The organism is Odoribacter lunatus (genome assembly GCF_943193135.1).
Taxonomy (GTDB): domain Bacteria; phylum Bacteroidota; class Bacteroidia; order Bacteroidales; family Marinifilaceae; genus Culturomica; species Culturomica lunata.
The window spans coordinates 57,672-144,171 of sequence record NZ_CALPCZ010000003.1 but is presented as its reverse complement, the minus strand read 5'-3'; the positions used below and the strand labels follow the sequence as shown (position 1 = coordinate 144,171).

Here is an 86,500-nt window from a genome sequence, read left to right as displayed (position 1 = left end):
AGCTCAGTCGGTAGAGCAAAGGACTGAAAATCCTTGTGTCCCTGGTTCGATTCCAGGTGATACCACAGAAAAGAAAAAGCAGTTACGAAAGTAACTGCTTTTCTTGTTTACAACCGCAATCAATGGTTGCATTCTTTCACAAAACATTCGATTCCTTTTTGCTTTAATTCATTAGCAGCCCTGGCAGCTTCTTCCCTGCTTTCATAGATACCTGCACAGTAGCGCACGGCACCTTCCGCTGTTTTCTCCGTGAATACCACACGGAAGTTGTTGATGACTGCCGGTACCGTCCTGAATATACCCAATTGCAGGGTGTAGAATTTCCCTTTTATGCTGTTCAGGTCTTTCAAACTCACTTCCCCGATTTTCTCCGTTTCTTCCGCGGTCTGTGCCACCTGATTCGGATTATGCAAAGAGTTGGGCCCCGGCTTGTAATCGGTGCGCAAGACTTTAAATTCGATACGTCTGTTGAGCTGCATAGCGTCTTCTTTCTCACTTCCTTTCAGACGACGTACGAAATTTTCACTCAATACGTCCCCCACTTTCAGAAAGGGATATGCCTGCGCATCTTTTTCATTTATCTGGCGGGGCTGGGTCTCGCCGTATCCTTTCGCCACCAAGCGGTCCCAGTATACGCCTTTTTCAATCAGGTAATTTACAACGGAGTTGGCACGGCGGTCGGAAAGTATCAGATTCGCCTGGTCATTCCCAATCATATCGGTGTGGGCGGACAATTCGATGGTTATATTGGGGTTGTCTTTCAATATGGTCAAAAGTTCTTTCAGATTGTCCATGGCGTCTTGCCGTAAATCCCATTTGGCCACGTCAAAATAAATATTCGGGATAACTATCGGTTTTTCGATGGGCTGCATTTCAATGTTCAGCTCGTAAGTCCGATCCCCTTTTTCCTTGTAAGTGGACAACAACTCTTTTCCTTTCAGATAGCGGGGATGTTCCGCCAAAAAGATGTACTCACGCTGGGGTGCTACGGGCATTTCCAGGATGCCGAGACTATCCGTCTCCACGTAGCTTACTTCGCCGTCATCGGCGGTAACCGTTACGTTTACCTGCGGGACGGGCAGTTCCGTCACGCTGTTTTTAACCAGCAACCGCACCTGCAATTGCTGCGGGATAAAGGCAAAAGAATAAATGTTGTCGCTCCGATTGGAACGGGAGGAAGAAAACAATCCCTCTTCTTTCCCGTTTTTAAAGGTTATCCCGAAATCGTCCGCGAAAGAATTTATCGGATAAGGGAGATGTTCGATGTGTTCCCCTTCCTCGGTTGTTTTCAACACATAAATATCCAGTCCTCCGAATCCGTCATGCCCGTCGGAAGCAAAATACAAGTCTCCGTTGTCCCGTATCACGGGAAACATTTCATTGCCGGGGGTGTTTATCACTTCTCCCGCATTCTGGGGCTCGCTCCAAATTCCATCCACCAGTTCCACGTACCAGATGTCTTTTCCTCCCATTCCTCCCGACAGCTGGTCGGTGGAAAAATAAAGCCGGGAACCGTCCTGTGTCACGGCGGGGTGTCCTAAAGAAACAGAGTCGTTGCATATACCTGCCCCTAAAAGGGTTGTCCATCCTTTTTTCCCGTCTTTGTCTTCGTTGGCGGTGGATTTATAGATTCTCGTCCCGACGTTGCTCCCTTTTATCTCCCGCGATGATGTAAAAAACAGCGTGGTTCCGTCTGACGAAAAACAAAGGCTGCCATCATCTTTTCCGGAGAAAATGGAGTCCCTCACCAAAGCAGGGGTCACCCAGCGGGGTTCCGGGAAACGCCTGATTTTTAAATTTCCCCGCTTATCCTTCGTGCGGATTTCATTTGTAAATTCAGTGACATAAATATGGTTATAGGCATCCCCCGTCACCGGATCGACTTTTCCTCTTTTCTTGTTGCTTGTTTTTCGTGCCGAAGTGAAGTAAACAATGTTGTTGTCTTCAGGATAGTATACCGGTGAAAAATCATTATAACGCGAGTTAAATTCTTTCGCAATCTGGACGGAATAACGCCCTGCTTTTTCTATACCGGCTTTTAATACGCCTATGTTGTAAAGTCCGTTTTTACCCCGCTCATCATCAGGAAACAGTTCATCGAATTGCGTATAGTGCTCTTCCGCCGCCTCCAGTTCTCCCCGGATGATGGCCACTTCCGCCAATTTCAAATGGACTTCCGGATATTCCTTGTTTGCCCGAAGTGCCTTGCGATACCAATTGTAGGCATCCGGCTGCTTGTTTACATCTTCGTAGCATTGCGCCACACTCATGGCTGCCGTAACCTGTGCTTCCGGCAGCTTTGATTTGTTATAGGCTTTTTCGTATTTGGTACTTGCTTTGTAGAAACGTCCGGTTTCCCGAAGGGCGTTTCCCCGTTTCATATAGTAACGCGCCGAACAGGCAGCACAAAGCCACACACAAAGCAGTATGAAAAATAATCTGATAAATTTCTTCATAAGAAATAAATTTAATAGCAACTATAAAGCAGCCAATAATAAATCAATATCCTTTGACATCAATTCAAAGCGGTCTGCCAATACTTCTTTTGTTAGTATCCCGTTATAAATATATACTCCATTCCGCAATCCGGCATTTACCCGCAGTGCCTGGGTAAATCCGCCCAAATCCGCAACTTCCGACAATAAAGGCAAAAGTACGTTGCTGTAAGCAATGGATGCCGTCTTTGCTACTCTTGAAAGCACATTGGGGACGCAGTAGTGTATTACCCCCTCATACGTATACACCGGCTGCGCGTGTGTCGTCGGGTAAGAGGTCTCTATGCACCCGCCTTGATCTACGGATAAATCCACAATAACAGCTCCCCGTTTTAAAAGCTTTACCTGTTCCTCCCGAATCATTACCGCCTGCTTTTTATCCAAACACCGCACGGCTCCAATAACGACATCTGCCGTTAATAATGATTTATTTACGACCGGCTCATGAAAAACCGATGTGTAGACTTGTCCGTTTAATTTCTCTCTCAATTGTCGTAAGCGATTGACCGAAGCATCAAATACTTTCACTGTCGCACCCAATCCCAAGGCTGCCCGTGCCGCATATTCCCCCAGTGTTCCCGCTCCCAGTATCATTACTTCGGTAGGGGTAATCCCGCTCACCCCTCCTAAGATTATTCCTTTTCCTTCGCGCGAGTTGTTTAAGTATTCTCCGGCTATCATTATTGCCGCATTTCCGGCAATTTCGCTCATTATCCGAACTATCGGATAATATCCTTCGTCATCTTTTATTATATCAAAACCCAAAGCGGTCACTTTCTTCCGCATCATCTCCACTATCGCTTCTTTCTTTAATTGGAATACTTTCATCGAAGAAAGTATCACTTGATGTTCATGCATGTATTCTGCCTCCCGGACAGAAACGGAAGTCACTTTTAAAATAATATCCGCCACATAAACTTCTTCCAGTGTTTCTACAATCCGCGCCCCGCAATCACAATATTCCCTGTCCGTATAATTAGCTCCTTCTCCCGCCCCCCGCTGTACTATAATTTTATGCCCCATATCAACCAATGTTCTCACGGTTTCAGGGGTCAGACAAACGCGATTATCTCCTTTCCTTTGTTCATTGGGTATTCCAATAAACAATGATTTTCGTTTATGATTCCGAAAGAGCTCCTCTTCCTTACACAATACGCCGCCTTGTCCTATTATTACAGACAGTCTACCTATTCTTTCCATTGTCATTCCTTTATTTCAAGCAACCTTTTTCCGTCCGGCAGCTCTGAAAAATAACATGCTACAGCCTCTTCCGGTATCAATTCCGCTACTTTTTCCGGCCATTCAATGAAGCATTGATTACCTCCGAAGAAATATTCCTCATACCCGAAGTCCATCGCTTCCGTAGCATCTTTTATACGATAAAAATCAAAATGATATATTGTATTCCCTTTTGCCGTCTGATACTCGTTCACTATGGCAAAGGTAGGAGAACTTACATCGTCCAATACCCCTTCACACGCTGCTATTGCTTTTACAAAAGTCGTTTTTCCAACTCCCATCGGTCCGTAAAGGGCAAAAATCTTTTTGTCGCCGATATTTTTAAAAAAATCAGCAGCCACACCCGAAAGTTCATCCAAATTATTTATTATCCATTTCATTGGCTGTATATCCTATCTAATCCAAATAGTATTTTTTAAAAAAATGCAAATACGGTTCTACCAATTTTTGTTCAGTCAAGACTTTCAAGTTAGCATCAGAAATTACAAAATTACGGTAATCCGTATCCTTTAAAGATCTAAAAAGTTTCCGATTCGTGATAGCCGTATTGAAATAACGCATGGCCTCCTCCCGATTTGCAAAACCCGAAACCACCAGACAGTCATGTTCTTCATCATATCTGTTATTATTCAACGTCAGACCTGCAAAATTAAATTCTTCAAATACGGCTTTCAATTTATAAGGGTCAATCGTATTAAAATAAAATAATACAAATTTATGTTCCACACTTTTGTTATATATAAACTGCCCATCCTCTATTCCTATGTCGGAAGCATTCCGCAGATAATTATCTACAAAGAATTTCCGATAATCTTCTATGTTGTGCTGTTCCAATAAAACAGCCAAATTACTTTCCGTAATAACAAAATGAGCATACTCTACCTTATCAAGCCGTTCAAACAATTCATTGTTCTGCATGATGGTATTCATATAATCAAGAGCCGACCCTTTTTGTCCAACATTCCTCACTACAATTATTTCGTACTCGTCATCATAATCTTCTTTCTCTATAAAAAAAGCAGGTTCTATGGCATGAATCATTTCCGATATTCTTTTCATATTCACCTTGTGAAAGGGCAGATATAACACATAATCGTGCGGTTCGTCTTCCTGGAACTTGAATATATGGGCCGCAGTCCCCTGCTTACCCGTCAACAGCTCTCCGGTAGCACGGTCACCGATATAATTATTTATAAAAAATTCCACATATTCATCCGTGTCCTTCACGCGTTTCAATAACGCTAAATTTTGCTCATGAATAGCAACAATACGGTAAGTCATTCCAGATAGGTTTTTCAACAACTTCTTATCTGTGGCAATCCGATTCAGATAATTAAACGCTTGTTCGTAATTTTCAAAAGAAGTGATACGTAAAACCGGTGTTTTATACCACAAATCCTCCTTTTTCACCCCGTATTTCCGCCCTTCGGCTGCTTCTACTGCATTGATAAATTCCAACCGGAGCTGCATTTGCCGTAATTGCACAGTTTTCAGTTCCTGTGGCAAGAATATAAGGATATCATGCTTTTCCGACTTTTCCAAATTGAACGGTACCTTTTCATTTCCTTTCGTAGCTATACTTCCCGTTTCATCAAATACCCAATGGCGATTTGCTTTCAGATAACGGGCGTTTGCCATTTCCTCTCCGGTATATTGCACCGGAGTCTCCCCCACGTCCATTGAAGCCAAAACAGCATTTACCACGTCACGGATACTTTTATCCGGTTTTGCCTCCAATACGGCATTTAATGCCACTCTGGCCTCCTGCGGAGAGTCCAGATTCACCACACACATCGCTTTTAAAAACAACACATTGGCACTCAATTTATTTTCAGGATAACGCTCCATTATATCCTCGCACTTCTGCAAAGCCTCCCGGTAATACACCTGCTGGTAAAGGTCATAGGCTTCCCCATACAATTTCTCTATTACTTTCAAGTCGCTATCCACTTTGCGGAAATACTCCGGATCCTGTAATCCCTTCGTGAAATCACTTTCCGGAAATTTCTCCATCAATTCTTTTTTGTATGATTCCGCGACCTCCGCTTTATCCGCCCGTTGTGCCGATTGGTAAGCCAGGTAATACACCAAAGATACATTGTGGCTTTCCGGATAGCGTTTGATAAAATCACTAAAACATGCCAATGCTTTATCCGGGGCGTCAAATTTATACAAGTACAGTTCTCCAGCCTGATAGTAGGCATCCTCCATCTTTTTCTCCGACTCCGCCATTTTTTCCGGAGTCAGAGGTATATCTTTCAAATAAAACTCCCGGCTTTTTGTATCCAATTTTTCCTGTTTCTGCTCTTCTCCGCTGACCAATTCTTCCGTTCCTGCTGCCAATTCAACCATAGATTTGTCGGTACGCCGCCAGTTATCTTCCAATTTCCGGCGTCCCCATTTCCGTTTAAAATCGTTTTTACCCAAAGAAACTGTCACCGGATTATAAAAATACCAGCTACCACTCCCGCCACTCCTTTGCGAGAATGCATCCCCCCGACTAATCATATTATTCTGCATAAAGAAATTCCGTTCCTGCTGCTCTTGCCGTTCTTGTTCCTTTATCCGTTGCTCTTCGTCTTTCACTTCCTGGATTCTTTCATCCACCCACCGCAAACGCTCCGCTTCCGGCAATTGTGCCAACCGCTGCAAACTGTCCTGTAATTGTATCATGTTCAGATTTGACACTAATTCCGCCAAATCCGATACCAAATTCTTTACTTGGTCATAATTTTCACCCCTGGAATCCATGAAATACACACAAGAATCATAACAGGTATGTGCAAGTACAAAATCTTTTTCAGCAAAATAATAATCCCCCAACTTCAAAAACGATAATGCTTTCTGATTATCATTATCCACACTAGCTTTCACTGACTTCCAATACAAATCCACCGCATCTTGCTGATTGCCTTTTTTCTCTTCTATATTTGCCAAGGCATAATAAATCCGATCCTGAAAATCCACATTCTTACGATCTTTCAGCATCTTTTTCAATTTCCTCTGTACAGATTCGTTTCCATCCTGATAAGCAAGAGCCATATTAATCTTGGCATTAAATACCATCTCATAGTTGAAATTAAACTGTATTGCCTTTTTCAACGCATGCATCGCCTGGACATCCTGCTGTTCCTGCAGATAGAGCTGCGATAGCATGAAATAATAGCGGGGCTTTCTCTTCATACTTTTACACACCTTCAGTAACTCTTCTCCCGCCGTGACTGCTTGGGCATAATTCCTCTGACGAACATAAAAATCTGTTTTTGCCGCGACATACATCTCCCGCTGCTTTCGCTTCAATTTCGACGCCTCAATTGCCGGCATTAACTTCTCTGCTTCATCATAACGTCCCATTTCCGAGAGACTTCTGAAAAACCATAAAAGAACTTCTGCCTGCAATTTCTCATCATCCGCATATTGCCGCTGAATGTAGCGGAACGTATTATTGGCCATGGCATATTTGCCTTTCAAAAAGTAAGCTTTACCTAAAAGAAGATAACACTTAGGTATCTGGTTATTGAACTCCTTTTTCTTACGGAAAGTCTCATAATTTTTCGAGTCCTTATTCTTTTTTCGTTTGGGTTTTGCCGTAATCGAATGCTTATCTATGGCTTTAACGGCTTTTTCGATGGCATAATCCATATCCGATGTGCAAAGCGCACGTGTCCAAGGATTATTGGAAACAAACACAGGCAATAAATTGGTATAATCCTCCTTGTGGTTCTGCTCCATTTTCTTTATCCCCGACTTCAGTGCCTCATTTCCGTTAAAATGAATATTATAACGGGTCGTCAACTGATGATATTGCCGTGAAAACAGCGTATTCTTTTTCGTTGAACACCCAGCCAATAAGACTATTATACCGATATAAATTATCCCCCTCAATCTCATGTCAAAACTTACGTTTATTTCTTAGATACCCTTACTCTCCGAGCTATTTCCTGCTGTGCATCCACTGTCTCCGACACCCGGATTGCCAGCTCTGCAAATGCCTGACCAATTACAGAATTGACATTCAAAGCCACCGGTTTTCCGGAATCACCGGAATCACATATACTCTGCACCACCGGAATTTGTCCCAACAACCGTAGTCCTCTCTCTTCCGCCAATTGCTTGGCCCCTTCCTTACCAAAAATATAGTATCTATTCTCCGGTAATTCAGCCGGAGTAAACCAAGCCATATTTTCCACCAATCCCAACACAGGCACAGCAATACCGGGCGATTCAAACATATTAATACCTTTTACCGCATCTGCCAATGCCACCTGCTGGGGAGTGCTCACAACAATCGCTCCTGTCAATGCCACAGTCTGCACCAAAGTCAAATGAATGTCGCTGGTTCCCGGAGGCAGGTCTATCAGCATATAATCCAACTCCTCCCAATACCCCTGCTCTACCATCTGTTTTAAAGCGTTGGAAGCCATTGGCCCTCTCCATACCGTAGCAGAATCCGAATCAACAAAAAAGCCTATGGACAACAGTTTCACACCATATTTTTCCACAGGAACAATATACTCTTTTCCCTCCACTTCTGTCATATATGGACGTTCATCTTCACATCCGAACATTTTAGGAATAGACGGTCCAAAAATATCCGCATCCACCAATCCTACTTTATATCCTTGCATAGCTAAGGCAACAGCTAAATTTGCAGACACAGTGGACTTACCTACTCCTCCCTTCCCAGAGGATACCGCCACTACATTTTTAACTTTTTCCAAAGAAAAAGGACGCTCCAAATCCTGCATATATACCATTTCTATAGCAACATTCTTATAGGATGTATTCTCTAAGATTACTGTTTCACATTTCTTTTTCAGGGAAGCCGCAAAAGGATCTTCCTTACGCTGAAAAACCAAACGAAAAGATACTTTATCTCCTTCTGTCCGTATATATTGTACCATATCCAAAGCCACAATATTCTGTGAGCTACCTGGATATTTCACCGCCTCCAACAAATTTCTGATTTCTTTCACTTCATTTTGTTGCATAATACCTCAAATCTATACAAAATATTAAAGTTTCATTTGCTTGTTCAAAGAAAGCAAAGATAAAATTTTTATATTCTAATCTAAGTTAAAAAAACGGAATTCCGTTTATGCTCAAAATCGAGTATTATAAGCACGTAATTCCCGCCGGCGAATTTCATAGTCTGGACACACATTTTTTACTAACCTCCAAAAACGCTCCGAATGATTTTTCTCTACGGTATGACAAAGCTCGTGCAAAATAACATAGTCTATTAATTCATCCGGTAGTTTCATCAGTTTAATATTCAAACTGATTTTGTCATCATGTGAACAACTTCCCCAATTAGATATATTATTCCGAAAAGAAAGATGTGTAAAGCAAAATCCATATTTTTCCGCATAATACTTCACTTTATCAGGCAGTAGTTGTCGTGCCTCTTTTTTATATATTTCCGCTAAAAAATTTTTAGCTAAAAAATCTATTTTTTCATACGCCATTCCTCGAGGCAACCACAATGTAATTTTTTCTCCTTCAATTTTATAGGAAGGTTGATGACAATCCCCTTCCGATATAACTAACGCATGCAATTTAGTCCGAATTTCAGCCCCAATACCTAAACCTACCCCTGTATTTTTCTCATAAAACTTCACTTTTAATAAATTCCGCACAATCCATTCCTTCTTTTCCTCCACAAATTTAATCATTTGCCTGCCGCTCACTCCACAGGGAACATTCACCCATACTCCTCGTCCCGGCGACATTCGTATGGACAAATATTTAATATTCATTCCACGCCTCACTCTAATTTCACCAACTCCCTCCAATTCTATCTTTTCCATAATAATCCCCCCAACTAATCTAAAACAATAAAAAAAGCGTATCCCAAAAGTTTAAAAACTTTTCGAATACGCTCTCCCAATAATAAGAACTATTAAACAGCTTTTATGATTCCACTCAATTTATTAAAAGCTGCGTCCGCATTGCTTAATAAATCCCGAAATATTGCTTTAAAATTATTTCTAATCTCTTTTCTATCTTTTAATCTTTTAGCCCCTCTAGTCCGAACCAATAACTCATCCCGAGTAGTAATCGTATCTCTTATTATTTCCCTAACTTCTTCATCATCTTTTCCAGAAATTACACAATATCTGAAACAATCCGAAATGATAGCTGACGATACATAATTAATATCTTTCTTTAGTCTTCTAATACTTGCCATAGCTTTATTGTTTAAATTTCACCAAAAATATACAAATCCTTCCGTCCGAACAAATTTTTATACAGAAAATACATCCCCGGTTCGCTTTCCTCCTTCATTTTCCAGCAACAAATCCAGCACAGTCATGGCAGCCATCGCCTCCACAACCGGAACCGCACGCGGCACGACACAAGGATCATGACGGCCATGCGCCTGAAAGCGTACTTCCTCACCCTCCTTTGTCACGGTTTCCTGCTCTGCCATAATGGTCGCCACAGGCTTAAAAGCCACCCGAAAATACACGTCTTCACCATTGGTCACACCTCCCTGTACGCCTCCCGAACGATTGGTTGCCGTGTGTACCTGTCCATCTTTCATAAAAAAAGAGTCGTTGTGCACACTTCCCCGCATACCGGCAGCAGCAAATCCGGAACCATATTCAAAACCTTTGGCTGCATTGATGCTCAGCATGGCTTGCGCCAAACGGGCCTGAAAGCGATCGAACACCGGCTCCCCCAATCCCGGCATCAGTCCCCGGATCACTCCGGTCACACAACCTCCCACACTGTCTCCGGCATCCCTTACTTCCCGAATCAGCTCAATCATCCGCTCAGCCACCTCTTTATCCGGACAACGGACCGTATTCGCATCTATCCGTGTCAAATCATAGTCGGAATATTGTCCGGACAGCACGATATCCCCGATCTGGGAAGTATAGGCATTCACTCTTATTCCGTACCGGGACAGGACCTGTTTCGCCACCGCTCCGCCAACCACCCGGGCAATATGCTCCCGTGCCGAAGAGCGTCCTCCGCCCCGGTAATCCCGGATTCCGTATTTTTTATACCATGTATAGTCTGCATGAGAAGGCCGGAATATATCTTTCAAATGACTGTAATCCTGACTGTTTTGCCCGGTATTGCGCACCAGAAAGCCGATGGGCATACCCGTCGTCCTGCCCTCAAAGACTCCCGACAATATTTCCACCCGATCCGCTTCACTGCGGGGCGTGGAAATATCGGACTGTCCGGGACGCCTCCGATCCAGTTCGCACTGAATCATCTCCTCAGTCAAAGGGATTCCCGCAGGACAACCGTCAATCATCCCTCCAACCGCCACTCCATGCGATTCGCCGAAAGAACTCAGCCGATACAATTTGCCGAATACATTCCCTGCCATACCCGGAGTTTTAATGACATCCGCCGCAACCGCAGCCATCCTCGTGAGAGCCGCAGCCACCCTCTGAGCCGCAGCCACTGCATCCGCCACATTTATGCGAATGAAGCGCTTCCAGTTCCTCGTCGGTAGCATCCCTTACCTCCAATACTTCTCCCTTAAAATAAAGATCTTTCCCCGCCAACTGGTGATTGAAGTCTATTCTGACCTCCTCCTCGCCAATAGAAAGAATTTTTCCCCGCAGATGCCGACCCATGCTGTCCATCATCGGCAACACATTCCCCACCTTCATATCATCAGCCTCCACCTCCTTGAATATATCCTTAGGCAAATCCACTATCATCTCCTCATTCACCTCCCCGTAAGCATTGGCAGCCGGAATTTTGAAATCGAACTTATCCCCTACGTTCTTGTTCAGCAGATTCATCTCAAAATACTCCAGTGTCTGCCCCTGTCCGCAAATAAACTCCAAAGGTCTTTCCCTGTCCGCCGTCTCCAGAACGCTTCCCTCCGGTTCCGTCCTCAATTCGTAACTTACCGATACCGCTTTATTTTTTGTAATCATCGTTTATTAGTTTTAAGTATTAATATCAGATTTCACGCTCTTTTCCGAGCTGTTGACAAAAATAGGACAATTCTCCCGCTCTTCCAAAAAAAATCCGGTAATCTGCCCGCCTTTTACAAAAAAATGGTACTTTCGCACTAATTTACACTCAATGAGAAAATGCGTCATTACGAATATATCATTGCAGGCAGCGGATTAGCCGGACTATATACAGCCTACCATGCTGCTGCATACGGCAAAGTTGCTTTGTTGACCAAATGCGGAATCACAGAAAGCAACTCCTATTTCGCACAAGGCGGGATTGCCGCGGTTACCGACGAAAACGATGCTCCGGCACTCCACTTTGAGGATACGATTATCGCAGGCAGGGGATTGTGTGACTACCCCGCTGTTGACATTCTGGTGAACGAAGGACCGCAGCGCATACAGGAGCTTATCAATGAAGGCATGCATTTCGACATGGAGGACGGCAGCCTCGCCCTCGGACTGGAAGGCGGCCACCACAAAAAGAGGATCCTGCACGCCGGCGGAGATGCCACCGGCAGAATGGTGACCAGCTTCATGATCAGCAAGGTCATCAATAACCCGAACATCGACATTTATGAAAACCACTCCGTCATCGGTCTGCTGAAAGCCGAAGGCCGCTGCTGCGGAGTACGTTCGTGGAATCTGACCAACGAAAAAGAAGAGATTTTCATCGGAACCAACACGTTCCTTACCTTGGGGGGCACATCGGCCATTTACAAGCGGACGACCAATCCCCACACCACTATTGGCGACGGTTTGGCGCTGGCCTACAATGCCGGATGTGAAATCGCCGACATGGAATTCATCCAGTTTCACCCCTCCGCCATTTACACGGATTCGGAGGAAGCATTCCTGATCAGCGAAGCCGTCCGGGGGGAAGGCGCTCACCTGATCAACCAGAACGGCGAACGCTTCATGCCCGCGATACACGAACTGGCGGAGCTGGCACCCCGCGACATCGTCGCCCAATCCATCTACCGGCAACTGATCCGATACAACCAGGACTTCGTCTGGCTGTCGCTCAAACACCTCGACCCGCAGACCGTCCGGCACCGTTTCCCGAACATCTACGAAAAATGCCGGGAGCTGGGCATTGATATGTGCGACCGCATTCCCGTCGCTCCGGCAGCCCACTACACCGTCGGCGGAGTCCGCACCGACCTCAACGGCCAGACCAATATTCCCAACTTGTTCATTTGCGGAGAATTGGCCTCCTCCGGTATCATGGGAGCCAATCGTCTGGCATCCAACTCTTTGATCGAATGTCTGGTGTTCGGTAAACGGGCCATCGAATTCTCGCGTCACAGTACGCCCGTGAAAGACCTGCCGGACTTCAAAGTCCTCTATCACTGCAATCCGGGACAGGACGAAGCCTACATCCGGCTGAAAAAAGAAATTGCCACACTGATGAGCATTCACGCTGGAATCATCCGCAACGAAAAAGGCCTGGAAGAAGGATTGAATAAACTGGATGCACTGGAAAAACAGCTCCCGGACGATACCTACGAATATTACACTCTGATCAGCCGCAACCTGATAGAAGTGGCCCGTCTGATTATCCGCTCCGCTTTATACCGCAAAGAAAGCCGCGGAGGCCATTACCGGGAAGACCATCCCGAAACGGACGATGCTTTTCTCTGTCACATCGTACAACAAAAAGGGGAAGCTCTCCGAACCATCCCGATAAACACGGAAAAAACAAAAACCAAGCTATGCAATACGACGAACTAATCGACCGACTGATAGACCTCGCTATCGAAGAAGATATTGCCACCGGTGACGTTACAACCGACTCCATCATACCTGCCCGCTCCCGGGCGGTAGCAGAAATGAAGATGAAGGCGGACGGCGTAATTTCCGGACTGGGCATCGCCAGACGCGTTTACGAACGCTTTGAGAAAGACATCGTCTGGGATGCGAAAGTGAAAGACGGAGACGCTGTAAAAAAGGGCGACATCATCCTGCGCATCGAAGCCAGCTACCGCTGTCTGCTGCTGGGAGAACGCCTTTCGCTGAATATCCTCCAGCGCATGTCGGGAATAGCCACCGAAACCGCCAGATACGTCAGGGAACTGGCAGGCACGCACACTCAGCTGCTTGACACCCGCAAAACGGCGCCCGGACTGAGGGTGCTCGACAAACTGGCCGTAAAGCAAGGAGGAGGCACCAATCACCGGATGGGACTGTATGACATGGTCATGATCAAAGACAACCATATAAAAGTGGCAGGCGGCATCACGCAAGCCGTGGAGGCCGTTCGCAAAAACATCACCGCCGGCATCAAAATCGAAGTGGAGACCACCAACCTGGACGAAGTGCGGGAAGCCCTGGCGGCACAGGCCGATATCATCATGCTCGACAACATGAACAATCAGGACATGGCCGAAGCCGTAAAAATCATCGCCGGGAAAGCCAAAACCGAAGCCTCCGGGAACATGAGCATTCCCCGTTTGAAAGAAGTGGCCGCCACCGGTGTGGATTACATCAGCGTAGGTGCCCTGACTCACTCGGTAACAGCACTGGATATCAGCATGAACATCAAAACCCATTAAAGAACTTATCAAAGCGCTACCATGAAAAGGAAACAGTATGGTATTCTGTCATTGGCTTTGTCGTCCTGCCTGATCACCCAAGCAGAGAACAAAGAAAAAAACTCCAGTACGCCTAACGTAATTTTCATTTATGCCGACGACCTGGGCTACGGGGATCTGGAATGCTACGGTGCAAAAAACATCCGGACTCCACATGTCAACAGATTGGCAGACAACGGCATCCGCTTCACCAACGCACACGCGACGGCAGCGACGAGTACCCCCTCCCGCTATTCCGTACTGACGGGAGAATACGCGTGGCGCAAACCCGGCACGGACGTCGCCGCAGGCAATGCGGGCATGATCATCAATCCCGCGCAGTATACCATGGCCGATATGTTCAAAAGCGCAGGCTATGCCACCGGAGCATTCGGAAAATGGCATCTGGGACTGGGCGACAAAACCGCACAACAGGACTGGAATGCTCCGCTTCCAGCTGCACTCGGCGATTTAGGCTTCGATTACTCCTACATCATGGCAGCCACTGCCGACCGCGTTCCCTGCGTGTTCATCGAAAACGGCCGGGTAGCCAATTACGACCCGTCCGCCCCAATAGAAGTCAGCTACATAAAGAATTTCTCCGGAGAACCGACAGGAAAAGACAATCCGGAACTGTTATACAATCTGAAACCGAGTCACGGACACGACCAGTCCATCGTAAACGGCATCAGCCGCATCGGCTACATGAAAGGAGGCGGCAAAGCCCTGTGGAAAGACGAAAACATAGCGGACTCCATCACCGTACATGCCATCAATTTTATCCGGCAGCACAAAGACGAGCCGTTCTTCATGTATTTCGCCACCAACGACATACACGTCCCCCGTTTCCCGCACAAGCGCTTCCGAAACAAGAGCAAAATGGGATTACGTGGCGACGCCATCGCCCAGTTCGACTGGAGCATAGGGCAATTGCTGCAGATACTGGATGAATTGGGATTAACCCGCAATACACTCATCATACTATCCAGCGACAACGGTCCCGTGGTTGATGACGGCTATGACGACCGGGCGGAGGAACTGCTGAACGGCCACAGCCCGACCGGCCATCTCCGCGGGGGAAAATACAGCGCATTTGAAGGAGGTACACGAATTCCCGTCATTGTCCACTGGCCGGAAGGCATTCAAAAACCGGCGGTATCGGACGCCTTGATTTCACAGATCGACTGGCTCGCCTCATTCGCCTCTCTGGTAAATGCACGCATACCCAGGGGAAGTGCTCCGGACAGCTACGACTGTCTCGCCACCCTTTTAGGGCAAAACCGCACCGACCGGCCATGGGTCATAGAGCAGGCCGCCAATCACACGCTTTCCGTACGTACCAAGAACTGGAAATATATCGAAGGTAGCGAGGGAAGTCCCATGATTACCTGGGGACCGAAAATCGAAACGGGGTACCTGGGAACACCACAACTTTATAATATGCTACAAATCGGAGAAAAGGAAAACGTGGCGGCAAAATACCCGGAGAAAGTTTTTGAACTAGAGCAGATTTTGAGAAAAGTACGCAACAAAACCCTTATCTTTGGCAACCAAAATACAATGCAATGACAAACCAGGAGATTAGCGATAAAATAAACCGGCTCAAAAGAGAGAAGAACGCCATTATTTTAGCCCACTACTACACCCGTCCCGAAGTACAGGATGTGGCCGACTATCTGGGCGACTCACTAGGGCTCTCGCAGGAAGCCGGAAAAACCGATGCGAACATCATCGTATTCTGCGGAGTGCATTTCATGGCAGAAACCGCCTCCATCATCTCTCCCGGTAAAAAAGTGCTAATTCCTGCATTGGGTGCCGGCTGTTCCCTAGCGGAAAGTATTACAGGCTACGACCTCCGCGAATGGAAAAAAGCCAACCCCGACGGCATCGTCGTCAGCTATATCAACACGACAGCAGAAGTAAAGGCGTGGACCGACATCTGCTGCACCTCCGCCAATGCCCTGCAAGTCGTCGAAAGTCTTCCGAAAGACAAAAAAATCCTGTTTGTTCCAGACAAGAATTTAGGAGCCTGGATACAACGCAAAACAGGACGGGAAATGGAGCTGTGGAACGGCGACTGCTGCGTCCACGAACGCATTACCACCGACATGATATTGGAAAAACACAGAGCCTATCCCGAGGCGGATATTCTGATACATCCCGAATCCAACTGCTCGCACGACGACGCCATACTGAACCTACCGCAGGCGTACCTTTACTCCACTGCCGGCATGATCAGACACGCTGCCGCGTCCTCCAAAAAGCAATTCATCATCGCCACCGAAATCGAGACTATCCACAAACTCCGGAAAGACAATCCGGACAAGGAATTTATCCCCATACATCCCACGACCGTATGCGGACAAATGAAAAAAATCACCCTCGAAAACACGCTGGCAGCTCTGGAAAACGAACAATACGTCGTGAAAGTGCCGGAAGAAATCAGACAAAAGGCCTGGATTCCCATTGAAAGAATGTTGCAAATACGATAAACCGAAATAGAAACTATAAACCCAATAAGTTAATCCGTAAACAAATGAATATATCTTTAAACTGGCTGAATGACTATCTGAAAACCGACCTCCCCATCGAAGAAATCTGCAAAATATTGACCAGTATCGGACTGGAAGTCGGTGGATATGAAAAATTCGAGTCCGTCAAAGGAGGACTCAAAGGTTTGGTTATCGGAGAAGTGAAAACCTGCGTACCTCATCCGGATTCCGATCACCTCCACCTCACCACGGTGGATCTGGGAGACGGCCACCTCACCCCTATCGTATGCGGCGCTCCCAATGTAGCTGCAGGACAGAAAGTCGTCGTGGCTACCATCGGCACCGTACTCTATGACGGCGACAAGGAATTCGTCATTAAGAAATCCAAAATACGCGGACAGGAATCCGAAGGCATGATATGTGCCGAAGACGAAATCGGTATCGGAACGGACCACGCGGGTATCATCGTACTGCCGCCGGACGTAAAAACAGGCACGCCTGCCTCCGAATACTATGACATCACTACCGACTACGTCATCGAAATAGACATCACGCCCAATCGGGTGGACGGCGCGTCCCATATAGGCGTCGCCCGAGATCTGGCCGCCTACCTGAAACAAAGCGGCGACATCGACTATACCCTGCCCTCCGTAGAACAATACAAAACCGATTCGACGGACGCTTCCATCTCCATAGAGGTGAAACGCCCCGAAGCCTGCATCCGCTATGCGGGGGTCTGCATCGAAGGCGTAACCGTAAAAGAATCGCCCGCATGGCTGCGCAACAGACTGAAAGCCATCGGCCTGAACCCGATAAACAATGTCGTAGACATCAGCAACTATGTTCTCTTTGAACTGGGACAACCGTTACACACCTTCGACAAAGACAAAATCAAGGGCGACAAAGTCCTGCTCCGCAGTTTCCCGACGGGAACCAAATTCGTCACCTTAGACGGCGTCGAAAGGGAGCTTAACGAAAACGACTTGATGGTCTGCAACGCAGAGGCTCCCATGTGCATTGCGGGAGTATTCGGCGGAATCGAAAGCGGCATCACCGAAAATACGAAAAACGTATTTCTGGAAAGTGCCTGCTTCGACCCCGTATTCGTACGCAAAACGGCCCGCCGCCACGGTCTGAACACCGATGCCTCCTTCCGGTTTGAACGGGGAACGGATCCCAACATCGTCATTTATGCGCTGAAACGGGCGGCTCTGCTGATCAAGGAACTCGCCGGAGGCAAAATAACATCCGACATCATCGACATCTACCCGAACCCGGTCAAAGACTTTGAAGTGGAAGTGAAATACGACCACATCGACCGCCTTATCGGAAAAGCCATCGGAAAAGAGAGAATCAAGAAAATCCTTTCCGCTCTGGAAATGAAAATCGTCCGGGAAAGCGAAACGGCACTGTTGCTGCATGTTCCGCCCTACCGCGTGGACGTACGCCGCGAAGCCGATGTCATCGAAGACATTCTGCGCATCTATGGGTTTAACAACATCGAGGTGCCCTCCAAAGTCAATTCGACCTTGAGCTATTCGGAAAAACCGGACGATTACCGGCTGAAGGACATGATTTCCGACCTGCTGACCGGCAACGGATTCAACGAAATCATGAACAACTCACTGACCAAGGCGTCCTATTTCGAGGGACTGGAAACCTACAAGCCGGAAAACACCGTCATGCTCTACAACCCGCTCAGCTCCGACCTCAACGCCATGCGCCAGAGTCTCCTGTTCGGCGGACTGGAGACCATCGCTTATAACATCAACCGGAAAAACAACAGTTTAAAATTATACGAATTCGGTAAATCCTATACCTTCAACAAAAAAGACGGAGAAAACCACCTGAAACAGTACCGGGAAGAAAACCGCTTGGCACTCTTCCTCACGGGGAACAAAACCGCGGCTTCCTGGAACACGAAAGAAGCCCGCAGCGATTTCTTTACCTTGAAAGCCTGCGGCGAACTGGTACTCTCCCGGCTAGGATTCAAAACTGATGCGCTGAATATCGAGGAAAACACCCAGGACATATTGCGGGAAGGACTGAATTACACCCTGAACGGCAAACACCTGCTCACCGTCGGAACGGTCAGCCGGAAACTGCTGAAAAACTTCGACATCGACCAGGAAGTCTATTATGCCGATTTCTCTTGGGAAAACCTGCTGAAAGCCCTCAAGAACCATACGACGACTTTCACCCCGCTGCCCAGATATCCTTCCGTAAAACGGGATCTGGCCCTGCTGCTGGATAAAAAAGTCACTTTCAAGGAAGTGAAAGAACTCGCTTTGAGAACGGAAAAGACACTGTTGAAATCCGTGACCCTTTTCGACGTGTACGAAGGGGAAAAGCTGGGCACCGGCAAAAAATCCTACGCTGTCAGCTTCACCCTACAGGACGACGAAAAAACCCTGACGGACAAGCAAATCGACAAAATCATGAACAAACTCATCGGCAGCTACCAACACCAATTGGGGGCTGAAATCCGATAAGTTAAACCATTATTTCTATAATATCAAAGGGCACCGAAATCGGTGCCCTTTGATATTTATAAATTCTCTGTTGTCCCACAACTATGTAACCTTAGATAGCAAAATAGCAAGGATTAAGCCTCACTATTTAAAAATTTCAGAAGACTATCAATATTATCAAATTCTTTTATTACAGATTCGTCATTTATACGAACTCTTTTATTCTTTCTCCCGTTTTTTACTATTTCTATCATATTCCGAACAACATCAGACATATTTATCATCACTATCGTCAGATTATGAAAATGTTCAACAACAGAACACAACTCGTCAGAAAAAGACCTTGAAACGAAAGATACTCCAGAAAAATCAAGTATTGCCTTATCAGACATTCTCATCATAGCGTTCCTTACTATATCTGCATTAGAACGGGAACGAACATCGCTACTAATCAATGAAGATATTTTTATTACATTGCTTTCCATAATTCCCATTTTAATTATCCTACATATTTTTCATAACTGAAATCAACTGGGACTTCAATAGGTATTCTCATTAATATAATCGTGCCATTCCAATTTATAGAAGGAGGCAATTTTATATAATCACTTTTTGAGTCTGAATGACGATGAAAACCTCCGCCGGACAACATAAAGAAAGCGCCTCCTAATCCATCCACAAGCATCTTTTTGGTAGAAGATATACCATATCCTCTGCTTTCGCTATTTGGTAAATCTTTTGTTGAATATCCTTCATTAGCCTTTTTAATAGCAATGGCATCGTCATCCCCTATTTCATTTAGATACTTCCTGGTTTTCACATAACTACCTAAAATAGTAATACCAGAATCTGCAATACACATATCAATACACTTTTCCTGATGTATGTATTGTGAGTATATATAGCCATGAACACTATCCGAATGTTGGCTTATATTACATATCAATTCTCCAAGAAAATATGACAATGGAGTCGTTATTCTTTTATCAGCATTACACTGAGATTCTATTATCTTTTGTATACAAGATTGCAAACCATCTATATTCGTAATACATAAATCAAACTTACATATAGGTATATAGGTCTTATTCATATATCCATTCAATATATCTTCTATGCAAGTATCTTTACGTATATGCAACAAATCTTCAAAATATATCAATTTGGAATATTCCTGAAGGTAAGATGACATATTTTTGAATATCACATTCTTTTCACAAGTATCTTTATATAAAGCAAGCGGGAATAAGAAAAATGGATGAAAAAATGAACATTCACTAAAATCCCAAACAACATTATCATCATCGATACATTCTACTTGATGTATCAAACGGAACAAATGATTGAAAGCACTCCCAATCCTCTCATCTCTACAAACATTGGGTATGCTAACTATATTGTTCATTGATGATAAATTAATAATTGATACTTTCGACAAAGTTCGTAAAAGTATACAACAAAACCAAATCTACAACTTTAACGAAGATGAAAATCATGAACAAACTCATCGGCAACTACCAACACCAACTGGGTGCTGAAATCCGATAACAAATCCAATTAAGAAAAAAGGGGGAAGATTCCCCCTTTTTTCAATGATTGCCGGACGAATTACAATCATCTTAATAATTTTCGGTTTCCATTATCACTGCTTTCCAATACACTCATCTGATGAATTATACCGAATTCGGTACAATTAAAATCAGGATTATATAGCATTTCCCATTTACCAAGATACTCGATAGTACTTTTAAGACTAAGCCAACGGAAGATAATATGCTCTTGCAGTTGACTTCGTGCCATATCTGTAAGGCTGATATAATCTTCATCGTTGTGCTTGACAACACTAATGTCTGTATTTTGAACCGTAATCTTTGCCATGGTGGTTTATGCTTTGGTTTTATTACAAAGGTAGCTATAATTCATGAAATTACGTCTTTCCCATGATAAGTTATCTTCACGATAAAAAAGAAAGGGAGAAAAACTCTCCCTTTCAACTTTTCTACTTTTTAACCTTTTCTACTTTCTTTTTCACTCCGCCTTACGGAAATCTATGGTAATGGTTTTGCCGTCATACGTCCAACTTTTACCGTCAAAACTACTGTCTTCTTCGTAAGTAAATTTCATATTTCCCGGAACTGTATTGTTATCAAACCACGCCGTCACCGGAAAAAAGCTCTCCCCGTCACCAGGATTACCACTGCACTCCAACGTAATCAATGCTACATTCTTGGTTACATCCAAGGATGTAAGTTGATTAGAACTGCACCTCAGTGTAGTTAACACAGTGCAATCACTTACATCTAACGATATGAGTTGATTATGACTACATCCCAATGTGGTCAATGCTGTACAACCGCTCACATCTAAAGATGTAAGTCTATTCCAATAACAAGTCAACGTGGTCAGCGCAGTGCAATTACTTACATCCAAAAAGGTTAGTTGATTGTTAGAACAGTCTAATTTAGTTAATGCTGTACAACCGCTTGCATTCAAAGACGTAAATTGAAAACTATTAAAATTCAACTCAGTCAACGCCGTACAACCGCTTATATCCAAAAATGAAAGTTGATTGCCACCGCACCCTAATTCAGTCAATGTTGTACAACCACTTAAATTCAAAGAGGTAAATTGATTATAAACGCAATACAAGCTTGTTAATGCAGTACAACCACTTACATCCAAAGATGTAATTTGATTAAAAGGGCAATATAAATTGACCAATGCCGTATTTTTGCCTATATCCAAAGACGTGAGTTGATTATAACCACAAGACAAATTAGTCAATACCGTATTCTTGCTCACATCCAAAGACGTGAGTTGATTATAATCACAAGACAATCTGCCCAAGCCCGTATTTTTAGTTACATCCAAAGACGTGAGTTGATTATAGGCGCAACTTAAATAGGTCAAAGATTCAAAATACTCGATTCCTGCCAGGGAGGTCAAGCCTTTGCCGGCTTGATAATCCGCTTCTGTTCTACTAAAATCTAAATAACTTAAAGTAAGTAGTTTTGTTTCCCCCCTAATGATATGGGAAGCATCAGGGATATAGCCTTTTTCTTGTAATGCTTTAGCGAAACCGGGGTCGAAGTCTGCCGTGATGTCTTTACTGTATTTTTCATTTAAAAGTCGGAACCAGACTTTTTTACCTTCATACTCCCATGCTTCCCCTCTATTCATTACCGTTCCATTATAATCGTCTATAGCGATACGAATTGTATTCTTATAGTCATTCCAAACCGTTAATGAAAAGATATTTTTTTCATCACCGGGATTATCGTTGCAACGCAAGTAATCCAACGCCGTGCATCCGCTCACATCCAACGAGGCAAGTTTATTGAAGTGACACCACAACTTGGTTAGCACCGTGTTTATGCCCACATTTAAAGAAGTCAATTGATTCTCTAAACAACGTAATTCAACCAAGGCCGTGTTCCGGCTTACATCCAAAGAGGTAAGCTGATTAGAACCGCACGACAAGTAGGTCAAGGCCGTGTTTTTACTCACGTCCAATGCAGTCAATCGGTTGCCACCGCAAGCTAAGGATGTCAGTGCGGTGTTTTTCGTGACATTCAAAGAGGTGAGCTGATTGTCATAACAACTCACATCGGTTAATGCCGTATTCTGACTCAAATCCAACGAAGTAAGTTGATTATTTTCACAATACAGATTGGTTAAGGATTCAAAATACTCGATTCCTTTTAAAGAGGTCAGTCCCTTACCGGCTTGATAATCCGCTTCTGTTGCATATATATATAACGCCTTTATGCCTTTGACATCCCCCAAGGTAATATGGGCGGCATCGGGAATATAGCCATTTTCCTGCAACACTTTGGCAAATTCGGGGTCGAAGTCCGCCGTAATGTCTTTTATGTCTTCCTCCGTTTGAAACCTGATGGTGATGATGTTGTCTCCGTAGCTCCAATTTTTTACATACCCAAAACCAGACGGAATATCATTGTCATAAAACCAAGCAGTCACAGGGAAGATAGCTTTCCCGTCGCCAGGATTATTATAACAATACAGTATTGTCAATGCCGTGTCCCGGCTTATATCCAAAGACGTAAGTTGATTAGAATAACAAAACAAGCTGCCCAATGCAGTATTCTTGTTTACATCCAAAGAAGTCAATTGATTACCGTTACAACCCAATTGAACCAATGCTGTATTCTTACTTACATCTAATAACGTGAGTTGATTATTACCACAATACAAATTGGTCAATACCATATTATTACTAATATCCAACGATTTAAGTTGATTTTCTTGACAGTACAGTTGTTCCAGTGCCGTGTTCTTGCTTACATCCAAAGACGTAAGTTGATTTGTCTGACAATATAATATGGCTAATGCAGTACAATTACTTATATTCAAAGAAGTGAGTTGATTAGAGCTACAATACAACTGGGTCAATGCCGTATTTTTACTTACATCCAAAGACGTGAGTTGATTAGAACTGCAATTCAAGTGGGTTAATGCCGTATTATTACTTACATCCAACGATGTGAGCCGATTAGAACCGCAATACAACTTTCTCAACGATTCAAAGTATTCAATCCCTTTTAAGGAGGTCAAAGCTTTCCAATAGACAACGAGCGAGTCGATATGTTGTATGTTTTCTCTTAATATCCGGGTAGAATCGGGGATGTAACCCAACCGCTGCAACAAACCCGCAAAGGCTGGGTCGAATGCCGAGGTGATGTCTTCTTTGGGCGATTGCGTGGAGGTCTGCCGGATGTACAGCGTGTCGGTCTCATCGCCATACCGGTTTTTAATCACTATCTCCGTGTTCCGGTCGACAGTCGTGTCGGCCTCGATGTGCAGTTTCAAACGGTCGCTCCGGAAAGAACGCTCCGTTACCTGGTTAACCCACGACGCAGCGGCTGCTGGGATGGTCACGTCGTAGACGATGTTCGACTTCAGTTCCACCGTCAAATCTCCGCCCTTGCCCGATACGCGGCACGTGTCTTCCGACAATATCAAACGCTCTTCGGGTGCCTGGAAGATAAACACCGTATCGCTCCGCTCACCGCTCTTGAAGATGATGTACCCCCATCTTCCATCTTTACCCTTCTGCTCCAGAATAATGAATACGTAGCACTTAATCTGTGCCGCTCTCGTGTCGGGCGCCAGAGTAATCCACGACTGATATTCAGCGGGAATGATGACCTCTTCCACATCGCTTTTAACATCAATCGACACGTCCCCGCCGTCCTGCGGAAGGTCGAATTTGTCCTTTGCCAATATCAAGGCGTTGCCGTGTTTCTCGGTCACAGTGAGTACACTCGTCTGCTCTCCTGCCCTAACGGAGAGATTCAGGTTGCGGTCTTCCGTCTCGGCGGAAGTTGCCACCGTTACGGTGACGGTCTTGTCTCCCTTGCCGGAAGTAACATCCGTCGTACACCATTCGCTCTCGTTGGTAATCGTCCACTCCGCATTGCTTGTAATGGTGAACTCCTGTTTTCCGCCACCGGACTCGAAAACGAGATCCGTTGCGGAAAGCTCTAATGTAACATCATCCGGCAATACAGGGGTGTCTTCCTCTATTTTATCCTTGCTGCACCCTGCCACCAGCAACAAGCACAGCATCCCATACAATACTCTTTTCATCTTTTTCTGTTTTTTAATCTATTGATATTTTATTCGGTTTATTGTCTCGTTTATAATTCAGTATCTGTTTCGATTATCCTCTTCCGGACACCTTGCCCGAAATACTCCTTGTATCTTGGGCAAGATACAGACAAGAAGATGCCCAAGATAGGCAACCTATCTTGGGCAAGATATGGAGAAAAAGTTACCCTTCCCCGGTTTCCCCTCCGATATTCTCCGTTCCTCCGTTAGCATTTCCGTTAGTGCCAACAAAATCTGCTGCCGAACGGAATGTGGCTTTCTGCGCGGCCTCCCGTAAAGATTGTCCGGCGGTGAAGCGGATATTTACTTTCGTAATTTTTGAAGCGGTGGCTTCCTTTTCCGTATCCGCACCGGTTGCATTCACCGTCACCTGAAACGTGCCCCAGTCTCCGATTTTCACCGTATAGCCGTCCAGCAATCCGCTAATCAGTACTTTCTCCAATTGTGCCAATGCCATCTCCGCCTCTTTCGGGTTTAAGGTCGTTTCCTCGGAAATACGCTTGGCAACCTCTTTTTCGCCCAACGTACCCAAACTTTTTACCACCGGATACCATTTACGGGGTTCGTCTTTCTTTAACGGATTCACACGCTGGATTTTCTTGTAAAGTAATGTCATAATCTTTTTTTTAATGATGAATAAATAAACGTACTTCCTTTTATTGACCTCCTTTCCGTTGGAAATACGGGGTTTTCGAGAAACTCCGCCCAAAAAAACGTAGGTTTAAATGGACGGAGTTTTGCGAAACAGGGAAAAAAATTATCGTTTTGAGTATGAAGACTTTGACACGTTTAAAAAATTGTTAATTTTGCGAAACTCTCCGCTTATTTAAACCTACCCTTTTTTTGGTCATGTATTCCACTTAAAAACAACCAGTTATAAGCAATATTAACCATTTTCACAGGTGGCTGCCGCTCCTCTATCCGGGGTCTCCATTTATTTATTATAAATTAAGGATATTTATCCGGATGGCTCTTTACTTTATAAACCTGTTATCCGTACAAATACTACTTTTCAAAAAAAGGTAGTTATGAAATACAAGTTAGGTTTAGCACTCAGCGGAGGAGGTGCACGAGGGCTCGCCCATTTCGGCGTAATGCAGGCGATGAAGGAATACGGAATAAAACCCGATATTATTTCGGGCACCAGTGCGGGAGCCATCGCCGGAGCGATGCTCGCCACCGAAAGGCATCCGGAAGAATGCCTTCATTTCTTCACACATAAAAAAATGATGAACTTTGCCCGTTTTACCCTGTCCAAAAGCGGGTTGATGTCCATGTCAAAAATGAGAAATCATCTGAAAGACTTTTTGCAAATACAAACCTTCGACGACCTGAAAATTCCTTTGGTTGTTACGGCTACCGATATGAAAAATGCCACATCTGTGCATTTCAACAAAGGCGAACTCATTCCCTGCGTCGTCGCCTCCTGCTCGATTCCTATTCTTTTCACCCCCACAAAAATCGACGGAATCAATTACGTAGACGGCGGAGTATTCATGAACCTGCCCGTACGCCCCATCCGAAATTTATGCGAAAAAGTCATCGCGGTGGAAATCAATTCCATTGACAAAAAACGGAACATTGCCAACATGCTTCATATTGCGGAACGTTCCTTGCACCTCTCCCTCGCTTCCAACAGTAAAATAGATAAGAATCTGGCCGACCTCGTCATCGCCCCTGACGATATGATTCGTTTCAGTATATTTGACCTCAACCGGGCAAAAGAGATTTACGAACAGGGATACCTAGCCGCTAAAGAAACGCTAAAAGAGTTTAATGTGACCCGGAAACCTCAAACGGTACCCGGAAACTGACGCCTTTTCGCATTAAATCCGCCAACAGCGGATACATCCGGTTCTTAAAAGACTCCCAGTCCCGGTTTTCCATCCGGCTCCACCCGGCTTCCGCCAAAGCCAGCGCCCTCGGAAAAGCCATATACGTAATCCGGTTCATATCGGCCATCGCTTCTCCCCATAACAACCCCGCCACGCCGATAATGTGCCCCTGTTCCTCCGGCGGCAGACCATAACCGGGGTCAAAGGCATACGCCTGCCGCAACGGCAAAAGAGGCATGCCCCAGTTGTTAAATTCCGGCAAATCGCCCTTCCATTGAGGATAATCGAAATAACAATATTCCCCGGGCGAAGCTATCAGTTTGATTCCGGCACGCGCGGTCAGTTCTATCGTTCTGGGCGTCAGACCCATTCGCCACGTAAACAGTGTACAGTCTTTCGGATAATCGAAAAGAAACCTTTCGGCAGGCATGCGGATATTGTCCAGCTCGCACCACAACAGCATCTCTTTGTCGTTCCGCTTCACCGTCTTTTCTATCCTCTCAAAGAAATAGCCCATCAGCTCATCTGTCTTCCGGAAACCTTGCCGTTCCATCAGCGCACGGCAGCGGGGACACACGCCCCAATTCTTCTCCATCACGGCTTCATCGCCTCCCAAGTGGATTCTCCGGGAAGGAAACAAACGGCTCACTTCCCCTATGACCTTGTCGTAAAACTCATACGTTCCTTCCTCTGCCGCACAAAGCATGCGGTCGGTCGATTTTCCCAACACCAACGGTACAGAATCGCCCCGCAAACATCCCAGATGCGGATAGGCATGAATGGCAGCAGCCGTATGTCCGGGAATATCCAGCTCCGGCACAATTTCCACATGCTTGCGGGCGGCATACGCCACCAGTTCCTTCAACTCCTCCTGCGTATAATATCCGTTATCGGGACCGTTCATGCCCCCCTGGGGATTGCGGTACGCCCCCTTCCCCGTCAAATCGGGATAAGCCTTGATTTCTATCCGCCATCCCTGGTCATCGGTAAGATGAAGTTGCAGTACATTGAATTTAAAACGCGCCATCAAATCGATAAAACGTTTCACCTCCTCCAGCGGGATAAAATGCCGGGCAGGGTCAAGCATCAACGCCCGGTAACCGAATCGGGGACTATCCGTAATCCGCACGCCCCCGACAGCCGTACACACCGTATTTCCTCCGTTCTCCGCCAAAAGCTGGTCGAATGTCTGAATACCGTAAAAAACACCTGCCGCCGTCTTACCGGCAATACAGACATTTGAAGAGTTTACCGTCAGTTCATATCTCTCCGTCTCCGACAGCCCGGCATCCAGTTTCAGGCAAACCGCCCCATTCGGCATTTTCCCGCTACGCACAATCTCCGGCTCCCGCCCTGTCCGGTCCTTCACCACCTGCCGCAATTCCTCCGCCTCATTCTCCAACCCTTCGGACAACAAAGCTATCACGACCTTGTCGCCGAACACATATTCCTCCTGCGGAAGCGCCTTTACATCCACAGGACAAGGAATCAGAGCCTGTCCCCGTCCCATCTGAATACCGCAAAGCAGACACAGCAGCCAGCACCATCCCTTCATGCTTATTCCATTTTTCTGTTATACACTCTCAGACTCCGGAGCTCCCCGCAGAATCCATTCTCCGTACTTCCGATATATTGCAGCGGAAATACCAGTGTATGCTGGATATACATCGCACTCTCCTTGCCTTTCAGTGTCTTGAATAGTTTCTTTTCCACGCCCAGATGCTCCGCCTTCTCACCATTCACATACAAAGACGTTCCCTTCGCATCCCCGACAATCTTTACCTTTGCCGGCACTCCCGGTTGAAAGGCATGGGAAAAAGTATAGAAATAACCGTCCCGCCGGAATCCGAGCTTATGCTCCGGCGTATATACCACCGACGCATTCGGGGAGGCAAACAGCACGGCTTCCTGTTTCATTCCGGCAAAAGGCACCATTTCAAACTCTACCGTATAATCATAGCCGATTTCCGCCAACGGTGTTTCGACAACCGTATTTCCATTCAGCACCAACCCTTTTCCTTTCGATTTCTTAACCTTAAAATCATAGCCGTTGCCGGAGAAATCCTTTCCGCCGTCAGAAGCAAAGCGGTAATCCGCAACCGTCTCCCCAACAGAGGGAATTTTGCCCATCAGATTCACACCGGGAGCCTCGCACACTCCGGCAGCCACTCCGGCGAACTCCGGATAGGCAACCTCCGACTTCCCCATCCACATCTTTTGCGCCAGCACCTGCATCGCAGGAAAAGCCCGGTGGTGCACATCTTTCTCCGAAATACCGTTGCCGCAATGGTCGTTCCACACGGCAAACGTGCCGCCCAAAATCTGCGGATGCCCTGCGGGGAACAGCTGACTGCCTATCTGGACAGGTTCCCAGTCGTTGTATAATTTCTCCAGATTCAAGTAATCGTAATAATATCCCGCCGCCGGCACGATATACAGCCAGCCGTCAGGCGTACTGATTAAATCGTATCCCTGCTTCATCATCTCCTGGGGATCGGCATAGCCGTTATACCACGCATTCATGATGACATTTTCAGACGTCACAGGCGTAGTGCCCTGCGCATGCGTCAGTGCCCCCCACAAGCGGGCTCGTTTGCCGAAACTCTGAACATATTTCAGATAGTGGTCCGTAAAATGACGGAAGCTTTCCGCTTCCTCCTTGGCATACTCATCCGTGCCGATATGCACTTCCGGCCCCACGAACACGGGCGAAGACCCTCCAATATACTCCATCAGCAGGCTATCGAAGAAAGGATAAATCTCCGGATTGGACAAATCCAGGTGATCCATGCCGTACTTGGTGCTGCCCAAAGACTTGCGGTAATGCGAAAAAGCAAGGGAATGAGCCGGAATATCAATCTCCGGCAACACATTCACCCCATGCGCCATACCTGCCAGCTGCAAATCCGTGAACTGACGCTTGGTATAAAAACCGTCCTCGGCCGTCAACCCGGGGAATGTCTCGCATTCCAGCCGGAAAGCCGCATACGTCTTATCCCAGTCATTGTCGAAGAACTGTATGAAGCCGTTGTCGTTCAGATGCACATGGAATTCGTTCATCTTATAATAGGCCATAATCTTCACATACGCCTGCAAAAACTCCAGACGGAAAAATTTCCGCGCCACATCCAGCATAAATCCGCGACGGGAATACTTCGGATAATCCCGGATTTCCCCCACCGGAAAATGCAAGCCGTTCCGCTCCGCTATCTGCAACAACGTGCGCGTACCCCAGAAAACGCCATTGGCATCCACGCCTTCTATTCTAATCTGATTGCCGATGCTCATTCGGTAACCTTCCTCGCCCAGCTGCCGGTCATCCGTCTCCAGCGTCAAAAAGACATCCCCCTCTCCCGCAACACCTTCTTTCACCCCGCATTTCAACGCATAAAGCGTATTCAAATCGTCCGCCAATATCTGCGCCTTCTCGCGCAACCCTTTTGCATACCGGGCATCAACGACTATATCCGCTTTACCCGACCACGCCAACTCACCTTTGCCTCCCCACCATTCCCGTATGGCCGGTATCACCTCCGGACAAGTATTCCCGCCGGCAATTGCCGGCTTATTACCGGGAACTACGCCACTCAAATGAGTGACATCCAATACCTCACCCGACTGCGTATTTTCCAGACGGAAATAAAAATGCACCTCCGCATCCGTCAGTACCTTCCCGATATTCCCTTCCCGGTCCACTGCCGGAAGACGGTCCGTACCCACCAGTTTCAATACATACCCTTCCGGGACAGCGGGGAACTCCAAACGCGCATCCCCTTTCTTTATCTCTTGCAAATGCAATTGCTCCGCTACTTTTTTCATTTCTTCCGAAGGCTGTACATCCTGGGAAAAAACGGTTCCGAAACACAACAGTCCCACGAATAAACTTAAACTCTTTTTCATCTTTTTATGCTATTAGTATTTATTTTCATACACATTACCGACTGGAATTGGCGGAGGATTTCCGCTTTCACCTCCTCCATGTCCACCGGCCTTTTCAGCTCTTTTTGCAGCGAAGTGACCCCCTTGTCAATGAAACCGCAGGGGTGGATGGCATCGAAATACGTCAAATCGGTATTTACGTTCAAAGCGAACCCGTGCATCGTCACATAACGGGAACACTTCACCCCGATGGCACAAATTTTCCTTTCCGAAGGGGTTCCCGTATCCAGCCATACCCCGGTAGCTCCGGCCACCCGTGTCCCCGACAATCCGTATTTTTTCAACGTACGAATTACCACCTCTTCCAGTCCGCAAACGTACTCCTTCACCCCCATACCGAAATTCTCCAAATCCACCACCGGATACACCACCAGCTGACCCGGCCCGTGAAAGGTAATGTCACCACCCCTGTCCACCTTTATAAATTCGGCATGTTTCGCCCGCAACTGCACGGCATTCATCAGCATATTCGCCTCTTTTCCACTTTTCCCCAACGTATATACGGGAGAATGCTCCACAAAAAAAAGATACCCGGAAGTCGCCTCTCCCCGTATCTTTTGTTGCTTCACCTTCTCCTGCGTCTGCAATTGCAGCTCCCACACCTCGCGGTAATCCCTTACCCCTAAATCGCTGAATTCCGTTTCTCTTTCCGCTGCCATGACAAGTCCTTTATTTTATATGCCGTTCCGCATGATAGCTCGACCGTACCAATGGTCCGCTCTCCACATGCGCAAATCCTTTTTCCAGCCCGATTTGCCTGTATTCGTCGAATACCTGCGGGGTGACATATTCCTGCACCTCCACATTGGCCGCCGACGGCTGCAAATACTGCCCGATGGTCATTACCCGACATCCCACGGAACGCAAATCATCCATTGTCTGCAATACCTCCTCCCTCGTCTCTCCCAATCCCAGCATAATTCCCGATTTTGAAATCACACCCGCTTCCGCCACTTGCCTCACGACCTCCAACGACATTTCATAAGTCGCCCGACTGCGAATCAACGGCGTGAGCCGGCGCACTGTCTCCAGATTGTGGGAAATCACCTCCGGACGGGCGTCGATAACCTGTTGTATCAACTCTTTCCTCCCCTGAAAATCCGGAATCAAAACCTCCATCGTCACCTCCTTATTCACCCGCTTAACCGCCTCCATCACCTTCACCCAATGTCCCGCACCCAAATCCTCCAGATCGTCCCTGTCCACGGAAGTCAATACGACATGTTTCAATTTCAGCAACCGTACCGACTCGGCAATATGCTCCGGTTCTCCGGCATCCAGCGGAGCCGGACGACCGGTCTTTACGTTGCAGAACCGGCACCCCCGCGTACACACATCCCCGCAAATCATAAATGTAGCCGTTCCGCAACCCCAGCATTCCCCCTGATTGGGACACATGCCACTCGTGCAAATCGTATGCAAATTGTGCCCCCGTACCACATTCAACACCTCCACCGAAAGCTGTCCCTTGGGCAATCTTATCTTTAACCAGTCCGGTTTTCTTCTGCTGTTACATCCCATATTTTCAGAACTTTTTTATCGCATTTATTTTTTCCGTTTCCCGTCATACCGGCAATACGCCCGGATACCACACTCCTCGCATTTGGGCTTCCGCGCCATACACACATAGCGTCCGTGCAAGATAAGCCAGTGATGAGCCGTAGAAAGAATCTCCGCCGGAATGTTTTTCACCAGCTGCTTCTCCGTCTCCAGCGGTGTTTTGGCATCCGTCACCAGCCCGATGCGGTTCGCCACCCGGAATACATGGGTATCGACAGGCATGGCGGGCTTACGGAAGGCCACTGCCTCCACCACGTTGGCGGTTTTTCTCCCCACACCGGGAAGCGTCTGGAGCAAATCCATATCATCCGGCACCACACCGTTAAAATCTTCCACCAGTTTTTTCGCCATGGCCGACAAATGTTTGGACTTGTTATTCGGATAAGAAATAGACTTTATCAGCTCGTAGATTTCCTCCACACTCCCTGCCGCCATGGCAAAAGCATCCGGAAAGCGCTGAAACAAAGCCGGAGTCGTCATGTTCACCCGCTTGTCGGTACACTGTGCCGACAAGACCACTGCCACCAGCAACTGAAACGGGTTTTCGTACTTTAGCTCGCTTTCTGCCACGGGCATGTGCTCCGAAAACCACTGGATAAATCCTTCATATCTCTCTTTGGTCGTCATAATATATTCTCAAAATTCACATTCCTGTCGTTTACAAGCCGACCCGTTTCAAGAAACGGGTTTTCTTCGAGTCCGGACACAGGGTAATTGTATACAACGTCTGTTTCTCCTTATTCTGTATCACCTTCTTGTCCGCCTTCTCATTCCGGAGGATATCGTTATATTCTGCATTGGACGAAAGCGTGAAGAGCGATTTGTCCAGATACTCGAAATAATACCATTTCTCATCGTTGTAAATATACAGATAAAGCTGGTTTCCCGCGCGCCGCCGTACCAATTCCATCGCCACATTGTACTCCTCTTCCACAGGACGCTGCAACAACGTACGTACCAGCGCCTTTCCGTTCGCAATATACGAACGTTTTTGCGGATCCCAGTTCATCTCCAGCGAATCCAGCACGAGAAAACGGCTCAACGAATCCGGAATATTATTGCTGTTCTTGCCTAACTGTTTCATCGCCAATGGTGCCAATCCTTTCCCATACAATGCCGTCACCTTGGCAACCAACGAAGCATCGGGGGTAATCGTACGCAGTTTCTTATCTGCAAAGTCCCGAAGCATCACGCTTTCCATCTTGTTTAACAATACAAAATCCAACGCATACAACATATTTTCCGCCTTAAACGCCTCTTCTTTCAGATTGTAAGAGATATTCCCCACCGCCCATTGCCGGATGCCGGGAATCTCCATTTCCATACCGAGTTTACCGAAACCCAAAACCGTATTCTGATCAGGTGTATAACACATATGGTAATACGAATCCATCGACGTATCCCGGATCTGGTATTTCTTCTCTTTTTCAAGCCATACCAACTCGCCGCGGCCGCCCAGCACCAGTTCGTCATTATAGAAAATGCGGTTGCTCAGAAAAGAGGCATAAGGCTTCACCGTTTTATCCACATTCAGGAACACCCCATTATAAATATGTTTTCCCTTGTCATCCTGGTTCTCCACACCCACCGGCACCCGTATATCCTGTGCCGAAAAGTAAGTCTTTACTTTCAGCCAGGAATGTTTCAGATACGTATCGTCTGCCGTGAGCCGGACATATCCGTTAAAGAACAGATTCTTCTGCCGGGAATAAAGATAGATATTGCCTTTATACGTGATTCCTTTGTTCAAATCAAATTTCGCTTCGGGTTTCATATCTACTTTGGCATAGACATTCCGCGACGTATCCACCCCTATCTCCGTAAAATGAATCACACTTCTCTGCTTATCCTGATTGATATAATCGTAATCACCGCTTCCGCTGAACGCAAAACGCCCTTTCACTTTCAACCCCACTTGGGTCAGTTGCTTGCTCCGGCTATCCCGGTCGCATACAAACAAACCGTTTTTAAACTCCTCGATATCTCCCACACCGTTTATATTGATTTTTCCCAAATCCGGATAAAAACGCCCGTTGGCCAGGTCAATATGGTTTACCCACTGACAGTGTATATCGCCCGTATTCAGGTTATACCGCGCCAATGGAGCCATGAAGGAAAGCGAATCACAGGCTCTGTCGGTCGAGACAAACAGGTTCTTTCCCTTTTCGGGCATACGCATCATGTCCTCAATACGCCAGATGCGCTGTAACTCTTCTTCATCCTCTATACCGATATTTAGATAAGCCTCATTCATATACCATGTGAAACTCTTAAACGAACAGCGGTATCGGTTGGACGGGAAATCCGCCATATTGGCATCGGCATTGTTCATAAACCGGCCTTTGTTATGAATCAAATCGATATTCGCCTGAACATTGGCAGTATTCAATTGTATATTCTTGTTGGCGAAAGAACTCAAATGCAAATCAGTCTGGTCGGACAAAACATTATTAGGCTCAAAATGAAATAGATTGGAAGTCAAACGCGCCCCCTTCAATTCCAACTTACCAGCAGCATCCATCAAATCCTCATATACCATCAGCGTCCCTTCGTGCCGTATACGCCCGTCATACACGGAAAACGGCTGTTTAGTCGATGTTGCCAACATATTCCCCTGATTTTTCAGATACATGATTTTTACCTGCTCACCTTTTGCTTCGGGGCGTCGGCCTTCTAATCCATTTACTGTCAGAAAAGGCGTCACAGTCACCATCGAATCAGGCATCATCAAAATGGATTCCGACTGAAAATTACTGCCGTTCAACTCCACCTTCCCGTCGGCAACAAATCCTTTCTGGCTTAACTCTATCCGGTTTTTCAGATTTCCCCTTTCATACAGCTCCAACCCATTCTCCGGCGTCTGGTACTTCATCCCCAACGAATTATCCGCCAGTAGTCTCAATGTATCGGAAATATCCGGTACAATATTGGAAACCAGCGTACCGCCGAAAGCATACCGGAACTTATCCGAATCGTTGATATTTTTCAGCGTATAAGGCTTTATGACAAAATAAAACTTCTCTTTCTTATACACCCCATTACAGATTGACGGTGCGTCAAAATAGACATACGATTCCTTAGTAGAATGAAAAATCGGATACCCCGGCACATCTTTCTTACCCGATTTATTATTCGGCTTATCGATTTCGATATCTCCGGTCACATCCCGTATCAGGGAATTCACCCGACGCCCCCGCTTGCCCGTTGTCTTATCCGCCATATACATCCCCGTCGAATCCACCTGTGTCAGCCCGATTGTATACTTGTCATAGGAGAAATAAAGCTTGTTCCCGAACATATCGAACATACCCGCCTTCAACTTCCCGTTAAATTCCATGTCCCTGTTTTTCAGCATAATCACCGATTTATCCGAAGGCTCTACATACACATCTTTGGCTTCGCTGATGGTAAACTTTTCCACCCCGTAGATTTTCAACTGATAGTTCCTTAAGTCCAGCACGGCATTTGTACGGGAATCTTTCGGCAAAGAAGCAAACCGGATATTGTCGTAATCCTGCCTCCCGACACGAGCGTTGGTATAATGAAACAGACGCTCTTTCAACGTCACTTCATCACGCGCCTCGTCAAAATCCAGAAAATCATCATACGAAAGAGAAATAATCTGCTTTCTCAATTGATCCATCGGCTTTTTCATAATCCCGGCATAATCGCTTATCGAAAAAGTATTCGTACCCAAAATTACCGATGCCTTATGAAGACCGTTAAGCGGATGTATCTCATCGATTCCCTGCATCTGATCGTAAAGAATATCATTAAAAAAATCCAGCGACTCCACCTCCGCTTTGAACATACCGGAACGACTATTCATGCACATCATCACACAACTGCTGTCTACCGGCCAAATCAACTGTTCCACACTGAACAATATCTGATGATAGTCATCGCGGAATGGCAGGTGCTGACTCTGCTCCGAAATACGCTTCACCGTCACCGTATGGTCCTTCCGGGTATAAGAGAAACTCACATTGGGATGAAAAAAACGGCCGGAAGCCAAAGGCAGAACCATCCGGGAAACGCCCGCCACCACCCGTGCCGTATCTATCGAAAAACGAGTGGCATACACATACATGTGGGTCGTGTCATTCGGGGAAATATGCACGCACGCCGGCAGCTCCTTGTCGCCGAAACCTGACAGTTTCATGCCGTCATACTGCACCCCACCTTGAAAAGAAATGCTGGGGAACAGCGAATCAATTTTTATATCCGTATCATACGAAATGAACTGCGGAAAACGCTCTTCCTGTTTCACGGTCTTGTATTTCAAGGCATTGTCCTTTAACATTCCTACAAGAGGACGGTTGTATTGCCGAGCATACACAAAAGAAACCGAATCCGCACCATAGTCGGACGCTGTCATATCTACACCATAGCGGGACAACTCCGCATAAAGCGTATCCTCCGACCGCCAATACACCCGCCCCCCTTGGCCTTTCAAGACATGAGACTGCAACTCATGATTCACCTGGGTACCATAGATAAAAATAGAATCCTTGGGTGTCCGGCACATCAATGTCGCATCCTCGAACGTCACATACACCACCTTTCCCGGATTCCAACGGCTTCCCCCTTTCACTATCCAGCTGTGGCTTCCCCCTTCGTAAAGCACCCCGTTCACAATAAAATTACGCGTAAAAGCCAGATAATTCTTTACATTGTTTTTGCGCCGGTCTTTCACGAATACGAGCTTCTTCAACGCACCCAGCCAGACATGCAGATTCTCTTTTTCCTCCAATCGCCGGAAATGATTCACACACTCTGCAAAATTCTTCATGTCCGACGCCGGAACCATACGCATTACCTCAAGCTCCTTGAATACGTGACTCACTCTGTCTTTTTCCTCCTGGGAAAGAAAAGAAGAAGTCCACGTATCCATACACTCACTTACCAGCACTTTTCGCTCCGACGAACGCACATCCTTAAAAAGAGTTTCAATCTGCTCTTTCAACAATTTGTCTTCCTGGGCATTCCCCGCAAGAGAAAAACACAGCAATCCCCAAAATAACGCTATACGCACCATATCATCCGAATCTTTTCCGGATCAGTCAGGACCCGGTTCCTAATTTTTCAATAAACTTTACAAAAATAGAATTTCCCCGCCAATATTCTTAAAAAGAATTGCCTATTTTTGCATGAAGTCAAAAACGGAAAAATAGTTACACCTTAAACGCCACACCATGACGACAACGGCTATACACACCTCTCCAGACGAAAAATACCGGAACCTCCAAAAATCCTGCCGGAACCTTCTGACCACCGAAGATATAGCCCTTTTCCAAAAAGCATGCACCATCGCTGCCCGGAACGAAGAAAACATGGATAAAATCCTTGATACGGCACTCATTGTCACCACGGAAATCGGGCTGGGAAAAACCTCCCTGTTCTGCGCCCTGCTGCACAAAAAAGCGGAAGAAGACGCCATTTCCATTGAAGACATCCGGACGGATTTCGGCGAAAAAGTAGCCCAAATACTTCACGGCTTAAAGGAAATCAGCAAGATATACGCCACACGCAAGATCGTGGATTCCGAAAACTTCCGCAAACTGCTGCTGAGCTTTGCCGAAGACATCCGGGTACAGCTCATCTTTCTGGCCGAAAAACTTCACGCCCTCCGTACTGCCGACCAATTGAGCGAAGCGGAACAGAAAAAACTGGCGCAAGAGACCAACTATATTTATATCCCTTTCGCCCACCGTCTGGGACTGTACAACATCAAATCGGAAATGGAAGACCGGGCGCTCCGTTATTCCAATCCGCGCATATATGCCGAAATATCCCGCAAGCTGAATGACACCAAAGACGCCCGCGAAAGATATATCGCCGAATTCATTGCACCCATCGTCGATGAACTCAATAAAAAAGGTATTCGGTTCAAATCCAAATACCGGACGAAAACCATCGCTTCCATCCTGAACAAAATGCGAAAAAACCAGGTGGAATTTGAAGAAATATACGACATCTTCGCCGTGCGCTTTATCATCGACAGCACCGGAGAAAACGAAAAACCCGACTGCTGGAAAGTGTATTCCATCGTTACCGACAAATACACCCCCAACCCCCAGCGGCTGCGGGACTGGATTTCCGTCCCCAAGTCCAACGGCTACGAATCGCTGCAGACCACCGTTTTGGGACCGGGCAATCGCTGGGTGGAAGTGCAGATCCGGACGGAGCGGATGGATGAAATTGCGGAAAAAGGATTCGCCGCCCACTGGCGATACAAAGGGGGCACCTCCGACCACGTCATCGAAAGCTGGCTGAACGAACTGCGCGAAGTGCTGGAAAGCTCCGAGGAAAGCGCCATCAACCTGCTCGACGACCTGAAACTGGATTTACAGGACAAGGAAGTGCACGTCTTCACCCCCAAAGGAGACCTGATGACCTTGCCGGCAGGCGCCACGCTGCTCGACTTCGCCTATGCCATCCACAGCAATATCGGCGATCATTGCATGGGGGGAAAAGTCAACCAGCGGAACGAAACGCTGCGCTACAAACTCCGCAACGGCGACCAGATTTCGGTCCTGACGGCTGCCAGCCAGCAGCCCAAGGCCGACTGGCTGAACTTTGCCGTTACCTCCAAAGCCCGCAACAAAATCAGACAGTTCCTCAATGAAAACGTCAATCACCAGGCCGATTTGGGCAAGGAGCTGCTGAGCCGGCGACTGAAAAACTGGAAAATAGAATTCACCGACGATATTACCCGCCGGCTGATGCACTACTATAAATACAAATTCGCGCTGGACCTCTACCAGGCGATAGCGGAAGGCAAACACGAGCCCGCGGAAATCAAAGAGATTCTGACCCAGACAAAAGAAGAAGAAAAAACAGCTATACCGGAAAATCTTCCGAAAGACATCCGGATCACCCATCCGAAAAAGATAGGCGAAGATGTATTGCTTATTGACAAGAACGTAGACAACGTAGATTACAAATTCGCCCGATGCTGCAACCCCGTGTACGGTGACGACATCATCGGTTTCGTGTCCATCGGCGAAGGCATCAAAGTACACCGGCGTCAGTGTAAAAACGCATTGGACCTGCAAAAACGTTATCCCTACCGGATTGTAAACACCCAATGGACCAACGAAGGTGCCGCCTCCTATCAGACCGTTGTCAGTATCGTGGGAAAAGACGAAATCGGAATCGTGAACAAAATTACGGAACTGATCACCAAAGATCCACGCGTCACCATGCGCGCCGTTTCCATCAACTCTTCCGGAGGTATTTTTGAAGGAAAAATCACGGTGCTCATCGACAACACGGAACATTTGTCCCAACTCATATCCCGGCTGAAACACCTGCCGGGCATCATGAAAGTAAACCGGCACGACTCCATGCTGGAACAATAAAACCGTACAATACAGAAAACACTAAAAACACAAACCATGAAAAAAGAATTACTCCTTTTCGCTATGATAGCATGCACAATGGCTGCCTTCGGACAACAGGCTTCCCAGTGGCTGGCGCTGACACCGGTACGGATTGAGAAACCGGTCCTGGAAAATGTCAGGGACGTAGAAAACAAAACCTTTTCAGCCGACATGCTGTTAAAGACCAACCAGTTAAATATCCACCAGTTCACCCCCGACCTGGCCAAACCCGAGAAACAATACCGGAACCTCTCGTGGGAAGAAGCCCGGACGGAACAGGATACGGTTATATCTTCCGGAAAAAACGGGGAATATACCCTGAACTACTACGCCGTATACCTTGCCAATGAACAGTGGGTGAAAGGCGAATTCCGCCTGACCCTCTTCGGACCTTCGGAAATATATATCAACGGAAAAAAGAAACTGACTTACACCGAAACCGCCAAAGCGAACAAAACGATCGCTTGCGAATTCGTCCCGGGCAAACAGACCGTGATCGTCAAAACCGTTTCCGAAGGCGGAAAATCCTTCGCCCTGTCTTTTAAAGCGAAAGAGCCGCAGGACGCGACGGTCGCCTTCACCCTGTCCCCCAAACGAGGAAAAAACATTTACGACATCCTCAACGGAAAGCGAATCAGCCGGGCGGAACTGTCCCCCAGCGGAAAATACGTCCTGATCACCCTACAAAATATTGTAGACGGAAAAACGACCACGACCACTCATATCTGCCGCAGCAGCGATAAAAAAGTGGTATATGCTTTCAACGGAAACGTACAATCCTTAAAATGGATACCCGGCAAGGACGAGCTGTCCTACCTCCGCAAAGAAGGCTACGGAAACTCCCTCTATGCCTACAATCCGGACAACGAACAACTGCAATGCCTGATTAAAGAAGATACGGAAATCACCAACTACACGTGGTCTCCTGATCTTTCCTATCTGATTTACTACAAAAGCGAGAACTATGCGGAAAAAGACTGGAAGCTGCGGAAGCTGTCTGGAATCGAAGACCGCCAATCCTACTACCGTCACCGCTCCTGGTTAAACAAATTCGATTTTGCCACAGGACTGCACTCCCGACTGACCTGGGGCAATCTGACCGCCTCTCTGATGGACATCAGCCACGACGGCAGCCGGCTGCTATTTTCCACTTCACAGCCGGACTATACCGAATATCCCTACCGTAAACAATCCGTTTACCTTTTGGACATGAAAAACCACAGGCTCGACACCCTGTGGAAAGACCGCCTTTACGGCATCTCATGCAGTTTCTCCCCCGACGACAAACAGCTGCTTATCAGCGGAGGCCCTTCCGCATTCGGCAAAGCCGGAGAAAATATAGGCAAAAATCCCATCGCCAACCAATACGATACCCAGCTGTACCTATACGACATAGCAAGCGGAAAAATCACGCCGATTACGAAAGACTTCCATCCCTCCGTTGCACAGACTTGCTGGCGGAAAGACTGGAAAATATATATTGTAGCCAATGATGCCGATTACGTCCGTCTCTTCGTCTGCAATCCGGAAGACGGCAAAATCGACCGGATCGTATGCCCCGGTGACATCATCCGGAATATCAGCATACCGGAAGACGGCGACCGGATGTTCTATATAGCCTCCGGAGCCACCTCTCCTGCCATCCTGTATGAAAGAAAACTAACCGACGGAACTACCCGCATCTGGGAAAACCCGTCAGCCGCACAGTATGAAAACATCGTATTCGGAGAAGTGAAGGATTGGGACTATACCTACAAAAAAGGAACGGTTATCGACGGACGATACTACCTCCCGGCCGACTTCGACCCCACCAAAAAATATCCGCTGATTGTCTACTACTATGGTGGCACGACTCCGGTTGAAAGGACTTTCGGTGGACGCTATCCGTTCAATCTGTATGCCGCCAACGGCTATGTAGTTTACGTCATGCAGCCTTCCGGAGCCATCGGTTACGGCCAAGAGTTCTCCGCCCGCCATCAGAACAACTGGGGAAAAATCACGGGCGACGAAATCATCAGCGCCACGAAAGCCTTTCTGAAAGCCCATCCTTTCATTGATGCGTCGAAAGTGGGGTGTATGGGAGCTTCCTACGGCGGGTTTACCACGATGTACCTTACGACCCGGACCGACATCTTCACATGCGCCATCGCACACGCAGGCATCTCCTCCATTACCGGATACTGGGGGGACGGATATTGGGGATACGGTTACAGCACAAACGCCACGGCCCATTCCTTCCCCTGGAACAGAAAAGACATCTACGTAGAACAAAGCCCGCTTTTCAACGCGGACAAAGTCCATACCCCTCTCCTGCTGATACACGGGACAAAAGACGTGAACGTACCCACCGCCCAGAGCATGCAGTTCTATACGGCCCTGAAACTTCTGGGTAAAGACGCCGAACTGGTTTTCGTCAAAGACTCTGACCACGTCGTCGTAGACTACGACCTCCGGATTCTCTGGAACAACACCATTCTGGCCTATTTCGCCAAGTACCTGAAAGGAGAACCCGACTGGTGGAAAAACCTCTACAAAGACAAGAATTTATAAATCATCTCACAAAACTTCATAGCACAAACGAAACAGCTCCTTGAAAATTCAAGGAGCTGTTAGTTAAGTATTCAACATTTTTGAAAATTCCTTAATTCGTTGCTCATCCTTCATATTACAAACGAGCAACACCCCCTTGTGTTCCGCGACAATATACCCATCTAATCCTTGTACTACCATTCGCTTATCCGCAGAAACCCTCACTACACAATCCCGACATTCTACCAAACGCACACCCTTACCTACCACAGCATTCTTATCTGAATCTTTTTCTGACAACTCATGCAAAGAGCCCCAGGTTCCCAAATCCGACCAACCGAAATCAGCCGGAAATACATAAATATTATGTGCATGCTCCATTATTGCATAATCAATAGATATATTCTCACACTCAGGAAACCATCGATTCACAGCATCCTGTTCTTCCAAAGTATAGAAATACCCCTCCAACTCATCAAAAATCCGAGCCATATCCGGCTGTTTTTGACGAAAAACCTTTTCAATAGTAGCTACATTCCAAACAAAAATACCGGAATTCCACAAATACCCGCCAACATTTAAATACTCCTCTGCTTTTTGCCGATCCGGCTTTTCCTTAAACCCATCCACTTCTCTGATTTCTCCTACTTCCGCGCTTTCTCTTACTTTTATATATCCATATCCAGTTTCCGGTCTATGAGGACGCATCCCCACTGTCAAAATCCGATTCTCTCCAGCAGTAAAAAGCAATCCTTTTTTCATTACCCGTCTGAACTCCTCTACATCAGTCACAATATGATCGGCAGGAGAAACTATTATATTAGCCGCACTATTTCTTTTCTTAATTTTCCAGGCAGCATAGGCAATACAAGGTGCAGTATTACGCATACAAGGTTCCGTTAATATATTAGTTTCCGGAACTTCAGGCAATTGCTCTCGAACTATATTTTTGTAATTGACAGAAGTAACGACCCAAACATTTTCACTAGAACACACATCTTCAAATCGCTTAACAGTCAATTGCAACAAAGAACGTCCTATCCCTAAAATATCTATAAACTGCTTCGGCTTTTCCGGTGTACTGACGGGCCAGAAACGACTTCCTATTCCACCAGCCATAATAACTAAATGATTGTTTTCTATCATATATTTTCCTTTTTTACAAAAATCTCTTACTTAACCATTTTCTCAAAGGCTCATCATATAATTTCAAACAAAGATAGGCTAATATAATATTTCCGAAAAATAAAATCAAAGCAATCGGCCACGTTTTGGAAAAAGTAAGTCCTTCCCGCCACAGCCAGGCATAAAACAAATACATGAAAGGATAATGAATAATGTAAACAGGGTAAGAAATATCCCCGAAAAATTTGCAGATTCCAGTTGTAACCTTATCCGTTGTTTTTCCTGAAGCACCCAGCCATACAAGCAACGGAAAAACGCAAACCACACACACAGCATCATAAATGCCGTTCATCCACAATGTCTCTTTTCCGCCGATATGCGGCAAAGCAAGCAAAACAAGCAACACCAGACTACATATTCCGAAAGCTCCCCGAATAGGAAGCGGCTTAAATATACGTGACATTAACAGTCCGGCGGAAAAAGAAAACAACAGACGCAAAAATCCCCCCGGGAAATTATACTCCGCTAAAGTCCACCCCACTCCCAAATGCCCGTAACCGGAAAAATTAAATACCGCAAACGAAGCCAGCCCCAAACCGGCCAGTCCGACCAGAAATGCCAGTGCTTTCGTGGAGAAACGACGAAGCAACAAAGCGTACAATATATTGCCGATGTATTCGAAGAAGAGAGACCAACTGGGACCGTTCAGGGGAAACAGCTCCCCGTTGCCCCGCACCTCCGAAACTCCTCCCGGCCATGCCGGTATCATGAAAAAATTCATGAACATGGCAAGCAGAAGAGCTGAAAACGCCACCTGCGTTCCATCCCACTGCTCACACCCCTGTATATAAAAGGTAACAGCACCTAAAACAGCTCCCATGATCACCATCGGATGCAGACGAATAAGCCGGCGTTTTAAAAACTCTTTTATACCCATATTCGTTTTCCACCGGTCATCATACGCATAACCGATAACAAACCCCGAAAGAATAAAAAAGAAATCGACAGCCAGATACCCGTGATTGAACCGCTGGTCAACCGGACTTGTGGCAAAACCTTCAAATACATGATACCAGATCACCAAAAGAGCCGCTACACCCCTCAGACCGTCCAAAAGTTCATAGTGGGGTTTCGTATCCGCAAACGCAGAGGATGAAATTTTTTGCATAATAGATTCGGTTATTTTACTACAATCTCAATAACGGGTCAAAATTAAAAAACTCCCACCTGCCAAAAATTGTCCTACGTCAAAATCTTCGGAACGCAAAGATTATTTCAGAGCCCTCAACCTGCTAAGAGTGGAAAGCGTTATCCCCAGATAAGAAGCGATATATCCCAGTTGCACCCGCTGGCACACCTCCGGGAACTGCCGTCTGAACTCTTCGTATCTCTCTTTGGCCGCCAGTGTAAGACGTTCCTTGTGAGAGCGGTGCAAACGCCGGTACTCGTTCTGGTGTATAATCCTTCCCCAATTGGCCAATTCTATGTTCGTCCGGAAAAGCTCCAGCAAATCGGTCAGGGCAATCCTGTAAGCGACAATATCCTCGAGTGCTTCCACGAATTCTTCACTCACACTGTCATAATACAACTCATCCATGCTAAAAATGATCCCTCCTTCCGAAGAAAAAGAAGTTGTTATTTCTTCTCCGTTCACCAGCCAGAAAGAACGGGTCATACCCTTCTCGATAAAATAAGCCGACTTACAGTATTTGTCCGCTTCTATCAGGCGGTGTCTTTTAGGAAAATGGCACAACACCAGCTTTTCCCGCAACGCCTGTATTGTATCATCGGATACCGGATACAAAGAAGTCATTTTTCTTATCACATTCTCCATAAAGCCCATCCTTTATCCGGCGGGAAACACCCCCGACCGCTTTTGAAGAGGAATATCGTAAACATCCCCGTCCGTACAAATATATGTCTCAGGAAAAACAGCACGGGCTTCCGGCAGCAAACAGGAAGGATCCGGATAACGGGCTGAAAAATGCCCCAACAGCAATCTTCCGGCTCCCGCCAGAACCGCCAGCCGTGCAGCCTGCTCCGCCGTACTGTGATAATTCTCTTTCGCCACGGCTTCCAGCTCCCGGCCATACGTAGCTTCATGATAAAGCAGATCCGCACCGCGCACATACTCGGCGAAACGCTCCCGGAAAAGCGTATCGGTCATATAGGCATAGGAACGAGACGGAGGCGGTGCCACCGTCAGCATCCGGTTCGGTATAACCTTCCCCTCGGGAGTAACGAAATCGGCACCGGCTTTCAGATGCTGCATAAAAGCCACCGGGACCTGCCAGGCATCCGCCATATCTTTGCGTATCGTCCGGCTCCGCTCTTTCTCCTTAAACAGAAAACCGCACACGGGCGCATCGTAACGGTGTAGCAGCGGGAAAGAGGTCACGGTCATCACCTTGTCTTCAAAAATAACCTCCTCGTTCCGGGTCAGAGGATGAAAACGAAGGGGATACCCCAGACGCGTATTCATAATCTTCAACTGGCTCTCTATCATCTGCTGCAAACGCGGATCGGCATAGAGATGCAGCTCCCCTTTCCTGCCCTGCAGCGAAAGACTCGACAACAAGCCCATAAGACCGAAATAATGGTCTCCGTGAAGATGGGAAATAAAAATATGGTTGATCCGGTTGTAGGGAATCCGGAAACGGCGCAGCTGATGCTGGGTAGCTTCAGCGCAATCTATAAGAAAGTACCGCTCAAGTACATTGAGTACCTGAGCGGTAGAGTTTCTTTGTAAGGTGGGGACGGCGGAACCCGCCCCCAATATGGTCAGTTCAAATTTCACTGCAACCTCTTACGATTAATCTTCCTTGGCTTCGCTTTCTGCCAGTGCTTCGGTTTCAGCTTTCGCTTTTTTAGCCTTGGTAGCTTTCTCCGGTTTTGCTGCAGTCATCTGTTCCTTCAAAGCTGCCAATTCGGTAATATCGCCCAATGTTGTTTTTTCCAACTTCTCTTTTACCTGCTTAACTGCTTTTTTGGTAGATTTTTCTTCTGCACTCTTCTTTGCTTTTTCTTCAGACTTTTGTTCGTCTTCGAAAATGCGTGAATGAGAAAGGATAATCCGTTTAGCGGCCTTGTTGAATTCAATTACCTTAAATGAAAGTTTTTCTTCCACTTTAGCCTGCGAACCGTCTTCTTTTACTAAATGACGGGGAGTTGCAAAACCTTCTACACCATAAGGTAAAGCAATCACCGCGCCCTTGTCGAAGATTTCGGTAATCGTACCTTCATGTACGGAATCCACTGTGAAAATGGTTTCAAACACATCCCAGGGATTTTCCTCCAACTGTTTGTGTCCTAAGCTCAAACGACGGTTTTCCTTATCAATTTCCAATACAACCACTTCGATTTCGGCACCAATCTGAGTAAACTCGGCCGGATGTTTTACTTTCTTCGTCCAAGACAGGTCGGAAATATGAATCAAGCCGTCAACTCCTTCTTCAATTTCTACAAATACTCCGAAATTCGTAAAATTACGAACCTTAGCATTATGCTTGCTTCCGACACCATATTTTTCTTCAATATTTTGCCATGGATCTTCTCTCAATTGTTTAATACCCAAAGACATCTTTCTTTCATCACGATCCAAAGTCAAAATGACAGCTTCCACATCGTCTCCTACTTTCATAAAATCTTGAGCAGAACGTAAATGTTGAGACCAAGACATTTCAGAAACGTGAATCAACCCTTCCACGCCCGGTGCGATTTCTACAAATGCACCATAATCAGCCATCACAACAACTTTACCTGTCACTTTATCGCCGACTTTCAAATCAGCATTCAATGCATCCCACGGATGCGGTGTCAATTGCTTCAATCCTAAGGCAATACGTTTTTTCTCATCATCAAAATCGAGAATAACCACATTCAACTTCTGATCCAGCTGAACGATTTCGTTCGGATGATTTACACGTCCCCAAGACAAATCAGTGATGTGAATCAAACCGTCTACACCACCCAAATCAATAAATACTCCGTAAGAAGTAATATTCTTAACGGCTCCTTCCAAAACTTGTCCTTTTTCAAGTTTAGAAATAATATCTTTCTTCTGTTGTTCAAGTTCTGCTTCAATAAGAGCTTTATGAGATACTACTACGTTCTTAAATTCCTGGTTGATTTTCACCACCTTGAATTCCATAGTTTTACCTACATAAATATCATAATCACGAATAGGTTTCACATCAATCTGAGAACCTGGCAAGAAGGCTTCAATACCGAATACATCCACAATCATACCACCCTTCGTGCGACATTTTACAAAACCTTTGATAATCTCATCATTTTCCAAAGCCTCATTCACACGATCCCAACTCCGCAATGCACGTGCTTGTTTGTGAGAAAGAGTCAATTGACCTTTTTTATCCTCTTGTGTTTCGACATAAACCTCAACCTTATCTCCCACTTTCAATTCCGGATTATAACGAAACTCATTCAAAGAGATAATACCATCTGATTTATAACCGATATTAACAACAACTTCCCTTTTATTCATTGAGATTACAGTTCCCTCAACGACTTCTTTTTCTGCTACTTTAGACAAAGTATCTGCATACTTTTGAACCAAAGCCTCTTTTTCCGATGCGGAAATTACTTCATCATTAGCATAAGCATCCCAATCGAAATTCTCATCAGTTTCCGCACTGGTTGTTTGTGCTTCCTTTGCAGATAAGGCCTGCAAATCCTTTTGTTCTTCTGACATAATAATTAATTGTTTCTCATCTAATAAGTTAGACATTATATAAATTGCGGGTGCAAAGATATAATAAAAACTGAAACATTAAAAATTCCCAAGTATTTATTATACAGTTTCTTCTTTTATTCCAGTAATCTGCTCCACATTCAAATCACTCTCATTGGCATTACCAGCAACATCATAATGAGGCAAAGAGTTATCTACCAATGAAATATTCTGCATACGTGTATTATACACATCTATCGCCAAATAGAGGGCTTTTCTCAATCCTTGTTCATTAGCAATCCCCTGCCCTGCTATTGCATACGCAGGCCCATTTAAAGGCAATGTAAAAACCACCGGTACCCCTGCTATTAAAACAGCCCCTTCCACTCCTTCTATCGTTTTAAAAGGTATCATTCCCTGATCATAATACAATGCTAATATCGCGTCAAATTTTTCAAACTCCGTTCCGGAGAACAATCTATCTGCCGCATAGGGACCCAAAGCCATAATTCCCTGCTCCCTCGCCTTATTTATAGCCGGCAATACGGCATTCTTCTCCTCATTATCAAACTCACACCTCTCACTAGATCCCGGATTCAATCCCAATATGGCAATACGAGGTTTGCGTATGGTAAAATCACGCCTCAAACAAAAATCAAGAGTCTTTAATTTATTAAATATTTTTTCCTCCGTTAGATTTTCGGCTATTTCTTTAAAGGGAATATGAGTTGTGACAAATCCCATTTTCATTTTTTCTCCCACCAACAGCGGTATCCCAGAGTTCGTATCGTATCTTTTATAAAAAAAATCAAAGCAACCATTACCCCCGTCTAACTGAAATGAACGCATACTCTGAGGTGCTGCCACAACCACATCCAATTCCTTGCGTTCCAAATCATCTAGCGCTCTTTTCAATACGGACATTGCGACCTCATTCGATTCCTGCGTTTCTTTCCCGACTTCCACTTTTACATTATCATCCACGCAATTAATTACATTACAACGTTTCTGATTAGCTTCCGTGGCACTCTGTATATTATTCAAATTGAAGTTCTCTACATTCAAATTCTTTCGATAATAGGCAGCAACCTTTGGAGAACCGTAAAATATCGGTGTACACACTTCACAAATCCTATTCTCCGCCATCATTTTTATAATCAATTCATAAGCTACACCGTTAATATCTCCGTGGGTAATCCCGACTCTCAATCTATTTTCCATTTTATTATCTTTTAAGCAATACAAAGATAAAACATTCACAGACAAAAAAAGAGGCAAAAGCCTCTTTTTTATTATTGTTTATCCTCGGAATCTTTTCGTTCCGGTCTGGGTAATAAAATCTTTCTCGAAAGACGCAACTTGCCTGTTTTTTTGTCTATTTCCAACAATTTCACACGCACCTTATCACCTTCTTTCAGTACATCCTCCACTTTCTCTACACGTTTGTGGTCAATTTCCGAAATATGCAATAAGCCGTCCTTACCCGGCAATACTTCAACAAAAGCACCGAAAGGCATAATAGATTTTACTACGCCCTCATAAATTTCACCCTCTTCCGGTTTGGAAGCGATACCTTTGATTCGGGCAATGGCTATCCGTATTGACTCTGCATTTGATGCGGAAATATTTACAATCCCTTTATTATCGACTTCTTCAATGGTAACAGTTGCGCCGGATTTTTCCTGAATATCCTGAATAATCTTACCTCCAGGACCAATAATAGCTCCAATCTGGTCTTTATCCACGATTAATGTCTCAATACGAGGTGCATGCGGTTTCAAATCCGGACGAGGCGCAGGCAATGTCTCCAAAATAATATTCATAATATGCAACCGACCGCGACGAGCTTGCTCCAAAGCCTTTTCAAGAATCTCGTAAGGTAGCCCATCCACTTTAATATCCATTTGTGTTGCTGTAATACCATCCACCGTTCCGGTCACTTTGAAGTCCATATCACCAAGATGGTCTTCATCACCTAAAATATCGGACAAAATAGCGTATTTCTCGCATCCTTTATCAGTAATTAATCCCATCGCGATACCCGTCACCGGCTTTTTCATCGGCACACCGGCATCCATCAATGCCAATGTACCCGCACATACGGTAGCCATTGAAGACGAACCATTCGATTCCAAAATATCAGAAACCACACGTACTGTATACGGATAGTCAACCGGTAACATTCTCTTCAATGCCCGATGAGCAAGATTTCCGTGTCCGATTTCACGACGTCCCACACCGCGAGAAGCCTTCGCTTCTCCTGTTGAAAAAGGAGGAAAATTATAGTGCAGTAAAAATCTTTCCTTACCTTGCTCTGTAGCTTCATCTATCAACTTTTCATCCAATTTTGTTCCCAAAGTTACAGTTGACAATGATTGTGTTTCTCCACGGGTAAAAATAGAGGAACCATGAGGACCGGGCAGATAACCAACTTCACACCAAATTGGGCGAATTTGTTCGGTCGTTCTACCATCCAAACGTACTCCTTCATCCAAAATCATTCGTCTCATAGCTTCTTTCTCCACATCATGATAGTAACGGCTCACCATCATTTTCTTTCCTTCTCTCTCCTCTTCCGGAATAGATGCCATATATTCTTCACACACTTTAGCCAATAACTCTCCTCTCAAATGCTTATTGGCATTACATTGACGAGCAACATCATAGGCTTTCTGATAACACTTAGCCCACACATCCTTACGCAACTCTTCATCGTTCACTTCATGACAATACGTGCGTTTCACCTTACCAACTGCTCTCGCCAACTCTTGCTGCATCAAGCATTGTTCTTTGATTGCAGCATGTGCAAATTTAATAGCATCAAGCATTTCTTTTTCAGAAACCTCGTTCATCTCCCCTTCCACCATCATGATGTTTTCGTAAGTAGCACCTACCATAATGTCCAAATCAGCCTCTTGCAACTGCGAACGAGTCGGATTAATTACCAATTCCCCATTAATACGAGCTACTCTAACTTCTGAAATCGGTCCCTGAAAAGGCACATCACTTACCGAAAGAGCTGCAGAAGCTGCCAATCCGGCCAAAGAATCAGGCATAGACTCCGCATCTCCCGAATACAAAGTTACCTGCACAAAAGTTTCTGCATGATAATCATCAGGAAACAATGGTCTTAATGCTCTGTCTACCAATCGGGATACTAATATTTCATAATCAGAAGACTTCCCTTCTCTTTTGGTAAATCCTCCGGGAAAACGTCCTACTGATGCAAATTTTTCTTTATAATCCACTGATAACGGCATAAAATCCACATCCGGTCCTGCATCTTGCGCAGATACTACTGTTGCCAACAACATGGTATTCCCCATTTTCAACATAACGGCACCATCTGCCTGTTTTGCCAACTTGCCCGTCTCTAGTGTTATCACTCTTCCATCCGGTAGAGTAATTTGTTTTTCAATAACATTCATAATTCTACTGTTAAAATAAATTCATTTTAACGAAATTCTTCTTTAAACTAGACAGAAACATACAATTATTTCTGCTTTTGAGGAGATATGAAGGTGAGGGGTATAATATAAAACAAGCCCGGGAATACCCGGGTTTGTTCATACTATATACTTATTTACGTATATTCAACGCTTTAATAATAGAACGATATCTTTCAATATCTTTTCTTTTCAAGTAATCCAATAAAGCTCTGCGCTTTCCTACCAACTTGATTAACGCTCTTTGGGTTGCAAAATCTTTGTGATTTTTCTTCAAGTGTTCAGTCAAATGATTAATACGGTAGGAAAATAAAGATATCTGAGATTCTGCAGAACCGGTATCTTTATTAGACTTTCCGTATTGTGAAAAAAGTTCTTCTTTCTTTTCAGCTGTCAAATACATAATTACCAATTTTTAATTAAAATATTTTATAAACGGCGCAAAGGTAGTTTTTATTCCTGAACAAACAAATAATATCTTCAAAAAATAGATATATCGGTATTTTCTTATCATTCGCCCAACATTCGCTCGAAATCGTAAGAAGTATGCAAAAAAATGGGAGAATCTACAGCGAATTCCCAAAGAATTAAGGTCGAAAAGTAAAAGAATTGAAAAGTTTACATTGTTTTTCCCATATTATTCCTATCTTTGTAAGATTTTACACAGTAATGCGTTTATTAATATAAATTTTTAATGATGAGAAAATTATTGTTTTTATTTTTGACTATTATTCCTTTGATTGCATTCAGTCAAAAAGCTAAAATTGAATTTGAAAAAACTTCCCACGATTTTGGAACTATTAGTGAAAATGGTGGAGCCGCCGTTTATGATTTTGTTTTTAAAAATACGGGAGATGCCCCTTTAATTTTAAATAATGTAAGGGCTAGTTGCGGATGTACGACCCCGTCCTGGAGCCGTCAACCTATTGCACCGGGAGAAACCGGTTCCATAAAAGTAAGCTATGACCCCCGTCACCGCCCGGGACGCTTTAATAAAAGCGTTACTATTCATTCCAATGCTTCCAATGCTGTTACTTCTGTAACCATCAACGGTACGGTAACATCTAAACCGGCAGATCCTTATGCCGCTTTCCGTTATACGGTAGGAACGTTAAAAATAACTTCCGACCAACTGAATTTAGGCAGTATCAATAATACGGCCATTGTCAAAAAAGATATTGATATTATCAATTCAGGAGAACAGCCCGTAAATGTAAATGTAAACGTAAACTCAAATGCTAATTATTTAACAGCAACGGTAATCCCAGCAACATTAAAAAAAGGGGAAAAAGGTAAAATTTCCATAGAATATAATGCAGACGCAAAAAAAGACTGGGGTATTGTATCCGATAAAATCAACGTCTCCGTATCTCCTGAAGCAAAAGGAGAAATTAGTATTGTTGCCAATATTAAAGAAGATTTTTCTAAAATCAATCCGGAAGAAGCTCCGGTTGCAACATTCGCCGAGAAATCTGCGGAATTAGGCATATTAGATAAAAATGCGACCAAAAAACATGAATTTTATATTCAAAATGACGGTAAATCCGATTTAATCATCCGGAAAATAAAAACATCCGACAATACAGTGACAGCTATACCTGCCCGCACTGTTATCAAGCCAGGTAAAAAAGCTAAAGTAAATGTCACACTGAAAACCGATGATCAACCGGGCAAAAAAGTAAAAATCATTTCATTTACACTGAATGATCCTAAAAACACAATTGTTTCTTATAAATTGAGTGGAGAAATTCAGTAAACAAGCGAATAAATTTGATTCATGAAAACAATCTTATTATTCTTTTTATTAGGTTTTGCCGGTAGCATCATGGCTCAATCCGGAATATTGACGTTTGAAAATAAAGAGATTCATCTCTCAAATCTGAAAGCGGATGATACGCAAACGACTGTAACATTTACAGTGAAAAATACAGGTACCAAACCAGTCATTATTTCTCGGATTCTCCCCTCATTCCCCAGAATGAGTGCTGATTGGAATAAATCTCCGATTCTGCCTAACCAATCTGAAGAAATACGTATTTCTTTTCTTCCGATGGATATGCCTGAAAATTTCAATTATTCCATTACTGTATTATCCAATGCACAAAATTCCAGAGAACAGCTACAGGTTAACGGAAATATTATTGACAATCCGAAAAAACCGACATTACGCTATAAAACTGATCTCTCCGGAGTAAAATTCAAGGATAATAATATTAATCTGGGAAAAATATTTATCGGATTAACTAAAATGGATACTCTTTATTTTTATAACACAAGAGAAAAAGCCGTAGCGGTTTCCACTCGGTATACTCCCTCATACATAAAAGTGGAGGTTTTTCCAAAATTAATTGACCCCAATCAAAAAGGGATGCTTGTGCTGACTTATGACACTAAAGCTAAAAACGATTACGGCTACACGTTTGATTCGGTTATTCTAAAATTCGATGAAGATAATTCATATACCAATCGTCTCACCGTAACAGCCAATATTGTTGAAGATTTCAGTAAACTTAGCCAAAAGGATCTGGAAAATGCTCCCGTTGCCCACTTTGATAAAAACACTATTGAATTCGGTGAAATTAATCAAGGAGAAAAAGTAGACTGTGATTTTACTCTTGAAAATCAAGGTAAATCCGCACTTATTATTCGCAAGACTAAAGCCAGTTGCGGGTGTACGGCTATCACACTGGGAGAAAACACGATTGCTCCAGGCCAAAAGACTGTTATCCGGGCTACATTTAATTCCTCTGGAAAATCGGGAAGACAATACAAATCAATTACTGTTATCACAAATGACCCAAAAAACCCGGAAACAAATTTGACGATTTCCGGCAATGTAATTGTAAAAAAACAATAAATAGCAGTGATTTATCCGGACAATCTTGAATGCAAAATAAAATTCGATAAAATTCGCTACTTAATAAAAGGATACTGTCAAAGCAGCATGGGGAAGGAATTAACCGACTCCATGTGCTTTTCAGATCAAGTATCCCATATACGTGAACAACAGGAAGAAACACAAGAGTTTATACGTATCCTTCAGGAAGACGAATTTTCAGGAAATATTTATGCCGATGCCCGTCCGTTTTTAAATAAAATCCGGATAGAAGGATTGTTTTTAGAAATTCCAGAACTTATTTCACTAAAAAATTCTTTGGAGTCTCTATCTGCTATAATACGTTTTTTTAAGGACAAGCATAACATATATCCCCGACTTACGGCAAAAGCATCTTCGATACGCCTCTTCCCTTATATCTTACAACGTTTAGATTCCATCGTTTCAAAACATGGCAGTATCAAAGACTGTGCCTCTCCTGAATTAGGAAATATTCGGCAACAATTGCTAAAAAAGCAATCCGGTATTTCCAAAAGAATGCAGACATTATTGCAACAAGCCCAATCTGAAGGCTGGGCAGACAAAGACAGTGCCATATCCATCCGGGACGGCAGAATGGTCATTCCGATACCTGCTGCCTACAAACGGCGTATCAATGGCATCGTCCATGACGAATCCGCGACAGGAAAAACGTCCTACATAGAACCTGCTGAAATTATCGAAGTCAATAACGAAATAAGAGAATTACAACTGGAAGAAAAAAGAGAAATTAACCGTATCTTACGAAAATTCTCTGATGATATCCGTCCCTATATCGATGATTTAATTCCGGCTTACGATTTCATGGCATTCATTGATTTTGTTCAAGCCAAAGCAACATTTTCCCGTTCCATTGAAGCCATTTCCCCTGTTTTTTCAGAACAAGCAGAAATGCAATGGCATGGAGCGAAACACCCTCTTTTATTTTTGTCATTCAAAGGAACAGAAAAAAAAATAGTTCCCCTAAACATTGAAATAAATAACAAACAACGAATTATCTTGATTTCCGGTCCCAATGCCGGAGGCAAATCTGTCTGCCTGCAAACTGCCGGACTGCTTCAATACATGTTTCAGTGCGGGCTACCTGTTCCTGTTCATGAAAACAGCCGATTCGGTATCTTCCGAAATATATTAATCGATATGGGTGATGAACAATCTATTGAAAATGATTTAAGTACATACAGTTCTCACCTGATAAATATGAAAAATTTCCTCCGTTACAGTGACCCTGATACCCTTATACTTATTGATGAATTCGGTACCGGAACGGAGCCTATGTTAGGGGGAGCCATTGCAGAGGCTATTTTGCACGCTCTTAACAACTCGGAAGTAAAAGGCGTTATTACGACTCATTACACCAACCTCAAGCATTTTGCCTCCTCTACTCAAGGTATTGCCAACGGTGCCATGCTTTATGACAGCCACCGTATGCTACCCCTTTTTGAACTGCAAATAGGCAAACCCGGCTCTTCTTTTGCTTTTGAAATTGCAAAAAAAATCGGCCTTCCTAAAGAAATATTAGACGAAGCTGCCGGAAAAATCGGACAAGACCACATTAATTACGACAAAAATCTGAGAGAAATAGCCCGCGACAAGCGTTATTGGGAAGAAAAAAGAAAAAAAATACATGAAAACGAAAAACGTCTGGATGAAGTCGTAGAAAAGTACAGTAATGAACTCAGTGAAACCTCACGTCTCCGAAAAGAAATCATCCGAGAAGCTAAAGAAAAAGCACAAAGTTTAATTAGTGAGGCAAATAAAACTATAGAGAATACAATCCGTCAAATCAAAGAGAGCCAGGCTGAAAAAGAAAAAACAAAACTCGCCCGTCAGAAACTGCAAGAAACACAACTTAAACTTTCAACAAACGAGGAGGAAGAAAAACGCCTGCAACAAAAAATAGAAAAAATCAAAAGGCGGGAAAAACGTAAATCTCACAAACAACCTTCCGCAACGCAAACAACCTCCCCCACTCCCATAAGCTTGCAAAAAGGGGATTTTGTTAAACTACCCAATCAAGCTACCGGAGAAATCATAGAAATCAAGGATAAAAATGCTGTCATTGCTTTAGGAAACATACAATCCATTGTAGAAGTAAGTCGATTAGAAAAAATATCTGCCAACCAGGCAAAAAAACTAAAAAGACAAAGTACTACAACGACTACCTGGTCTGCTTTTCGGGAAAATCTAAGTCAAAAACGCTTGGCATTCAAACCGGAAATAGACATCAGAGGCATGCGAGGAGAAGAAGCTTTACAGAAAGTAACCGATTTCATTGACGAAGCCGTTATGCTGGAAATCAAAGATTTGAGAATATTACACGGCACAGGTACTGGCACTCTCCGACAAATCATACGCCAATCCCTAAGCACAAACCCAATCGTTGCATTTTACGCAGACGAACAAGTACAATTAGGGGGTGCCGGAATCACAGTAATTCGTTTAGACCTTTAATAGCGGTAGATAAGTAAAAAAGAAAAAACCTTCCTAAAATATTCATTTAGAAAGATTTTCTCCATTTTTATTGATTACATCTTACTTCTCTCTGTGATCCAGCTGGGATTCACCTAGATTCTACAATTTATCTGATAATCAATATTTTCAAATAACACAACTCTCGCCCTCCACCGATTCAACAGCGTGCTGATTTCTGTATTCCGCATTGCTGTTTTTCAACTTTCTTTGACACAAAAATAATAATAAAGCAAGACATCTTGAAATATATCACTCTTTAAAAATTCACATTGAAACCATTTTCCGATAATAGAAACAAAATCATCCATTTGTTTGGGCGGTTGGGTGAAACGTTGTACTTTTGCAATAGAATAATGTCGTAAAAAAATGTGTTTTTTACGACAAAATCCCAATAGAAATGACAAAACAAAGCATTGATAATAAGATACTCACTACCATAAATAGAAAAAAGCACGGTACTATACTATTTGCAAGTAATTTTGCGGATATGGGAGAGCAAAAGACCATCAACAAGGTTTTTGAGCGTATCACACTGTCCGGAAAAATAATCCGGCTTGCAAGAGGCATCTATTGCAAACCGAAAATCGACACTGAATTCGGCTTCGGAATCGTGTACCCCGGCGTGGATGATGTCGCACAGGCCATTGCCCAAAGAGACAAATGTCGTATCGTACCAACCGGTGATGCCGCATTGAACAAACTCGGACTTTCCACACAAGTGCCGATGAATGCGGTCTATTTCACCGATGGCACATCCCGAAGAATAAAGATATATAACGGCAGAGGTATTCTCTTCAAGCGTGTCGTACCCAAACGGCTCAATTTCAAATCGGAACTTATTATGCTGATTACATTTGCCCTCCAAAGGCTGGGGCAAGGCAACGTGAGCGAGGAACAGCTCAATCGTATCAAGCAACTATTGTCCAATGAACCCAAAGAGCAGATTGCCGAGGACTTGAAACTTGTGCCGGGCTGGATTCGTTCCATAATATTGAAAGCATATGAATAAATTCTTGCAACTTCCAGCGGATATGCGCCGCACCATCTACGAACAAGTCAGCCTGCGCCTGGGTATAGATGACCCCAAGGCGATAGAAAAGGATATTTGGGTGACAGGGATTCTTCAAGCGGTTTATACATTGCCGTATGCAGACAAGCTAGTATTCAAAGGCGGGTCATCCTTGAGCAAAGTGTGGAATTTGATTTCCAGGTTCTCAGAAGACATCGACCTTGCCATTGACCGAAGTGTTTTCGGTTTGGAAGGCGACCTGACCAAAAAACAACTGAAGAAACTGCGCAAGGCATCATCGCTGTTTGTCAAGGAGGTCTTTGCTGCGGATTTGCAGGGAGTCGTCAATGAAAAAGGGCTATCCAACCATTGCACAATAACGCCAGATCCGGACGGCGAAGGGGATGCGACTTATCCAGAACCACGCAAGGTGCATATAGCTTACGAATCGGTCTTTGAAAATACCGGTCCAGATTATCTACAATCCGAAGTATTGCTGGAAATTGGCGCAAGGTCGTTGTTCGAGCCTACCGCCAAGGCACAAGTAAAGTCTTTGGTAAGTGAAAATTCTTCGATAGATACTACTGTTGCGGATGTGGATATCATCTCGTCCGTACCGGGAAAAACCTTTTTGGAAAAGTCATTCCTGCTTCACGAGTTGTTTACCACCAACGGTTGCCGCAATGCAAACCGCAAATCGCGCCATCTTTACGATCTGATGAAAATGATGGACGAACCGTTTGCGCAAAAAGCCGTCAGCGATAACGAATTATGGAGCGCCATTCACCACCATAGAGAACTGTTCACTTCTATCAAGGATGTGGACTATACGCCCGACATACGCAAACGTATCGTCCTATTGCCTCCCAAGGAGGTGCTGAAAGTATGGCAAGATGACTACAAGGCCATGCAGGAGTCCATGATATACGGTGAACATTTTACATTCGAGCAACTAATCTCGAGAATAGAGGAGTTGCAGGCACGATTCCGTTCAATTTGATTTTAGGTTTACGGTGAATGCAAAGGGCTTGCTCCTGCTCTTCCTTATCACAAAAGTGCAGAGTATCATCGGTTGCTGGAGACGGAAAGCCGAAGAAGTGGCGTTTATTGCAGAGAAGAAAGCTGGCAACGAAAAAGAGCATTGCTGATTACAACGAGGAAATAGAAAGGTGTGACGGCAAGCCAGCGATCGTCTTTAACCAGGCTGTTTTTCGTACAAACGTTCTCAATTTGTTCATTTTGATGTGGGTATTGGACATGGTCTCCCGATTTAATTAGAATTTTGACACTAACTAAATTTTTTCGTTCACCCTCCGCGAACAAACAACTTTTTATACTCCCACGAGGGGCAATTTGGAATGTTTTCAAAAAGTCAGTTTTTACGTTTTTTCCACTATTCCTAAATATTATCAAAAACAAAAACGAACTTGCCTCTAACTTTGTCACCAATAGCTCTGCATATTGTAGTTCATCGGCAGACTCGCCACTGGCAATTTGAACAAGTTCAATTTCAATGTCTTCTTTGCACCACCTCGCTGTCCGAAATCATTGTGTTCATAGAAAACCAGCCAGATATCGCATTTCGGTCTCCCGTTATTCACGAGTACATCATAATAAACCCAACTGTCTTTTCCCAAGGTATAACACATATTGTCTGTCCAAATTACTTCACCTTGCGCATCAAACATCGTAATAGCAAGTTTACCGTCACTCACCCCCATTCCCCAATCAAAAGGAGATTTTATCTTCAACTTTATCCATTCTTGCGTTCCAAACGCACTGGAAGTACACGTCTTAGCCGCCAATATCGTCGGATAACCCGCCGTTTCCAACTTATAACACTTGAAATCATGATGCTCATAAACACCTCTCCAAACCTGAGCCTTCGCCCCAAATCCCCAAAACAGGAACAAGCATATCAAAAATTTATATCTATTCATTTCTCTATCATTTTTATTTTCTGCTCCTTTTCAGACGGCAGTCGCCGGAATGACTCCATTCCGTTAGCGCTTGCATACTTCATCACGCTGCGGTCGTTAGCTTGATACAGGAGAAGGAATGACTGCCTAAAGCGAAGGAAGACACACCACGCGGAAGCCGACAAGGCTGCTCCGAAAACTCGGAGAATCGGAGCGCCGAAGCGACACCAGACAGTACCCCGCATCGACGTCATAACTACCACCGCGATTCACTCGGTAAGAGCCCGAAGAAAGACCCGTAGGATTCGTCTGAGAAGTACTCGGATAAAAACCGTACCAGTCCGCACACCACTCCCAAACGTTCCCCGACATATCGTACAATCCCAAAGCATTCGGACGCTTCGTTCCTACAGGATGAGTAGAAGAATTACTATTACCATCATACCAAGCCACCGCGTCTATAGACCAGCTACCGCTATACTTTGTTTCTTCGTTCTTGTTTCCGCCCCTTGCAGCATACTCCCACTGCGCCTCCGTCGGCAAAACATAGCGTTTGCCCGTACGGCGGCTCAGCTCACGACAAAATGCCTGAGCCTCATCCCAACTCACATAATATATCGGATAGTCTGAACCGACACCAAAAAGAGAGTAACTTGAACTTAACTTATCCCGCTGCTGGGTAACGGATGTGCCCATCACCTTCTCCCACTGCCCCTGAGTCACCTCGAAAGCACCGATGTAGTAACCGGAAAGACTTACCTGATGAGTCGGTTTCGCACGATTCCAAGCATCATACCCCTCATCATACCCCTGCTCCAGTGTCGCTCCCATCGTAAAAGTACCGCCAGCAACATAGACCATCTTCATATTGACACCCAATGCCGTCTCCGTGTAATTCTGGGGAGTCGAAGGTTTGGCAGGCTCAGGTATCTTCGTCAATGTGACGGTGCATTCCGTACGCTTGCCGAAAGAGACACTGACTTGCTTTGCGCCGTCTTGATAACCGTCATGCTTCAATACGATCTTATGACTACCGACTGCTATATCCTCCAAAATTTCTGGCGTCGTCTTGCCCGTGTTCCTCCCGTCAATCCAAATCGAGGCTCCAGAAGGTGTACTGCTCACTTTCAATGAACCCGACTGCACTGGCGGAGCGACAGGAGAAGGACTTCCTCCGTCCGAAACAACGACATCGCTTGAAAGCAAGGATTCCTCGCCGCCCATAAAGTACCAACCGGCAAAAGCTCCTCCCAAAACCGACCAAAGACACAAGGTCAACCATAACGCCAAACGGAATTTCCGACGGGGAACGGCAGGAGAAGCGGAGGACGACCCGACAACAGAATCTATCTGCTTCTCCTCGTCCGCTGCCGGAACTTCAGATGCCACAGGACGACCGCCGTCCAGCAAAGACAAAAACTCCTGCACACTTTGGGGACGACTCTTACGTTGAGGGGACATCGCCTTCTCTATCGCCGCAATACTCCTGTCAGACACACCGCTGTTTCGCAACTCATCTTCAGGAAAGCCGTCGTTCAGTATTATCGAAGCTCCCACCGGAGACTTACCCGTAAGCATCTTGTAAAAAGTCCCTCCCAAAGCGTAAATGTCCAATGTCGCTGCAAAATCACGACCGGAAGAACTGTTCGCCTGCTCTATGGGAGCATAGCCCGGAGTACCCAAACCGATTGTCGAACTCGATTCTGGTTCGCCAGTTGAATCGTACTGCTTCGACAAACCGAAATCTATTAAAACTGGACTGCCATCCGTGCGAAGCATGATGTTCTTCGGCTTCAAGTCCAGATGAAGCATCTTCTGTTCGTGCATGTAGGACAAGGCAGAACCAATGGCATTGATACAATCCACCGCCTCCTTCTCCGACAGCTTACCCTTGGAAAGAATGTACGAATCCAGCGAACCGCCATCGACATATTCCATGGCATAATAGTAGGTATTATTGGCCTCGAAAGATTCCAGTACTCGAATAATGCCGGGATGCCTCATGTGCGAAAGGTTGAGAGACTCCCGCTGAAAAGCTTTGCCATATCGGCTGACGATGCTGTCGGAAGATACCTCACGGACAGAACCGTCCTCGCTACGCCCGTTCAAATCCTTCACAAAGAACTCTTTCAACGCCACGTTCACCGGAAGCCTGCCCAGGAGACCTTCTAACTCTGTCGTTGCCAGATACGTGATACCGAAAGTTCCCTGACCCAGAACTTTCTTTATCGTGTACTGACAAGCTACGCCATGCAATACCGAACCTACTGAAAGATGCTGTGCCAACATATTGGATTCATTTATTCACGCCTATAAAAATGACTACCATAAACTAAGGAAGACACACCACGCGGAAGCCGCCGCCGTCGCTGCCACTGCGCTTGCTCGGAAAGCGTTCATGCCGATCCGACACCCGGCAGCTCCTCGCCCAGTAGTACCAACTACCGCCGCGCAAAACGCGGCTAGAGCCCGACACAGGACCCGTGGGATTCGTCTGAGAGGTAGTCGGATAAGAACCGTACCAGTCCGCACACCACTCATAAACATTCCCCGACATATCGTACAATCCCAAGGCGTTCGGACGTTTCGTTCCTACAGGATGAATAGAAGAACCACTATTACTAGAATACCAAGCCACGACATCGACGGCATCGCTGCCGCTGTATTCCGTCCCCTCATTCCTGTTGCCACCCCTTGCGGCGTACTCCCACTGCGCCTCCGTAGGCAAAACATAGCGCTTGCCCGTAAGGCGGCTCAGTTCACGACAAAATGTCTGTGCCTCATCCCAACTAACATAATACATCGGATAGTCTGAACCTACACCATAAAGAGGCCAACCTGAACCTACCTTATCTCGCTGCTGGGTAACGGATGTGCCCATCACCTGCTCCCACTGTCCCTGAGTCACCTCATAAGCACCGATGTAGTAACCGGAAAGAGTCACCTGATGAGCAGGCTTCTCATCACTATCGCTCCCCTGCTCCGCTCCCATCGTAAAACTGCCGCCAGCAACATAGACCATCTTCATATTGACTCCCAAAGCCGTCTCCGTATAATTCTGAGGGGTTGAAGGTTTGGCAGGCTCGGGTATCTTCGTCAATGCGACGGTGCATTCCGTACGCTTGCCCGAAGAGACACTGACCTGCTTTGCGCCGTCCTGGTAACCCTCATGCTTCAACACGATCTTATGGCTGCCAATTGCCATATCCTCCAAAATTTCCGGCGTCGTCTTACCCGTGTTCTTGCCGTCCAACCAAATCGAGGCACCGGAAGGAGTACTGCTCACTTTCAACGTGCCGGTCCGGACAACCTCGGGCTCCTTGACCAAATCCACACGACAATCTCCGCGTTGGGAAGAAACAACACTAACGGACTTGCTGGATTCCTGATAGCCCGAAAGCTTCAAAACTATCGTATGCTTACCGACAGACAAATCCTCCAGAACTTCCGGAGTCGTCTTGCCCGTGTTCTTGCCGTCCAACCAAATCGATGCCCCCGAAGGTGTGCTGCTCACTTTCAACGTGCCACGCTGAACAACCGGAGGTTCAACAGAAGATACTTTCTTCTTCAGAGTTACACTACACTCCATGTGCGCTGAAGAAGAAACTGCCACCTCTTTTACGCCGTCTTCATAACCATCCAGTTTCAATACGACCTGATGAACGCCCGCCGAAAGATTCTCTACCGTCAGGGGCGTTGATTTCTCCATATTTTTACCGTCCAACCACAACACTGCTCCAGAAGGAACACTGCTGATTTTCAATGTCCCCGTTGGAACTGCTGGAGGTGTCGGCGCTGATGTTTTTCCCGGCATTAAAAGCAAAAACGACACAACTCCAACACAGACAAATAAACACAAAGCTATCCACAAACCTATATGAGAACTGCGTTTCGGAGAAGAAGAAACTGAAACTGATGACGAATCCCGCTTAAGTCCGGTGTTGACCTTCGTTTCCTCGTCCGCTGCCGGAACCGACGACGATGCAGGACGACCGCCGTCCAGCAACGACAAAAACTCCTGAACGCTCTGAGGACGACTCTTACGTTGAGGGGACATCGCACGCCTTATCGCCTCTATACTTTTATTAGACACACCGCTGTTTCGCAACTCATCTTCAGGAAAGCCGTCGTTCAGTATTATCGAGGCGTCCACCGGAGACTTACCCGTAAGCATCTTGTAAAAAGTCCCTCCCAATGCATAAATGTCCAATGTCGCTGCAAAATCACGACCGGAAGAACTGTTCGCTTGCTCTATGGGAGCATAACCCGGCGTTCCCAAACCGATCGTAGAACTCGATTCTGGTTCGCCGCTTGAATCGTACTGTTTCGACAAGCCGAAATCTATCAAAACCGGGCTGCCGTCCGTGCGAAGCATGATGTTCTTCGGCTTCAGGTCCAGATGAAGCATCTTCTGTTCGTGCATGTAGGACAAGGCTGAACCGATGGCTCCGATACAATCCACAGCCTCCTTTTCCGACAGCCTACCCTTGGAAAGTATGTACGAATCCAGCGAACCGCCATCGACATACTCCATGGCATAATAGTAGGTATTATTGGCCTCGAAAGATTCCAATACACGGATGATGCCGGGATGCCTCATGTGCGAAAGGTTGAGAGACTCGCGTTGAAAAGCCCTGCCGTACCGACTGGCAATGCTGTCGGAAGATACCTCCCGGACGGATCCGTCCTCGCCGCGCCCGTTCAGATCCTTTGCAAAGAATTCCTTCAACGCCACATTCATGGGAAGCCTGCCCAGGGGACCCTCCACCTCCGTCGTTGCCAGATAAGTGATACCGAAAGCCCCCTGACCCAAAACTTTTTTTATCGTATAACGATAAACAGAGCCCTGCAAAACCGTCCCTGCAGAAAGATGCTGTGTCAACATATTCAATTTTTGTTTATTTTAACAAAGACTGCTGATATCCGCATCATTCGTATAATCAGGCATATCCGTATACAGATCGTCATCAGGCATTGGGATTTGCTCTTCCGTTGCGACAATATCCGCCAAATCCGAGATTTGAATATTTTCCCCTTCTACAGAAACAACTTCATCCGCCTCTATCACTCCGTTATCATTACTATCCACCCCTATCTGGTCTACCACACCGTCACCGTCCGCATCCTGGAACTCTGCATAATGCCCGTCTACCTGACCCACTCCGACATATCCCGATCCTCCATCTTCCAACTCCACTTCATTGACTGCCACAACCTGTACATCAGTCTCCGTTCCGTCCTCGGTCGTTTCAACCGGAATCACATCATCATCGTTGTCTCCGGTTTCTTCTGCAGGTGTCTCCTCTGCAGGAGCTTCTTCTGCAGGAGTTTCTTCTACCGAAACGACTTCGTCACCCGAAGTTTCGCCAGCCTCCTCCGGTGTATAAGGGTCCGGTTTCACATCCGCCTCTGCCACAGAATCGGAATATTCATGTCTCTGCTCCTCACTCATTCCCTCCCACTCACTCTGTGTATAAGTACTGTATACCTGACCATGCCATGAAAACACTCCTCCCGGTCCGACTTCATGACGAGCTTCCGCAAATGCTTCCGCAAACGACATATCGTCGCTGACTGACCCGGCAACAGGGGCAACATCATGTATTTCCGCACCCGCATCGTCCGGCTCTAAAGTTGCCTGTTGATCATCTGCTACTTCAGCAGCAGCCAACTCATTTCCGGCAAACACACCGGCAGCCCCGAGTATTATACCGGGAATACCTCCTACAAGGCAACTCTTCCAGGCTATCTTATCTTTCTTTTTAGTTTTTTCCACTGGTTTGGATTTGTTATCCAATACTGTTTCCTCACCCTGATTCGATTGAAAATTCTTCTCTTTTTTCATAATACACTTTTTATAACATACAACTACTTCATTTATAATAAAAATAAGCTACCGCGACAATCAATATCAATACCATAACAAACCAAATAACCGGACGCTTCCTGACCGGACGCTCGTCGACTTCCTCTTCCTGTTCTCCTGCTCCCGATACTTCGTCTGCCGATTCCTGTCCAAAAGACTCGTCTTCTGTAGCCGTAATCCGGATCAAATGAGCTGAATGGTTATCCTTATTGTCTTTCGTGGCTCCTTTCAAAATCTCTATTTTACGACTATCCGGCCGCTTCATGGAAATTATATTGACAATCTCCCGGTCTTCCGTCGTTTCCAGCATACCGTCACTGCACATGTACAGATAATCACCCGCCTTTATATCCGTCAGATTCACCCAATCCGCCTTTGTCCGCCTCTCCTGATTGGGCTGCATTGCCCGTGTAATCACATTCCTTTGTTTGGAAGTTTTGGCTTCTTCCGGTGAAAGTTCCCCGAGGGCTATCAGGTCATTCACCAAAGAATGATCTTTCGTTACGAAAACAATTCTTTTTTCCGACGGACGGATCTGGTAAATACGGCTGTCTCCGATATGCGCCACAAAACATCCTCCCCGATGAAATTTTACGAAAGTAAGGGTCGTACCCATTTTCTTTGCCGCACCGTTATCCTTGGCATCCAGGGCATCGTAAGCGGCATCCAAGGCTGCCTGGAAATCCACCTCTTCAAACAGACCGTCTTCACGCCTATGCGATTCAATATACCTGCTCATCGCTTCACACACAGTCTGCGAGGCAACCTCGCCGGATTCATGCCCACCCATCCCGTCACACAGAATATAAAAATCGGATGTGGAGGCTTTTACGCTTGCCTCGGGACAGATGCTGTCTTCCTGATTATCTCTTTGCCCCAATTCATGGAGCGATAAAGTTTTGTTATGTATTTTCATAAGTCAGTACTATCATCATTATTAAAACTGCCGGCAGATTTCACTCCGTAATGCGCTGCCGATTTCACAAGCCGAAGCCGCGTCCTGGATGCGGAAATAACGTCCCCCTCTTTCAATCCGATTTTATCCGTATTCATAAGTTCGTTCGTATTGATATAAGTCGGATTCTGATTAGAAGCATTATAAACGTAATAATGGTACATTCCATCCTTTGCCAATATCACATCTATATACAGATGCGCCCTGCTAAATCCCATATCGTCCGTTACAATAGGGACACTCGCTTTGGGGGCTGTCTGGTATGTCATCCGGCCTATCAGATTCGTCCCCTCTTGCAAAAAATACTCCTTCCCGGTCGTTTCATCCATCAATTTCCCGACACGGTCTTTTTTGCCTGCATGGACAGTTTCATCCCCATTCTTTCCCTGAATTCCCTTGATTCTTGTCTCATCATCGCATTTATCGGAATCCGTTCGCTTAAAATTTTCATACCGATTTTTTACACTGCAGTTCGGACATTTTACACTTTTCCCTGCATTGGCAGGCGTATCCACAACCGTAAGAGTTGCCCCGCAATGGGGACATTTAATTTTTATCTTATTCATAGCTACCATTTCATTACAGGCATATTGTCATCAAAATTTCCCCACATCACCGGATGTTGTATATCTCCTGAAAGTCTACGAACCCCTTTGCTCACCTCTGTAAACAACTCTTTGGCCGTGATGATTCTATCGTGATTCACATCCGCACCTCCTTTCAGGCAACGCAACAGACATGCCGTGAAGAAACCGTTTCGCATACTTGGATTTTCAATGGAAAATTCATCGTCTCTCGATGAAAGGAAAAGCATGACTCCCTGATTCCGGGAAGAGACATCCCTTTTATTTTCCCGGATATCTCCGGAGAAACAGGCATCTGCAAAAATCATCTTGTTAGCAGCCTTGCAAACAGAAAACAACGAACGTACATCCCCATAATCCAAATAATCATTATAAATGGCAAAACCTCCCGGATAACCGTGTCCCGAAAAGAAAAAGATAACGATATCCTCATCTTTCGCCTGTGCGAAAAGCCTGCCGGCCTGATTCAGAATATGCTGTTTCGTCGCCCTTTCATCGGTAATAAGAACAGCTTTGGCATTGAAATGCTTCTGATACAGCCGATAAATGGCCTTGGCATCATTCACCGGAAGAGTCAAATCGTTCTGTGTCCCGGGATAATCCGCAATACCGACAGCCACCAAATAAATACTTTGAGCTTTTGCCACAACTCCCAGCAAAGCAAAAAACACAATAACAACAACCCGTTTCATCATTTATTATATAATATCGTTACTACACCCGTCATCCGTTAAATCGGAATCATACGATTCCGCATCCGTAAAGTCCATGTTGTCCAGAATATCTGCAAAATCATCGCACCCGTCATCATCCGTATCAATCACCATTATTTCGGAAAAATCTTCCGCATCAGCTTCTCCGAATATTACCACTTCATTCTCATCCACATCCTGTTCCACCGGTATTTCATCCTGATTGTCTTCCTGAGGATGGGACGCATTCCACTCCTCTATCGTATCGGTCGCATACAGATTGCCCCTCCACTCAAAAACACCTCCCTGCCCCAATTCGGCCCGTGCAGCGGCAAAAGCATCTCCGAATGACATTTCATCCGATACCGTATCAAGATGATGCTCTCCGATGACCTTGCTCTCCCCTGCAGCAAAAGCATCCGTAAAAGCCCCCCTTGTTCCCAGCAATATTCCGGGGACACGACCGAGCACAACCTGCTTCCAATTAATCTTTTCTTTCCTGATTTTCATTTCGACACCGACGTCCTCTGTTTAGCCTTGATCTCTTTTCGTTCGAGCTGTACAGTAATTATTTCCGATTTCACTGACAACAGCATGGAATCCCGGATTATTTTCTTACGTTCCAATGCCCAAGGACTCGTATCCATAATCGTTACATTTTTCAAACTGTCCAGTTTTGCTGTCAGTTTTGCCTCTTTGTTTTCAAGAGATTTTAATCTCAAGGCCGAAGAATAATCCGTTTTGTTCGTCTGCGCTATATTCACGATGGCAAGAACTATAAAAACTAAGAAAACAATACTTTTTTTCATGATCATTTTATTTTTTTGATATTTTCTTTCGTCGCGAAAACCGGGTTTTCAAATATTTCTCTCTGTTTCCCGTTTATATTCTCGTATGCACCCGCTTCATGACAAATTGCAGTACAATAAGCATTATAAGCCGGTTTTGGTACATAAATCACTATACCCGGAGAAGGCAGACCGAGTGCAAATACGGATACATCTCCATGTTTTGCTGTATTTATCGGCTCCTTCGCCTTTAATGTAATACTCTTTAAATTTACAGCCCGGATAAATTCCAAATAGGAAAGTTGCTTGATGGTCCCGGGCAAATCAATGTTCTCCACATAGAGACAGCCGGAGAAGGCTCCTTCAAAAACGGTTTCCGTACCTTCGGGTACGACAATGCTGCCCCGATAGGCACAAGGAGCCGCATAAAGTATTTTGGAATCTTTGGAATAAAGCAAACCGTCGTTAGAAGAATACATCGGATTATTAATACTTACATATACTTTCTCCAAAGATCTCAGCGCTTTTAAATTAGTCAGTTTTTTTACCTTTGCCGGAACCTCTATTTCCTTCAACGAATCACTCCATACATAAGGAGCAAGATTCACAGAAATCCAATCGCTGCCGAAAGAAACCGATTCAATTCTGTCGCATCTAAAAAACGCTCCTTCCCCGACAGAGACCGGCGAACCGGGATAAACGATACTTTTCAGTCCCGTACATCCTTCAAAGGCAAAAGCCTCAATCTTAGAAAGCGAAGCAGGTAAGACAACCCCCTCAAGTCCCAATGCTTCACTGAATGCTTTCGGACCTATCGCAGTTATCGTATAAGTTTGCCCTTTATATTTCACAGTTTCAGGGATGTACAACATTCCTTCAGGCAAGTGTTCATGATTTTCTGAAACACTTCCTTCATAAGTTACTTCAACAGTCTTTTTCAATGTATCCGTAACATTCAGGAATAGCTTATTCCCGCCGAAAACAGTTACAGAAAAATCATGGGCAGTAACAGTCTTTCCCATCACCATCGACACAAACAAAAATATCGACGCAAGAAATTTTAATTTATTCATAGGTTTTCAATTTTATTTTCAAGACAAACATAAACCACTCTTCCCGATTAAAAAAACATCTTCCCGCCTATTACACGAACTCCCGGCTTTTCTGTACAAAGTATAAAATACTGAATATATCTTTATTTTTTCATCATCTTTCTAATTCCATATTGTCTATGAAAATTGCTCTTCGTTTTCCCATTTTTCAGCTAGCATCTTGAAATTTGATGCAATAGGTTTACCGATTTCTTTTTTCCGATATTCAAAATAATATTTTAAAGATTGATATGTTTTTATTGTCGTGAGATACATATATTCTTTTGCAATATTAGAATCAAAATATTTACATCTAACTCCAATTCCTAATTCTTCAAAATATGCTACAATACTAAATATCTCTACTCTCTTCTTTTCATCAGAAAGGAAATTTTTAATTTGATTTTCTAAATTAGGATTCATCTTATTGGTTTTATAAAGTAAATCCAATTTACCAAGAAGAGTTGTATTAATTTCCTTTAACTCTTTTGTATATAAATTCATATATTTAAAAGTAACATCTTTTCTATTCCAATCACTTCTTTCTTTTGATTGTCTAATTAATAAAATAATCTGAATTATTGTGATAGGCCCTCCTATTATTAAAACAATAAACTCAACAATATTTTTAATAACAATAAAAGTATCCATTTTAAATTACGATAATTTATCTATGAGCGCTTAAGATTAAAATTATTATAACTATACGATTGCTATTGAATAATCAAATATGCATTCTAATAACTTCTGTCTATTAGCAAATTATTATTATTGAAAATTAAAAAGCATTTTATACCAAGCGGAGGAAATACACAACTACACCCCCCACATACAATTTTAAAACGAGATTTATTAATTTCTAAATAATCTACAATATTCCCTTGAATCTGTTTGTAATCATTAAAATTTGGTATTAACATAAATATATTAATTTTAGACCTACTCTTTACTGGATTTTCGGCATCTCCACTTATTATTTTTATATCTTAGAAATCTATAGGCTATAACAAATGAATATCAGAAACTAAGGAAGACACACCACGCGGAAGCCGCGATGGCCGTCACGGCGGCTCGGAGTACCGTCGTTCCGATTCGACACCCGGCTGCCCGCCGCACTGTTAAACCAACTACCGCCGCGATACACGCGGCGAGAGCCGGAAGAAGGACCTGTAGGATTCGCCTGATACATATTCGGATAAGAACCGTACCAGTCCGCACACCATTCCCAAACATTGCCACTCATATCATACAAACCCAAGGCGTTCGGACGCTTCGTACCTACCGGATGAGTAGAAGAACCACTGTTGGAATCATACCAAACTACGACATCGACAGCATCGCTTCCGCTGTATTTGGTCCCCTCATTCCTGTTACCTCCACGGGCGGCATACTCCCACTGAGCCTCAGTTGGCAAAACATAGCGCTTGCCCGTCCGGCGGCTCAGCTCACGACAAAATGCCTGAGCCTCATCCCAACTAACATAATACATCGGATAATCAGAACCGACACCATAAAGAGGCCAACTTGAATTTGCCTTATCTCGCTGTTGGGTAACGGATGTGCCCATCACCTTCTCCCACTGTCCCTGAGTCACCTCGTAAGCACCGATGTAGTAACCGGAAAGAACCACTTGATGAACAGGTTTTTCATAGTCAAAAGCATTGCTCCCCTGCTCCGAAGTTGCTCCCATCATAAAACTGCCGCTAGCAACATAGACCATCTTCATATTGACACCCAAAGCCGTCTCCGTGTAGTTCTGAGGGGGTGAAGGTTTGACAGGCTCGGTTACTTCGTCAAGGGTGACGGTGCACTCCGTACGCTTGCCGGAAGAGACACTGACTTGCATTGCGACGTCCTGATAACCGTCATGCTTCAATACGATCTTATGACTGCCTACTGCTATATCCTCCAAAATTTCCGGCGTCGTCTTACCCGTATTCTTGCCGTCAATCCAAATCGATGCTCCCGAAGGAGTGCTGCTGACTTTCAACGTGCCGGTTCGTACGACCTCGGGTTCCTTGACCAAATCAACATGGCAATCACTACGCTGGGAAGAAATAACACTAACGGACTTGCTAAACTCCTGATAACCGGAAAGTCTCAGAACAACCGCATGCTTTCCGGCAGACAAATCCTCCAACACTTTAGGCGTCGTTTTACCCGTGTTCTTGCCGTCAATCCAAATCGATGCACCCGAAGGAGTACTACTGACTTTCAACGTGCCGCTTTGAACAACCGGAGGTTCAACGGAAGATACTTTTTTCTTCAGAGTTATATTACAGTCCATGTGTGCTGAAGAAGAAACGGCCACCTCTTTTACGCCGTCTTCATAACCATCCAGTTTCAATACAACCTTATGAACGCCTGACGAAAGATTCTCGACTGTCAAGGGCGTTGATTTTTCCATATTTTTACCGTCCAACCACAATACGGCTCCAGAAGGGATACTGCTGATTTTCAATGTCCCCGTTGGAACTGCAGGAGGTATCGGCGCTGATGTTTTTCCCTGCATTAAAAGCAAAAACGACAAGACTCCAATACCGATAAATGAACACAAAGCTATCCACAAGCCTATATGATAATTACGCTTCGGAGAAGAAGAAACTGGAACTGATGACGAATCCCGCTTGAATCCGGTGTTGACCTTCGTCTCTTCGTCCGCTTCCGGAACTTCAGATGCCACAGTACGACCGCCATCCAGCAATGACAAAAACTCCTGAACGCTCTGAGGACGGTCTCTGCGACGAGGCGCCATCGCCTTCTCTATCGCCTTGCGAACAGAGGCGGACAAATGGGCAGGCAATGCAACACCCCCTTCCTCATTTACCTCCGATGCACTCGGAGGTGTCTGTCCCAATAACAGATAATACAACGTCGCCCCCAAGGCGTAGATGTCCGTCGCCGGTGTAAAAGTACTGATTTCTCCCTGCTGATACTGTTCCAACGGGGCATAACCATTGCTGATGCCGACGGGCGTGGAACTCGTCTGACTCCCTCCCGCATCATAATGCTTCGAGATGCCGAAATCTATCAGCATCGCCTGACCAGCATTCCCGATTAAAATGTTCGCAGGTTTGATGTCAAAATGAAGAACATTCATCCCATGCAGATAATCCAACGCAGAAGCTATCTGACGGATATAGCCGAGGGCTTTCTGCTCGGACATCGGACCTCGATGTTTCACCTCATCTACAAGAGAACCTCCGTCCAAATACTCCATCACATAATAAGCTGTCCCGTTCTCTTCAAATACATCGTGAATCTTAACGATATGCAGATTATCCAGTTTGGCTATCATCCTTGCCTCCCGCAAAAACTTCTGTCTGAATTTTGCCACCAATTCCCGGCTCCCGACAGAAGGAACGGAAACCTCCGACGTGTTTTCATCGCGGTTACAGTTTTCTTTCATGAAAAACTCTTTGATCGCCACTTTTCGCGACAAGGAAAGCTGTTCCGCCAAATAAGTGATGCCGAATCCCCCCTGACCCAGCGAAGAGATAATCCGGTATTCGCTGTTCTTCAACAAATACCCCTCATGAAGCGCTTTTGAATCCATATTTTTTGTTATTTAATTATTCTACATACTTCGCCTTGCAGTAAGGACATGCCCCGTTCTTCAACAAATCTTTGTATTGCATTGATCCCAAAAAATGTCGGCAAGACGGATTGGGGCAAACGTATCTATCGTGATAACCATCCTCCAATTGCTTCATTTTCAGTGGATTATTGCTTGAATTTTTCATTCGCACAATCACAACACCGACGGCAAATACCGCTGCCAATACAATCATAACAATTCTGATTCCTTCATTGTTCAAGCAAATCGCCAAAACCATAGACGACATGGAAAGCACTCCCGGCAAAGCACTCAAAGCATTAAGTTTTCCCTGCCGGATCTGATTATCCAACTTGGTTTTATTGTAATTATCATACACCTCTTTCAAAGAGGCAATATGATAAGTCTGTTGCGCAGCAAATGCCTTAACGATAGTCGAAAGTTCCAGACAATAACGGTCTGGTCCCAATTCCACCTTATCATTCACGGTTATATGTCCCCGACTCTTACAATCCGAACCGTTGACATACATAAAATTATTGTCCGTCAAATCACTCACGGAAAGAGTTGAATCCTCATGAATCACCAAACGACAATGCTTCCGGCTCACGCTGCGAGGTACGCTGCCGGGATTTCCACAATAAGCAGTCTTGTCTCCTGCCATCAAAGCCAAACGAGACTTCTCCACACCTGCCTCCCGTCCGATAATAATCTCTATCATAATTGTTGCTTATTTACAGTTACTGATTGTATAAGTATGTTTTTCAAATTTTTAAGGGCATCTTTTGAGATATTCAAAGTATAGATAAAGGATTTTTGGTCGCTCAAAACCAACTCCTGCTTCAACAAATTAATTTTGAATATGTATTTCATATTGATAATAAAACGCTTGCCGATACGCGCCAAACCCGATGTTTCCTTAGCAAATCCGCTTGACAGGAATTCTTCCATTTTCCCCAAATTCATACCTATCATGGCAGCTTGATCATTCATCAACATAACACGCGTATAATTCCCGTCCGCCTCTATATACACGATCGCCGATATAGCCACTTTAAAAAGTTCATCCCGTGAATTGAAATAAATGTATTTGGTTACAGACATAGTTATATAAATCTTCCTTTATCGTATCATGATATTGAATTTTATAAGAAAGCCACACACATTCACACAGAATTCCCATTTAAACTATTTTTTCTTTTATTAACCACTTGATAATACAAATCTTTAATCATCCAATCTAACACTTTCTTGGCATGGATACAAAATCGAGTATCTAGTTCATAAATAGAACCATACATATAATCTGCCGCATAAGGACAACCACCTCCACATATACTAAGACACTCACATTCCTGACATTGTTTCATTAATAGGGGTGTACGTTTCTTCCAATACAAATAATCTACCTGTGTCCGAAAATCAAAATCCACATCATAAATACTTGATGAAAAATATTTTCGATTATTCAAATATCCATGACAGATACCAATCTTTCCATCAGGAGTTATAACATATTGATTACCACCTCCAGCACAACAATCATATAGATGCATTTTATTCTCTGAAAACGCACGAACCTTTCTCATTATCCGATCTTCGTAAAGCCCAATTCCTCTCAAACGGATAAACGCTTGAATCATAAAATCCGTCGCATCTTCATAATAATGTTCATTTTTTAATCGTTGTGTATTAGGTATTAAAAGATTAAATACTATCGTTGCGGGAGATAACTTTAATATTTCCGTTAAAACCTCATTTTTCCGACTCAACAACACTTCAGAAATTGTAATGGATAAACTGAATGGTATCCCCATTTCATGACATAATCCTATTTTCTCTCTAACAACCTCATAGCTATTATTACCATTTTTATCTATTCGCTGAGCATGCGATTCCTTATCCACGTCATATGATATACTTAAAGTAATACCGTACCCTTGGAGAGCTTTTAAAATATCTTTTGTCAACAAAAAGCCATTAGTAATTAATGCATATTTCATATCAGATGGCCAATAATATTTTTCCTTAATACGATTCACCTCATCCATAAAAAAACAAATCACATCAAAATTAAGTAATGGCTCTCCTCCATAAAATGTAATAGTCTTATCATAAGAAGTCTGCTGTCGTTCATATGTTTTTTGTAACAACTTTACCGTCTGTCGAGCAACCTCATTGGTCATTACTTTTGTTTCTCCGGCATGTTGGACAGCATTAGATATAAAACAATATTTACAATTAAAATTGCAATTTTCTGTTACCACAATATATGCATTAGAAATAGCAGGCGGAGATATCAATTCGATACATTTATTATACAATTTATTGTCTTCATCAGCATTTACTACAATATAACAATTAACATACAGATACTGGATAGTTTCTAAAATAGCATCACTATCAATATCATTTGTTTTAAAATAAAAATCCAATTGTTGTGCTTCCGTATAAGTAATAAACACAGTACGAACTAATAATGCATGATATAATGCCACCACATCATTACCTACATAAAATAGATGAACATATCTAGAATATTGCATTATTTATTTTAAGAATAAGATTATTATCAATGCAGTAAAACAAAAAAGAGGAAAATCCCCCATTTAACTCAAGTTAAAATATCAATTTTTTCCTTAAATAATTCTCTCATTACAGAGGTATTACAACTGCAAGCTAAACATACATAAATTTTTTGAATACTAACTACCGTCATTTGTTTACAAAGACAGCTACATCCACCTCCGCATGCACATGCAGCCATATGAACATCCATATAATCACTAACGTGTCCTTTAATTTGTTTGTAATCGTCTACTTTTGGTATTAGCATAATTTATTATTTTCCCTACTCTGACGGCTTTATAGGTCTTGCCATTATATTATCTCTTACGAAGAGACAATAAGACACAACTATATATTGAAAATCAACATCATAAAAAGTAATCTGGGAAATATTGCTAAATATGTTGGTATACAAAAATTTATTTTAAAGAATATTTTGCTCTTAAATACAGTATTTTGTATATATTTGCCTTATGTATTGTATCTCTTCGTAAGAGATAACAATTCTACAAAACAAAACCTCCATTACAAATCTTTCAAAATAAGCGCATTGACATTATCTATAACGGAACATTCTAGTGAAGTAAGATAAATTTGCATTGTCCTCTCAGAATCAAGTCCCATTCCCTCGCTGATCATGGAAAGACGTATGTTCTTGTTTCTCGCGATACTTGCCCACGAATGGCGGGCCACAGTCGTCAAGAGTATCGCAGCCGGAGAGGTGACGCCACAATTACCAATTGATTTTACGTTGTTTCTTCCTCTTTTTTCTGTTTCTTAAATAAGGGTCGTAAAGTTCTCTTTCCTCTGGTACATTATTAGCGTTTGAGGCGAACAGGCCTAATGAATCCCCGATAAAATTATCCCTGTCATGTTTATCCGGATTTATCCTGTTTGGCTGTACTTGTTCCTGCCGAGGATAATCGTGTTGTTCTTCCATTCTGTTACGCTGCAAGGCTGCGTCAATCCTGGAATAACTGAAGCGCCTGTCCACCTTGGAGCCGTTGAAGCGGTAGCTGTTCACGGTAAAGACAACTCCCTGCACCTCGTTTGTCTGCCCCTTATACTTGAAGCGGACTTCCACGCCCTGCCGGTTCAGGTTGGCGACAAGCACGTTCCAGTTTCCGCACCTGCCAGTTTCCGTTTTGAGGATGGCGTACAGTTCATACTTCGTCTTGTCCGGCTCCTTCAGGCGGTTGCGCTTGACGTTCTCCTTGCCGTCCGCCATATACAGACCGTATTTCAACGTCAGCTCCCTGCAGATACGGGTACTGCGTAGTCGCTCGTTCCTGTCCGAAATGGTGTTGCCATTGTTGTCTATGCGGTTGAAGGCGATATGCACGTGCGGATGCTCCTTGTCGAAATGCCGGGCGATGAGGAACTGCGTATTCCGGATGCCCATTCGCTCCATATATTCAAGTGCGATACCTGCCATGACGCGGTTCGTCAAACGCGGCTCGTCCTCCTTGGAAAAGCTCAATGCGATGTGTCCGACCGGCTTCGCAACCTTGTTGTTCATCTGCGACTGGACGTTGAAACTCATGGCAATGGTCTCCTTATTTTCCAGAAATAAGCCGTCGTGAGCCACCACCTGCGTTCCTTTTTCCTTATCAAGAATGTAATTCACCACGCCCTTAAAATCGCCTCCCTTTACAATTTTAGCCATCATATTCCTATCCTGCTGATGAGTTCGTGAATCCTTGCCACCACCACCTTGCAGTCCCAACGGACTTCGGATAAGTCTCCCGTATTCGCCTTGCGTGCAAGCTGGTTGAGGTTGTTCGCCATGCCGCAGAGCTGGCGCACATATCCGGCGTGTTCCTCCGACAGCCGTTCCTTCACATGACCGTTCCGGAAACACTCCCTCATGTACTCGCTCGGCGATACGCCCGTCTGATGCGCCTGCGTCAACAGACGGAAATAATCCGGGGGCGTCATTTTCACCGCTACACGGTATTTCAGTTTCTCGGTTTCCTCTTTTCTGGGACGACCGCCCCTGTTGCGTTCCTTCTTCTGTTCCATATCCAATGTGTTTACTGTGAATACTGCATAGACCAACGGGATGTCCTCTTTTGCGACCGCCGGGAGCAAAAGCAGGCGGTTTCGGTACACCCGAAACACAAACTTGCTACCTCCAAATTCAAAACCTCTCCGTTTTGAGTAACTCGAAATAATTCCATTCCTGCTATCGTCTTAATGCTTACAATTTACGCCATTGTTCGAGGTCGTCCCGATAGATTTCCAGATGATGTGTTGCAAGATTCTCCAGCAGTCCCGATACGCTCATCCGCCTTGTTCCGAGGGTGCGGACAATCCTGTCCAGCTTGTCACGGACATTTCTGCTGATGAACACGGGCTTGCGGTCCTCGATTCGGGGAACTTGCAGGAAGGCGGTGCGGTATTCTTCCAAAGAAAGCCGCCGTTGCTTGTTGCTGATGCGTTTTGTGGATACTTCATTGGAAACGGATGCGTCCTGTTCTGCGTTCTCGGAAGGCGATTGGGATAAGGGAAGATATTCCTCCATTTTTGGGAACTCCTCTGTCGGGAAATAGCTTTCCGGATGAAAGTCCCGATATTCGTCTTCGCTTCCTGCCGATGTTTTTCTTTTCTCTGTCATGATGAATCTGGTTTAATTGTTTATAGGATTTATAAAATGGTCTCGGCATCTACTCCGGACCTGTTGTCGGGAACAAAAGAAAGGAAGTCGCCGTCATCAGCCAAGCGATTGGAGCCGATGCGTCAATTTTGTCGACTATTGCCACGAGGAAGAGTAGAGGTTCCGTACATACTTCACCGATTTGCCCAAGTGCGGTCATCACAGATAGTGAGTACACACGGTATAGTGATTACAGGAAAAATATTGATAACGATAAGCACACGGATAAATACCCCGGAATGAAGCAAACCACTGCAAACTTGTGCCACATGCTGCCACTTGCTTGAATTTGTGCGATGATATGGATGAAAGTGTTTTACTTCGCAAATGAAATAAAATTAATAATCATATCAAAACCAGTAAAATGTATGGAAGTAATTACGATTGAAAAGAAGACGTTCGATGAAATGAGTGAGAAATTTGACCGGTTTGTAAACCGGGTGGAGGAAATCTGCCGGCGATGCGGAGACAAAGGCATGGGAGAATGGCTGGACAATCAGGACGTGTGCCGGATGCTCAACATCAGTCCCCGGACGTTGCAGACGCTTCGGGATAACGGTACGCTGGCATACAGCCGGATTAACTACAAAATCTATTACAAGCCCCAGGATGTGAGACGCATCCTCCCGGTTGTGGAGGAAAGACGGAAAGAGGCGGAATTCAGGAAGAGGGCGATTTGAAATAAGGAACCACTGAATCCGGAAATGAAGTAAAATGAACAACAAATTAAAACCTAAACTGAAATTAACCTAAAACCAAATGCCTATGAACAACGAACTGATAACGGAAAAGAACGAAAGGGTCAGCCGCTTTATGGAAAGCCTCGAGAGGATGCTGAAAGGAATGGAACGCCTTGCCGCCGGTTGCCGTCCTGTCTTGAACGGGGAACGCTATCTGACGGACAAGGAGCTTTCCGCCCGGTTGAAAGTGAGCCGACGGACATTGCAGGACTACCGGAATGAGGGAAGAATCCCGTATATCCTGTTGGGCGGAAAGATTCTTTACAGGGAGAGCGACATAGAAAAGATGCTGGAGGAGGGATATCGGGAAGCGTTCCGATGTCAGGATTAGGTGAATTGTGGATGCCGTCTGATTTTCTTGATGGAGCGCAGTTCTCCGGCTGCCTCCCCTGAGGCATTATCAAACACCAAAAAAGAAAACAGCCTGCCGGATAACATCGTATCGGTGTCCCGTGCAGGCTGTTTTTCTGTTTTCTTTCCGTCACTTGTTCCCGTTGCCGGATGCCTTTGGGGGCGTGCCGTTGACAGGTGCAAGGTTTTCGGACGGAATACGCTCCGAAGGAGGAAGATTGCATCCGAAACGGTTCTGTCCGCCCGACCTTGCACTTCTCAAAAGCTGCACGCCTATCTTTGCAACCGGATAGCGGAAACAGGCGACGGAAAGAACGGACTTGTCTGTTTAATTGTATATACCTCCTTTATCCCGACCTTGTCGGTTGAAACCGTCCTTATATACCACCAAATACACCGTAGGTATCGTGTCGCCGTTCTTGCCGGAATATAACCGTTCTATCAGAAATTGCCGGAAGATACGACTTCCCTTGCTCCGTATTCTGAACGAGACGGCTAAAATTATTTCAAGGTTGTAAACATCATAACTGATGCCATTGGGTTGCCTGGCATACTTCGCCGTATCAAACTCGCTTAGTTCCTTGTTCTTGTAAATGGACTTGACAACCTTTCGTACATCGTACTCGAACACGCCGAGCAGGTCGGCGATTTCCGACAGGGTCATCCATACGGGAACGTCCGGCATCGTGACCGCCCCCGTTTCGCTGATTGTAATGATTCCTCGGTTCATACGCTGAATTTTTGACGTAACACATCCATTTCTTCCGCCACTGTCTTGTCCATCAACCTGGCATATATCTTGGTCGTACGGATGTCGGAATGACCAAGCATTTTGGCGATGGATTCCATGGAAACCTTGTTAGCGAGCGCCACACAAGCAAAGGTATGACGGGCAACGTGCGAGCTGATGGATTTGTTTATGCCGCAAATATCGGCAATCTCCTTCAGATAGCTGTTCATACGCTGGTTAGAGGGTACGGGAAAGACGGCTCCTTTCCGAGAACACTCCGGATGTGAGCTGTATTTCTCCACAAGCATCCGCGGAATGTCAAGCAGGGGGATGTTGCACATATTGTTCGTCTTTTCACGGGGCTTGCGTATCCAATAGCTGCCCGTATTGTCACGTGAAATATGAAACGGCGTCAGGTGCTGTACGTCGGTAAAAGCCAGCCCGGTCAAACAACAGAATACAAAGATATCGCGAACTATCTCCAGACGCGGAATATCAAAATCCTTACTGATGAGTTTGTGTAATTCCTCCTCCGTCAGAAAGTCTCGGTTGCTCTGTGTCTGGTGGAAACGCATTTCCTGAAAAGGGTCGTCGCTCATCCATTTGTTTGTCAAGGCAAGACGGATTACCTTTTTGAGATTTTTGAGGTATTTGACCGTCGCATTCTGGGCACATCCCTTGCTCACTTTTATGAAGTGTTCAAATTCCAGGACAAAAGCAGGGGTTATTTCCCGTAATGGAATGTCTGTGCGGTTGTATTTCATCTGGAGCAGCTCTTCCAGATAACGGACGGTGCGTTCATACCGGAGGACGGTGCCTTTCACATAATCCTTCCCCAGCAGTTCACGATACTTCCGGTTGTGCTCGCGAAAGACCTCCAGAAGCATTCTGGGAGTATCGCCCTCTCCGTTGAACCGACGCTTAAGTATTTCGGCGGTAATGGGTTTGCCCGTCTCCAGCAGTTCCCGGTAGAGTTGATAGATTTTGGTGCGGATAACTTCCAGATACTGGTTCAACTCCAAAGTCTTCCGGTCTTTGCCGACAGCACAGCCTCGTTGAGCGTTCCAGCGCATCGCGTCAACGCTCCGTCCAAGCTGAAGTTCGGCACGCCGCCCGTTCATGGTAATGCGCAGTCCGATAGGGGCTTCGCCGTTCTTCAACAATCTTGTCCTTCTGATAAAGAAGAGAATCGAAAAATAGGTTCGTTGCATTGTCATACTTTCCTCCTTTTTTAGTGCGTAAAACTAGGTTTGAAAGCCAAAAACACAGCAATGCAAAACATTGTAAATCAGTGAATAATTTGCAAATTCGGTGGAAATTTTTGGAGAGGCTTACTCCACCGATTTCGCAGGTGAAAGATGCCTTATTTTACCCAAAACAGAGGAATTGTCCTAAAACAAAAATCCCCGATAACGCTTGATTATCAGGGATTTTCTTTTCATTACTTCTTCTATGAGTGATCCAGCTGGGATTCGAACCCAGGACCCCAACATTAAAAGTGTTGTGCTCTACCGACTGAGCTACTGAATCATCATTTTCTAAAATGCGGGGTAAAGATAGAGAGAATTCCCGTTATTGCAAATATTTTTTCAATTTTTCAACAACTCATAGCATTACCACCTTTCATAAAAAGAAACTTCATTGAAAATACAAAAAAATGTTGTAACTTTTTACTTGCAACTAAAAATTGTGCGTGTCATGCTACTCTATCATTATGAAAGAAAAGGATTATGGATTCTTACTACATTGCTTATTTGCACTATAGTACTTCCCAAACAATTGTCCAAGAACAAAAATCCATTTTTCTTATTGGAAAATATAACATTACCCGATACATTAACCATAAACATTGAACAACCCATTGTCAGGCTGGAATTAAATCAAGCCGACAGTCTTTCTTTAATTAAAATAAAAGGTATCGGACCTTATTACGCGCACAAGATTCTGAATTTCCGGAAACGATTAGGAGGATTTTATACTGTAAAACAACTCAAAGAATTAAATATGACCTATTTCAATGTAGATTCGTCTGCTTTTTTATTCCACGTTAATCCTCTCTTAATTCAAAAAAGAGAGTTGGATACACTTACTTTCAAAGAAATATTAAGACATCCTTATTTGGAATATGAAGACGTCATACTCATTTTTCAAGCAAAAAAACAATATAAAAGAGTTTCTTACGATACCCTGCAACAACACCGTGTACTGCCTTCACACAAACTCAAGAAAATAAAACCTTATTTCAAATAAAACCAAGCACAAACAGGCTTCCCTGTTTTATCAATCGAATCCGGGACGCCGAAAACTTCTCGCTTTCGGAAAATACTTTTCAATATCGCGCACCAATTGTTGCAGAATAGTCTGTATATGTATTATTTCTTTTTCCAATGCCGGACAATACTTTTTTAAAACCTCCCACGCCCGAGCAGATGATTCGATTCCTATCAATGCCACTTTAGCCGAACCGTTATAATCCTTTTCTTCTATTTCGCATTCACAATCACCCTCTCTATATTCCTGTTGTATCAACAAGGCACGCCTCATTTTTATTTGTATAACATCCAGATACCAATTAATCTTATCCAAAGCATCTCCTGTTTCCTGTTCTTCCACCATCCCCTCTTTCCATTCCTGCTCATCCAAAATACCAAATACAGCCTCCAGACAAGTATCACACAAAGATTCATAAATCAGACATTCTCTGATAACATCAAACACAGGAGATGAATCATCAAGTTCATCCTCTTCCTGTTCATCCTCATATACTCTCTGCCACAACTTTTTTTCTACCTCCTCTATCTCAAAAATTCCCTCAACATCAACACCTTTTTCTTTTGCCACCTCACACAAAACCTCATAAGTTGAATCAAAAATATCATTCAAATCTCCCCATGTATCCTCACCAGTCGTATTCAAATCCTTAAATGTCAAGCGCCTGCCCAATTTCTGTTCCATCCTCTCTCCCAGCACATAATTCAAGCACACTGTTTGTTTCGTGCATTTTTCACACCACTTATCACAAAAATTATAAATGCCGGGAACAAATCTATTTTCTTCTAATCCTTTTAACTCTTTCTTTGACACGACGATAACTTATTTTAAACAATTAAAATCCGTTACAAAGATAATGGATACGAACAGATAAACAAAATCTTTAACTAACTGTAACTTTCCATACGACAATAAAAATTTATTACTATCTCTCTATTACCCCTCACCTTTCACCTGCCGGATAGAAAGCCCTATTCGGCGCCTTTCCTTATCCAATTGTATTACCTTCACCATCACCTGTTGATGCAACTTCAACACTTCCGTCGGGCTCGATACGTAACGATCTGCCATTTCGGATATATGAACCAATCCGTCCTGATGCACTCCGACATCTACAAAAGCCCCGAAATTAGTAATATTAGTTACGATACCGGGCAGTACCATACCTTCCTGCAAATCCTCTATCGTATGAATACCTTCCGCAAAACTAAAAACCTTTGCCATACTGCGAGGATCCCGCCCCGGCTTCCTCAACTCTGCCACAATATCTTTCAGTGTCAGCAAACCGGTCTTTTCATCCACATATTTTGACGGATTAATCTTCCCGCATAATTCCTCATTACCTATCAACTCTTTCACATTTACATGAAAATCCCTGGCTATTTTCTCCACCACATAATATGACTCCGGATGCACTGCCGAATTATCCAAAGGATTCTCTGCCTCCTCTACTCTCAAAAAACCGGCACACTGTTCAAAAGCTTTCGCCCCCATTCTCTTCACATTTTTCAGTTCCTCACGACTTTTCAACTTACCATGCTCCCGAATATACTCCACAATATTATCCGCTAAAGCCGGACCCAAACCGGAAACATACGTAAGCAAATATTTACTGGCCGTATTTACATTCACACCCACCTGATTCACACACGATTCTACAACCCTGTCCAAACTCTCTTTCAGCCGTGTCTGGTCTACATCATGCTGATACTGCCCCACACCTATCGACTTCGGGTCTATCTTCACCAATTCTGCCAAAGGATCCATCAAACGTCTCCCGATAGACACAGCACCCCTCACCGTCACATCATACTCAGGAAACTCCTCTCGGGCAATTTTAGAAGCGGAATACACAGAAGCCCCACTCTCGCTGACCACAAATACCTGCACCTTGCGATCATAGCGAAGATTCTGAATAAACGTCTCCGTCTCCCGTCCGGCCGTTCCATTCCCGATAGCTATCGCCTGAATATTATACGTAGATACCATATTGACTATCTTCGTTGCCGCCTGCTTATAAGCACTGTGCGGCGGGTGAGGATAAATCGTCTCATTATGCAGCAACTGGCCCGTTTCATCCAAACATACGACCTTGCACCCCGTCCGAAATCCTGGGTCTATTCCCAGCACCCGTTTGGTACCCAAAGGAGGAGCCAGCAACAGTTGTCTTAAATTCTCCGCAAAAACACGAATAGCCTCTTCATCCGCTTTTTCCTTAAACACCTGTAAATTTTCCGTCTCCATCGCAGGAAAAAGCAAACGCTTATAAGCATCCTTCACTGCCATTCTTACCTGTCCGGAAGCCTCGTTATCGTTTTTCACAAAAATCCGCTCCAATCCCTCCAGCGCCTGTTCATCATTTATCTCAATCCCGACCTTAAGTATTCCTTCCGCCTCTCCTCTCCGGATAGCCAATATCCGGTGAGAAGGACAACGCTTCAATAACTCCCGGAAGTCAAAATAATCGGCAAACTTCTCACCCTCCTTTTCTTTCCCTTTCACCACCTTCGACCAAATCACCGCCTCCCGCTCCACTTGTCTTCGGGTACGGTTTCTCGCCGCCTCACTTTCATTCACCCATTCGGCTATAATATCCCTGGCCCCTTGCAGTGCCTCCCCTTCATCCTTTACCTCTCCTTTCACAAAACGCATCACCCGATTTTCCACATCCCCGTTCTCCTGTCTCATCAATATCGCTGCCAACGGCTCCAACCCCTTCTCCTTTGCTTTGGCCGCACGTGTTTGTTTCTTCGGCTTAAAAGGCAAATAAATGTCTTCCAGCAAATGGGCATCCGTACAACGACAAATCTGTGCCTCCAGTTCCTCTGTCAATTTTCCTTGTTGCCGTATACTATCCAACACACTCGCCTTTCTCTTTTCCAAATCTTGAAAACGGACATACATCTGCTGCACTTTCTCCACACTCACTTCATCCATGCTACCGGTCATTTCTTTCCGGTAACGGGCAATAAAAGGTATCGTTGCCCCTCCTTCTATCAACGTAATCAAATTATGTATATACTTTCGGTCTATACCGGTTTGTTCGGCAAGAAAAGACACCGGATCAATAAAAAATTCCATAAATAGTTTTATTATATAACAGTAAATCCCGTACAAATATACAATTATAAACTTTATTACTTACCTTTACACACAAAAGTTAAAACATAGTAATGATTCGCGTAAAAGAGGTTAAAAAAAACTACGGAGAACTTCAAGTATTAAAGGGCATCACGTTAGAAGTCAAAGAAAATGAAATCATAACCATCGTCGGAGCCAGCGGAGCAGGCAAAAGCACCTTGCTGCACATCATAGGCACCTTGGATACTCCCGACAGTGGAGAAATATGGTTCGACGACATCAACATATCTTCCCTTTCTTCCAACAAATTAGCCACATTCCGCAACAACAACATCGGCTTTGTCTTCCAATTCCATCATCTTCTCCCGGAATTCACCGCTCTGGAAAATGTCTGCATGCCGGCATGGATAAAAGGAATATCCAAAAAAGCGGCTGAAAAAAAAGCAATTGAATTATTGGAACTTATGGGATTGAAAGAACGTATCTTTCACAAGCCGAACGAACTGTCGGGAGGAGAACAGCAACGGGTATCCGTAGCAAGGGCATTAATCAACCAACCCAAAGTCATTCTGGCAGACGAGCCGTCGGGCAATTTGGATACTCAGACCAAAAACGATTTGCACCAGCTTTTCTTCACGTTACGGGAAGAACTGAAACAAACATTCATTATCGTAACACACGATAACGAATTAGCCGAAATGGCAGACAGAAAAATCAAGCTGAAAGACGGGAAAATAGATATTTCTTATATCTTTGCATGATTTTATAAAATAATACTAATTACATGAAATACACCAACGAATTAGACCGATTAAGCTATTGTTTGGGAATCAGCATCGCAAGCAACCTGATATCATCGGGTGTCAAAACAATCAATCCGGATGTCTTCAACGAAGCCATGTCAACCGTATTCGACGGAAAAATGCCTGAAATGAAACCGGAAGAAATA

General features: G+C 44.7%; 70 protein-coding genes, 1 tRNA gene and 2 pseudogenes (1 of these 73 running past the window's edge). 19 read left to right on the top strand and 54 right to left on the bottom strand.

Annotated elements, in window-relative coordinates:
• Nucleotides 1–119 precede the first annotated feature (119 nt).
• From NFR61_RS02945 to NFR61_RS02905, 9 genes are all read right to left on the bottom strand, one after another.
• On the bottom strand, nt 120–2,456 hold the full coding sequence (locus NFR61_RS02945) for an OmpA family protein (protein WP_251620461.1): 2,337 nt from the start codon (nt 2,454–2,456) through the stop codon (nt 120–122).
• Nucleotides 2,457–2,477: 21 nt separating this feature from the next.
• The gene (locus NFR61_RS02940; protein WP_251620459.1) at nt 2,478–3,695 is read right to left on the bottom strand and encodes an alanine dehydrogenase; all 1,218 of its coding nucleotides are present in this window, start codon (nt 3,693–3,695) and stop codon (nt 2,478–2,480) included.
• Between the two features lie 2 nt (nt 3,696–3,697).
• Entirely contained in the window at nt 3,698–4,114 is a 417-nt protein-coding gene (gene tsaE, locus NFR61_RS02935; protein ID WP_251620457.1) for a tRNA (adenosine(37)-N6)-threonylcarbamoyltransferase complex ATPase subunit type 1 TsaE, read from the bottom strand.
• A gap of 16 nt (nt 4,115–4,130) precedes the next feature.
• Complete coding sequence (porW, locus tag NFR61_RS02930; RefSeq protein ID WP_251620448.1) at nt 4,131–7,625, bottom strand: type IX secretion system periplasmic lipoprotein PorW/SprE; 3,495 nt, start codon at nt 7,623–7,625, stop codon at nt 4,131–4,133.
• A 14-nt stretch (nt 7,626–7,639) separates the two neighbouring features.
• Nucleotides 7,640–8,725: an Mrp/NBP35 family ATP-binding protein gene (locus tag NFR61_RS02925; protein WP_251620446.1), complete on the bottom strand. Its 1,086-nt coding sequence runs from the start codon at nt 8,723–8,725 to the stop codon at nt 7,640–7,642.
• Between the two features lie 111 nt (nt 8,726–8,836).
• Nucleotides 8,837–9,544: a M48 family metallopeptidase gene (locus NFR61_RS02920; protein ID WP_251620444.1), complete on the bottom strand. Its 708-nt coding sequence runs from the start codon at nt 9,542–9,544 to the stop codon at nt 8,837–8,839.
• Nucleotides 9,545–9,636: 92 nt separating this feature from the next.
• The gene (locus NFR61_RS02915) at nt 9,637–9,924 is read right to left on the bottom strand and encodes a hypothetical protein (RefSeq protein ID WP_251620435.1); all 288 of its coding nucleotides are present in this window, start codon (nt 9,922–9,924) and stop codon (nt 9,637–9,639) included.
• A 57-nt stretch (nt 9,925–9,981) separates the two neighbouring features.
• Nucleotides 9,982–11,082, bottom strand: a complete 1,101-nt coding sequence (gene aroC / locus NFR61_RS02910; RefSeq protein WP_251620467.1) for a chorismate synthase — start codon at nt 11,080–11,082, stop codon at nt 9,982–9,984.
• A 10-nt stretch (nt 11,083–11,092) separates the two neighbouring features.
• A complete protein-coding gene (locus tag NFR61_RS02905; RefSeq protein WP_251620433.1) occupies nt 11,093–11,644 on the bottom strand; it encodes an FKBP-type peptidyl-prolyl cis-trans isomerase in 552 nt (183 codons plus the stop codon).
• 159 nt (nt 11,645–11,803) lie between these two features.
• Between NFR61_RS02905 and nadB the strand changes: the two genes are divergently transcribed.
• The 5 genes from nadB to pheT are packed head-to-tail and all read left to right on the top strand — an operon-like array spanning nt 11,804 to nt 19,225.
• Nucleotides 11,804–13,402, top strand: a complete 1,599-nt coding sequence (gene nadB, locus NFR61_RS02900) for an L-aspartate oxidase (RefSeq protein WP_251620431.1) — start codon at nt 11,804–11,806, stop codon at nt 13,400–13,402.
• Nucleotides 13,384–14,223 (top strand): carboxylating nicotinate-nucleotide diphosphorylase, encoded by an 840-nt coding sequence (gene nadC / locus NFR61_RS02895; protein ID WP_251620428.1) that lies wholly within the window; start codon nt 13,384–13,386, stop codon nt 14,221–14,223. Before nadB ends, nadC begins: the two co-directional genes overlap by 19 nt.
• 21 nt (nt 14,224–14,244) lie before the next feature.
• Entirely contained in the window at nt 14,245–15,810 is a 1,566-nt protein-coding gene (locus NFR61_RS02890; protein ID WP_251620426.1) for a sulfatase family protein, read from the top strand.
• A complete protein-coding gene (gene nadA / locus NFR61_RS02885) occupies nt 15,807–16,733 on the top strand; it encodes a quinolinate synthase NadA (protein WP_251620424.1) in 927 nt (308 codons plus the stop codon). The genes NFR61_RS02890 and nadA overlap by 4 nt, the downstream gene beginning before the upstream one ends.
• A gap of 44 nt (nt 16,734–16,777) precedes the next feature.
• A complete protein-coding gene (pheT, locus tag NFR61_RS02880; protein ID WP_251620422.1) occupies nt 16,778–19,225 on the top strand; it encodes a phenylalanine--tRNA ligase subunit beta in 2,448 nt (815 codons plus the stop codon).
• A 113-nt stretch (nt 19,226–19,338) separates the two neighbouring features.
• On the opposite strand, the gene NFR61_RS02875 is transcribed toward pheT, so the two are convergent.
• From NFR61_RS02875 to NFR61_RS02855, 5 genes and pseudogenes are all read right to left on the bottom strand, one after another.
• Nucleotides 19,339–19,689, bottom strand: a complete 351-nt coding sequence (locus tag NFR61_RS02875; RefSeq protein WP_251620420.1) for a hypothetical protein — start codon at nt 19,687–19,689, stop codon at nt 19,339–19,341.
• Nucleotides 19,690–19,703: 14 nt separating this feature from the next.
• Complete coding sequence (locus tag NFR61_RS02870) at nt 19,704–20,609, bottom strand: hypothetical protein (RefSeq protein WP_251620418.1); 906 nt, start codon at nt 20,607–20,609, stop codon at nt 19,704–19,706.
• 266 nt (nt 20,610–20,875) lie between these two features.
• A pseudogene (locus NFR61_RS02865) lies at nt 20,876–21,082 on the bottom strand (KilA-N domain-containing protein); the annotation flags it as partial.
• A gap of 150 nt (nt 21,083–21,232) precedes the next feature.
• A complete protein-coding gene (locus tag NFR61_RS02860; protein WP_251620414.1) occupies nt 21,233–24,814 on the bottom strand; it encodes a BACON domain-containing protein in 3,582 nt (1,193 codons plus the stop codon).
• Between the two features lie 184 nt (nt 24,815–24,998).
• Nucleotides 24,999–25,451 carry an HU family DNA-binding protein gene (locus NFR61_RS02855; protein WP_251620411.1) on the bottom strand — a complete coding sequence of 151 codons (453 nt, stop codon included), beginning with the start codon at nt 25,449–25,451 and terminating at the stop codon, nt 24,999–25,001.
• A gap of 412 nt (nt 25,452–25,863) precedes the next feature.
• Between NFR61_RS02855 and NFR61_RS02850 the strand changes: the two genes are divergently transcribed.
• On the top strand, nt 25,864–26,649 hold the full coding sequence (locus NFR61_RS02850; protein ID WP_251620409.1) for a patatin-like phospholipase family protein: 786 nt from the start codon (nt 25,864–25,866) through the stop codon (nt 26,647–26,649).
• Here the strand turns inward: NFR61_RS02850 and NFR61_RS02845 are convergent.
• The 6 genes from NFR61_RS02845 to NFR61_RS02820 are packed head-to-tail and all read right to left on the bottom strand — an operon-like array spanning nt 26,609 to nt 37,207.
• On the bottom strand, nt 26,609–28,225 hold the full coding sequence (locus NFR61_RS02845; protein WP_251620407.1) for a beta-N-acetylhexosaminidase: 1,617 nt from the start codon (nt 28,223–28,225) through the stop codon (nt 26,609–26,611). The two genes, NFR61_RS02850 and NFR61_RS02845, sit on opposite strands and share 41 nt — an antisense overlap.
• 2 nt (nt 28,226–28,227) lie before the next feature.
• Nucleotides 28,228–30,570, bottom strand: coding sequence for a family 20 glycosylhydrolase (locus NFR61_RS02840; RefSeq protein WP_251620405.1), 2,343 nt, complete (start codon nt 30,568–30,570; stop codon nt 28,228–28,230).
• On the bottom strand, nt 30,567–31,268 hold the full coding sequence (lipB, locus tag NFR61_RS02835; RefSeq protein WP_251620403.1) for a lipoyl(octanoyl) transferase LipB: 702 nt from the start codon (nt 31,266–31,268) through the stop codon (nt 30,567–30,569). The genes NFR61_RS02840 and lipB overlap by 4 nt, the downstream gene beginning before the upstream one ends.
• A 10-nt stretch (nt 31,269–31,278) precedes the next feature.
• On the bottom strand, nt 31,279–32,130 hold the full coding sequence (gene lipA / locus NFR61_RS02830; RefSeq protein ID WP_251620401.1) for a lipoyl synthase: 852 nt from the start codon (nt 32,128–32,130) through the stop codon (nt 31,279–31,281).
• 24 nt (nt 32,131–32,154) lie between these two features.
• Nucleotides 32,155–32,796: an endonuclease III gene (gene nth / locus NFR61_RS02825; RefSeq protein WP_251620399.1), complete on the bottom strand. Its 642-nt coding sequence runs from the start codon at nt 32,794–32,796 to the stop codon at nt 32,155–32,157.
• 31 nt (nt 32,797–32,827) lie between these two features.
• Entirely contained in the window at nt 32,828–37,207 is a 4,380-nt protein-coding gene (locus tag NFR61_RS02820; protein ID WP_251620397.1) for a hypothetical protein, read from the bottom strand.
• A 157-nt stretch (nt 37,208–37,364) separates the two neighbouring features.
• Here NFR61_RS02820 and NFR61_RS02815 point away from each other — a divergent pair, with 157 nt between their 5' ends.
• Nucleotides 37,365–39,533, top strand: coding sequence for a RelA/SpoT family protein (locus NFR61_RS02815; protein WP_251620395.1), 2,169 nt, complete (start codon nt 37,365–37,367; stop codon nt 39,531–39,533).
• A 36-nt stretch (nt 39,534–39,569) separates the two neighbouring features.
• The gene (locus NFR61_RS02810; RefSeq protein WP_251620393.1) at nt 39,570–42,104 is read left to right on the top strand and encodes a prolyl oligopeptidase family serine peptidase; all 2,535 of its coding nucleotides are present in this window, start codon (nt 39,570–39,572) and stop codon (nt 42,102–42,104) included.
• A 63-nt stretch (nt 42,105–42,167) separates the two neighbouring features.
• Here the strand turns inward: NFR61_RS02810 and NFR61_RS02805 are convergent, their stop codons facing one another.
• The 8 genes from NFR61_RS02805 to rpsO form a co-directional block, all read right to left on the bottom strand.
• A complete protein-coding gene (locus NFR61_RS02805; RefSeq protein WP_251620391.1) occupies nt 42,168–43,229 on the bottom strand; it encodes a mannose-1-phosphate guanylyltransferase in 1,062 nt (353 codons plus the stop codon).
• 13 nt (nt 43,230–43,242) lie between these two features.
• Complete coding sequence (locus NFR61_RS02800; protein WP_251620389.1) at nt 43,243–44,376, bottom strand: acyltransferase family protein; 1,134 nt, start codon at nt 44,374–44,376, stop codon at nt 43,243–43,245.
• Between the two features lie 102 nt (nt 44,377–44,478).
• Entirely contained in the window at nt 44,479–45,042 is a 564-nt protein-coding gene (locus NFR61_RS02795) for a Crp/Fnr family transcriptional regulator (RefSeq protein WP_251620387.1), read from the bottom strand.
• A 12-nt stretch (nt 45,043–45,054) separates the two neighbouring features.
• A complete protein-coding gene (locus NFR61_RS02790) occupies nt 45,055–46,005 on the bottom strand; it encodes a ribonuclease Z (protein ID WP_251620385.1) in 951 nt (316 codons plus the stop codon).
• Nucleotides 46,006–46,020: 15 nt separating this feature from the next.
• Nucleotides 46,021–47,919: a 30S ribosomal protein S1 gene (gene rpsA, locus NFR61_RS02785; RefSeq protein ID WP_251620383.1), complete on the bottom strand. Its 1,899-nt coding sequence runs from the start codon at nt 47,917–47,919 to the stop codon at nt 46,021–46,023.
• 99 nt (nt 47,920–48,018) lie between these two features.
• Nucleotides 48,019–49,119 (bottom strand): PdxA family dehydrogenase, encoded by a 1,101-nt coding sequence (locus NFR61_RS02780; RefSeq protein WP_251620381.1) that lies wholly within the window; start codon nt 49,117–49,119, stop codon nt 48,019–48,021.
• A 71-nt stretch (nt 49,120–49,190) separates the two neighbouring features.
• The gene (gene pnp / locus NFR61_RS02775; RefSeq protein WP_251620379.1) at nt 49,191–51,326 is read right to left on the bottom strand and encodes a polyribonucleotide nucleotidyltransferase; all 2,136 of its coding nucleotides are present in this window, start codon (nt 51,324–51,326) and stop codon (nt 49,191–49,193) included.
• Nucleotides 51,327–51,477: 151 nt separating this feature from the next.
• Nucleotides 51,478–51,747 carry a 30S ribosomal protein S15 gene (gene rpsO, locus NFR61_RS02770; RefSeq protein WP_251620377.1) on the bottom strand — a complete coding sequence of 90 codons (270 nt, stop codon included), beginning with the start codon at nt 51,745–51,747 and terminating at the stop codon, nt 51,478–51,480.
• Between the two features lie 291 nt (nt 51,748–52,038).
• On the opposite strand from rpsO, the gene NFR61_RS02765 reads away from it, so the two are divergent.
• From NFR61_RS02765 to NFR61_RS11155, 6 genes are all read left to right on the top strand, one after another.
• On the top strand, nt 52,039–53,100 hold the full coding sequence (locus NFR61_RS02765) for a DUF1573 domain-containing protein (protein ID WP_251620368.1): 1,062 nt from the start codon (nt 52,039–52,041) through the stop codon (nt 53,098–53,100).
• A gap of 21 nt (nt 53,101–53,121) precedes the next feature.
• On the top strand, nt 53,122–54,201 hold the full coding sequence (locus tag NFR61_RS02760; RefSeq protein ID WP_251620366.1) for a DUF1573 domain-containing protein: 1,080 nt from the start codon (nt 53,122–53,124) through the stop codon (nt 54,199–54,201).
• Between the two features lie 6 nt (nt 54,202–54,207).
• The gene (locus NFR61_RS02755; protein ID WP_251620364.1) at nt 54,208–56,673 is read left to right on the top strand and encodes an endonuclease MutS2; all 2,466 of its coding nucleotides are present in this window, start codon (nt 54,208–54,210) and stop codon (nt 56,671–56,673) included.
• A gap of 418 nt (nt 56,674–57,091) precedes the next feature.
• On the top strand, nt 57,092–57,703 hold the full coding sequence (locus NFR61_RS02750; RefSeq protein ID WP_251620362.1) for a DUF6088 family protein: 612 nt from the start codon (nt 57,092–57,094) through the stop codon (nt 57,701–57,703).
• Nucleotides 57,696–58,703: a nucleotidyl transferase AbiEii/AbiGii toxin family protein gene (locus NFR61_RS02745; RefSeq protein ID WP_251620360.1), complete on the top strand. Its 1,008-nt coding sequence runs from the start codon at nt 57,696–57,698 to the stop codon at nt 58,701–58,703. Before NFR61_RS02750 ends, NFR61_RS02745 begins: the two co-directional genes overlap by 8 nt.
• Nucleotides 58,704–58,716: 13 nt before the next feature.
• The gene (locus NFR61_RS11155) at nt 58,717–58,851 is read left to right on the top strand and encodes a hypothetical protein (protein WP_277613046.1); all 135 of its coding nucleotides are present in this window, start codon (nt 58,717–58,719) and stop codon (nt 58,849–58,851) included.
• Nucleotides 58,852–59,145: 294 nt separating this feature from the next.
• Here NFR61_RS11155 and NFR61_RS02740 read toward each other — a convergent pair whose 3' ends face one another.
• From NFR61_RS02740 to NFR61_RS02645, 20 genes and pseudogenes are all read right to left on the bottom strand, one after another.
• Entirely contained in the window at nt 59,146–59,643 is a 498-nt protein-coding gene (locus NFR61_RS02740; protein ID WP_251620354.1) for a hypothetical protein, read from the bottom strand.
• A gap of 126 nt (nt 59,644–59,769) precedes the next feature.
• A complete protein-coding gene (locus tag NFR61_RS02735) occupies nt 59,770–61,911 on the bottom strand; it encodes an SUMF1/EgtB/PvdO family nonheme iron enzyme (RefSeq protein WP_251620353.1) in 2,142 nt (713 codons plus the stop codon).
• 43 nt (nt 61,912–61,954) lie between these two features.
• Nucleotides 61,955–64,507, bottom strand: a complete 2,553-nt coding sequence (locus NFR61_RS02730; protein WP_251620348.1) for an SUMF1/EgtB/PvdO family nonheme iron enzyme — start codon at nt 64,505–64,507, stop codon at nt 61,955–61,957.
• Between the two features lie 18 nt (nt 64,508–64,525).
• On the bottom strand, nt 64,526–65,467 hold the full coding sequence (locus tag NFR61_RS02725; RefSeq protein WP_251620343.1) for a hypothetical protein: 942 nt from the start codon (nt 65,465–65,467) through the stop codon (nt 64,526–64,528).
• Nucleotides 65,468–65,495: 28 nt separating this feature from the next.
• Nucleotides 65,496–66,404 carry a PP2C family protein-serine/threonine phosphatase gene (locus NFR61_RS02720; protein WP_251620342.1) on the bottom strand — a complete coding sequence of 303 codons (909 nt, stop codon included), beginning with the start codon at nt 66,402–66,404 and terminating at the stop codon, nt 65,496–65,498.
• A complete protein-coding gene (locus NFR61_RS02715) occupies nt 66,401–67,009 on the bottom strand; it encodes an FHA domain-containing protein (RefSeq protein ID WP_251620335.1) in 609 nt (202 codons plus the stop codon). Before NFR61_RS02715 ends, NFR61_RS02720 begins: the two co-directional genes overlap by 4 nt.
• A 2-nt stretch (nt 67,010–67,011) precedes the next feature.
• Nucleotides 67,012–67,722 carry a caspase family protein gene (locus NFR61_RS02710; RefSeq protein WP_251620334.1) on the bottom strand — a complete coding sequence of 237 codons (711 nt, stop codon included), beginning with the start codon at nt 67,720–67,722 and terminating at the stop codon, nt 67,012–67,014.
• Between the two features lie 3 nt (nt 67,723–67,725).
• The gene (locus NFR61_RS02705) at nt 67,726–68,229 is read right to left on the bottom strand and encodes a hypothetical protein (protein WP_251620333.1); all 504 of its coding nucleotides are present in this window, start codon (nt 68,227–68,229) and stop codon (nt 67,726–67,728) included.
• Nucleotides 68,226–68,528 (bottom strand): hypothetical protein, encoded by a 303-nt coding sequence (locus NFR61_RS02700; protein WP_251620332.1) that lies wholly within the window; start codon nt 68,526–68,528, stop codon nt 68,226–68,228. The genes NFR61_RS02705 and NFR61_RS02700 overlap by 4 nt, the downstream gene beginning before the upstream one ends.
• Nucleotides 68,529–68,530: 2 nt before the next feature.
• Nucleotides 68,531–69,580, bottom strand: a complete 1,050-nt coding sequence (locus tag NFR61_RS02695) for a leucine-rich repeat protein (protein ID WP_251620331.1) — start codon at nt 69,578–69,580, stop codon at nt 68,531–68,533.
• A 156-nt stretch (nt 69,581–69,736) separates the two neighbouring features.
• A complete protein-coding gene (locus NFR61_RS02690) occupies nt 69,737–70,249 on the bottom strand; it encodes a DUF4760 domain-containing protein (protein WP_251620330.1) in 513 nt (170 codons plus the stop codon).
• A gap of 373 nt (nt 70,250–70,622) precedes the next feature.
• Nucleotides 70,623–73,154, bottom strand: coding sequence for an SUMF1/EgtB/PvdO family nonheme iron enzyme (locus NFR61_RS02685; protein ID WP_251620329.1), 2,532 nt, complete (start codon nt 73,152–73,154; stop codon nt 70,623–70,625).
• 16 nt (nt 73,155–73,170) lie between these two features.
• Nucleotides 73,171–73,875 carry an FHA domain-containing protein gene (locus NFR61_RS02680; RefSeq protein ID WP_251620327.1) on the bottom strand — a complete coding sequence of 235 codons (705 nt, stop codon included), beginning with the start codon at nt 73,873–73,875 and terminating at the stop codon, nt 73,171–73,173.
• Nucleotides 73,872–74,258 (bottom strand): LytTR family DNA-binding domain-containing protein, encoded by a 387-nt coding sequence (locus tag NFR61_RS02675; RefSeq protein ID WP_251620326.1) that lies wholly within the window; start codon nt 74,256–74,258, stop codon nt 73,872–73,874. Before NFR61_RS02675 ends, NFR61_RS02680 begins: the two co-directional genes overlap by 4 nt.
• Before the next feature lie 62 nt (nt 74,259–74,320).
• Nucleotides 74,321–75,655, bottom strand: coding sequence for a radical SAM/SPASM domain-containing protein (locus tag NFR61_RS02670; protein ID WP_251620325.1), 1,335 nt, complete (start codon nt 75,653–75,655; stop codon nt 74,321–74,323).
• Between the two features lie 592 nt (nt 75,656–76,247).
• Nucleotides 76,248–76,421 (bottom strand): annotated as a pseudogene (locus tag NFR61_RS02665) (site-specific integrase); the annotation flags it as partial.
• Nucleotides 76,422–76,455: 34 nt separating this feature from the next.
• Nucleotides 76,456–77,391 carry a relaxase/mobilization nuclease domain-containing protein gene (locus NFR61_RS02660; RefSeq protein WP_251620324.1) on the bottom strand — a complete coding sequence of 312 codons (936 nt, stop codon included), beginning with the start codon at nt 77,389–77,391 and terminating at the stop codon, nt 76,456–76,458.
• Complete coding sequence (locus tag NFR61_RS02655; RefSeq protein ID WP_251620323.1) at nt 77,388–77,744, bottom strand: MobC family plasmid mobilization relaxosome protein; 357 nt, start codon at nt 77,742–77,744, stop codon at nt 77,388–77,390. The genes NFR61_RS02660 and NFR61_RS02655 overlap by 4 nt, the downstream gene beginning before the upstream one ends.
• Before the next feature lie 178 nt (nt 77,745–77,922).
• A complete protein-coding gene (locus NFR61_RS02650; RefSeq protein WP_251620322.1) occupies nt 77,923–78,339 on the bottom strand; it encodes a DUF3408 domain-containing protein in 417 nt (138 codons plus the stop codon).
• 49 nt (nt 78,340–78,388) lie between these two features.
• Nucleotides 78,389–78,556 carry a hypothetical protein gene (locus NFR61_RS02645; protein ID WP_251620321.1) on the bottom strand — a complete coding sequence of 56 codons (168 nt, stop codon included), beginning with the start codon at nt 78,554–78,556 and terminating at the stop codon, nt 78,389–78,391.
• 190 nt (nt 78,557–78,746) lie between these two features.
• Here NFR61_RS02645 and NFR61_RS02640 point away from each other — a divergent pair, with 190 nt between their 5' ends.
• On the top strand, nt 78,747–79,058 hold the full coding sequence (locus tag NFR61_RS02640; protein ID WP_251620320.1) for a helix-turn-helix domain-containing protein: 312 nt from the start codon (nt 78,747–78,749) through the stop codon (nt 79,056–79,058).
• 85 nt (nt 79,059–79,143) lie between these two features.
• Nucleotides 79,144–79,449, top strand: coding sequence for a helix-turn-helix domain-containing protein (locus NFR61_RS02635; protein WP_251620319.1), 306 nt, complete (start codon nt 79,144–79,146; stop codon nt 79,447–79,449).
• On the opposite strand, the gene NFR61_RS02630 is transcribed toward NFR61_RS02635, so the two are convergent.
• The 4 genes from NFR61_RS02630 to NFR61_RS02615 all read right to left on the bottom strand — a co-directional run bounded on the left by NFR61_RS02630 (nt 79,446) and on the right by NFR61_RS02615 (nt 81,729).
• A complete protein-coding gene (locus NFR61_RS02630) occupies nt 79,446–79,724 on the bottom strand; it encodes a hypothetical protein (protein WP_251620315.1) in 279 nt (92 codons plus the stop codon). The genes NFR61_RS02635 and NFR61_RS02630 overlap by 4 nt on opposite strands.
• 73 nt (nt 79,725–79,797) lie before the next feature.
• Nucleotides 79,798–80,199, bottom strand: coding sequence for a hypothetical protein (locus tag NFR61_RS02625; protein WP_251620313.1), 402 nt, complete (start codon nt 80,197–80,199; stop codon nt 79,798–79,800).
• The gene (locus tag NFR61_RS02620; protein ID WP_251620311.1) at nt 80,196–81,416 is read right to left on the bottom strand and encodes a site-specific integrase; all 1,221 of its coding nucleotides are present in this window, start codon (nt 81,414–81,416) and stop codon (nt 80,196–80,198) included. Before NFR61_RS02620 ends, NFR61_RS02625 begins: the two co-directional genes overlap by 4 nt.
• Before the next feature lie 240 nt (nt 81,417–81,656).
• A tRNA-Lys gene (locus tag NFR61_RS02615) sits at nt 81,657–81,729 on the bottom strand.
• Between the two features lie 111 nt (nt 81,730–81,840).
• Here NFR61_RS02615 and NFR61_RS02610 point away from each other — a divergent pair.
• On the top strand, nt 81,841–82,449 hold the full coding sequence (locus NFR61_RS02610; protein ID WP_251620308.1) for a ComEA family DNA-binding protein: 609 nt from the start codon (nt 81,841–81,843) through the stop codon (nt 82,447–82,449).
• Between the two features lie 30 nt (nt 82,450–82,479).
• Here the strand turns inward: NFR61_RS02610 and NFR61_RS02605 are convergent, their stop codons facing one another.
• Both NFR61_RS02605 and NFR61_RS02600 read right to left on the bottom strand, forming a co-directional pair.
• Nucleotides 82,480–83,283 carry a hypothetical protein gene (locus NFR61_RS02605; protein ID WP_251620305.1) on the bottom strand — a complete coding sequence of 268 codons (804 nt, stop codon included), beginning with the start codon at nt 83,281–83,283 and terminating at the stop codon, nt 82,480–82,482.
• A gap of 123 nt (nt 83,284–83,406) precedes the next feature.
• Complete coding sequence (locus tag NFR61_RS02600; RefSeq protein WP_251620303.1) at nt 83,407–85,551, bottom strand: Tex family protein; 2,145 nt, start codon at nt 85,549–85,551, stop codon at nt 83,407–83,409.
• 92 nt (nt 85,552–85,643) lie between these two features.
• Between NFR61_RS02600 and NFR61_RS02595 the strand changes: the two genes are divergently transcribed.
• Both NFR61_RS02595 and NFR61_RS02590 read left to right on the top strand, forming a co-directional pair.
• On the top strand, nt 85,644–86,312 hold the full coding sequence (locus tag NFR61_RS02595) for an ABC transporter ATP-binding protein (protein ID WP_251620300.1): 669 nt from the start codon (nt 85,644–85,646) through the stop codon (nt 86,310–86,312).
• A gap of 23 nt (nt 86,313–86,335) precedes the next feature.
• A protein-coding gene (locus NFR61_RS02590; protein ID WP_251620297.1) for a BamJ family beta-barrel-assembly machinery protein crosses the window boundary here: on the top strand, nt 86,336–86,500 show its 5' portion. Its footprint extends 438 nt past the window's final position; 165 of the gene's 603 nt are visible here — the first part of the coding sequence; the start codon lies at nt 86,336–86,338; its stop codon lies beyond the right edge, outside the window.

What these genes read in the sequence shown, in the direction of transcription:
- NFR61_RS02685 (WP_251620329.1), bottom strand. Translation starts at nt 73,154, where the DNA reads ATGGATTCAAAAGCGCTTCATGAGGGGTATTTGTTGAAGAACAGCGAA.
- NFR61_RS02890 (WP_251620426.1), top strand. Translation starts at nt 14,245, where the DNA reads ATGAAAAGGAAACAGTATGGTATTCTGTCATTGGCTTTGTCGTCCTGC.
- NFR61_RS02820 (WP_251620397.1), bottom strand. Translation starts at nt 37,207, where the DNA reads ATGGTGCGTATAGCGTTATTTTGGGGATTGCTGTGTTTTTCTCTTGCG.
- lipA (WP_251620401.1), bottom strand. Translation starts at nt 32,130, where the DNA reads ATGGGATGTAACAGCAGAAGAAAACCGGACTGGTTAAAGATAAGATTG.
- NFR61_RS02710 (WP_251620334.1), bottom strand. Translation starts at nt 67,722, where the DNA reads ATGATGAAACGGGTTGTTGTTATTGTGTTTTTTGCTTTGCTGGGAGTT.
- nadA (WP_251620424.1), top strand. Translation starts at nt 15,807, where the DNA reads ATGACAAACCAGGAGATTAGCGATAAAATAAACCGGCTCAAAAGAGAG.
- NFR61_RS02760 (WP_251620366.1), top strand. Translation starts at nt 53,122, where the DNA reads ATGAAAACAATCTTATTATTCTTTTTATTAGGTTTTGCCGGTAGCATC.
- NFR61_RS02635 (WP_251620319.1), top strand. Translation starts at nt 79,144, where the DNA reads ATGAACAACGAACTGATAACGGAAAAGAACGAAAGGGTCAGCCGCTTT.
- NFR61_RS02725 (WP_251620343.1), bottom strand. Translation starts at nt 65,467, where the DNA reads ATGAAAAAAGAGAAGAATTTTCAATCGAATCAGGGTGAGGAAACAGTA.
- NFR61_RS02800 (WP_251620389.1), bottom strand. Translation starts at nt 44,376, where the DNA reads ATGCAAAAAATTTCATCCTCTGCGTTTGCGGATACGAAACCCCACTAT.
- NFR61_RS02700 (WP_251620332.1), bottom strand. Translation starts at nt 68,528, where the DNA reads ATGAAAAAAAGTATTGTTTTCTTAGTTTTTATAGTTCTTGCCATCGTG.
- nadC (WP_251620428.1), top strand. Translation starts at nt 13,384, where the DNA reads ATGCAATACGACGAACTAATCGACCGACTGATAGACCTCGCTATCGAA.
- NFR61_RS02870 (WP_251620418.1), bottom strand. Translation starts at nt 20,609, where the DNA reads ATGAACAATATAGTTAGCATACCCAATGTTTGTAGAGATGAGAGGATT.
- NFR61_RS02680 (WP_251620327.1), bottom strand. Translation starts at nt 73,875, where the DNA reads ATGATAGAGATTATTATCGGACGGGAGGCAGGTGTGGAGAAGTCTCGT.
- NFR61_RS02715 (WP_251620335.1), bottom strand. Translation starts at nt 67,009, where the DNA reads ATGAATAAGATAAAAATTAAATGTCCCCATTGCGGGGCAACTCTTACG.
- NFR61_RS02705 (WP_251620333.1), bottom strand. Translation starts at nt 68,229, where the DNA reads ATGAAAATCAGGAAAGAAAAGATTAATTGGAAGCAGGTTGTGCTCGGT.
- NFR61_RS02850 (WP_251620409.1), top strand. Translation starts at nt 25,864, where the DNA reads ATGAAATACAAGTTAGGTTTAGCACTCAGCGGAGGAGGTGCACGAGGG.
- NFR61_RS02815 (WP_251620395.1), top strand. Translation starts at nt 37,365, where the DNA reads ATGACGACAACGGCTATACACACCTCTCCAGACGAAAAATACCGGAAC.
- NFR61_RS02730 (WP_251620348.1), bottom strand. Translation starts at nt 64,507, where the DNA reads ATGTTGACACAGCATCTTTCTGCAGGGACGGTTTTGCAGGGCTCTGTT.
- NFR61_RS02720 (WP_251620342.1), bottom strand. Translation starts at nt 66,404, where the DNA reads ATGAAAATACATAACAAAACTTTATCGCTCCATGAATTGGGGCAAAGA.
- NFR61_RS02940 (WP_251620459.1), bottom strand. Translation starts at nt 3,695, where the DNA reads ATGGAAAGAATAGGTAGACTGTCTGTAATAATAGGACAAGGCGGCGTA.
- NFR61_RS02625 (WP_251620313.1), bottom strand. Translation starts at nt 80,199, where the DNA reads ATGAACCGAGGAATCATTACAATCAGCGAAACGGGGGCGGTCACGATG.
- tsaE (WP_251620457.1), bottom strand. Translation starts at nt 4,114, where the DNA reads ATGAAATGGATAATAAATAATTTGGATGAACTTTCGGGTGTGGCTGCT.
- nadB (WP_251620431.1), top strand. Translation starts at nt 11,804, where the DNA reads ATGCGTCATTACGAATATATCATTGCAGGCAGCGGATTAGCCGGACTA.
- NFR61_RS02855 (WP_251620411.1), bottom strand. Translation starts at nt 25,451, where the DNA reads ATGACATTACTTTACAAGAAAATCCAGCGTGTGAATCCGTTAAAGAAA.
- NFR61_RS02655 (WP_251620323.1), bottom strand. Translation starts at nt 77,744, where the DNA reads ATGGAACAGAAGAAGGAACGCAACAGGGGCGGTCGTCCCAGAAAAGAG.
- NFR61_RS02690 (WP_251620330.1), bottom strand. Translation starts at nt 70,249, where the DNA reads ATGGATACTTTTATTGTTATTAAAAATATTGTTGAGTTTATTGTTTTA.
- NFR61_RS02875 (WP_251620420.1), bottom strand. Translation starts at nt 19,689, where the DNA reads ATGGAAAGCAATGTAATAAAAATATCTTCATTGATTAGTAGCGATGTT.
- NFR61_RS02600 (WP_251620303.1), bottom strand. Translation starts at nt 85,551, where the DNA reads ATGGAATTTTTTATTGATCCGGTGTCTTTTCTTGCCGAACAAACCGGT.
- rpsA (WP_251620383.1), bottom strand. Translation starts at nt 47,919, where the DNA reads ATGTCAGAAGAACAAAAGGATTTGCAGGCCTTATCTGCAAAGGAAGCA.
- NFR61_RS02840 (WP_251620405.1), bottom strand. Translation starts at nt 30,570, where the DNA reads ATGAAAAAGAGTTTAAGTTTATTCGTGGGACTGTTGTGTTTCGGAACC.
- NFR61_RS02675 (WP_251620326.1), bottom strand. Translation starts at nt 74,258, where the DNA reads ATGTCTGTAACCAAATACATTTATTTCAATTCACGGGATGAACTTTTT.
- NFR61_RS02915 (WP_251620435.1), bottom strand. Translation starts at nt 9,924, where the DNA reads ATGGCAAGTATTAGAAGACTAAAGAAAGATATTAATTATGTATCGTCA.
- NFR61_RS02925 (WP_251620446.1), bottom strand. Translation starts at nt 8,725, where the DNA reads ATGCAACAAAATGAAGTGAAAGAAATCAGAAATTTGTTGGAGGCGGTG.
- aroC (WP_251620467.1), bottom strand. Translation starts at nt 11,082, where the DNA reads ATGGCAGGGAATGTATTCGGCAAATTGTATCGGCTGAGTTCTTTCGGC.
- NFR61_RS02845 (WP_251620407.1), bottom strand. Translation starts at nt 28,225, where the DNA reads ATGAAGGGATGGTGCTGGCTGCTGTGTCTGCTTTGCGGTATTCAGATG.
- NFR61_RS02920 (WP_251620444.1), bottom strand. Translation starts at nt 9,544, where the DNA reads ATGGAAAAGATAGAATTGGAGGGAGTTGGTGAAATTAGAGTGAGGCGT.
- NFR61_RS02860 (WP_251620414.1), bottom strand. Translation starts at nt 24,814, where the DNA reads ATGAAAAGAGTATTGTATGGGATGCTGTGCTTGTTGCTGGTGGCAGGG.
- rpsO (WP_251620377.1), bottom strand. Translation starts at nt 51,747, where the DNA reads ATGTATTTGACAGCTGAAAAGAAAGAAGAACTTTTTTCACAATACGGA.
- NFR61_RS02740 (WP_251620354.1), bottom strand. Translation starts at nt 59,643, where the DNA reads ATGAATAGATATAAATTTTTGATATGCTTGTTCCTGTTTTGGGGATTT.
- nth (WP_251620399.1), bottom strand. Translation starts at nt 32,796, where the DNA reads ATGACGACCAAAGAGAGATATGAAGGATTTATCCAGTGGTTTTCGGAG.
- porW (WP_251620448.1), bottom strand. Translation starts at nt 7,625, where the DNA reads ATGAGATTGAGGGGGATAATTTATATCGGTATAATAGTCTTATTGGCT.
- NFR61_RS02695 (WP_251620331.1), bottom strand. Translation starts at nt 69,580, where the DNA reads ATGAATAAATTAAAATTTCTTGCGTCGATATTTTTGTTTGTGTCGATG.
- NFR61_RS02650 (WP_251620322.1), bottom strand. Translation starts at nt 78,339, where the DNA reads ATGACAGAGAAAAGAAAAACATCGGCAGGAAGCGAAGACGAATATCGG.
- NFR61_RS02765 (WP_251620368.1), top strand. Translation starts at nt 52,039, where the DNA reads ATGATGAGAAAATTATTGTTTTTATTTTTGACTATTATTCCTTTGATT.
- NFR61_RS02810 (WP_251620393.1), top strand. Translation starts at nt 39,570, where the DNA reads ATGAAAAAAGAATTACTCCTTTTCGCTATGATAGCATGCACAATGGCT.
- NFR61_RS02750 (WP_251620362.1), top strand. Translation starts at nt 57,092, where the DNA reads ATGACAAAACAAAGCATTGATAATAAGATACTCACTACCATAAATAGA.
- NFR61_RS02780 (WP_251620381.1), bottom strand. Translation starts at nt 49,119, where the DNA reads ATGGAAAATAGATTGAGAGTCGGGATTACCCACGGAGATATTAACGGT.
- NFR61_RS02905 (WP_251620433.1), bottom strand. Translation starts at nt 11,644, where the DNA reads ATGATTACAAAAAATAAAGCGGTATCGGTAAGTTACGAATTGAGGACG.
- NFR61_RS02795 (WP_251620387.1), bottom strand. Translation starts at nt 45,042, where the DNA reads ATGGAGAATGTGATAAGAAAAATGACTTCTTTGTATCCGGTATCCGAT.
- lipB (WP_251620403.1), bottom strand. Translation starts at nt 31,268, where the DNA reads ATGGCAGCGGAAAGAGAAACGGAATTCAGCGATTTAGGGGTAAGGGAT.
- NFR61_RS02660 (WP_251620324.1), bottom strand. Translation starts at nt 77,391, where the DNA reads ATGATGGCTAAAATTGTAAAGGGAGGCGATTTTAAGGGCGTGGTGAAT.
- NFR61_RS02805 (WP_251620391.1), bottom strand. Translation starts at nt 43,229, where the DNA reads ATGATAGAAAACAATCATTTAGTTATTATGGCTGGTGGAATAGGAAGT.
- pnp (WP_251620379.1), bottom strand. Translation starts at nt 51,326, where the DNA reads ATGAATGTTATTGAAAAACAAATTACTCTACCGGATGGAAGAGTGATA.
- NFR61_RS02640 (WP_251620320.1), top strand. Translation starts at nt 78,747, where the DNA reads ATGGAAGTAATTACGATTGAAAAGAAGACGTTCGATGAAATGAGTGAG.
- pheT (WP_251620422.1), top strand. Translation starts at nt 16,778, where the DNA reads ATGAATATATCTTTAAACTGGCTGAATGACTATCTGAAAACCGACCTC.
- NFR61_RS02745 (WP_251620360.1), top strand. Translation starts at nt 57,696, where the DNA reads ATGAATAAATTCTTGCAACTTCCAGCGGATATGCGCCGCACCATCTAC.
- NFR61_RS02595 (WP_251620300.1), top strand. Translation starts at nt 85,644, where the DNA reads ATGATTCGCGTAAAAGAGGTTAAAAAAAACTACGGAGAACTTCAAGTA.
- NFR61_RS02945 (WP_251620461.1), bottom strand. Translation starts at nt 2,456, where the DNA reads ATGAAGAAATTTATCAGATTATTTTTCATACTGCTTTGTGTGTGGCTT.
- NFR61_RS02620 (WP_251620311.1), bottom strand. Translation starts at nt 81,416, where the DNA reads ATGACAATGCAACGAACCTATTTTTCGATTCTCTTCTTTATCAGAAGG.
- NFR61_RS02735 (WP_251620353.1), bottom strand. Translation starts at nt 61,911, where the DNA reads ATGTTGGCACAGCATCTTTCAGTAGGTTCGGTATTGCATGGCGTAGCT.